Here is a 114046-nt window from a genome sequence, read left to right on the forward strand (position 1 = left end):
GGACAGCGGCGCTGGAACAGCCGCAACGAACGCGATCGTGCGCTGGCCGCCTGGGAGGAACGTTTCCCGCAGCATCCGGCCACCCGCGCCGTACTACGCGAGCGCTTCGATTACCGGCCGCGCACGTCGCCGGTCGAGCGTAACCGCCCCGGCCAGCGTTTCGGCCAGGCTCCGCGCCCGCAAAGCGACACCGTCGCCCTGGCCCTGCCCCTGACCGGTCAGTTCGCCAATGCTGCCGAGGCCATTCGCGACGGTTTCCTGTTCGCCTACGAACACGATAGCAGCGCGCCGTCGCGCCCGATCATCTACGACACCAACACGATGAGCGCCAACGAACTGTTGCGCCGTGCACAAAGTGATCGCGTAGGAATCCTCGTGGGCCCACTGGACAAGCCGAAGGTCGCCGAGATGGCACGGCTGAACAGCCCCATCCCGACCATCGGCCTGAACTACAGCGACACGCCCAACACCCGTGCCGGCTTCTACCAGTTCGCGCTCGCGCCCGAAGACGAGGCCCGCGAGGTCGCGCGCCAAACAGCCGACAAGGGCCGCCGCCGTGCGCTGGCACTGGTACCCAGCGGCGACTGGGGCCGTCGTGTATTCACCGCGTTTCGTGAAGCATTCGAAAGCCGTGGCGGCCAGATCGTCGATCAGGCCACCTATGAGCCCAGCGAGCCTGACCACCGCGACCCCATCCAGCGCCTGCTGCAGAGTTCTCGCAGCGGCGGCGGCGCCGATTTCATCTTCGTGGCCGGCCAGCCGGACCAGGCCCGCCTGATCCGCAGCCAGCTGCGCTTCTACCGCGCCCGCAGGCTGCCGATGGTCACCACCTCGCATGCCTATACCGGCACCCCCGATCCCGGCAACGATATCGATCTCAATGGGGTGGAATTCGTCGATATGCCCTGGGTCGTCGGCGAAGGCGATTTTCTGGACACGCGCCGCGGCGAAGCCGAACAGGCGTACGGCGCCACCGCCAAGCACTACAAGCGGCTGTTCGCGATGGGCATGGATGCCTGGAAACTGACCGATCGCATCGCGGAACAGGGCCTGCAGCCGAATGATCTGTTCGAGGGCATGAGCGGCGTGCTCAAGGTCAATCCCGACGGCACGATCCGACGCTATCTCGCCTGGGCGGTATTCCGCGATGGCGAACCGCAGCTCATGGCCATGCCGTCCATCAACGATGCACGCAACGACCAGGCGACCTCCAACAGCCAGGATCCGTGGGCGCGCTAGCGCAATCCACACGGCCGGCGGTGCGCGTGTTGTCGAACCGCGCCGCCGGCCCGTGCCTGTATTCGCCGCAAGGCTAGTCAAACGCGGTGCCTGGCAACACCCTGGACACCGGCCACGAGGCCGAGGACCGTGTCGACCGGGCCGCGCGCAAGCGCGGCTGGAAGCGTATCGCACGCAACTACAACGTACGCGGCGGCGAACTCGATCTGGTCTACGACGCCAAGGGCATGCTGGTGATCGTGGAAGTGCGCTATCGCGCACGTAGCGATTATGGCGGCGCCGCGGGCAGCGTCACCCGCAGCAAGCAACAGCGTATCGTGCGTGCCGCCCGCCATTTTCTGGTGCAATATCCGCGCTATGCGCAGGCCACCATCCGTTTCGACGTGGTCGGCGTGAATGCGAACAATGAACTCGACTGGATAGAGAACGCTTTCTATGCCGAATAATGCCGACACGCGCGTTCAGCTGATCACGCAACTGTTTGCCGACAATGCGCAGGCCAACATGGCCACCCTCGCCGCCACGGACCAGCAGATCGTCAGCGCCGCCGATATGCTGATCGACTGCCTGAACGACGGGCACAAGGTGCTGTCCTGTGGCAACGGCGGTTCCGCCGGCGACGCCCAGCATTTCTCCTCGGAACTGATCAACCGGTTCGAACGCGAACGCCGGGCCCTGCCGGCCATCGCCCTGACCACGGAAAGCTCCACGCTGACCGCAATCGCCAACGACTACGCCTATAACCGGCTGTTTTCACGCCAGGTGGAAGCGCTTGGCCAGCCCGGCGACATACTGCTGGCGATCAGCACCAGCGGCAATTCCGCCAACGTCTGCGAAGCGATCGATACCGCCCATGCCCAGGGCCTGAACGTGCTTGCACTCACCGGTCGCGACGGCGGACGCATGGCGGCAATGCTGGACGAAGACGACTGCGAATTACGCGCCGCCGCCGACAGCACGGCACGCATACAGGAAATGCACCTGTTGTTCATTCACTGTCTGTGCCGGCTGATCGAGGACGATCTACTCGGCTGAGCCCCGCGGGGTGGCTACTTCACCACCTTGAGATGCGGGTGCTTGTTCTTGCTTTCGCCCGCGTCGTCATCCGAGCCGGTATCGCGACCGCCCCCCGGGCCGCCATCCGGCGGCGTGGGCGTGCTCTCGACATCGCCGAAGAGCATGCCTTCGCCGTTTTCACGCGCGTATAACGCCAGCACCGCACCCGGCGGCACACTGACGTTATAACTCTGGCCCGAAAACCGAGCCGAGAAACTGATCAACTCATTCTCCAGCGACAGACCGCGCACCGCGCCGGGGCTGATGTTGACCGTAATCTTGCCCTCCTCGGTCACGAACTGGCGCGGCACATCGACACCATCGGCATCGGCGGCAACCAGCAGATGCGGGGTCAGATCGTTATCGAGCACCCAATCGTAGAGCGCACGAATCAGATACGGCCGTCGGGACGTCAGTTCGGCCATCAACACAACCTCAACTCAATTTCTAAACGAATAGCCTGATCCGAAGGTGGGGCAGATCGGGCGTCTACGCAAGTGGCGTATTCGCATACGCCGGCTCGATCGATCCGGCTCGCCAATTTCCGCGGTCAGCGAGCGGCCGGAAGTGTGCCCATTTCCGCCTCGAGCGCGGACAGGCTTTGCGCAAAGGCAGGCCTTGCGAACAGGCGCTCGGCATAACGCGTCAGCGTCTTGGCGTGACGTTGCGGCACACGCACGCCGTAGTAGTCCAGGCGCCATAGAATGGGCGCCAGGGTACAGTCGACCAGGGAATACTCCTCGCCGACATATTCCCGCGGCGAGAAATCGGCCGCCAGCGTCGTGAGCAACTCGGTCATGCGCTCGCGTGCCTTGCGCGCTACCGCCGGCGTGCTGTCCAGATCGGCACAGAGTTCGTACAGATCGGACTCCATACGAAAGATGGCCAGCCGATACTGCGCCCGCAGAACCGGGTCGACCGGCATCAGCGGCGGATGCGGATAGCGCTCGTCGATATACTCGAGAATGATACGCGGGTCGTAGACCACCAGCTCGCGGTCGACCAGCGTCGGCACCGTGTTATACGGATTGAGCTCGAGCAGATCCTCGCTCTCTTCATCCTCGCGCAGCTCGACCACGTTGTAGCTGTCGACGCCCTTTTCGGCCATCACCAGCCGCACCCGATGGCTGTGGACACAGCCCGGGCGCGAGTACAGCGTGATCGTGGCGCTACGAGCGGCCATGCTCAGCAGCGCCCACGCGATGTATCAATGCACATCGCGCCAGAACTCACGCTTGAGCATATAGGCCAGTGCCGTGAACAGCAGCAGGAACACGATCACCTTGAAGCCGAGCGAGTAACGCACCAGCTTGGCCGGCTCACCAACATAGACCAGAAAGTTGGTCAGATCGCCCACCGCGGCCTTGTATTCGGCCGGGTCGAGCTGGCCTTCCTGGACCAGTTCGAATTCGGGCGCACCGTGGCCTTCGCCGTGCGCTTCGCCTTCGCCGCCTTCAGCCGACTCGTCGTGCTTGAGTGCCTGATACCCCTGCAAGGGGGCCAGCACGGCCGGCATGGCCGTATTGCTCATCACCACGTTATTCACGCCGGTCGGACGCGAGTCGTCGAGGTAGAAGCTCAGCAGAAAGCTGTAGATCCAGTCGGCGCCACGCTCACGGGCGGTCAACGACAGATCCGGCGGCGCCTTGCCGAACCATTCGGCCGCGCTTTCGGCATCCATGGTGCCCTGGATGGTGTCGTGGATCTTGCCCCGGGTCATCATGAGGTTGTTTTCCATGACCTCTTCGGGGATATCCAGATCGTCGGCAATACGCTGGTAGCGCATGTATTGCAGCGAATGACAGCCCGAGCAGTAGTTCATGAACATCTTGGCGCCACGCTGCAGCGAAGCCTGGTTGCCCAGATTGGTTTCATGATGGAAAGGCACGGATTCGCCGCCTGCCGCCAATGCGGCCAGCGGCATCATCAGAAACAGCGCAATGAAAAACCGACGCATCATCCCGTCACCCTTTCCGGAACCGGCTTGGTCCTGTCGATGATGCTGTAGAGCGGCATCAGCAGGAAGAACGCGAAATAGACAATCGTGGCGATCCGCGCGATCAACGTCAGCGTCGGGTTCGGCGCCTGGGTGCCGATATAGCCCAGCACGATGAACGACACCACGAATGCAGCCAGCATCGCCTTGAAGATCAGACCCTTGTAGCGGATCGATTTCACCTTGCTGCGATCCAGCCACGGCAGCACGAACATGATCAAAACCGCGCCGAACATGGTGATCACGCCACCGAGCTTATCGGGCACGGCACGCAACATCGCGTAGAACGGAGTGAAGTACCACACCGGCGCAATATGTTCCGGCGTAACCGACGGATTGGCTTCGGTGAAGTTCGGCGGCTCGAGGAAGAACCCGCCGAATTCCGGCGCGAAGAAGATTACGCCCGAGAACAGGATCAGGAACACGCCCACACCGAACAGATCCTTCACCGTGTAGTACGGGTGGAAGGGAATGCCATCCACCGGATGGCCGTCGGCGTTCTTGTTGGCCTTGATCTCGATACCGTCGGGGTTGTTCGAACCCACATGATGCAGCGCCATGATATGCGCGATCACGAGGCCAACCAGCACGAACGGCAGCGCCACGACGTGCAGGGCAAAGAAGCGGTTGAGCGTGGCGTCGCCGATCACGAAGTCGCCGCGAATCCAGGTCGTGAGCTGTTCGCCCACCACCGGAATCGCCGAGAACAGCGAGATGATCACCTGCGCGCCCCAATAGGACATGTTGCCCCACGGCAGCACGTAACCCATGAAGGCTTCGGCCATGAGCGCCAGAAAGATCAGGCAGCCGAAAATCCACAGCAGTTCACGCGGCTTGCGGTACGAGCCGTACAGCAGGGCACGGAACATGTGCAGATAGACGACGATAAAGAAGAACGATGCACCCGTGGAATGCATGTAGCGGATCAGCCAGCCCCACTCCACATCGCGCATGATGTAGGCAACCGAGCCGAAGGCGGCGGCAGCGGACGGCTTGTAGAACATCGCCAGCCAGATGCCGGTGATCAGCTGGTTGGCCAGCACCAGCATGGCCAGCGAGCCGAAGTAGTACCAGACGTTGAAGTTCTTCGGAGCGTAGTACTGGCCGATGTGTTCGTTCCACAGCTGGGTCGCCGGGAACCGGGCATCGACCCAGTTCATGAACTTGCTTGCCATTTACGCAGCCTCCTCGCCGCCCTGGTTCGGATCCTCGCCTACCACTATAAGGCTGTCGCTCTCATAGCGATGCGGCGGCACGACCATATTGAGTGGCGCCGGTTGGGCCGCATATACACGGCCCGAGATATCGTACTTCGAGCCATGACAGGGGCAGAAGAAGCCACTGTAGTCGAGCTGACCGCCGCTGGCCTCGGGCCGATATTTCGGCGAGCACCCCAGATGCGTACAGATGCCGACCATCACCAGAACCGCCGGCTTGATCGAGCGGTGCGGGTTGCGGCAGTACTCGGGCTGCTGGTCCATCTTGGATTCCGGGTCTGCCAGTTCCGGCGCGACTTCATCCAGGGTTTCCAGCATGTCGGGCGTGCGACGCACCACCCAGACCGGCTTGCCTCGCCAGGTCACGCTGACCATGGCGCCCTCTTCCAATGCAGCGATGTTGACCTCCACCGGAGCGCCAGCCGCCTTGGCGCGCGCACTCGGCAGCCAGGACTTGACAAACGGTGTGGCCACAAAGGCCGCGCCCACGCCACCGACGGCTGCGGTGGCGGTGGTCAAAAATCGGCGTTTGCCGACGTCGACCCCCTCTTTGCTCATGCGTAAAACCTCTTCGAGCAGGGCAGAAATGCCGGTTCGATTTTTCTGATGGGTGCGTGATCCGCAGCGTAGCAGGACGCCGCAAGGAGTCTGAAAAGTATAGCACAGCGCGACGTAATCACAGCTGACTCAGCCCTGTGGATTGCCGGCACGTACCCGCGCCGAGGCGGCGTGGGCATACAGACCTTCACCGAGTGCCAGCTCTTCAGCGACCGGAGCCAAGGCGGCCGCGCCTGCCGGACTGGCCTGGATGATCGACAGCCGCTTCTGGAAATCGTAAACGCCAAGCGCCGACGAAAAACGCGCCGTGCGCCCGGTGGGCAATACGTGATTGGGCCCGGCGCAGTAGTCGCCAAACGCCTCGGGCGTGCGATGGCCCATGAAGATCGCGCCCGCGTGCTGGATGCCGTCCAGCAACGCATCCGGATCGGCGACAGCCAACTCCAGATGTTCCGGGGCAATACGATTGGACAGCGCAAGCGCCTCGGCCATATCGGCGACCGCGATCAATGCGCCGTGATTGGCCAGCGATGCACGAATGATGTCGCGGCGCGGCTGGTCTTCGAGCAGACGTGCGACCGCGGCTTCGACCGCAGTCAGAAACGAGGCATCCGGGCTGATCAGCAACGCGCGCGAATCCTCGCCATGTTCGGCCTGGGCGAATAAATCGAGTGCGGCCCAGTCCGGGTCACCGCTGCCATCGGCGAGAATCAGCACCTCGGACGGCCCGGCGACGGACTCGATCCCCACCCGGCCGAATACCTGACGCTTGGCTTCCGCCACATAGGCATTGCCCGGGCCCACGATCTTGTCGACCCCGGGCACGCTTTCGGTGCCATAGGCCAGCGCAGCAACCGCCTGGGCGCCGCCGATGGTAAAGAACCGATCGACGCCGGCGAGCGCGGCCGCGGCCAGCACCCAGTCGTTGACCTCGCCGCCCGGTGCGGGCGAGACCATCACGATTTCCGACACGCCGGCCACCTGCGCCGGCAAGGCGTTCATCAACACACTCGACGGATAGGCTGCCTTGCCGCCCGGCGCATAGATGCCGGCACGTTCGATTGCACGCACGACCTGGCCCAGCCGATTGCCGTATTCGTCCTCGTAGGCCTGGGCCGTAATCTTCTGCGACTCGGCATAGCGCCGAATACGATCGGCCGCGCTTTCCAGCGCAGCACGCGGCTTGGCCGGCATCGCCTCGAGGGCGGCGGCCAGACGCGCGGGCGCAATTTCCAGCGCGCCCATGTCGCTGGCCGGATGGCGATCGAGTTCGCGGGTGTATTCGACGACTGCCGCATCGCCGCGTGCGCGCACATCGGCAATGATGGCGGCCACGCGACTATCAATTTCGGCCTGAGCCGGCGTATCACTATCGATCAACGCTTCGAATTGCGACTCGAAGTCGGCCGAAGCACTGTCCAGACGCCGCATCACGCCAGACCTCCGGCCTTCGGATCGAACAGTTCGATCAGTTCACCGATCTCGGCATGCTTCATCTTCTGGGCCGCCTTGTTGACGACCAGCCGCGCACTGATGTCCTCGATCACCTCGAACGGCTCCAGGCCGTTGGCGCGCAGCGTGTTACCCGTATCCACCAGGTCCACGATCACATCCGCCAGCCCTACCAGCGGTGCCAGCTCCATCGAGCCGTAGAGCTTGATGATCTCGACCTGCCGGCCGAGCCGCGAGAAATAAGCCCGCGTGGTTTCGACGTATTTGGTGGCCACGCGCAGCGGGCGATGGCCGGCTGCATCCATTGCCCCCGGCAGGCCAGCGGTCATGAGCTTGCAACAGGCAATTCCCAGATCCAGCGGCTCGTAGAGATCGGCGCCACCGTGTTCGATGAGCACGTCCTTGCCGGAAATGCCGATATCGGCCGCGCCGTAGGCCACGAAGGTCGGCACGTCCGAGGCGCGAATCACGAGCAGCCGCAGGCCGGGCCGGTTGGTCTCGAACACCAGCTTGCGCGATTTGTCCGGATCGACCTCCGGCTCGATACCCGCAGCGGCCAGCAGCGGCAGCGTGGCTTCGAGAATGCGCCCCTTGGAAAGCGCGAGCGTGATCTGGCGGCTCATGCGCTCACCTCACGCGCGGTCACCGGCGCGCGATCGGGCAGACGCTGAATATGCCCGCCCAGCTGCGCCATCTTTTCCTCGATACATTCATAGCCGCGATCGATGTGATAGATCCGCCGCACGTCGGTCGAACCATCGGCGACCAAGCCGGCAATCACCAGCGAAGCCGAGGCGCGCAGATCGGTCGCCATCACCGGCGCGCCGGTCAGGCGCTGGATACCGGTCACGATCACGGTATTGCCTTCCTGGCGAATCTTCGCACCCATGCGCTGCAGCTCGGATACGTGCATGAAACGATTTTCGAACACCGTTTCCGTGACCGTACCCACCCCGTCCGCGAGCGCGTTGAGCACACAGAACTGCGCCTGCATATCGGTGGGAAACCCGGGATACGGCGCCGTGCGCAGATTGACCGACCGCGCCTGCTTGCCACGCATGTCGACTTCGATCCAGTCGTTGCCGGTGGCGATATGCGCGCCCGCCTCGGCAAGCTTGTCGGTGATCGCATCGACCAGACTCGGATCGGTATGGGTGACCTTGACCCGACCCCGGCTGGCCGCACCGGCCACCAGAAAGGTGCCGGTTTCGATTCGATCGGGCAGCACGCGATGACGCGCGCCGTGGAGCTTCTTCTTGCCGCGGATGGTAATCGTGGACGTGCCGGCACCTTCGATCTCCGCGCCCATGGCGATCAGACAGCGGGCCAGATCCACCACTTCCGGCTCACGGGCGGCATTTTCGAGAATCGTGACGCCGTCAGCCAGCGTGGCCGCCATCATCAGGTTTTCGGTACCGGTGACGGTGACCGTATCCATGGCGATACGTGCCCCCTTGAGCCGGCTGCAGCGCGCTTTCACATAGCCGGCCTCGACCCTTATTTCCGCGCCCATGGCCTCCAGGCCGCGCAGATGAATATCCACCGGGCGGGCGCCGATCGCACAGCCGCCGGGCAACGACACTTCGGCCTCGCCGTGGCGTGCCAGCAACGGGCCCAGCACCAGAATCGAGGCGCGCATGGTCTTGACCAGATCATAAGGCGCGACACAGCGGGTGATCGTGGAGGCATCGGCCTCGACCACCATGTAGTCACCAATGGTCACCGACACGCCCATATGCGCGAGCAGTACGTTGGTGGTGGTCACATCTTCCAGATGCGGCACGTTTTCCACCAGCAACGGCTCGTCGATGAGCAATGCCGCGGTCATGATCGGCAGGGTGGCGTTTTTAGCCCCCGAGGCACGCACGCTGCCGTTCAACGGCGGCCCGCCCTCGATGCGCAGTAGATCCATCGCGCGTAATCCTAAAAAGTCGGTGTTATCAGGACGCGGCGGCGAATTCGTCGGGCGTCCAGGTCTTCATGGTCAGGGCATGGATTTCGTTGCCCATGAGTTCGCCAAGCGCGGCGTACACCATCATCTGGCGCTTGACCGGCGGCTTGCCTTCGAAACTTTCGCTCACGATCCGGCCGGCGAAATGCACGCCGTCGTCGCTCACGATCTTCACATCGGCGTCGGGCAAGGCGGATACGATAAGTTCGCGTACGGCTTCCGGGCTATACATGATTCGGGTTCGTTGGAAAAAACGCAGCGCGAAATGCTAGCACGAGCGACCCGCTGGCGGCCGCTTTTCCACGCTAGCCGCGGATCTTGTAACCCTTGGCCAGCATGGTCACACAGATCGACGACACGAATACGAAAAACGCTGCCGCGACCACCACGCTGCGCAACGGATCGCTGTCACCGACCCCGAAAAAGCCCTGCCGGAATCCATCGATCATGTAGAAGAACGGATTGAAGTGCGAGGCCTTCTGCCAGAACTCGGGCAGCGAATGAATCGAGTAGAACACGCCGGACAGAAACGACAGCGGCATGATGAAGAAATTCTGAAACGCGGCCAGATGGTCGAACTTGTTCGCGAGAATACCGGCGATCAGACCCATCACGGCCAGCGTACCCCCGCCGAACACCAGCATGGTGGCCACCAGCAACGGATTCGATACCGGCACGCTCACGAACAGCTGGGTGACCAGATACAACACCACCGCCACCAGTGTCGCGCGCACCAGCGAGGCGCCGATATAGGCCAGATAGATCTCGAAGGCCGACAGCGGCGTCATCAGCAAAAACACCAGATTGCCGTTGATCTTGGACTGGGTCAGGCTCGACGAGGTGTTGGCGAAGGAGTTCTGGATGATGCTCATCATCATCAGCCCCGGCACCAGAAACGCCGACGCCGGCACGCCCTGGATTTCCTGGCCCTGAAGCACCTGGCCGAACACCACCATGTAGAGCAGTGCCGTGACCACCGGCGCGCCCACGGTCTGCAGAATAACACTGTAGAAGCGGCGGACTTCCTTGGAAAAAAGCGTGAAACAGCCCTGCCAGTTCATGCGGCGTCCTCGTCGTGGTCGTGCGAGTGGTCGGTCAGCTCGACGAAGATGTTCTCCAGCGACGGCTCACGGGTGCGTACATCCTGTATGCGATAGCCCGCATCGCGGATCGCTTCCATGACATCGGCAATGAAATCCTTGCCCTGCTCGAGTTTGAGTTCGAGCGTATCGTCGTGGCGATCCTCGATGAGCCGCTCGACACTGGCCGGCAGCGCGCCGCCCTGACCGGACAGCTGGAGCGACAAAAATCGATACGGATGCCGGTCGAGCAAGGCGCGCTTGTCCTCGAGCACCGACAACCGGCCCTGGTCGAGAATCGCGATGCGGTCGCACAGCTCCTCGGCCTCTTCCAGATAGTGCGTGGTCAACACGATGGTATGACCGGCATCGTTGAGCTCGCGGGTGAAATGCCAGAGCGTGCGCCGCAGTTCCACATCCACGCCCGCGGTGGGCTCGTCGAGAATCACCACGCCCGGCTTATGCACCAGCGCCTGGGCGATGAGCACCCGCCGCTTCATGCCGCCGGAGAGCGCGCGCATGGATACCTCGGCCTTGTCGGTCAGGTCCAGGCGCTCGAGCAGCTCATCGATCCAGGGCCAGTAATCCTTGCCGCAGCCAAAATAACCGGCCTGGATACGCAACATCTCGCGCACCGGAAAGAACGGGTCGTAGACCAGCTCCTGCGGCACCACGCCCAGCGCGCGCCGAGACTGGCGGAAATCGCGCCGCACATCGTGGCCAAGTACGGCCACATTGCCGGACGTCGCATGGGTCAATCCGGCGATGATGCTGATCAGGGTGGACTTGCCGGCGCCGTTGGGGCCCAGCAGGCCGAAATATTCGCCCGGACGGATATCGAAAGACACACCCTTGAGCGCATGCGTGCTCGGGTAGCGCTTTTCGACATTCTGTATGGAGATAGCGGGTTCGGTCATCGCAGCCGCGCAAGTCGAGCAAAAGGGCGCGCATTATACGGGGCGCATGCAAACCTGCATACGCCAACGACCGCAACCCGAACCGCCGCGCTGCGAAAGCCTGAACGAACAATATCTTGGCGATTCGCAGCTACGCTAGAATAGTGGCCATGAACACACAGGACATTCTCCACTCGGCGCGCCGCGTGATCGATATCGAGGCCGCGGCCGCAGCCGCACTGGCTTCGCGTATCGATGCCTCGTTTGCCGCCGCCGCCGAAACGCTGCTGGGTTGCCGTGGCCGTGTGGTGGTGACCGGCATGGGCAAATCGGGCCATATCGGCGGCAAGATCGCGGCCACCCTGGCCTCCACCGGCACGCCCGCATTCTTTGTACATCCGGGCGAGGCCAGCCACGGCGATCTGGGCATGATCACCGCCGAGGACGTCGTGATCGCCCTGTCCTATTCCGGCGAGACGGGCGAGATTCTGACCATTCTGCCGCTGATCAAGCGGCTCGACGTGCCGCTGATCGCCATGACCGGCAACGCCCAGTCCACATTGGCGCGCCGGGCCGATGTCCATCTCGACGTGGCCGTGGAAATCGAGGCCTGCCCGCTGGAACTCGCGCCCACCGCATCGACCACCGCGACGCTGGTCATGGGCGACGCACTGGCAATCGCCCTGCTCGAAGCACGCCACTTCACCGCCGAGGATTTCGCCCGCTCGCACCCCGGCGGCGCGCTCGGGCGACGCTTGCTGCTGACGGTGGCCGATATCATGCATACCGGCGACCGGCTGCCGCTCGTGCCCGAAAGCGCGCTGCTGCGCGAAGCGCTGCTGGAAATGAGCGCCAAGGGGCTGGGCATGACCGGCGTGGTCGATACCGAAGGCCGGCTGGCCGGCGTGTTTACCGATGGCGATCTGCGTCGCACACTGGATCAGGACATCGACATCAAACATGCCGGCATTGCCGAATACATGACCCGTTCGCCCAAGACCGTGACCGCCGACATGCTCGCCGCCGAGGCGGTACGCATGCTGCAGACGCATCGGATCGGCGGCGGTGCATTACTGGTAGTAGATGCCGATAATCGTCCCCAAGGGGCGCTCAACATGCAGGACTTCCTGCGAGCCGGAGTGATATGAAACCCGAGGCCAGCGAAATACAACAGCGTGCTGCCGACATTCGTGTCGCGGTATTCGATGTCGACGGTGTGATGACCGACGGCAAGCTCTATCTCTACGACCACGGCGAAGAGATCAAGAGCATGCACGTACGTGACGGACTGGGCATACAGCGGCTACAGGCGGCCGGCGTTGCCGTGGCCGCAATCAGCGGCCGCCCATCGCCGGCGGTGGCCGCCCGCCTGCATGCCCTGGGCGTGGATTACATCTATCTCGACAGCCACGACAAGCAGCTGGATTTCGAAGCCCTGCTGGCCGAACTCGAACTCACGCCCGACCAGGCCGCGGTCATGGGCGACGATCTGCCCGACCTGGGGCTGATGCGCCAGGCCCGCCTGGCCATGGCCGTGGCCAATGCGGTCGATGAAGTCATCGAAACCGCCCACTGGGTGAGTCGTTTCGAGGGCGGCCAGGGCGCGGTTCGCGAAGCCTGCGAACTGATCATCGCCGCCCATAACGCCCACTAGCCATACGCGCCCATGCTACGCATCGTCGCCATCCTGCTCGCCATTTCAGCCGTTTTGCTGGGGCTGCGCGTGGTCGGGCTCGACCGCGCCCGTACCGACACCGATAAGCCGCGCTTGTCCACGCCCGACAACAGCGACTACTACATGAGCGATGCCGTGGTACGCCAGATGGACGACCAGGGAAACCTCGCCTATCGCATGACCGTGGCCGAGAGTCTGCACTTCCCGGACGACTCGGCTCGGCTCACGGATATTGACGTACACTACCTTGCAGGCACGAAAACGTATTGGGACGTCACCGCGAAACAGGGGCGGATACCGCCCGGCGAACGCGATATCTACCTCTATGACGGGGTCACCGGCCGCCATCCCAGGGTCGACGGCGACGTGGTCAAGATCGTCACCGACAACGCCTGGGTGCGCCCCGATCGTGATCGTATCGATACCCAGGCGCATGTAACCGCCACCCAGCCCGGCCAGCGGGTCGAAGGCGATGGCATGGTGGTCAACCTGAAAACGGACAAGTTGAGACTGCTCGAAAATGTACAAGTCACCTACACGCCATAGCCGTATCGCTCGCGCCCTGGCCGTGCTCGCACTTGTGCTGGCGCCGGCCGCGGCGTTCGCGCAGCAGCCGCTGCCGATTCATATCGAATCCAACAACGCGGATCTGTCCCAGCAGCGCGGCACCAGCACCTACACCGGCAATGTCGTGCTCACCCGGGGCGGGCTCACGCTCACCGGCAACAAGCTCGTGATTACACGCATTAACGATCGCGGCAATATCAAGGCCGTTCTCGACGGCAGCCCGGCCAAGTTCGACAAGCAGCCGGACCGCGAAGGCGACGACGTGGTCACCGGCCACGCCAGCCAGATCGAGTACGCCAACAACGATTCCACCATCGTATTGCGCGGCAATGCGGTCGTGCGGCGCGGCGGCGACGAGATCAACGGCCAGGTGATTCGCCACAATCTGGATACCGAGCGCACCCAGGCCGAACGCGGCAGTTCCAACAACGAACGCGTACGCATCACCATTCAGCCCGAGTCCGGGAAAGACCAGCCGTGAGCCGAACCGCAGCCCAAAGCCCCGCCCCGGCGGCGAACGGCCAGCGGCTGGTCGCCGAAAACCTGAGCAAGCGCTACAAGGGGCGCGCCGTGGTCGAAAACGTCAGCCTGTCGCTGGCGCCCGGCGAGGTCGTCGGTCTGCTCGGGCCCAACGGCGCGGGCAAAACGACCTCTTTCTATATGATCGTGGGGCTGATTACGCCCGATTCCGGCCAGATCATGCTGGGCGAACGCAATCTCATCGGTCTGCCCATGCATGCGCGGGCCAAGCTGGGTATCGGCTATCTGCCGCAGGAGGCCTCGGTCTTTCGCAAGCTCTCGGTCGCCGACAATATCCGCGCGATTCTGCAACTGCGCCCGGGCCTGAAAAAAGCCGATATCGATCGCGAACTCGCGGCCCTGCTCGATGAACTCTCGATCGGCCATATCGCCGACTCCAAGGGCATCAATCTGTCCGGCGGCGAGCGCCGGCGGGTGGAAATCGCCCGAGCACTGGCTGCGCAGCCGCAGTACATGCTTCTCGACGAGCCATTCGCCGGTATCGACCCGATTTCCATCGGCGATATCCGCAGCATCATCACGCATCTGAAAAACCGCGGCATCGGCGTGTTGATCACCGATCACAATGTGCGTGAAACGCTTTCGATCTGCGAGCGCGCCTATATCCTGAGTGACGGCGCGGTGATCGCCGACGGCCCCGGCGAGGCGATTCTGGCCGATCGCAAGGTGCGCGAGGTCTATCTGGGTGAGGATTTCCGACTATGAAACAGTCGCTGAACCTCAATCTGTCGCAAAGCCTGACGATGACGCCTGCGCTGCAGCAGGCGATCCGCATGCTGCAGCTGTCCACGCTCGATCTCAAGACCGAGATCCAGGAAGCGCTGGAAACCAATGTCATGCTCGAGGCCGACGACGGCCACGACGAAATCGACGCCCGTGAGGCCACACGCGCGGAAGCCGCTGAAACCCAGCGCAGCGCCAGCGACACCAGCGCCGATATCCCCGAAAACCTGCCTGTGGACGCCGACTGGAACGATATCTATTCCGGTAGCGCAGCACCCGCGCCGGCGCCCACCAGCGACGACGAAGACTACTGGGACTATCGCCAGGCCAACCTCACCAGCACGCCCGATCTGCACGCCCATCTGACCTGGCAGGCGGACATGCATCGCTTTAGCGACGTACAGCGTGCGATTGCCGATCATCTGATCGATGCCATCAACGAACGCGGCCTGCTCGACGACTGGCAGGAACTCGCACCGCGGCTGGCCCGGGATTTCGAAACCGACGAAGCCGCGATCGAAGCTGTGCTGACCGAGATTCACCGCTTCGACCCGCCCGGCGTGGCTGCGCGCAACCTCGCCGAATGCCTGAGCATTCAACTGCATCAGATGCCCGACGACACGCCCGCGCGCGATATCGCGCTGCGCATCGTGGATAACGAACCACTGGAATGCCTGGCATCGCGCGACCGCGGCGCGCTGGCGCGCCGGCTCGGCATCGAAACCGAGGATCTGGAACGCGCGATCGCGCTGATCCAGACCCTGCAGCCACAGCCCGGCGAAGCGTTTAGCGACCACGAATCAAATTACGTGGTCCCGGAGGTATTCGTCACCCGCCAGTCGTCACGCTGGCAGGTATCGTTGAATGCCGAGATCGCGCCGCGTCTGCGCATCAACAGCCAGTACCTGGCCCTGATCAAGCGCGCCGACAAGAGCGCCGACCAGACCACGCTCAAGTCGCATTTGCAGGAGGCCCGCTTCTTTCTCAACAGCCTGAAAAGCCGTAACGACACCCTGCTTCAGGTCGCACAAACGATTGTTGAAGCACAACGCGCTTTTCTGGAATATGGTGAAGAGGCGATGAAACCCCTGGTGCTGCGCGATGTGGCCGAACAACTCGATATCCACGAATCCACGGTTTCACGCGCGACCGCCAATAAATACATGCAGACCCCGCGCGGCATTTTCGAACTCAAGTATTTCTTTTCCAGCCACGTATCCACCACCGACGGCGGTAGCGCCTCGGCCACGGCGATCCAGGCCATGATCAAGCGCATGGTCGCCGAAGAACGTCCCGGCAAACCGCTGTCCGACAGCAAGCTCGCCGAACTGTTGCTGGAAAACGGAATCCAGGTCGCCCGCCGTACGGTGGCCAAATATCGTGAGGCCCTGTCGATCGCGCCGTCGCACGAACGACGCCGGCAGGCCAGCTGAACTGCTTCACATGTGCTTTCCCAAGCCGACAAGGAGTACCTGATGAACCTGAACATCTCCGGGCATCACATCGACATGACCGAAGCGCTGCATAACTATGTTGCGTCCAAGATGGAACGCATCGAGCGGCATTTCGATGACGTAATCGATGCCGAAGTCGTACTCGAGGTCGAAAAGGTCCGACACAAGGCCGAAGTGACCATGCAGGTTCGCGGTGCCACGCTGCATGCCGAATGTACCCAGGACGACATGTACGCCGCCATCGACGGCATGGTCGACAAGCTTGATCGGCAAACGCTCAAGCACAAGGAAAAGGAAAAGAATCATCACAACCGGCAGGCCCGCCACGCGAATCTGGACCTGAACGCCGGTTAGACCGCGTCCGGCCATTGGCGCTGTGCCAATGGCCGGATCGCCGTACGCATTTTGTATCGTTAAAGGAAGTTTATGAACATCGCCGATATCGTCGCGCCCGAGCGCGTACGCCTTGCCGACGACGTGCAAAGCAAAAAGCGCGCGCTCGAGCAGTTGGCCGAGATCCTGACCCAGGGCACCCCGTACCTGACCGCCAGTGAAATCTTCAACGGCCTGATCTCCCGCGAAAAACTCGGCAGCACCGGTATTGGTGACGGGGTCGCGATTCCGCATGCCCGCATGAAGGGCATCGACGATTGCATCGGCGCCTTCATGCGTCTGCCCCAGCCGGTGAATTTCGAGTCCAACGACGAACAGCCAGTGGATCTGGTCTTCGGCCTGCTGGTGCCGGAAAAATCCACCGAGGAACACCTCAAGCTGCTGCGCCGCCTGGCCGAACTGTTTTCCGAAAACCAGACGCTGGCCGATCTGCGTGATGCCGGCGACGACGACACCCTTTACAAGACGCTGATCGCTCGCGATACCAGCGAGGCCTGATCGGGGCCGCAACCGGTGGCACGACCCGGCGACGATCTGTTCGATGACGAATCGCTCGCGACTCGACGGGTCGCGGTCGAAACCGTTTTCGCGCGTCTGAAGTCGTCCCTCGGTTTGCACTGGCCTGGCGAAATTGGCGGCCAGGCCACGCTCGGCGCCACCCGTATCGATGGCCGACGTATTCCCATGGTCGGCTATCTCAATTTCATCCATCCGCCCCAGGTGCAGGTCATCGGCGAGCCCGAGACCGCCTATCTCGACAGCATCGACAACGCACAGCTGACCCATGTGCTCGAACGGGTGATCTCGGGCGCGACCAAGCTCGTGGTGGTCGCCGATGGCCGCTCGCTGATCGCGCCGCTGCGCGAAGCGTTCGAGCATGCCGGGATCGCGGTATTCGAAACCGCGGCCAGCGGCCATCGTGCAGCCTACCGCCTGCGCCATTTTCTGGGCGAAGCACTGGCACGCCAGATCACCGTACACGGCGTGTTCCTCGAGGTGCTTTCGATCGGGCTTTTGCTCACCGGCGATCCGGGTGTGGGCAAGAGCGAACTCGCCCTGGAGCTGATCAACCGCGGCCATCGACTGGTCGCCGACGATGCGCCCGAATTCGCGCTGCTCGGCCCGGACGATCTCAACGGCGGCTGCCCACCGGTATTGCAGGATTTTCTGGAAGTACGCGGGCTGGGTATTCTCAATATCCGCGCCATGTTCGGCGAGGCCGCGATCAAGCGCCGCAAACAGCTCGGCCTGATTATCCGGCTGGTGCGCCCCGAGTCGGGCACGCTGGATGCGCCCGACCGGCTGACCGGTACACGCACGCAGCGGCGCATACTCGATGTCGATATTCCGGAAATCACTCTGCCGGTCGCCGTGGGCCATAATCTGGCGGTGCTGGTCGAAGCCGCCTGTCGCGATCATCTGCTGCGTATGCAGGGTCATTACAGCGACGAACAGTTCGCCACCCGTCAGAGTCAGGCCATGGCCGCCAGTGCGGCTGCGTACGAATCATGAAGCACATACGCGCATCGGCACGCAGGCATAGCCGGTATTCGCACCGCGCTTGCAGCTTGGTCACAATAACGCGCAAGCACGCGCCATGCGCATTCAATTCTGAAGGTGAATCATGCGACTGATCGTCGTCAGCGGTCTGGCCGGTTCGGGCAAATCGGTCGCGCTGCACATGCTCGAAGACCTGGGCTATTACTGTATCGACAACCTGCCGCTCGGCCTGCTCAGCGAGGTATCGGCCGATACCCTCAATCGCCAGGGGCTGGATTTCGATCGCCTGGCCCTGGGCATTGATGCACGTTCGCGGCGCGACGAGATCGCCCGCTTCCAGGAGCGTATCCGTTCGCTGCGCGATGCCGGTATCGCTATCGAGGTGATCTATCTGCACGCGGATACCGATACGATCCTGCGGCGCTACTCGGAAACCCGGCGCAAGCATCCGCTGACCGACGATCACACGTCGTTGATCGATGCCGTACAGACCGACCGCGAACTGCTCGCGCCGATCGCCGAAAGTGCGGATGTATCGATCGATACCAGCCACACCAATATCCATCAGCTGCGCGATATCATTCGCAATCGCGTTGAAGGCGGGGCCAGCGGCGAGCTATCGATTCTGCTGCAGTCGTTCGGCTTCAAGTACGGCCTGCCCCAGGCGGTGGATTTCGTGTTCGACGTACGCTGTCTGCCGAACCCGCACTGGGTGCCCGAACTGCGCGAGCTGACCGGCCAGGACGCGCCGGTGGCCGAACATCTGGAAGCCCAGCCACAAACGCGCGCGATGCTCGACGATATTCACGGCTTCATCAGCCGCTGGCTGCCCGAATTCGCGCGCGAAAACCGGGCCTATGTCACGATTGCAGTCGGCTGCACGGGCGGCAAGCATCGTTCGGTCTATATCATCGAACAGCTGGCGCGCCGCCTGCGCGAAACCTATGCCCAGACGCTGGTAAGACACAATGAACTGCACTAGCCCCCTCGTAGCGGAGATGGCCTCGTGATTGGCGTATTGCTGATTACCCATGGCCGTCTCGGCGCCCACTTCGTGGATACGGTCACCGGCATGATCGGCGACCTGTCGCGCCCCACCGAAGTACTCGAAGTGCATCGGCACGACGATCCGGACGAACGCAGCGAAGCCGCGCATGCCGCACTGGCGCGCCTGGACGAAGGCGACGGCGTGTTGATCATCACCGACGCGTTCGGCTCCACGCCCAGCAATATCGCCACGCGCGCGGCCGGCGAATACGGCGCGCGCGTGGTCGCCGGCATCAACCTGTCAATGCTGGTACGCGTTTACAATTACCCGCAACTTGCGCTCGACGATCTGGCCGCTTCCGCGATCGAGGCCGGCCGGGCCGGCGTCATGGCCTGCCCGGTACCGTCCGAGCACTGATTAGCCTTTTTTTTCGTTTTCCTTTATCGACACGACGACCCTCGTTATGCCCACCCGTGAACTCGCCATCGTCAACAAGCTCGGCCTGCATGCGCGGGCTGCCAGCAAGTTTGTCACCGTCGCGTCCCAGTACGACGCCGATATCCGGGTAGCCAAGGATGGGCGCGAAGTATCGGGCAAGTCGATCATGGGCGTGATGATGCTCGCTGCCGCCCGCGGCTCGCGTATCGAGGTCACCGCCGAGGGCGACGACGCCGAGGCCGCGCTCGACGCCCTCGACGAACTGGTGCGCGATCGCTTCGGCGAAGGCCAGTAGCCGTGCGCGCGCTGCACTCAGACAACCCGACACGACTATGAGCCTGTGGCTGGCCGCCATCGGCGTATCGCGTGGCGTGGCCATCGGCGCCGTGCATCGCGTGCATGGCACCGATCTGGATATTCCCGAATATTCGATCTCGCCCGACCATGTCGAAGCCGAGATCGCGCGTTTTCAGAGCGCGCTCGAGGACGCACGCGACCAGCTCGCCGACATCCGCGAACAGATTCCGGCGAATGCGCCCTCCGAAATCGGCGCCTTCATCGAAACCCATCTGCTGATGATGCAGGACAGCGCCCTGACCGACACGGTCTGCTCGCTCATTCGCGAGCACCGCTGTAACGCCGAGGCCGCGCTCAAGATGCAGGCCGAACACCTGACCGCGGTGTTCGACCAAATGGACGACAGCTACCTGCGTACGCGTCGCGACGATGTCGCCCACGTGACCGCGCGCATCCAGCGTATTCTGCTCAAGCAGGAACGCACCATCGAAACGCGCGAGGCCGACGACGCGCCGCCGCCGGTCATCGTGGCCGACGAGCTCACGCCCGCCGACATCATCCTGCTGCACCAGCAGGGCGTGGCGGCCTTCGTGACCGAGCACGGCGGGCCGTTGTCGCATTCGGCGATTCTTGCCCGCAGTCTGCGTATTCCCGCCATCGTGGGCATGCACAACGCCCGACGCCTGCTGGTCGACGACGAAATCGTGGTGGTCGACGGCGAGGCCGGCCATGTACTCGCCGGCCCGGACGAGGCCGCGCTCGAGTTCTATCGCCATCGGCAAAAACGCGATGCGCGCTATCGGCGTATGCTCGGCATGCTGCGCGACGAGCCGGCGATCTCCACCGACGGCGTGCGCGTGCGCATGCTCGCCAACGTGGAACTGCCCGACGACAGCGCCGATGCCGCCGAAGTGGGCGCGGAAGGCGTGGGCCTGTATCGCACCGAATTCCTGTACATGAACCGCGACGAAACGCCCGGCGAAGAAGAACAGCTGGCCGCCTATCGACGCGTGCTGCGCTCGGTGGATGGCCCGGTCACCATTCGTACGCTGGATCTGGGCGCGGACAAGACCATCGGCCGCAATGTCGGCAAGACCTCGAGCAATCCGGCGCTCGGCCTGCGTGCGATCCGCCTGTGTCTGAAGGAAACCGACCTGTTTCGTACCCAGCTGCGCGCACTGCTGCGGGCCTCGGCCGAGGGCGATCTACGCATCATGCTGCCGATGGTGTCCAATATTCAGGAGATGCGCCAGACGCGCCACCTGATCGACGAGCTCAAGAACGAGCTACGCCGTGATGGCCTGGATTTCGATGCCCAGCTGCAGGTGGGCGCGATGATCGAAGTGCCGGCCGCGGCCCTGGCCGCGCCGCTGCTGGCCCAGTATTGCGACTTCTTTTCGCTGGGCACGAACGATCTCATCCAGTACACCCTGGCCATGGATCGTATCGACGACGAAATCAACTACCTCTACGATCCGCTGCACCCGGCAGTGCTGCAGCTCATTCGTATGACCATCGAAGCCGGCGACGCCGCCGGTATCAGCGTATCCATGTGCGGTGAAATGGCTTCCGACAAGCGCTATACCGCCTTGTTGCTCGGCCTGGGCCTGACCGAGTTTTCCATGCATCCGGCCAGCGTGCTCGAGGTCAAGCGCACGATCATGAATGCCGATGTCGACGCCTTGAAAAACCGGACACGCGAAATCCTCTCCCTGACCGATTCGCAGGCCTATCGCGAGGCCCTGGAAGCGCTTAGCCAGCAACTGGCCGGCTGATACGCCCGAATCGAATCGCCACAGCCGGGACGACACGGTTCGCGTCGCCCGCGGCTGATACGTCGCGTCGCTGCAACACGGCTGCACTATCCTGATCGGTTGCAGGTCTGACCCATGGCCTGCGGTCTGCACTGTCGCGATTGCGTCGGCGATCGCTGTCAGGGCATAAAAAGCGCAGGAAAATCCGTATTTTTCTGCTATTTTCTAACAAGCCACTCACTGTTTCGGATATGCGCTGCGATGAGCGACGCCAAGACCACTGAAGACCAGATGGAATCGCGGCTCGCGCATATCAACGAGGCGCTGGAATCCGGGCGCATGCGTCGGCTCAAACCGATGCTGCACTCGCTCTCGCCGGCCGAAATCGGCTTGCTGCTGGAATCCATCCCGCGCACCAAGCGTGAGCTGGTCTGGCGTCTGGTGCCCGAAGACGATCACGGCGAAACGCTGCTGCACGTCAACGACGAGGTGCGTGCCGAGCTCATCGATGCCCTCGACGACGAGGTTCTGCTCGCGGCCACCGAAGGCATGCCGATCGACGACCTCGCCGACCTGATCGAGGATCTACCCGAACAGGTCACCCGTGAAGTCCTGCACACGATGGACCTGGACAACCGCGAACGTCTGGAAGCGGTGCTGTCCTATCCGTCGGACTCGGCCGGCGGCCTGATGAACAACGACACCATCACGGTACGCCCGGACGTGTCGCTGGATGTCGTGCGCCGCTATCTGCAACAGCGCGGCACCCTGCCCGACGATACCGAATCGCTGTTCGTGATCTCGCGCTATGGCCGTTATCTGGGCATGCTCACGCTCGCCAAACTGCTCACGCTCGACCCGGAGCGCGACGTCTCCGAGGTCATGAACACCGATATCGAAGCCTTGCCGGTGGACATGTCGGCCGCCCAGGTCGCCAAGCGCTTTCAGGATCTCGACCTGATCTCGGCACCGGTGATCGACGAAAACGAAAAACTGGTCGGCCGGATCACCATCGACGACGTGGTCGACGTGATCCGCGACGAAGCCGAGCACTCGATCATGAGCATGGCCGGCCTCGACGAAGAAGAAGACGTATTCGCACCGATCGCGCGTAGTGCGCGCCGACGGGCCACCTGGCTGGGCGCGAATCTGCTCACCGCCTTTCTCGCCGCGCAGGTCGTGGGCCTGTTCGAAGCCACGCTATCGCAAGTGGTCGCCCTGGCCGTGCTCATGCCGATCGTGGCCAGCATGGGCGGAATCGGCGGCTCACAGACACTCACCCTGATGATTCGCGGCCTGTCGCTCGGTCAGATCGGTTTCGGCAACGCGCGCACCCTGCTGATGAAGGAACTCGCCGTGGCCGTGATCAACGGCGTGCTGTGGGGGGCGGTTGTCGGCGTCATCGCCCAGGTCTGGTTCGGCAACCCCACGCTCGGCGTGATCATCGCGGTGGCACTGATCATCAACCAGATTGGCGCTGCCATCGCCGGCGTCGCCATTCCGCTGGCCATGAAGAAAATGGGCATCGACCCGGCCCTGGCGGGCTCTGTCGTGCTCACGACCATTACCGATGTCATCGGCTTCGGCGCCTTTCTCGGCCTCGGCACGCTGTTTCTGTTGCGCTAACCGGGCCCGCCTCGTAGCTCGAATAAGCGCGTCGTGAGTTAAACGTGTGCAGCGTAATCTCGTAATGAGCGCAGCGCCTGTTGAAGATCCGACCTTAGTGATTCAAGCCGCCAACCGGCGATTGCGTATTGGCGTGTGTTCTTCGGCCAAAAGAAAACGTCCGCAAATGCACGCCAAGCGCGTAAATGATGGGTGACCATTCGAGCACCCCGAACGACGTGCAAGTTGGCTTAGCGAAGCGTAATCCACAAAACGACGTTGCCTCGGCAAGCGATTCGCCCTGAATGCTTGGCGGCGCTTGTCTGTCGGCTCGCGATCCGCAGCCCGAGCCAACCCAGGCGACTGCCTTATTTGCGTGTCTTCGCGTTCGTTTACGGACTATTTCCGCAAGACAGAATCACTGGCCGGCGATCGTCATCGACCCAATCAGCACCGACGGCGTGCGCAAGGCGGCGCCGAGATCCACATCGCTGCCAAGTGCTGCAATGTCGCGATACATATCCGCCAGATTGCCGGCGATGGTGGCGTTTTCGACCGGATAGGCGATCTCGCCATTCTCGACCCAGAAACCGGCCGCGCCACGCGAATAATCGCCATTGACCAGATTCACGCCCTGGCCCATGAGTTCGGTAACCACGAGTCCACGCCCCATGCCGGCCACGAGCGCATCGAAATCTTCGCTGCCCGGGGCGACGTCCAGATTGAACACACCGCCTGCGTTGCCGGTACTCGTGAGCCCCAGTCGGCGGGCCGTGTAGGCGGACAGTACATAGCCGCGCAGTACGCCATCTTCGACCAGAGTGCGCTCGGTGGTGGCCACGCCATCGCCATCGAAAGCGGCACTGGCGAGCCCGCGCGGGCGGTGCGGGTGCTGGCTGAGGGTGAGTGTCGGCACCGCAATCGATTGATCGATCTTGTCCTTGAGAAAACTGGCGTTGCGATAAAGCGCGCCGCCGCTGATCGCGCCGATCAGATGTCCCCACAGCCCGCGCGCAACCCGCGGCGTGAACAGCACCGAGGCGGTCGTGGTCGGCGGTGTTTTTGCGTGCAGGCGCGATACCGCGCGCTCGGCGGCAAGCCGCCCGACCGCCGTCAGGGTTTGTAGATCCTCGGCATGGCGGGCCTGGGAAAACGCGACTTCGCGTTGCATGCCACGCTCGGATTTGGCCAGCGGCTGGACACTCAAGGCATGCCGGCTGGCGCGTTCACCCGCCACGAACCCATGGCTGTTGCCGTATACGCTGATGCCATCCTGGCTGGCCACGGTCGCGCCTTCGGTCTGGGCGATACGCGGGTCGTAGTCGAGCGCGGCCGCCTCGAGCTCGAGCGCCATATCCAGTGCCCGCCCGGCATCCAGTGACCACGGGTGATAGAGCGACAGCTCGGGGCGCGTGCGGGCCATGAGTTCGGCCTCGGCAAGCCCGGCATAGTCATCCGGCTCGGTAAAACGCGCGATGGTGAGCGCCTGATCGAGCGCGGCGCGCAGCCCATCGCTGCTCAGATCTGTGGTCGAGGCACTGCCACTGCGCTGGCCGCGATAGACGGTCAGGCTCGCGGCCCGATCGCCTTCGTGTTCGACGGATTCGCGCTCGCGCGCCCGTGCGGTCACCGACAGTGCACGCGAGGCCGACAGCGAGACTTCAGCCTGATCGGCGCCACCGTGTGCCGCCTGCTCGAGCAGTTCGCGCGTACGCGTTTCCAGCCAGGTCAAAGACGGCAGGCCGTTGTCGGTGCGCTCGGCGGGGCGAGCATCGGCAGAGGTCGCGACCATGCAAAAGGCCTCTCAAGAAGAACACGGGGCAAGCCGCCAACCCTAGCGCCGCAAAGACCGAATACGCAACGTCGGCGCCAGTCAGGCTATGCTGTACGGCATGTCGCGCCCTGCTGCTGCCGCTATCGAACATTCGCGCAAGGCCCACGGCCGTCGCCGGCTGGTCTTTCGCCCACGCTCGATCACCGGACTGTTGCTGACCAGTTTCGGGCTGGTCGCGTTGCCGTTGATCGTGGCCATCGTCTTCGGTGTGCTCTATGTCGATCGCTTGACCGATCAGAGCGAGCACCTGGTGCTCCAGGGCGTGGAGGTGACCCGCTACAGCAAACGCCTGAGCACGCTGCTGGTGGGCATGGAGCGTAGCGCGCGCCAATACGGTGTGTTGCAAAGCGACGAATTGATCACGCGTTTCGAGCGCCAGAGCCGCGACTTCGATGCCATGCTCGATGCGCTCGGCGCCCTCGAGCTCGATACCCTGCCGGGCTGGAACCTCGATACCCTGCGCGCCCAGGCACGCGAACTGGCCGAACGCCTGCGCACGCGCCCGGCCCAGGTTCAGAGCCTGATCGAGGAAATCAGCGCCATGCAGCGCGAAACCGATCTGATCACCCAGCAAGGCAATCTGTTCATCGATCGCGAGCTGGCCCGCTTGCAGGCGACCGCGGCCGATGCCCGCTTTTTCCTGCTGCTGTGCGTATTCGCGCTGATTCCCGGCGCACTCGCGCTCACCGCGTTCTTCGTGGTGGTGATCGCACGCCCGCTACGTCAGATCTCCGGCGCGGTCACCCGCCTTGGCGATGGCGATTTCTCGCAGCAGATCAAGGTGTTCGCGCCCACGGCCGAACTCGATGCGCTGGGCGCGCGCCTGGACTGGATGCGCCGCCGGCTGGCCACCCTGGAAAACGAAAAACAGCAGTTCATCCGGCATATGTCGCATGAACTCAAAACGCCGCTCGCCAGTATCCGCGAAGGCGCCGAACTGTTGCGCGATGGCACCGTCGGAAAGCTCAACGGCGCGCAGGCCGACGTGGCCGAAATCCTGCAGCAGAACAGCCTGGAACTGGCCAAGCTCATCGATAACCTGCTGGACTTTGCCGCCTGGCAGCAACAACACGCTAAACTTGAGTACGAGCGCTTCGATCTGAACGCGCTTTTCGAGGCGATCGTGGCCCGCCAGCGGCTCACGATCGAGGGCAAGGAACTATCCGTGGTCACGCCGGGCGAAACCATGGACGTCACGGCCGACCGGGACCGTATGCAGCTTATTGTCGACAATCTACTCGCCAACGCGGTGAAATTCGCGCCGCCGGGCTCGACCGTGACCCTGGCCGCCGAGCGTATGGTTTCAGCCACCACGATCTCGGTCAGTGATCAAGGGCCGGGCGTGCCCGCGCACGAGCGCGACGCAATCTTCGATGCCTTTTATCAGGGCACGGACAGCCAGTCACATGCCAAGGGCGCACTCCGGGGCACCGGTATCGGCTTGTCGGTGGTACGTGAATGCGTGCATGCGCATGGCGGGCGTATCGATGTGACCGACGCCCCGGGCGGCGGTGCACGGTTTCATGTCGAAATCCCGGATCGCCATGCGGTGTGATATGCGTGTGGTATGGGTCGCGCTCGCCGTTGCCGGCGCATCGCTACTGGCCGGCTGCAGCACCGATCGGCGGCCGCCGGATCTGGGCGAACGCGTCGAGACATCGCCGGCAATGCCATTGGCGGCCGAGCGCGATCCGGTACTCGATTTGCTCGACTATGCCGCACAACTGCGCCAGGCCACGCCCGAAGCCCGCGCCGAGGCGGTGGCCGTCGCGCGAGCGCAGGTGGCCAGCCGCCCCGATGCCCAGAGCTATGCGCATTTGGCCCTTGCATTCGGCACGGCCGGCCAGCGTCGTTACACCCCGGACGAAGCCGCGCGCTATGCCCAGCGCGCGCTCACCGCCGACGATGCCCAGTGGAGCCCGGCGGCCTGCCAGTACCTGCAGGATCTTGCGCGCCTGTATGCCGAAGGCGCGCGTAACGGCGCTGCCAGCAGCACCGACACCGTGGCCGAACCGGCGCCGGCCATCGCCGAACCGGTGATACCCGAGTCCGCGACCCGAAGCGCGCGCGCCCAGCCGCCTGCCGGACAGTCGAACGCCCGCGAGCGAGCCCATATCCGTGAACTCGAACGCGAGCTCGACGAGGCACGCCGCAAATTGCGCGAACTGGCCGATATAGAAAACCGGCTCGGCGACCCGGGCACGTAAATGGCACGCGGCGGCAAGATACTGCTGGTCGATGACGACCCCAGCCTGCGGCGCCTGCTCGCCCTGCGTCTGGAAGGCGCGGGCCACACGGTCGAGACCGCCGATAGCGGTCTGGCCGCCCTTCGCCTGCTCGAAAATTACGGCGCGGACTGTGTAATCACCGATCTGCGTATGGATGGCATGGACGGCATGGCGCTGCTCGACCGGCTCAGTCATGCCCACCCTACGCTGCCGGTCATTCTGCTGACCGCCCACGGCACGATTCCCGAGGCGGTCGCGGCCACGCAGGGCGGCGCACTCGATTTTCTGTCCAAACCGGTCGACAAGGACGTACTCCTGGCCCGTGTCGACCAGGCGCTTGAACAGACCGGTGTGGCCAGCGAAGACTGGCAGCAGGTCTGGCGCGCACGCATCGTCACCCGCTCGCCGTTGATGCATCGCCTGCTCGATGAAGCCAAGCTGGTCGCCGCCAGCGACACCAGCGTGCTCATCACCGGCGAATCCGGCACCGGCAAGGAAGTCCTCGCCCGCGCGCTGCACGATGCCAGCCCCCGCGCGAAGGCGCCGTTCGTGGCGATCAACTGCGGGGCCATGCCCGAGCAATTGCTCGAATCGGAACTGTTTGGCCACGAAAAAGGCGCATTCACCGATGCCAAGCAGGTCCAGCAGGGGCTGTTTCGCAGCGCCGAGGGCGGTACGGTCTTCCTCGACGAGATCGGCGACATGCCGATCACGCTGCAGGTCAAACTGCTGCGCGTGCTGCAGGAGCGTGAAGTCCGACCGGTGGGCGCTTCGCGTTCACTACCGGTCAACGTGCGCGTGGTGTCGGCCACCCACCGCGACCTCGGTCATGCCATCGAACAACACAGTTTCCGCGAAGATCTCTACTATCGCCTGGCCGTGGTCACCCTTGCCCTGCCGCCGCTGCGTGAGCGACCGGAAGACGTCGCGCCGCTGGCCCGCCATTTTCTGGAAGCGATCGCGGCGCGCAGTGGCCGGCGCACCCGCGTGTACTCGCCGGATGCGATGGAATTGCTCTGCCGCCATCACTGGCCCGGCAATATCCGCCAGCTCTCCAACGTGGTCGAACAGAATGTCGCCCTCACCCGCGGCCACGTGATTTCCGCACAGGCGGTGGAAAAGGCCCTGGCCGGCCATAGCGGTCGCGCCGATGCAGCTGCCTCCTTGCAGCCGCTCGCCGAGGCCCGCGATGCCTTCGTACGCGATTATCTGGTTCAGCTGCTACGCATCACCGAGGGCAATGTCGCCCGCAGCGCACGCCTGGCCAAGCGCAATCGCACCGAGTTCTACAAGCTGCTCAACCGGCACGAGATCGACCCCAACTATTACAAGCGCTCGCGCTGATCGTTGCCGTTAGGCGACATCGAAAACCAGCCGATCGCGGCTAACTGTTGCCAATCTGCGACATTTAAAACCAAGCAAATTCCGCAAGTTATCAGTATTCGTTGCATGCTGTCGCCATACGGCAACAGTCTTTGTGCCGGTATGCCCCGCCCACGGCGACAACAGGCCTCTCGGCACGGAAAATACTACTTACGTTATTGTATCGTAAGTATTTTTTATAGTTGGCACGGCGGTTGCTCTAGGCTTAGTCAGGAACGCATTGAAGTTTAGTGATTCATGAAGAAACGCTACGCAGTCATTGCCGGTATCGCTATCGCCATTCCGTTGTCGACGGCTTTGTCCACGACCCGCGCGAATGCGGCAGAAACAGCCTCGGCGGCCTGGGCGACCATGGATGCCGATGCCGACGGTTCGCTTTCGCCGGAAGAAGTGGCCGCGACTCCGTGGGAGGCGAAGTTCGATGCCATGGATGAAAACGGCGACGGTGAAGTCGACAAGGACGAGTTCCAGCAATACATGAAGGATATGCAGTCTTCGCAGGACAGCGAAGACGCTTAATTCAGGTAAGGAGTTCAAGCAACACGAATTTCGGCAGCATGGCTGCCACACAGTTTTCGCCTGGTCGGGCTGGCGTCTCCCCGGTCCCCCCCTCGTGCCTCGGCGTGGTTCGGCTCGGCTCAGGCGAAATTAAATCCATACGCACAACCACGGTGTGCGTATGACAGGTTTTCGCTTGGTCGGGCCGGCGTCTCCCCGGTCCCCCCTCGTGCCTCGGCGTAGTACGGCCCGGCCAACGCGAAATTTTCAAAGGCGCATCGCAAAAGGCGATCGCCACCGTTTTCGCCAGGGTCGGGTCGGCGTCTCCCGGTCCCCCCTCGTGCCTCGACGTGGTACGGCCCGGCCTCGGCGAAATTTTCTCGCTAGATAAAAAAACCGCTTCATGAAGCGGTTTTTTTATGTCTGCTATTGCGGCTCAGGTCTGCGCCAATGCGCTGAGCAACTTACCGTGGATACCGCCGAAACCGCCATTGCTCATCACCACGACACAATCGCCCGGCATGGCGGTCGCGGCCACTGCGGCGACTAGCGCGTCCAGATCGCCACAACGCGTCATACGATCGCCCAGCGACGCGAACACGGTGGCGGCGTCCCAGTCCAGATCGGCGTCGTAGACGAACACATGGTCGGCATCGGCAAAGCTGGCCGCCAAGGTATCGGCATGAACCCCACGGCGCATCGTATTCGAACGAGGCTCGAACACCGCCAGCACCCGGCCCTGCGCGCCGGCACGCAGGCCTGCCAGCGTGGTCCGGATGGCGGTCGGATGATGGGCGAAGTCGTCGAACAGCTTGATACCGCGCGGCGTACCGCGGAGTTCCATACGACGCTTGACGCCCCTGAAACAGGCCAGCGCGGCGATAGCCTGTTCCGGCACCACACCCACATGACGGGCAGCCACGATCGCAGCCAGCGCGTTGGCCGCGTTGTGCGCGCCGGTCATGTGCCAATTGAGTTCGCCGACCGCCTCGCCCTGGTAACGAATCGCCAGATGGCTGGCATCGGCGCTGAGCGCCTGACTCTGCCAATCGCCCGTGGGCCCGGCAAAACCCACCGTCGGCGTCCAGCAGCCGCGTGCGAGCACGTCGTCGAGTTCGACATCGGCCGCGTTATGCACGATCTGGCCCGTGCCCGGCACCGTACGCACCAGGTGATGGAACTGGCGCTTGATGGCTTCGAGGTTGTCGAAGATATCGGCGTGATCGAACTCGAGGTTGTTGAGCACGAGCGTACGCGGGCGGTAGTGCACGAACTTCGAGCGCTTGTCGAAGAAGGCAGTATCGTATTCGTCGGCCTCGACCACGAAGAAATCGCTTTCGCCCATCGCCGCGGATTGGCCCAGATCGGCCGCGACCCCGCCGATCAGATACCCTGGCGCCATGCCGGCATATTCGAGTATATGGGCGAGCATGCTCGCGGTCGTGGTCTTGCCGTGGGTGCCGGCCACGGCCAACACCCAGCGCGAGCGCAGCACGTTCTCGGCCAGCCACTGCGGCCCGGAAATATAGTCGAGCCCGGCATCGAGCGTATATTCGACCGCCGGGTTACCCCGGCTCATGGCATTGCCCACGATCACCTGATCGGGCGCCGGCTTGAGATGGTCCGGCGCGTAGCCTTCCATGACATCGATACCGGCCTCGGCCAGCTGGGTGCTCATGGGCGGATACAGACCGGCATCGGAACCGGTCACCGTATGCCCGGCCGCGCGCGCGAGCAGCGCCACACCGGCCATGAACGTGCCACCGATGCCGAGAATATGGACATGCATGTGAAAACCCTTGTACGGCAAGCCTGCGCTGATCGCGCCCGAGCGCGCGTCAACCGAGTACGGAAAACACCAGCAACAGCAAGATTTCGAAAGTGATAGTCGCGCCCACGCCCAGCCAGAGCCCGCCATCGAGCGCGTGCCGATAGACATGGCTGTAGATCGCCAGGCCCCAGAAGCCCATGGCGACATAGGACAGGGTCACGAACGTCGGCGGCATGGGTACGGCCTGCGCGTCGCTGGCCTCGCCGAGCGCGTGCAGATAAGGCGCCATCGCGTGGGTGGGCGCGAGCATGATCAACGTCAGCGTCGCCCCCGATGCGAACAGGGCCGTCGCGGTCTGGTTGAAGCGGTTGGGCAATTGACGGATACGCAGCACCGTCCGCACATACAAGGCGAGCAGGGCCGTGGCCAGCCCGGCCTGAAGCGCAGCCGCAGGCGCAGGCATGAGCAGGCCGACTTGCAGAAACAGCAAGATACAATAGGCCGCAGCACAACCGATGAGCGTGTTCGCATCCCCCGGCATATCCTGGGGGCCACGCCGCAGCAGCATTAGTTCGATTACCCGCCGCGCAAAAACCATGGACACCGCATCCTTATGAAGCTTGTCAGAGCACACGGCATGATACCGAAGCCGCCCCAGTCCGTCGTCACGATCACCGGCGACGCAGCGCTGGCCGAGTTCGCAGCACGCATGCGCGAGCGCGACTGGATCGCCGTGGACACCGAATTCCTGCGCGAAAGCACCTACTACCCCAAGCTGTGTCTGGTGCAGATTGCCGATGCCGACGAAATCGGCCTGATCGACGTAATCGCGCTCGACGACCTCGAACCATTGGCCGAACTGCTGGCCGACACGCGCGTGCTCAAGGTGTTCCATTCGGCCGAACAGGATCTGGAAGTGCTGTACCAGCGTTTCGGCACCATGCCGGCGCCGCTGTTCGATACACAGGTGGCCGCCCCGCTGGTCGGCCTCGACGACCAGATGGGCTATGCGCGCCTGATCGACGCCCTGCTGGATATCGACCTGCCCAAGGCGCATACGCGCACCGACTGGAGCAAACGCCCGCTGCCGCCCGGCGCGCTCGATTACGCTGCCGACGATGTGCGCTATCTCGCCGTGGCCTATCACGTGATCGGCAACCGGCTGCTCGAACAGGAACGCGAGGCCTGGCTGGCCGAGGATTTCGAGCGCATGGTCGACGCCCGGCGTTTCGACGTGGATACCGCGGCCGCCTGGCGCCGTATCAAGAGCTGGCATCGGCTCAAGCCGGCCCAACAGCAGGCGCTGGGCGCGATCGCCGACTGGCGCGAACGCGAGGCCATGGCCTGCGACCGGCCACGGCGCTGGATTCTGGCCGACGATGCGGTCATCGAACTGGCCAAACGGCGACCGCCGGATCGCGACGCCATGAAACAGATTCGCGCCCTGCCCGCCAAAACCGTCGACCGGCACGGCACAGCGCTTCTGGATTGCCTACAGCGCGCAGCCGAGCGCCCGGCCGAGCCGCTCGCCGCGCCGCCAACGCCGCCCAGCGACGAAGAAAAACGACGCATCAAGATCGGTATGGACGTCCTGGCCCAACGGGCACAAAGCCACGCGATCGCCGCGTCGGCGCTGGCCAGTCGCAAGGAAATCGCGGCCATGGTCGCCGGCGCACGCGATCTGCGGTTGCTGTCGGGCTGGCGCGCGGGCGTGGCCGGCGAGGCCGTGCTCGCAGCCATAAAAAACGCCGAAGCCGCAGCCGGCTCCGGCGCCTGAAAACACGAATCGACGCCCGCTGTGCGGGCGGATTTATCTAACCGGCGGGCAACGCCGCCTTGATGCGGGCATAGATGTCGTCGATCTCGCCCACGCCGGCCACGGCCGTCAGCAGGCCCTTGTCTTCGTAGAACTTGACCAGCGGCTGGGTCTGCTCCTGATACACCTTGAGACGATTGCGAATTGTCTCTTCGTTGTCGTCGGCACGGCCGCGGGCCATCAGGCGCTGCACGATTTCTTCGTTGTCGACCTTGATATGCACCACGCCCTGAAGCGGACGATTCATTTCATCGAGCAGCTCATCCAGCGCCTTGGCCTGATCGAGGCTGCGCGGGAAGCCGTCGAGAATGAAACCGTTTTCGGTATCGTCCTCGGCCAGACGTTCGCGAATCATGCCCACGACGATATCGTCGGAGACCAGCTCACCGGCATCCATCGCCGATTTGGCTTTCTTGCCGAGTTCGGTTTCGTTGGCTACCGCGCTGCGTAGCAGATCGCCGGTGGAAATCTGCGGTACGCCGAATTCGGCGACCAGCTTTTCACTCTGCGTTCCCTTGCCCGAACCCGGGGCACCCAGCAGCACGATTTTCAGCATGATTTCTCCGCGAACGGCTTGGCGTTGTCATAACCAGAAGGTAGAGCGTTTTGCGCACACAACCCGAGCGTGCGCACGAACGAACGGTCGACGTTAATGATTCGCCTGGGGCAAGTCAATTTTCGGCGGCGCCAACTCTCAAGTATGCTTTGCGGCGCATCTGATCAGCCAGGATGAACCCATGACCCGAAAGAATGCCTTCTATGCGCAAAGCGGTGGCGTGACCGCCGTCATCAACGCCTCGGCCGCCGGCGTAATCGAAGCCGCGCGCGAACACAGCGACAAGATCGGCACCGTGTATGCCGGGCGCGACGGTATCGTCGGCGCGCTCACCGAAGATCTCATCGACACCTCGGCCGAATCCGCCGGCGCGATCGCTGCACTCAAGCACACGCCGGCCGGCGCTTTCGGGTCGGCGCGCTACAAGCTCAAGGGCCTAGACGACAATCGCGCCCAGTACGAGCGCCTGATCGAGGTTTTCAAGGCCCACGATATCGGCTATTTCTTCTACAACGGCGGCGGCGATTCGGCCGATACCTGTCTCAAGATCAGCCAGCTGTCGGAGAAGATGGGCTATCCGATCCAGGCGATCCATGTGCCCAAGACCATGGACAACGACCTGCCGCATACCGACTGCTCGCCCGGCTTCGGCAGTGTCGCCAAATACACGGCCGTATCCATTCGCGAGGCCGGCTTCGATCTGGCGAGCATGTGCAAGACCTCCACCAAGGTGTTCATTCTGGAGGTCATGGGTCGGCATGCCGGCTGGACCGCGGCCGCGGGTGGGCTGGCCAGCGAGGCCGAAGGCCAGGACCCGCACATCCTGCTGTTCCCGGAAATCGCCTTTGACGAAGAGAAGTTCCTGGCCAAGGTCGATGACACGGTCAAGCGCCACGGCTATTGCACCATCGTGGCCTCCGAGGGCGTACGCAATGCCGACGGCGAGTTCCTGTCGGATGCCGGCAGCACCGATGCCTTCGGCCACAAGCAGCTTGGCGGCATGGCGCCGACCCTGGCCGAGTTGATCAAGAACAAGCTCGGCTACAAGTATCACTATGCGATCGCCGACTATCTCATGCGTGCGGCACGCCATATCGCCTCCCAGACCGACGTGGAACAGGCCTATGCCGTGGGCCGTGCGGCAGTCGAATATGCCGTGGCCGGCAAGTCGGGGATCATGGTGTCGATCGTGCGCGAATCCGACGAGCCCTATCGCTGGACCATCGGCGAGGCGCCGCTGGATGAAGTCGCCAATGTCGAAAAGATGATGCCGCGCGAATTCATCAGCGAGGACGGCTTTCATATCACCGAAGCCGCCCGGCGCTATCTCAAGCCGTTGATCGCAGGCGAATCCTACCCGCCCTATGCCGATGGGCTGCCGCAGTACGCACGCCTGAAGAACGTGGCCGTGGAAAAGAAGCTCAGCGAGGGGTTCGAGATCTGAAACCACTCAGCGTCAAGTCATCGGTTACAATCGGTCGCCACAAATTCGATTATTCACCTTCGAAAGGGGTCTGCAATGGGCTTTGAAGCCATTACACCGGGCAAGAAAGCACCGGACGAAGTCAACGTCGTCATCGAGATCGTGGAAGGCTCGAGCTCGGTGAAGTACGAAGTCGACAAGGACACCAACTGTCTAATGGTCGACCGCTTCATGAACGTCGCCATGCACTACCCGGCCAACTACGGTTTCGTGCCGCAGACGCTGTATGACGACGGCGACCCGGTGGATGTGCTCGTGCTCACCCCCGAGCCGATCGTACCCGGCTGCGTGATCAAGGCGCGTCCGGTGGCGGTACTCGGCACCGAGGACGAATCCGGCCTGGATGCCAAGATCCTGTGCGTGCCCACCGACAAGATCGCCACCGACTATTACAAGGACATCAAGGATCTGGGCGACGTCGACGAGCGCCTGAAAAACAAGATCCAGCACTTCTTCGAACACTACAAGGATCACGAAGAAGGCAAGTGGGTGAAGATCACCGGCTGGGAAGGCGCCGAAAAAGCCAAGGCCGAAATCAACAAGTCGATCGAGGCCTACAACAAGGGCTGATCGACCTGCGGCCGCTGTCAGTCCCGATGCCTGAAGGGATCGACAGGCTGCACAGACCGAAAAAGCCCCGACCGGTTCGCCGGCGGGGCTTTTTCGTATGCGCGGTTTGCGCGCTACGCGGCGGCGCACACAAGCTTCGCCTTATTTGCGCGCCTTCGCGTTCATTTGCGGACAACCTGCCCATCGAACGCGGCCAACCGAGCTCCATACATAACAAGGGGCCCGGCTAGCGCTCGGTCAGGCGTGGCAGCAGCTCCTGCAGATTGCAGGGCCGGGTACGGGCATCGATTTGATCCGCGATGAGCTTGTCCCAGCCGTCGGCACAGGCGCCGGACGAACCGGGCAGGCAGAACACGAACGTCGCCTTGGACACCCCTGCGATCGCACGCGACTGCAATGTCGAGGTACCGATGCTCTCGTAGGAGAGCATGCGAAACATCTCGCCGAAACCGTCGATACGCCGATCGAACAGCACCTCGACCGCCTGCGGCGTGACATCGCGCCCGGTCAGGCCGGTGCCGCCGGTCGTGATCACCACATCCGGCTTTTCGTCGGCAATCCAGCGCGCGACGCGCGCGCGAATCTCATGGATATCGTCACTACAGATGGCTTTTTCATGCAGCTGATGGCCGGCGGCTTGTAGCCGGTCGACGAGCAGGCGGCCGGACTTGTCGCTGGCCTCGGTGCGGGTATCCGATACCGTCAGAACGGCAATGTGCAGGGGAATGAATCGATCACGCATGGCATGGGATGGAACGGGCCTGAATGCCGTTCAAGATGCCATAAACCAGACCGCTCGCGTTGGCTAAGCGGCAGCGTTTTTATTGAACCGGGATGAATATAGATGCGTGTTCGGGTTGAAAGCGGGCATGTAAAACCATGCCTGCCGCGGCCAGCGCCTGCGAAGCCGGATTAATAAAACTGTGCGTGTATGCGGGATTACTGAAATGATGCCGTCACGCGATGGCACAACCCAAGACTTGGCGCCAGTCGAGATAAAAGAGCAACACAACGCCGGTATTCAGGCCGGTGCGCGCAGGAGAACACATGGCTTATTCGTCTGTCTTTCGGTCCGATCTGTTCGCGAATCGGCACGTCATCATCACCGGCGGCGGCAGCGGCATCGGCCGCTGCACGGCCCACGAACTCGCGGCGCTCGGCGCGCGGGTCGCCCTGGTCGGGCGTACCGAATCCAAGCTACACAGCGTGGCCGCGGAGATCGCCGATGCGGGCGGCGCGCCGGCCAGTACCCATGTCTGCGATATTCGCGACGAAGACAGCGTTGCCGCCACCATTACCGCCATCCTGGCCGAACACGGGCGCATCGACGGCCTGGTGAACAACGCCGGCGGGCAGTTTCATGCCCCGCTCAAGCATATCTCGCAAAAAGGCTTCGACACGGTGGTGCGCAACAACCTCACCGGCGGTTTTCTCATGGCCCGGGAGTGCTTCACGCAGTGGATGGAAGATCACGGCGGCGCCATCGTCAACATCATCGCCGATATGTGGTCGTCCATGCCGGGCATGGGCCATTCGGGGGCCGCGCGCGCCGGCATGCTCAGCCTGACCGAAACCGCAGCAGTGGAATGGCAGTATGCGGGCGTGCGCGTGAATGCCGTGGCGCCGGGCTGGATCGCCTCTTCCGGCATGGATACCTACCCCGACGAAATCAAACCCATGCTGCGTGCGCTGCCGCAGTTCGTGCCGCTCAAACGCTGGGGCACGGAATCGGAAGTCTCGGCAGCGATCGTGTTCCTGTTGTCGGAGGCGGCTGGCTTCATCACCGGCAGCTGCCTGCGCGTGGATGGCGGCGCGCCGAATGCACGCAGCCACTGGCCCATGCCCGATCATGACAAGGCAGGCGCCTACAACGGCTTTCATCTGGCCCAAACGCCGCGCCTGTTGCGCGATGGCGACTGAACAAGGCGCCGCCGCTATGCACAGCACCCATCCGGGCTATACCGAAGCCCACGCACTGTATCGCGACACCCTGCGCCGCTGGGTCGCCGACGAGATTACGCCCTTCGTGGATGACTGGGACGAAGCCGGCGGCTTTCCCCGAGAACTCTATAATCGCGCGGCCGAAATCGGCCTGCTCGGGCTGGGTTTTCCGCCCGAATACGGCGGCATCGAGGCAGACCGATTCTTCGTGATCATCGGCGCACAGGAACTCGCCCGGGCGGGCGCCGGCGGCCTGTCGGCCAGCCTGCTCAGCCATACCATCGGCGCCCCGCCGATCGTCAACGGGGCGAACGAGGCGCTCAAACGCGCGGTGCTGCCCGACATCCTGATGGGCCGCAAGATCAGCGCGCTGGCGATCACCGAGCCGGGCGGCGGTTCCGATGTGGCGAATCTCAAGACCACGGCCGTACGCGACGGCGACGACTATATCCTCAACGGATCGAAGACGTTCATCACTTCCGGCATGCGCGCGGATTACGTCACCGTGGCGGTACGCACGGGCGCAGCGGGCCGGGCCGGCATATCGCTCATTCTCGTGCCCACCGACACGCCGGGCTTTTCGCGCACACCGCTGGATCGCAAGATGGGCTGGTGGTGTTCCGATACCGCGACCCTCTATTTCGACGACTGCCGCGTGCCGGCGAGCCACCTGCTCGGCACCGAGAACGAGGGCTTTCGTCTGATCATGGCCAACTTCAACAGCGAACGGCTATGGCTGGCCGCTGGCTGTAACGGTTTTGCCCAGGTCTGTTTCGATCAAGCGAGCGCCTACGCGCGCGAACGGCAAACCTTCGGTACTGCGCTGATCAACCATCAGGTAATCCGCCACAAGCTCGCCGACATGGCCCAGCGTATTCGTGCGACCCAGGCCTATCTGGAACAGATCGCCTGGCAGATCGACCACGGTGAGAACCCGATCGCCGATGTGTGTCTGCTCAAGAACCAGGCCACCCAGACCATGGAGTTCTGTGCGCGTGAAGGCGTACAGATATTCGGCGGCGCCGGCTATCTGCGCGGCGCCAAGGTCGAGCGCATCTACCGCGAAGTACGGGTCAACGCGATCGGCGGCGGGGCCGAAGAAATCATGCGGGATCTCGCCGTGCGCCAGATGGGTCTGTAAACCCCGTCAGACTGGCGAGCCGGCCGAGGATTCGTGACGGGCCGCAGCACGCCGACGTGCAGCGGCTTCATCCTCGTCGAGGTCCTCCTCGATCAGGCCCAGCTTACGGGCACGGCGTTTCCATTGTTCACGGGCCATGACGCGCATGTCCTCGACCGCATCGCCCTCGTCCATGATTTCCAGACCCAGCATGGTTTCGACGATGTCTTCCATGGTCGCCACGCCCACGATGCCGCCATATTCGTCGACCACGACGGACAACTGCTGCTGGCGCTCGAGCAGGTTACGGAAAAGCCCGTACAGCGACAGCGATTCCGGTACCACCAGCACATCGCGCTGGATGGCCGACAGCGGCGTGGTATGACGATCGCGCGCGATCTCGCTGAGCACATCGGATAACAGCACGAAACCGGTGATTTCGTGGCCGTCTTCGGAGAACACGGGCAAGCGCGAGATACGGCGCGTGCCCAGCGTTTCGAATACCTCGGTCACGGTCTGGTCTTGCGTAAACGCCATCATCACCACGCGCGGCGTGAGCACGTCCTTTACGCGCAACGATTGAAAATGCAACAGATTGCGCAGGATGCGCGATTCCTCGATATCGAACACGCCATCGGCCTCGCCCTGATCGGCCATGGCCTGAAATTCGTCGCGCGAAAAGGTCGGGCCCGTATGTTTGGGCGTGAGCAGCTTGGTGATCACCATCGACAGGGCCACCAGCGGATATAGCGCAATCGTCATCCATTGCAGCAGCAGCGCGGCGGTGGGCGCGAGCTGTTTCCAGTAACTCGCGCCCAGCGTTTTCGGAATGATTTCCGAAATCACGAGAATCAACAGCGTGAGCACCACCGAGGTCGCGGTCAGATAGCCGTTGCCGAACACCGCTTGGGATTGCGCACCTACGCCGGCCGCGCCAATCGTGTGGGCGATCGTGTTGAGGCTTAAAAGCGCCGACAGCGGCCGGTCGATATCGGCCTTGAGCGACTCGAGGCGCGCACCCACGCGCCCACCCTCTTTCTGCATGAGGGCGATATAAGAGGGCGTGATCGATAGCAGAATCGCTTCCAGCACCGAGCACAGAAACGACACCCCAAGCGCGAGAAACAGATAAACAAAAAGTAACGCCATGGCACCCGTAATCGCGCACGCCTGCTGGCGCTTGCGTTAATCCTTTGCAAAAAGCCCTTCGAACCTGCGACACGCGATCATGCGGTTCGTTCGATCGCGCGTCTATCGTTCAACCCTGTCTGCGCGTATACTGGAAAATTCGGCCCGGCGCCCGCGCATGCTTGCGCACTGCGCCACAGGCTGGTTCTTGCCAGCCGGCCGCCGCAGCGACTGTATTTTCTCGCGGCGCTGCGATCCACGCCATCATGCCATGCGGCAGCGGATGTCTCGTGTTCATGATGTGCCGCAGCCCAACGGAAAACCTTCTATGTCCTTTGACCAACTCGGCCTGGCGCCGTCGCTTCTCGAAGCGGTCGCCGCTGCCGGTTATAGCCAACCCACGCCCATCCAGGCCAAGGCCATTCCGGCCGTACTTGCCGGCCAGGACGTGCTTGCCGCCGCCCAGACCGGCACCGGCAAGACCGCGGCCTTCACCCTGCCGCTGCTGCACAAACTCGGCGACAGTCAGGAAAAGAAACCGCGCGTTCTGGTGCTCGCCCCCACGCGTGAACTGGCCGCCCAGGTCAACGAATCGGTGCGTACCTACGGCCAGTCCGGCGCGATCCGCAGTACGGTGATCTTTGGCGGTGTCGGCTATCAGCCCCAGATCGGCCAGTTCAAGAAAGGCGTCGATATCGTTGTCGCCACGCCCGGACGCCTGCTGGATCTGCTGCAGGAAGGCCATGCCGACCTGTCGAACATCCAGACCCTGGTGCTCGACGAAGCCGATCGCATGCTCGACATGGGCTTTATCCACGATATCAAGCGCGTGCTCAAGTACGTGCCGGAAAAACGCCAGACGCTGTTGTTCTCGGCGACTTTCTCCAAGGATATTCGCAAGCTGGCCTCCAGCCTGTTGCACAAGCCGGTCGAGATCGACGTCGCGCCGCGTAATGCCACTGCCGATCGTATCGACCAGAAAGTCGTGATGGTGGAAAAACCGCGCAAGCGTGCCGTGCTCAGCCACCTGATCAAGGAAAACAACTGGCATCAGGTGCTGGTGTTCGCCCGTACCAAGCACGGCGCCAATCGTCTGTGCAAGCAGCTCGACAGCGACGGCCTGCCGGCGGCCGCCCTGCACGGCAACAAGAGCCAGAACGCTCGGACCAAGGCGCTAGACGGTTTCAAGAACGGCGATATCCAGGTGCTGGTCGCCACCGATATCGCCGCCCGCGGTATCGATATCGAGTCGCTGCCCCATGTCGTGAATTTCGAACTGCCCAACGTCTCCGAGGACTATGTCCATCGTATCGGGCGTACCGGCCGTGCCGGCGAAGCCGGTGAAGCCGTATCGCTGGTCGGACCGGATGAGCGCAAGCTGCTCAAGGACATCGAAAAGCTCATCGGCAAGCAGATCGAACGCATGACCGTGGAAGGCGTGGACCTGCGCGCCGGCGAAAACGACGAAGCCGACGACCGGCCGGCACGGCGTCCGAACAACAACGGCGGCAACCGCCCGCCTAAAAAACGCGGTGGCGGCGGCAACAATACGCCCGGGCGCAATCAGCAACGCCGGCGCAGCCGGGGTGGCAATCGGGGCGGCAACCGTTCCGGCGGCGGTGGTGGCGGGCAGTCCTGATCGCAGGCTTACCCGAGCTATAAACGGCCCGCTTCATGCGGGCCGTTTTCATTTCACCGCCTCATTTACAATACCGCCCATGATCGCTTTCAAAGACCTCACCCTGCGCCGCGGATCGCGCAAGCTGCTGGAAAACGTCAACGTACGCTTCCAGCCCGGGCAGCGCATCGGCATCGTCGGCCAGAACGGCACCGGCAAGTCCAGCCTGTTCGCCATGATGCTCGGCGAACTGTCGCCGGATTCCGGCGAGGCCGAGATTCCGGCCCATCTGGATATCGCCACGGTGCGCCAGCACACCCCGGCCGGGGACCAATCCGCACTGGATTTCGTGCTTGATGGCGACACCGAACTCCGTGCGGTCGAGGCCAAGCTCGCCAAGGCCGAGGCCGAAGCCGATGGCCACGCCATGGCCGAACTGCATGGCCGCATGGCCGAGATCGACGGCTACTCGGCCACCGCCCGGGCGGCCAAGTTGCTGCACGGCCTGGGTTTCGCGCCCGACACCCATCGCGCGCCGCTGGATTCCTTCTCCGGCGGCTGGCGTATGCGCCTGAACCTGGCCGCCGCGCTCATGCGCCGCTGCGATCTGCTGCTGCTCGACGAGCCGACCAACCATCTGGATATGGACGCGGTGTTCTGGCTACAGGAATACCTGGCCAGCCATCCCGCCACGCTGATCATCATTTCGCATGACCGCGATTTTCTGGATGCGCTGATCAGCCATACGCTGCATCTGGAAGGCGGTCGCGCCACGCTCTATACCGGCAATTATTCCGAGTTCGAGACCATGCGCGCCGAGGCCAAGCTGCAACAGCAGGCCGCCTACGAGAATCAGCAGAAGAAACTCGCGCAGCTGCAGGGTTTTGTCGATCGCTTTAGGGCCCAGGCCACCAAGGCACGACAGGCGCAGAGCAAGCTCAAGCAGATGGAGCGCATGGAAAAGGTCGAGGCGGCCCATTGGGATACGCCGTTTTCCTTCAGTTTTCGCCAACCCGAACGCCTGCCCGATACCCTGCTGCGGCTGGACAACGCCGATGCCGGCTATGACGGCGTGACCCTGGTGGGCGGCATCAAGATGCAGATCACGGCGGGCGACCGGCTGGCGATTCTCGGGCGCAACGGCGCCGGCAAATCGACGGTGATGAAATTGCTGGCCGGGGAAATGGCCCCGATCCGAGGCGACGTACAGCACGACAAGTACACGCGCGTGGGTTATTTCGCCCAGCACCAGCTCGAAGTGCTCGACGACAACGCCAGTGCCGCCACGCACCTGCAGCGCCAGGCGCCCCGTGCCTCGGAACAGGAGATCCGCGACTTTCTCGGCGGCTTCGATTTCCACGGCGACAAGGCGCTGGAGCCCATCGCCCCGTTCTCGGGTGGCGAAAAGGCACGTCTCGCGCTCGCCCTGGTGGTTTACGACAAGCCCAATCTGTTGTTGCTCGACGAACCGACCAACCATCTCGATCTGGACATGCGCCACGCGCTGGAAACCGCGCTCGCTGGCTATACCGGTGCGGTCATCATGATCGCCCATGATCGCCATCTCATCGATGCCACCTGCGACCAGCTCTGGCGGGTCGACGACGGCACGCTCATGCCCTTCGACGGGGATCTGGACGATTACGCCAAATGGCTGACCCGCCAGAACGCGGCCCGCGAAGGCAGCGATAAGCCGAAAAAACCGACCACCGCTGGCGGCAGCGGCGCAGATGCCCGTCGCGATGCCGCGGCCCAACGCGAACGCGAAAAGCCCCTGCGCCGCGCGCTCAAGCAGGCCGAGGCCGATATGGCCAAGTTCGAGGAAAAGATCGCCGCCATCGAAAAGGAAATGGCCAAACCCAGCGTCTACGGCAACAAGACCGAGATCGCGCGTCTATCGCAGGAACAGGGCAAGCTGCGCAAACAGCTCGACAAGGCCGAAGCCAGCTGGATGGAAAACGCCGAAGCGCTCGAACAACAGGCCCAGGCCGCCTCATAACGCGTTTCGCGTTGACACCCGCAAGCACGAGTCGCCCATGAGCACGCCGACCTATTTCTGGCACGACTACGAAACCTTCGGCGCCGACCCGCGGCGCGACAAGCCGGCCCAGTTCGCCGGCATCCGGACCGACATGGATTTCAATATCGTCGGCGAACCGGTGGTGCTCTACTGCCAGCCGCCGGTGGACATGCTCGGCCATCCCGAAGCCACGCTGATCACCGGCATCACGCCCCAGATCGCACTCGAACGCGGCGTGCCCGAGCCGGAATTCATCGAAACCATCGTAGCGGAAATGGCGGTGCCGAGCACGTGCAGCGTGGGCTACAACAGTCTGGCCTTCGATGACGAAGTCACCCGCCACACCCTCTGGCGCAACTTCTTCGACCCCTACGCCCGCGAATGGCAGAACGGCTGTTCGCGCTGGGACATCATCAACATGGTGCGCCTGGCCTATGCCCTGCGCCCGGACGGCATCGAATGGCCCAAGCGCGAAGACGGCACACCCAGCTTCAAGCTCGAACATCTGGCAAAGGCCAACAACCTGGCTCAGGAACGCGCCCATGACGCGCTTTCGGATGTGCATGCCACCATTGGTCTGGCTAAGCTCATCCGCGACAAGCAGCCGAAGCTGTTCGATTACGTCGAAAAAAGTCGCGACAAGCACAGTGCCCGCAAGATGCTGGACATGGGCACCCGCAAGCCCGCACTGCATGTCTCTCCCAAGTTCCCGGCCGCGAACGGCTGCCTGTCGCCGGTCATGCCGATCGCCGCGCACCCGAGCAATAAAAACTGTGTGATCGTCTACGATCTGCGCGTCGACCCTACGCCATTGCTGGAACTGCCGCCGGACGAGATATTCGAGCGCATCTTCACGCCCACCGCCGACCTGCCCGAAGACACGCCGCGGGTCGCGCTCAAGGGCGTGCACCTGAACAAATGCCCGGTGCTCGCCCCCTTCGAAATGATGCGCGAAAGCGAAGCCGAGCGGCTGAACCTCGACATCAACCAGTGCCGGCGCCACTGGAAGGCCATTCACGATCAGCTTTCCGAGGTGGAAGCCAAGGCAACGGCAGTATTCGATGCCCATGCCTTCGAGCCCGACGGCGATGCCGAAGCCGCGCTCTACGACGGCTTCGTATCGGATGCCGATCGCAAGCTGGCGGATCAGGTCCGTCGCACCTCGGCCGCCGAACTGGCCGATGGCGCGATCGTGTTCGCCGACAACCGGCTCAACGAACTGTTGTTTCGCTATCGTGCCCGCTATTTTCCGGAAACGCTGGTCGACGCGGAACGCGACGACTGGAACAACTGGCTATCGAAACGCCTGGAATTCGCCCCGGACGGCGGCCTGACCCTGGACGATTACGACGAGCTCATCGCCCAACTGATGGAACGTGTCCAGGGCGAACCGGCGCAGCTGCAGTTGTTGCTGGATCTCAAGGCCTGGAGCGCGAAGCTACGCCAGCGGCTCTAGGCCCCGCCCGGGGCCCTGCCCGGTATCCAGTCTAGTCCGACCCGTACAGTTGTTCGGTAATGGCCTGTGCGGGCTGCGGGCGTCCCAACAGAAAGCCCTGGATATGACCGGCGCCGAGTTGCTTGAGCACCGCGTATTGCGCTTCGGTTTCTACGCCTTCGGCGATCACGGCCAGATCGAGCGTCCGCGCGATCTGCAGGATGCCGGACGTCAGCTCATGGCTGGTCGTGTCCTGGGTAATCAGCTGGGTAAAGCTGCGATCGATCTTGAGAATATCCAGTGGCAACTGCTGGAGATAGCGCAGCGACGAATAGCCGGTACCGAAATCGTCGATTGCAAAGCGAAAGCCCTGTACGCGCATTTCGAGCATTGTTTCTGCCGCGGTTCCGACGTCGGTGATCACGCTCTGCTCGGTAATCTCGAGCACCAGATGCGAGGCTGGCACCCCATGCTGCGCGATCAGACCCGCGACCATATCTGCGAAGTCTTCGCAGTAGAGTTCCTCGCCGGCAATATTGACCGCCACATACGGCACGACCTCATGCGCTTCGCGCCATTCGGCGAGCTGGCGGCAGGCACTGTTGAGCGTACATACCGTCAATAGCCGACGTAGTTCGGGATCGGCCTCGGCGATCGGGATGAACTCATCCGGGCTGACCTGGCCGTGTTCCCCGTCAGTCCAACGCGCGAGTGCTTCCACGCCGATGATACGGCCGCTGCCGCACTCCACGATCGGCTGATAGACCTGATCCAGTGCATCCGCGCGTAGCGCTTCGGCCAACCGGTAGTGGCGCTCGTGGCTGCGGGCCACGGCGCGCTGGACGTCGCTGGAGTAGCGACGCACGCCGTCAGGGCTATGCTGCGCTTCGGCCGCGGCCATGCGCGCGTGGGCAATCAACGTCTCGACATCGTGCGCATCGTCCGGTGCACGACTGATACCGGCCTTGATATCGACCGTCAGACGCACCCCGTTGTATTCGATCGGCGCCGCGAGGCTGCGCATCAACGTGTTCACGCGCTCCAGCGTATCGTCCGCCGCATCCGCGGCCGCGGTCATGACAACACCGATACGCTTGGAACCGAGCATGCCGATACGATCGTCCCCGTACACATCGTGCGACAGCCGCTGCGCGATCGTCGAAATCACATGATCGCAGCCGGCCCGCCCGACCAGAGAATGCAGGATTTCGAAATTGCTCAGGTGCAAATGCACCATCGTCATGGTCCGCCCGCCGCTTTCGATCTGATTCCAGCTATTGGCGATCAACTCTTCGAACAGCGCGCGCCCGGGCAATGCCGTGACCGCGTCGTACATCGCCCGGTGTTGCAAGCCCAGCGACCAGTGATCGAACTGACGATGCAGGTTGATCTCGCTCTCGACGATACGAGCGAACATCATCAGCCGCCATTTTTCGACGTCCGACAGCTCCCGGGGACGCGAATCGATCACGCACAGCGTGCCCAGCGGCTGACCCGTGGGCCCGCGCAGCACCGCCCCGGCATAAAAACGGATATAGGGCTCGCCCAGCACCAACGCATTGTCGTGAAACCGCCGGTCCGCCGTTGCATCGGGCACATAGAGCAGATCCAGCGGCAGCGCGTAGGCACAGAACGATTCTTCGATCGGCGTTTCGCGCCGGTCGAAACCCACCAGAGACTTGAACCACTGGCGATCGCGCTCGACCAGGGTGATCAGTGCCGTGGGTACATTGAAAACGCTCGCCACCAGGCGCGTGTACTGATCGAAGCGATCCTCGAACGGTGTATCGAGCAAATCGAGCCCCCGCAACTCATGCAGGCGTTCGCTTTCTTCGACTCGTTGCGACATGAGACCCGTTTTCATTCAGGCGACCGGGGCGTGTTGTACTTGTAATGCGCATACTGCGCCGTCTTGAATGATATCTATCGACAATAGTCGATACGACTTGAACCCGGCCCAGCAGCCGGGTGCACATCATCAATCATAGTAAACGCAGGCGTGCGGGCAACAGATGCATGTCTCAGCGCGATCCCGGATCGAGCACCCGTTTGAGAAAATCACGTGTCCGTGGTTCCTGCGGATCGGTGAGCAGCGTGGCGGGGCTCCCCTGCTCGACAATACCACCGGCATCCATGAACACCACGCGGTCGGCCACTTCACGCGCGAAGCCGATTTCGTGCGTGACCACGATCATGGTCATCCCTTCATCGGCGAGCCGGCGCATTACGCTCAATACTTCGCCGACCAGTTCCGGATCGAGCGCCGAGGTGGGTTCGTCGAAGAGCATCAACGCAGGGTCCATGGACAACGCGCGTGCGATGGCCACCCGCTGCTGCTGCCCACCGGACAGATGGGCCGGGTAGGCTGCGATCTTGTCGTCCAGACCCACCCGCTCGAGATTGGCGCGGGCGATGCGCTCGGCCTCGTCGCGTTGTTTGTCGAGTACCGTGGTCAGGGCGAGCATGCAGTTGTCGAGCACGCTGCGATGGGCGAAGAGATTGAACTGCTGAAAGACCATTCCGATATGTCGCCGCGCGGCATCGATATCGCAATCCGGGTCAGTGAGTTCCTCGCCGTTGACACGGACCGTGCCCGACTGCGGCGTTTCCAGCAGGTTCACGCAGCGCAGCAAGGTGGACTTGCCCGAGCCGGACGGGCCGATCACGCATACGACTTCGCCGCGTGCGACGCTGAAATCGATATCGCGCAGCACATGGTTGCTACCGAAATACTTGTTCAGCGCCCGCAGTTCGACCAGTGCACCGCCAGCGATCATGTCAGCGCTGCCTGGAGGCGGCGGCTTCCATGCGCCGCACGATTATCGACAATGGCAGGGTAATAATCAGATAACCCAGGCCGGCCACCACCAGCGGCGTGATATTGACGTTGCTGTTGGCCGCGGCCCGTCCGAACTTGGTGAGATCGAAATTCGCCGCCGACAGACCGACGATGAACACCAGCGAGGAATCCTTGATCAGCATGATCAGCTCGTTGGTCAAAGGCGGGATCATGATACGAAACGCCTGCGGCAGCGTGATCTTCCACATGGTCTGGCCCGCCGACATCCCCAGCGAGCGTGCCGCCTCGATCTGGCCGCGGGGCACGGCCTGGATCCCGGCACGGATGGTTTCGGCCATATAGGCACTGCCCACGATCCCCAGTGCCGCCCACACCGTGCCATAGGGCGGCAACGGCATGGCCAGACCGGGAAAGGCCAGTGGCAACAGCGAAAACGCCATGAACACCACCAGCGCCGGCAGTCCGCGAAAGAACTCGATATAGACCGTGGCCAGCCAGCGATAGGGCCCGACATCGGACAAACGCATCATGGCCAGCAAGGTGCCAGCCACCAGGCCCAGAACGAACCCGCCCGCGGTATAGACGAGCGTATTCCACAACGCCAGCCATAGGCCATGGGCGACGGTATCGCGAATCAGCCCCGGGTCGAAGAAGGTTCGTCCGATCTGGGCCCAGTCGGCCAGCAGCGCCGCGGCGACGACCGCCAGTATCAGCAGCGCGTACTGCACCGCACGAATTCGCCGTGCACGGATGCGTGGGCTGGTTTTTCGCGGCCTGGCCTGCGCCGGGCGGGATACCATGAATGCCGACTACTGCTGGTTGATCGTGCCCGGTACCTGACCGAACCACTTCTTGAAAATCTCGTCGTAGCGGCCGTCTTCCTTGGCCTTGGCGATCACGGCGTTCAGCCGCTCGATGAGCTTCTTGGCGTTCTCATCGTCCTTTTTCGCCAGAAAGCCGTAGCGTTCGCCGGTATCGAATTCGGCCGCAATCTCAGTTTCCGGATTATCGGCGGCGTACTGATACAGCGGGCCGTTGTCGTTGATCGCGGCGTCCACCTTGCCCGCGCTCACTGCGGTGGTTTCCAGGGCAAGATCGTCGAACACCACAGTCGTGTAGCCGTATTCCTCGGCATGCTTGTCGGCATAGATCGCGCCGGTGGTATCGGTCTGGGTGCCTAGCCGCTTGCCATCGAGATCTTCAAGGCCTTCGTAACCGCTGTCCTTTTTCACCAGCAACGCCTGGGTGGCGTTGAAATAAGGCGCGGAAAACAGCACCACTTCCTGGCGCTTGGGCGTGATGGTGGCGCCCCCCATAGCCAGATCACACTTGCCGGCCGCCAGCACCGCGCCAGAGGTGATCTGGTTCCAGTCCACACTCACAACCTTCGTATCCACGCCCAGATCCTGAGCCAGCAGATCCACCAGATCGACATCGAAGCCCACCACCTCGCCGCTATCATCCGTGAACTGGAACGGTTTGTAGGGAATATGGGTACACACGGTCAGCGCATCGGCGGTGACCAGATGAATGCCATCGACGGTAGCGCCTTCGTCCTGGCTACAGCCGGAGATGGCCGCGGCCAGCAGCCCGACGACAAAAAACAAACCGAATCGGCCCGAGCGGCCCGTTGAAGCTGTCACGATTTAAATCTCCCTGAGTATCGTGCATTTGCCTTGCAATGAGTCTGCCACATGTCGTGACGCTCCCGGCAATACGACTTTTGCAAGGCGACAGCCGCCGCCGCGGCGATACACACGCGGCTCAGTCACGTGTTTCATCCGCCTGCAGGCGCTGGCGATAAGTACGCGGCGTGGCATCGAACCAGCGCCGACAGGCGCGATTGAGCGCGCTTTGCTCGGTATAGCCCAGAAGTGCCGCGACCTGGCCCAGCGGCAGGTCGGCCTCGGCCAGATACCGCGTGGCCATATGGGCCCGGGCGCCATCCAGCACCGCCGAAAAGCAGGTGCCCTCGTCGACGAGCCGGCGCTGCAGGGTACGCCGATTGAGATTGAGATATTCGGCTGCGATATCGATCGATGCCCCACCGGTGGGCAAAAGCCGGCGACAGATCTCGCGTACGCGCAATGACACCTGTTGCGCACGCGGGCCGGCCGCCTGCTCCATGAACGCGATCGCCATCGAGCGGATATGCGGATTGGAACGCTGCAGCGACGCGGCCATGGTGGCCTTGTCGACATCCAGGCCACATTCGGCCTGCTCGAACAAGAGCGCGCCGGGACCGAAAACCCGGCGATAGGCAGCCACCGGCGCAAGCTGGCCGTCGGCAAACAACACGCGCCGCGGCGGCGCGACATCGCCGCCCAGTTCCAGTGCCCGCTTGAGAAACACCAGCGCGCGTTCGTTGGCCTGGCGGGTATAGGGCACGTTCTCGAGCAATATCTCGAAACGAAGACACACCAACGCGCCTTCGCGCCGGATGGTCATGCGCTGGCCGGGGTTGAATACGTGCAGGTATTTCGCGGCCTGTTCGATCGCCTCGGCCACGGTCGCGGCATGCCGTATGGCCACGGCCAGCGGCCCCAGAATCTCGATGCCCTGCACACTGGCCAGGCGCATGCCGAAATCCGGACAGTTCAACCGCTGTGCACACAATTCCAGCAAGGCAATCAACGTGCGATACGGCAGGAATGCGTCCACGCGGGTTTCGATATCCGCCGGCAGGCCGCAGTCGCACAGTAATGCCTGGGCATTGCCACCCAGTTCGCCGACGAAGCGACCAAATCCATCGAGTGCACTGTTTCGAACCAGACTGGGCATTCCATGCACCGATTTGTGCTGTCACCCAAAGTTAAAAAAACGGCACACAAAGTCAATACACCGCCCGGCAAGAAGACGACCATGAAGCGGTATCGCATGCCACACACGCCCGGGCGGGTTATTGCACAACGCAGGCGAGATCACACGCGTGCCGGCGGCGCATCCACGTATTCAAGAACATAGCCGCGATGCCATATCAACGAGGGGATATACATGAAAAGACACATCCATAGCACGACGCTGCTTGCCACCATCATCGCCCTGGGTCTGCAAACGCCGGCGGCGCGCGCACAAGAACATGGCGAAACGCCGCAGGCGAGCGCCGCCACCCGCACGGCCAATACGCACGTCGCCGAACGTTTACCGCTTGCCGATCGCGGCGATTTCGATGCCGCCGAGCGCGGCCTGATCGCCCGTGATCCGGCGCTGGTTATCAAAGACAGCGACGGCCAGCCCATCTGGGACATGACGGCTTACGATTTCATCGAAGGCGACGCCCCGGCCACGGTCAATCCGAGCCTGTGGCGCCAGGCCAAGCTCAACGACCTGCACGGCCTGTACAAGGTCACCGACCGCGTCTATCAGCTACGCGGCTACGACCTGTCGAACATGTCGCTGATCGAGGGCGACAGCGGCTGGATCGTGGTGGACCCGTTGACCACCGCCGAAACCGCCGCCGCGGCATGGCAGATGGCCAAGGCGCATATCATCGGCGACAAGCCGATCGTGGCAGTCATCTTCACGCACAGCCATATCGACCATTTCGGCGGCATCGAGGGCGTGCTCAGCCCCGAGCAGGCCCGGCGCGACAACGTCCGTATCATCGCGCCCAAGGGCTTCATGCAGGAGTCCACCAGCGAAAACCTGCTCGCCGGCCCGGCCATGGGACGGCGCGCGACCTATATGTTCGGCGGCGCCCTGGCCCGCGATGCACGCGGCCATGTGGATTCGGGGCTGGGCAAGGCCCCGTCCAAGGGGCATTTCAGTATTCTCGCGCCCACCGACACCATCGACCATACCGGCCAGACGCTGACCGTCGACGGGGTCGACTTCGATTTCCAGTACACGCCCGAATCCGAAGCACCCGCTGAACTGACCTTCTACCTACCCCAGTTCAAGGCCTTCTGCGGCGCCGAAATCGTCAGCCATACGCTGCACAACGTCTATACCCTGCGCGGTGCAAAGGTGCGCGACGCACTCAAATGGAGCGACTATATCGACGAAGCACTGCAACGCTACGGCCAACGTGCCGAAGTCGTGTTCAACAGCCATCACTGGCCGGTCTGGGGTCACGACGAGATCGTCGATTATCTCAAGGTGCAACGCGACACCTATAAATACATCCACGACCAGACCCTGCGTCTGGCCAACGCCGGCTACACCCCGCGCGAGATCGCCGAGCAACTCACCCTGCCCGAATCGCTGGCGAAACCCTTTCACAACCGCGGCTACTACGGCACCGTCAGCCACGATGCCAAGGCCGTGTATCAATGGTATTTCGGCTGGTTCGACGGCAACCCGGCCCATCTGAATCCGTTGCCGCCGAGCGAATCGGCACGCAAATACGTCGAATTCATGGGCGGCACCGATGCCGTCGTCGCCAAGGCCCGGCAATCCTTCAATGCCGGCGACTATCGCTGGACAGCCGAAGTGCTCAACCACGTGGTGTTCGCCGAGCCAAACAACGACGCCGCCCGGCAACTGCTGGCAAACACCTACGACCAGCTTGGCTACCAGGCCGAATCCGGCCCGTGGCGCGATATCTATCTCACAGGCGCCAAGGAATTGCGTGACGGCGCGATGGGCACATCGCTGGATATGTCGCGCGGCATCGGCCTGCTACGCCAGGTGCCGATCGCGCGCTTCTTCGATGCCATGGCGGCGCGCCTGAACGGCCCCGAAGCCGCGAAGGGCGACCTCACCATCAACTTCGACTTCACCGACCTGGGGCAAAACCACGTGCTCGCCATCGAAAACGGCGTGCTCCACCACTGGCAACGCCCGATCGCCGACGATGCGAACGCCACCGTTCATCTCACCCATCCGGCGCTGCTGGCGTTGATCGGCGGCAAACTGTCCCCGAAGCAACTCAAGGTCGACGGCGACCGCGCCAGTCTCGGCCGCTTCTTCTCGCTGCTGCAGGTGCCCGATCGCGACTTCGCCATCGTCACGCCCTGACCGTCATCGCAGCGCGCCGGGTCGCCCTATCGCGGCGCCCCGGCGCGGTCCATGCACGCCTGCCAGCGTGAATACACACGCTCGGCGAACCAGGCGGTGGTGAGCTTGCGAGTGATCTTGGGGCTTTCGAGGGTGATACCGGGCAGAATCACCCGTTCGACCCGCTGGCCGGCATCCGCGTCGGCCAGCGCATAGACCCGCTTGTAAAGGCGTGTGCGCTCGAAATCCGGCCCGCGTCCTTCGGTGAGATCGCGACGGATCGCGCCTTCGCTCATATCGAGGCGTTCGCGCAGGGATTTGGTCGCCCGCTCGGTCTGGCTGATGGAAAACGCACGATAGGCAATCAGGTCGCCATCGAGCGCGAGTTCGATGCCCGTGAGCTGGCTCACCGCGCGCTGAAACGCAGCGTTGCGGCTGGCATACCAGCCGGCGTTGTAGTCGGCAAAGCGGTATAGCGGGCTCGGATAATCGACCTCGTAACCCAGCAGGTGACCGATGCCGAAATACAGCCCGCCACGGCGGCTGAACACTTCCTCGCGCACCGATTGCGCATCGGCGTACGGATAGTCGTCGGCATGTTCTTCGGCAAAATCAATCGCCACCTGCATCGGCCCGCCGGTATGCACCGGATTGAATCCGCCGAAGAGCGTGCTGCCCAACGGCACGCGATCGATGAACTCCTCGAACAGATCGTTCAAGTCGTTTTCGGTGCGCACCGTATCGAGGCGTTCGTCGTAGGTCTGGCCGGTGGCGGATTCGAGGTCCAGAGCCTTGTCGAGCAGAAAACCCGGTATGTGGGCGCTCGCCGCCCGTCGCTCGATCTCGGCGCGGGCGATACGCGACAGCCCTGGAACGACCGGCGCGACGCGGTAGGACGATTCCTGGGCGATCACCGCCAGCGTCGCGCACAGATTGGAGGTCGACGCCTCGATATTCTGCGCCGCGAAAGCGGTTTCGATATCGGCTGCCCAGCCGGCGCGATCGTCCACGCTCGCGGGCATGCGCGACACCAGCTCGGCGCGCACCTCGGCGGCCGGCCGGCGGGGCACTTCGGTAGGGCGCAGCGCGGCACAGCCGGCCAGCCACAACAGGTTCAGGGCAACGACTGCGCGCAGCGCGCGGGTAGCAACGACACTCGACATGAGCGCGACTCTGCCCGAGCGCCGCGTTTTATGCGAACACGGGCGTTGGGCCTGCCCCGCGTGCGGGATAAGATGCACCCACCTGTTTCGTCATCACGCTTTCGTCCTTGCGCTCGTTTCGCTTCATCCATGCCGCCGATATCCATCTCGACAGCCCCATGCGCGGGCTTTCGGAGGATGTGCCCGGGGTCGCCGAGCGGCTGCGCCTGGCCACCCGGGAAGCACTGACCGCGCTCATCGACGCGGCCATCGAACGCGCGGTGGATTTCGTGATCATCGCCGGCGACGTCTACGACGGCGACTGGCGCGATTATCAGACCGGCGTGTTCTTCGTGCGCCAGATGCACCGCCTGGCCAGCGCGTCGATCCCGGTGTATCTGATCCACGGCAACCACGACGCCCAGAACCAGATGACGCGCAGCCTGTCGCTGCCGAACAACGTGTACGTGTTCTCGCACGAAGACGCTGAAACCACCGTGCTCGAACATCTCGACGTGGCCATTCATGGCACAAGCTATGCCGAGCGCGCGGTCACTGACAATCTGGTGCCCGGCTACCCCGCGCCGGTTGCCGAGCACTTCAATATCGGCGTGCTGCATACGGGCCTGGGCGGGCGTGGCGGTCACGCCAACTATGCGCCCTGCTCGCTCGACGAACTCACTGCCAAGGGCTATGACTACTGGGCGCTGGGCCACGTTCACGCCGCCGAGGTGCTGGCCGAACATCCGCATGTGGTGTTCTCGGGCAATCTCCAGGGCCGGTCCATTCGCGAAACCGGGGCCAAGAGCGCCTATGAAGTCGTGGTGGAAGACGGTCGCGTGGCCGAGCTGCACGCGATTCATTGTGATGTCGCCCGCTGGGCCGAAAGCGAGGTGGACATCGCCGCCGCCGACGACTTCAACGACGTGATTGCGGCCATGCGCCGGGCGATCGAAAACGGCGCGAACGCCGTCGAGGGGCGTCTTCTGGCGGTACGCCTGCGCCTGACCGGCACCACTGCTCTGCACGACCAACTCGCCGCCGCGCCCGAACGCCTGCTGGCCGAAGCCCGAGCCGCGGCCGCCGGGCTGGGCGCCGCCCAGGTCTATGTCGAAAAGATCAAGCTGGCGACCACGCCCGCACTCGATGCCGCCACCCGGCGCGAACGCCAGGACGCGCTGGGCGAAATGCAGCGCCTGCTCGACGAGGCCGCCGACGACCCCGATATTCGGGCGATGATCGAAAAGGATATTCGCCGCCTGGCCGAACGCCTGCCCTACGAGATACGCGAACACGCCGACGACGTACTGCTGCGCGCGGCCATCGACGGCGATACGGCCACGCTCATCGACGGTGCCGGCGATTATCTACTCTCGCGCCTGGCCGCCGACGAGAGCGCGCCGTGAGGTTCGCGCAACTCGATCTTCTCGCCTATGGTCATTTCACCGATCGCCGGCTGGCCTTCGCACGCGGCGCAACCGACCTGCAACTCGTGTTCGGCGCCAACGAGGCCGGCAAATCCACCGCCCGCAGCGCGATCGGCGATTTCCTGTTCGGTTTTCCGACCCAGACCGACCTGAACTTCGTACACGCCTACAACGCCCTGCGTATCGGTGCACGTATCGAGGCCGGCGAAGCCGAGATCGAGGCGATCCGCAAAAAGGGCCGCAAGAACACGCTGCTCGATGCAGAGGGCGGGCCCGCAAACACGCTGGAAACGGAGCTGGACCTCCAGCTCGCGGGCGCGGACCGGGCGTTTTTCACCCGCATGTTCAGCCTCGACCACGAAGGCCTGCGTGCCGGCGGCGAAACCCTGGCCGCGGCCGATGCCAACGCCGATACCGCCCTGCTTTCGGCCGGCTCGGGGCTGGCGGACGTGCTCGCCGAACGCGAAGCCCTGGTGGCCGAGGCGGACGGGCTGTGGGCGCCCAACGCCTCCCAGAACCGTCGTTACTATCAGGCCGAAGCCCGGCTCAAGACGGCCGACGCCGATATTCGCGAACACGAAGTCACGGTCGGCGACTGGCAGCGCCGCCGCGAGGCCTTCGACGCCGCCGAAGCACACTACGAACAGCTCGCCGAACGCCGCCGCGCGCTCGACCACCAACGCCTCGAGCTCGAACGTATTCGCCGCGTCGCCCGCCCGGCCCGCCGCTATCGCGAGATCGAAGCCGAACTTGCCGAGCTTCAAGAAACACCCGACCTGGACGCCGATGCCCGGCCGGCCTTCGAGCGCGCCTGCCAGACGCTTGAATCCAGCCGTATCGCGATTGCCTCCATCCAGGATCAGATCGCGGCCATCGACGCAGAAATCGAAACGCTGGTCGACGAACCCGCCCTGCGCGAGGCCGGGGACACCATCGAGCGCCTGGCCGAGCAGCGCGGGCAGATCGCCACCGACCGCGAGCGCATTGCGGAAATCGAACGCGAGCGCGCCCGGCTGGCCCAGGCACTGGACCGCGATCGCGCCGAGCTGGGCTGGCAGGACGAGCATACGCCCTGGCCGAGCGCCACCGCCCTCGCCCAGGCCCGGCGTATCGCCACCGATGAAGCCACCCTTCGCCAGAGCGTCGCGCATGCGGCAAACAACCTCCAAAACGCCCGCAAAGCCGACGCACGGCTGGCCGACGAGCTGCAATCGCTGGGTGATAGCCGCGATACCGCCGCGCTCGAAGCCTGGCTGACCGCCACCACCCGCGAAGGCGATCTCGAAGCCGAGCTGCGCAGCGCCCAGGCGAACGTCGACCGCCTGGATCGCGATATCGAACGTCGCCTGGCCACCCTGAAACCTGCGGTGGCCGACAGCGACACGCTGGCCGGCCTGGCGGTGCCCGCCCGCGAGCGCGTCGATGAATTCGATACCGGGATCGCCGACGCCAGCGAGGCGCACAAGCGTCATCAGCAACGCCTCGACGAACTGAGCGACGAGGTCGAACGCGCCCGCGATGCCCTGGCCCGCCGCCGCGCCGACGAGGCACTGCCGAGTATCGAGGCGCTGCAATCGAGCCGTTCGCATCGCGATGCCTGCTGGCAGCTCGTACGCCGGCGCTATGTCGAAAAGCGCGAACCGGATCTGTTCGACCAGCCCGAAACGCCGGCACTCGACAAGGCCAGCGAAAAGAACCCGGTCGCTGCCTTCGAGCGCAGCACGCAGGCGGCCGACGAACTGGCCGATGCCCGTTTCGACCGGGCCGAAGCCATTGCCCAGGACGCCGAACGCCAGCGTCATGTAGCCGAACGCGAACAGGCACTCGAACAGGCCACGGCGCGTCGCGACGACGCCAGGGCCCGTCTCGACGGGCTGCGAACCGAATGGAAAGCCCTGTGGCTGTCGGCCGATATCGAGCCCGCCAGCCCGGCCGCCATGCGGGACTGGCTCGACCGCCGCGACGGCCTGCTTACGGCACGCGCCGACCGTATCGAAGCCGCCGCCGCCCGCGACGATCTGGCCGCGCGTATCGAAGCGCAACGTACACAGCTCCTCGAGCTGCTCGGCCATGGCGACAAATCGACCCACACCGCCCTGGCGGTGCTGATCGAACAGGCCCGCCAGACAGTCGAACGCGAAAAACGCCGCAGCGACGAACGCCGGCGTATCGAACGCGAACGCGGCGACTACGCCCGCCGTATCGATACGTTGCTTAGCGAACACACGACGGCCGAAACGGCCCTCGCCGAGTGGCAGCAACGCTGGCACGCGGCTCTTGCCGAACTTGGTCTGGACGCGCATCTGGACGCCGAGGCCGGCCGGGCCGCGCTCGAGGTGCTCGACAGCGCGCGTGAGCATGCGCGTACCAGCCGCGATCTGGCCGCCGAACAGGCCGATCTCGTCGAACGCCGCCAGCGTTTCGAACAGCGGCTGGCGCAGGTGCTCGACGCCACGGGCCGAACCGCGAACGAAAACGAAACCGCCGAGCAAAGCGTGCAACGACTCAACGCCGCGCTACGCGACGCCCAGAGCCGCCACGATCGGCTACAGACCCGCCAAAGCGATCGCCAGCGCCAGGGCGAACAGATCGCTGAGCACGAGGCCACCCAGACCGAGGCCCAGCGTCGTATCGACGCGCTCTGTCGGCAGGCGGGTGTCGCCGATGCCCAGGCGCTCGAAAGCGTGATCACGCGTGCCGAACGCCGCCGGGCGCTGGCAGACGAACAGGCCGCCACCGCCGACACCCTGGCCGAACAGGGCGATGGCCAGACGGTGGACAATCTCATCGCCGCGGTCGAGGCCAGCGATCTCGATTCGCTGCGCGAACAGATCGATGCCCTGGCCGATCAGCTCAAGGACGTGGACGACGAACTGGGCCCGGCCCGCGACGCCCGCAACGAAGCCCGCGCCGATTTCGAGGCCATCGGCGGCGACGATCGCGCCGTGACCGCCGCGGCCGAACGCCAGACCGCCCTCGCCGACATGCAGGACGCCGCCGAGCGTTACCTGCGGGTGGGCACCGCGGCTCTGCTGCTCAAATGGGCGGGCCAGCGCTATGCCATGGACAAGCAGCGCCCGCTCATCGAACGCGGCTCCGCGCTCATGAACCAGCTCACCGGCGGCGCCTTCGAACGCCTGGCCGGCGACTTCGACGAGCGCGACGAGCTGCAGATCGTGGGCGTACGCGCCGACGGTTCACGCGTGCGCCCGGCCGGCATGAGCGAAGGCACCCGCGACCAGCTCTATCTGGCCCTGCGTATCGCCGCGATCGAGGACTACCTGCAGCGGGCCGCGCCCCTGCCGGTGGTCGCCGACGATCTGTTCATCAACTTCGACGACGAGCGTGCCCTGGTCGGCCTCGACGTGCTGGCCGGGCTGGCCGAAAAAACCCAGGTCCTGTTCTTCACCCACCATCAGCATCTGCGCGACATGGCCGCAGAAAAGCTGGGCGATCGCGTACAAACCCATGAGCTGTGAACCCACGCTTGAACCCTCGGCCGCGCTTGTCGAAGCGCTGCGACCGCTTGCCGGTATGCGCATCGCGCTGATCGCGCCGGCCGGCGGCGTCAAGGATGAACGCATCGATACCGCGCTGGCCGTCCTGGCAGCCGCCGGCATCGACGCCCGGCTCAGCACCCACGCCCGCGATCATCACCGCTATCTCGCCGGCACCGCCGCCGATCGCCTGGCCGACCTGCAGGCCGCCTTCGAATGGCCGAAAGTCGATGCCGTGTGGTGCCTGCGTGGCGGCTACGGCAGCGCCCAGTTCGTACAGGCGATCGACTGGCAGCGCATTCCACGCGACGTGCCGCTGGTCGGCTATTCGGATATGAGCCTGCTGTTGGCCGCATTCGCCCGCCACGAGCGCGCCGCGATTCATGCCTCGGTGGCCACCGAACTGGCCCTGCCCGGCGAAACCCCGGCCGAGCAACAGGCCCGGGCGGCCTCGATGGCGTCGCTGGCGGCCTGCCTGAAAAATCAGCCCAGCGAATGGCCGCTGGCCTATCACGGCGGCCCGGCCGAACCGCTTGCCGGGCGCGTGGTCGGCGGCAATCTCACCACCCTGGCCAGCGTGGCCGGCACGCCGGCCGCGTTGACGCTGGAAGACGATGCCATCCTGGTGCTCGAAGATGTCGGCGAAGCCGAATTCCGGCTCGAACGCTGTTTGCAACAGCTGCTCGACTCGGTCGATACGCACCGCGTGAAAGCCCTCGTTCTCGGGCGCTTCGAGCGCTGTGCACTGGCCTGCGGCATGGATTCGCTGATCGAGATATTCGCCGAACACACCCAGGCTCGCGGCATCGCCCTTTATTACGACGCGCCGGTCGGGCATGGCTTTGTGAATCACGCCTGGCGCTACGGGGCCCGCGCCACGATCGCGCAAAACCGGCTCTTCGTCGACACGTAATCCCGCCGTCGGCCAGGCGCTTTGCAGCGGCCTGCCATTGGGCCAAGCTGGCGTGATGAACGACACCGAGCTATCCCGCGAACGTCTTGCCGAGCGTCTCGACGAACTCGAAGCCGAGGCCCGCGCCTATCTCGACGACAGCGCAAATGCCGACGCGGCGGTCGAACTGGACCAGACCCGCCAGGGCCGGTTATCGCGCATGGATGCGATGCAGGCCCAGGCGATGAGTCGCGCAGCCCGCAACCGGGCGAACCAGACACTGCAACGCGTGGCCGCCACCCGCAAGCGGCTCGACAGCCCCGACTTCGGCTATTGCCTGGACTGCGACGAACCGATCGGCAACGCACGTCTGGCCCACGATCCGACCACGCTGCGCTGCCTGGACTGTGCGGCCGCTCGGGAATAGACGCGGTCTACGGGCGATCGAACGCCGCGAGCAGTTCGTCGCGAAACACCGTCTCGGCTGCGCGCAACGGCCGCTGGCTGTTCCAGAGCAGATGGATATCGACATCCGCCAGCCCTTCTTCCGGCGGTAGTTTGCGCAACATGCCGTTTTCGGTTTCACGTCGAAACGCACCTTCGGGCAAAAAGCCGATGCCATAGCCGCACATGATGAGCCGGCAGACTTCTTCGAGATTCGACGACGAGGCCGCCAGGCGCCCCTGAAAGCCGTGGTGCTCTCGAAACAGCGTCAACGGCGAGAGCGTGTCGCCGAGATAATCGCCGGTGAAGGTCACCAGGTCCTCGTGCAGCAACCGGGCGATATCCACATCGGCGCGGTCGTAGAGCGGATGCGGCGGCCCGCAGAACAGCGCATACCGCTGGGGCACGATCAGGCGGCGCTCGATCGGCGGCGTATCGACCCGGCACAGCCCGATGCCGAACGACGCCGTATTCTGGCGCATCGCCAGCAACAGATCGTGGCCCCGCAGGACCTCGATTTCCAACTCCACACGCGGATAACGACGATGAAAATCAGCCAGAAATTCGTTGTAACGGCGCGAATGCATCCGACTGACGGTGAGCAGCTTGACCCGGCCGACCACCTGATCGAGGGAATCGCCGGCCGGCATTTCCAGGCTGGAGACGTCGGCGAATACGCCGCGTGCGATGCGATGCACCTCCTCGCCCGCCGCGGTCAGCGCGATCTGCGGCCCACGCCGCTGCACCAGCGTATAGCCAAGCTGTGATTGCAGGCGTTTGAGCGCCTGGCTGACCGCCGGCTGGGTCACGAACAGGCGCTCGGCCGCCCGGCTGAGATTGAGTTCGTCGGCGACCACGACGAACGTGCGGATGAGGTTCCAGTCCAGCCGGGCGGCCAGGGCGCGTTTGCCGTGCTCGCAGCTCGCCGACGTCGGCTGATCGGGGGCGTCATGCATATCGGTATTCACTTTATTATTAGCCATACTAATAATGCGAATAATATCGCGTGCTTTGACTCATGGCGCGTGTGTACCGCTAGATGAAAAAGACATAGCGAGCGCGCCGGGCATGGCCGCGCCCTATGCCGTGCAATCGATTCGACCGCCATGACGGCACGCCACGGCGTTTGCGAACGCGTGGCCCAGCGCCGCGGCGCCGCTTTTATCCGGGAAGACTTCATGCTCGAAACCAACGGCAAGCGACTGTGGCAAAGCCTGATGGCGATGGCCGAAATCGGCGCCACCGCCAACGGCGGCAGCAGCCGGCTGGCGCTGAGCGAAGAAGATGCAGCCGGTCGTGCCCTGTTCGTGCAATGGGCCGAAGCCGAAGATCTCACCGTTACCCGCGATGCGATCGGCAATCTGTTCGCCCGCCGCGCGGGCCGTGAAGACAAACCGCCGGTCGTGCTCGGCAGCCATCTGGACACCCAGCCCAAGGGCGGGCGTTTCGATGGCGTGCTGGGCGTGCTGGCCGCGCTCGAAGCTGTACGCACGCTCAACGAAAACGATATCGACACTGTCGCGCCGATCGAGATCGCCAACTGGACCAACGAGGAAGGCGCGCGCTTCACGCCAGCGATGCTGGGTTCGTCCGTATTCACTGGCGCGATGGCGCTCGATGCCGGCTTGGCCCGGGCGGATGCGAACGGACGAACGGTGGCCGAAAGTCTCGAAGCGACCGGCGAGGCCGGCGACGCGGCCCTCGCCCGGCCGATCGACGCCTATTTCGAAGCCCATATCGAACAGGGTCCGGTACTCGAAGATAACGACAAGACCATCGGCGTGGTTACCGGTGGCCAGGCGATTCGCTGGCTGGATGTTCATTTTGGCGGCAAGGCCGGACATGCCGGTACCACGCCGATGGCGCTGCGCCGCGACGCCCTGTTTGCTGCCAGCGCCGCGATCACGGCGGTCGAAGACTACGTCGCGGGTGTCGATGGCCTGCTGGCCACGATCGGCGAGATCGATATTCCCCACGCCTCGCGCAATACGATCGCCGCCGATGTGCATTTCACCCTCGATCTGCGCCACCCCGACGACGCCGTGGTCGATGCGGCGATCGAGGCGATCGGCGAACACTTCGAACGTATCGGCACGGCCCGCGGCGTGGATCACGATCTGTCGCTACACTGGCACAGCGCGGCCCTGCCCTTCGATGAAGCCTGTGTCGGCCATGTGCGCGAGGCCGCGAAGGCACTGAAACTATCCTGGCAGGACATGATCAGCGGCGCCGGCCACGATGCCTTCCATCTGGCCAGACACTGCCCCACGGCCATGGTATTCATTCCCTGTGCCGACGGGCTGAGCCATCACGAAGCCGAATCAATCGAACCCGAGCACGCCAAACAGGCCGCCGATGTACTGCTCAACGCCGCGCTGGCCCGTGCCGGGCGCGCCTGAGACCCGAGCGGCCTAACCCAACGAGGAAACCCCATGGATTTCAAACCCTACGTTCTAATGCTGTTCGGCAATGCGCTGCTGACCACCGTGATCTGTTGCGTGGTGGTGGCCGCGATTCTGCTGCGCGAATACCGCCCGACCATCGCGCGCCTCAAGCGCGAACACGGCGACAAGCGCTAAGCGCATCTCGGGGGAGCGACCATGAACATCACACTCACCATATTCGTCGCCGTGCTGGCGGCCTACGTCATCGTGGCGGCCGGGCTGACCCGTTTCATCAAGAATCGGGACGACTTCTACGTGATGGGCGAACAGGGCTCGACGCTGCTGCTCACCGGCACGCTGGCGGCAACCTTTCTGAGCGCGGTCACGCTCATGGGCATCGCCGGGATTTCCTATAGCGAAGGCCCGCTGGTCATCGGTGCGCTGGGCTCGTTCGGCGCGTGGCTGGGCACGCTGATCGCGGTGGTCTGGATCGGGCGCAAGATGAAGGCGATGGAATGCCGCACGATGATGGATTTCTTCGATCGGCGCTTCAACAACAAATGGGTGAGCGTGGTCGCACTCATTCTCATGGTCGTCGGGCTGCTCGGCTACGGCATCATCCAGCTCATCGGCGCGGGGCTGGTGCTCGCCGAAATCATCGACGTGCCGTTCCCGGTGATTATCATCGCCTTTACCTTCGCGCTGATGATCTTCTGCAGCCTGTCGGGCATGTATGGCGTGGTCTATACCGACACCATGATGTTCTTCACCATGCTGGCGATCGCGTTCGTGATCTCGCCGATGCTCATCGATCAGGCCGGCATGGACAGTATTCGCGATCTGGGCGAGCGGCTACCCGGCTACTGGACGCTGGCCGGGGCCGACCATCGCGACCTGAGCTGGTCGATCTCGCAGTTCCTGGTCTGGATTCTGTTCTTTGCCTGTACGCCAGCGCTGGTGTCGCGTGTATTCCCGGCCAAGAACGATTTCGTGATTCTCAAGGTCGCGATCATCGGCGTGTTCTTCGCCCCGGCGATGCAGCTGATGGTGTATCTCGCGGCATCCGCCATGCAGGTCATCCAGCCCGGCATCGAGCCGGCAGACCGCGCCATGATCGTGGGCTTCATGGACCACACCAACCCGGTACTGGCTGGCGTGGGCCTGGCGGGTCTGATGGCCTCGATCATGTCGACGGCGTCTACGCTGTTCGTGCTCACCGGGTTCGCCCTGGCGCGCGATCTCTACGAAAAACTGTTCGAAAAGAAGCTGAACGAGAAAAACAGCGTGCTCGCCGGGCGTATTTCGCAGGTAATCGTCTCCGTTATCGTCTGCGTGATCGCCATCGCCCGGCCCGCCGGCATCTACTGGATTTCCATCTATGCCGGCTCGATCTTCGCGGTCGCCTGGCTGCCGACGATTGTTGCGGCCATGAAATGGCGCCGGGCGAGTGCGCCGGCGGTGCTGGCCTGCATGCTGGTGGGCTCGATCAGCTTCATCGTGCTCGGCGAGCTGGAACGCCACGAGCTGATCAGCTATCCGGCCGGCATCGACAACCTGATGATGGCCTTCGCCCTGGGCACGATCACGCTCATCGTGCTGTGCCTGACCTTCAAACCCAGCGCCTACGAACTCGAGCGCTTCGAGGAAATGAAAGGCCAGCGCATGGCCGAGATCACCATCGGCCGCTTTCTGGCCGAGGATGCCAGCGGCGCATCGCTGATCCGCGAATACCGGCGGGTCTGGATCGCGCTGATCGCCATGCTCGTCATCGCCGGCGGACTGTGGGGCTATTTCTTCGTGCAGCTCGGTCTGTAGCGCCCGCGTTCGAAGCCCTGGAAAAAGCCCGGCCTCGCATCGCGACGCCGGGCTTTTTTATGGCTGCCCACACAATGCACGGCACTGCAGGCGTTAGACTCGGCGCTGTCGATTCCCGTTTGCGAGAGACTGAATGCTGCCTCAACTCACCGCTATCGAAGCCCGCATCATCGGCTGTCTGATGGAAAAGGCCGTCACCACGCCGGACCAGTATCCGCTCACGCTCAACGCGCTGACCAATGCAGCCAACCAGAAGTCCTCGCGCGATCCGGTCATGGCGCTCAAGCCGGCCGAGGTTCAGCGCGCGGCCCGCGCGCTACGCGATCGCAGCCTCGTCCATATCGAAGAGAACTTCAAAAACGGCGTCGAAAAATACAAGCAGCGCCTGTGCAATACCACCTACAACGACCTGCAGCTATCCAAGGGCCAGTACGCCGTGCTCACCCTCCTTCTGCTGCGCGGGCCGCAGACACCCGGCGAGCTGCGCGCACGCAGCGGCCGGCTGCACATCTTCGACGACAACGCCGCCGTGACGGCCGCGGTCAACGAACTGCTCGGCGACGACGACCATGCGCTGTTCGTTCAGCTACCCCGTACGCCTGGTCGCAAGGAAGCTGAGTTCATGCATCAGCTCTGCGGGCCGGTGGATATCGCAGCCCATGCCCAGAAGGCGGCCGCGGCCCGCGGCGATGGGACCTCGGCGCCGAGCCGTATCGCCGAACTGGAAGCACGGGTACACGAACTCGAAGCCGAAAATGCGCGTTTACGAGCGCAGCTTGGGGAAACCGGCTGAGCCGAGACCGGCTGACGCGTCGACCCGGCTACGGACCCAGTTCATGGACGCGGCCGGCGCGGCGCCAACCCGGTCTGTGACGACAAGCCAGCGCGTATGATCGACGTATCGGCCCGTCTGGACTTTTCTTTGTCGAAACAGTAATTAACGCGCAATGTATTGATCTGGCCAGCTATCCTGGACGCCGGCCGCGACGTACAACAGGCTCTCGGTTTCGATCCAACCGAACAGGAGCCTTGATGCGTCATATTCGTGCGATACAAACGGCCGTGGCCGTGTTGCTGGTTTTGAGCTGGCTCGTTGGCCATAGTCAGCCGGGGCCGGATTCATCTGCGCCGAACGGGGCGACGAACGCCGACGGCCCACCGATTATGCCTCTGAGCGAAGACCTGCTGTCGCGTCTGGAAGCGGTCGAGGCCGACGTTGAGGCCAGCGACGAGATCGACGCACTCGGCGACGACGATACCCAGCCCCAGGCGAGCAACATGGCGGATTCGATCGAGCAGGCCGGCGATCGGCTCGACGCCGATCCGCGCAAACGGGCACTGCTCGCGCGCCATGACTTCGACGGTCGAAGCTATGTACGCGCGTATATGTCGCTGGTGCTCGCGCAAGTGAACGCGTTCGTCACACAGGATAGTAATGGGCAGGCACCGGGTATGCCGCCGCTGGTCCAGCGCAACGTCGACTTCTACAACAAGCACAAGTCGCGTATCGACGACTTGCTCACGAGCACGGGCACGCAATCGCCGCAGATGAGCGAAAAATCCGCCGAGGGCATGAAACGACTCTCCAAGATGGATCCGGGTCGCATGCAGGACTGCCTGACCACCGCCGCCGGGCTGCTGCCCGTGGTTGCCCTCGGGGTGCCGGGCAGCGTGGAAGTCGACAACGAGCAGCTTCGGGAAATCGCCGACAGCATCTCCGAGGCCGCCCGCGAAGTCCATGCCGACACGCCGCGCGAGCAGATGAACACCATGGCCGACGTGCTGCGCCACCACCCCGGCCACGCCCCGCTGGAGTCGCCCCGCTTCGAGGCAGCACTCAACGAGCTCAAGGCCTGGACCGACGCGCATTGCGAGGAACTCCAGAACCGGTGATCGCGATCACTCACGCGCGGGCCGCGTTGGCGCATGACGGTCGGTAAGCCAACGCGGCATCCGTGGTGCAGCGGGTGGGTCGGGACAAACGCCGGATCCAGGACACCACCCGGCCCGGACATGGGTCGCCAAGTCGGGCCGCGACCGATGCTATTCGTGTCGTCGCTCAGCAAAAGCAGCTGGCGCGGTCAGCTGCTTTTGTGCCGGGTCGATTAAGTCAGCGACGTCTCAAGCAAGTCCGGCAGATTGAGTACCGCGTCCAGCGTGGCCTGTTCGCTGGCTTCGAGATGTTCGCGCATCGTGCGGGCCGCATGTTCGGCCTGACCGGCTTCCAGCTGCGTCACGATGCGGGCATGGTCTTCGCTCCAGTGCCGGCCCGACTGGCCGTGAAACATGCTCACATAGGCGATACGCAGGTGATCGTCGGACAGCTCCTGCATCAGACGCGTCAGCCGCTGATTGCCGGCCGCCTCGGCGATCAGGCAATGAAAGCGGTGATTGGCCTCGGAAAACGCAACCATTTCGGCGGCGTCGCTGCGGTCATAGCTGGCCGCGCTGCATTCGTGCAGCTGGGCCAGCGTTTGCGCATCCAGCCGCCCGGCGACCAACCGGCACAGCTCCGGCTCGATCAAACGACGCACCTGATAGCTGTCGCGAATACTCTTGATGGTGATCGGCGCGACCGTATAGCCGCGCCGCCCCTGATTGATGGTCAGCCCCTGCTGGGTCAGTCGTGCCAGCGCGTGCCGGATCGCGGCCTTACCCAGCGGGTAATGCTCGGCCAGCCAGGCTTCGCTGATGGTCGCGCCGGGCTTCAAGGTGCAGGAGACGATATCGCCTCTAAGCGTCGCGAATGCCTGTGCATTGAGGCTGTGCTTCTGGGGTTGTCGCATGCACGCGTGTCCGTCGAGCCATGATCGCGCCGCCGGGCGGCGACAGGCGCCACTTTAACATTGCAGTGGCACCCGCCCACGCCGGGTCACATGGCCGACAATAGTACGAACACGGACATAATGGTCACCCCGCAGATCAACGTCCACATCACGCAATAGCCCATGATGTCGCGTGCCGACAGACCGGCCACGCCAAGTAGCGGCAGCGCCCAGAACGGCTGCATCTGATTGGTCCAGGCATCGCCCCAGGTGAAGGCCATGATGGTCTGCGGAATATCGGCGCCGATGGCTTTGGCGGCTTCGAGCATGATCGGGCCCTGTATGGCCCACTGGCCGCCACCGGACGGAATCATGATGTTGATCAGGCCGGCAGAAATGAAGGTGAGAATCGGAAAGGTGTGGACGTTGGCGATCTCAACGAACCACATGGCCAGGCTGTCGGCGAGCCCCGATGTCTTGACCATGCCGGCAATACCGGCATACAGCGGAAACTGCATGATGATGCCGCGGCACGACCGCACGCCTTCCTTGATCGCCATGCCGAAACTCGCCGGGCTCGGCTGTAGCAACAGCCCGATGGTCAGGAAGATGAGGATGACCAGATTCAGGCTCAGGGTGAACCCCAGCTCGTGAAAGTTAATCACCAGATAGCCCAGCGGCAGCAGTGCCAGCAGAATATTGGGCAGGCGGTAATGTTCGAGCTTCTCGGCCCAGGGCATATCGCGGGTATCGACCGCTTCCACCTCGTTATCGAGCGCCTCGCCCTGGAACTGCTTGATCTCGTCGACATCGGGCCGCACCCGCGTATAGACGACATAAAGCAGGACCAGCAGCATCAGAGACAGGAGGATATTCCACCAGGAATAAAGCGTTTCGGTGATCGGCACGACACCGACCACGTCCTGCATGAAATTGCCCTCCGAGGCCATCAGCAACGGAATCGATGCCGTGGTACCGCGAATGATCTCGCCCGAATAGGCGGCGGCCACCGCGAGCGGAAAATGCAGGCCCTTGACCCGACGCCCCATTTCGCGGGCCAGAAAGGCGCCGACGATCATGCCGAAGCCCCAGTTGATATAGAACGTCACCATCGAGACCACCGCGATCAGGCCGGCGGCCTGGGCGGGGTTGTTGGGGACCTCGGCGAGACGGTCGATCATGCGCCCGACCGACGGACTCTTGGCGATCACGAAGCCGGTGAGCAGTATCAGGCTCATCTGCATCGCGAATTTATACAGATTGGAGAAACCGTCGCCCCAACCGTTGAGCATGACGTAGGCACTCTGGCCCTCGACGGTCAGGCCGAGCACGAATACCACCAGCGTCAGGCCGATCGCGAGCAACATCGCGTTGGGCAGACAGGTCTGGACGAACCGCAAACAAAGCCGTGTCAACAATTGCATGGAAAGCCCCCGTTTCTAGGTCTGGTTATTACAAATCCGACATCCGGGGCGCCGACGCTGGCCCTCACCTGGTACGCGCCCCGGGTCGCACGACGTCAATCGCGCGGCATTACCGGCAGTTCGATATGAGAAGCCCGACCGGCATGACGTGCCACATCAATCGTGGGCACGATCCCGTCCGGGATACGTGAAAAATGGTCGCTGTCGGCCAGCGCGATCGCCACACGCAGGCGGTGGCCGGGCTTGAACAGCCACGAAATGGGCAACAGATCGAAAGCGATTTCGCTGTACTCGCCGGGCGTGAGATAACGCGCATCGCGTGCGTCGAAACTATGGTTCGGCCCGATCTGCGGAATGTTCGCGGGCCCGGGCGAGATACGCCGATGCAACGCCCGGAATACGCCTTCGGTGACGTGGTGTGCACGGCCTTCGGTATCGATATCCTCGATATAGACGAACAGCGCGCAATCCTCCGTGTCGCTGGCCACGAACAGGCGCACGACCGGATGGCCGGTCAGTTCCATGGCGCTATCAAAGCACGCGCTCGTGTAGCAGAGCATGCGTGCATCGCGTCCGTCCCAGTCGCTGTAATAGTCGGAGACGTTCTGCGCATACAGCCGGTTGTAGCGGGACTGGTTGCCGCTGGCACAACGGTAGTCACCGACATAGCGATCGGCCTCGGCGCCCGCTGACGGTGCGGCCTCGGCCAGGCGATGATCAGCCTGAAAGTACAACGTACGGGCCTCGACCTGGGCCGGCGGCCAGGTTTCAGCGGTTTTCCATTGCTCCTCGCCCACCGTGTAGTAGTGCACGGGCGCCTCGTCGGCCAGCCCTGTTTCCAGGCCCATCAGATGTTCGTCGAAAAAACGCAGCGTTTCCGCCAGCGCCTTGGATTGCGGCGCCGGGTCGTGCGCGAACGGGCTGATGCCGGTGCGCGCCCCATGATCCCAGGCGCCAAGCATCAGGCGCTTGTGCGGATTCTGCTGCCAGTTGAAACGCAGTGCGGCGCCGCGCGAGTAGTGGCCATCGAACCAGCCGGAAATCGTATAGACCGCGGTCTGCGCGTCGGCGGCACGGTTGGCATAGTGATAGGGGCTGATGATCGCCGACGTGAAATCCGGCACCGTATGTAACGCGCGATCACGAAACGGCAGCTGGTGGACGAAATCGGCCATATCGAAATTGGCCACATGGTCTTCGAGCGCGGCGTTGAGCTGTGTTTCGTCGACATCGTCGTCGACCGGTGCCGGCCCGTCGAAATGATCGCCACGGAAATAGGGGAACTTGGCGCGATCTTCGGCGGCGTCGTCGTCCAAAGCCTCCATGAGGTTGCCGTATTCCTTGACCAGCCGCCGGCACATCACCCCGCCCGGATACAGCTGATTGGACCAGGTATCCCAGACCGCTGAATGCGGCACGATCGCCTTGACCGCCGGATGCGCCCACGAAGCGGTGAAATCGGCTGCCGCCCCCAGGTAGGAAATACCCGTCACACCGATCGAACCGCTGCACCAGGGCTGCTGGCTGATCCATTCCACGATCTCGAGATAGTCGCCCCGCTCGTTGGGCGAACGCAGCCCGGTGCGCGCGCCGAACGATGCCCCGCTGCCGCGCACATCAACCGCCACCAGCGCATAGCCGCGCGCCAGTAGCAACGACCGGAACACCGCGATATTCGGGCAGGCCTCGGTATCCGCCGGCGCGCCGGGTTTGAGTTTCATACGCCGGTAGTACGGCGTGAAGAAAGCCACGACGGGAAAGCGATCGTGGGCTGCAGGGCGAACGCCGGGCAGATGGACGTCCAGCGCCAGCCGAATACCGTCCCGCATGGACAGATAGCGGGACGAAAGCCGGGCCCCCTCGAACGCAGGCGTTCGCTGCGCCTGCCAATTCTCGGGATGAAACATCGGATCAATCGCCACCGTGTGGACTCCTGTTACGGCATATCGGGATCGATCGGAGGTTGAACGTATTTTTTTGACATGTCAAAAATTCTATATTGATATTTTTAATGCAACATGGTTCATCTCCTGTGCGCGCCGCGATATTCCCTTTTAATTCAATAGGCCGGGTCGGCCGGCGACGCGACAAGCCCGCCGGGACAGACAGCGATCAGCCACGGGCACCGATCCGTAACGGCGGCCTGAACGCCGCTGGACGCCGAAACCGGCAAGCCGGCATCCACACCGCACACGCGACGCTTGACCGCGGATGGGCGGAACCGAGCGGCGATTCACGTTAGACTGATGTCCAAGCACAAACGTGTATCAATCACGCTTAGAAAAGGTTGCTAAAGCATGCTTAAAGTAGGGTTCGTTGGTTGGCGCGGCATGGTGGGCTCGGTGCTCATGCAGCGCATGCTCGATGAGAACGATTACGAGGGCATCGAGCCGGTGTTCTTCTCCACGTCGCAGGCCGGCCAGCCCGGCCCGGACATCGGCAAGGATGTGCCGGCGTTGCAGGACGCCAAGGATGTCGACGCGCTCAAGGCCATGGACGTGATCATGACCTGCCAGGGCGGCGACTACACCGGCGAGATGTACCAGCCGCTGCGCGATACCGGCTGGAACGGCTACTGGATCGATGCCGCAAGCAAGCTGCGCATGGCCGACGACTCCACGATCGTGCTCGACCCGGTCAACCGCGACGTCATCGAAAAGAATCTCGATCGTGGCACCAAGACCTTCTGTGGCGGCAACTGCACCGTGAGCCTCATGCTCATGGGCCTGGGCGGGCTGTTCGAAGCCGATCTCATCGAATGGATGAGCGCCATGACCTATCAGGCCGCCTCCGGTTCCGGCGCCCAGCACATGCGCGAGCTGCTGGTGCAGATGGGCCAGCTGCGCGACACCGTCGCCGACCAGCTGGATACGCCCTCCTCGGCAATTCTGGATATCGACCGCGACGTGACCGCCAAGATGCGCGATCCGAACTTCCCGGTGGAACAGTTCGGCTTCCCGCTGGCCGGCTCGGCCCTGCCGTGGATCGATACCCTTATCGAGGAAACCGGCCAGTCCAAGGAAGAGTGGAAGGCGGGCGCGGAGTCCAACAAGATCCTCGGCCGCGACGGTAATCCGATTCCGATGGACGGGCTGTGTGTCCGCATCGGCTCGATGCGCTGTCACAGCCAGGCGTTCACCATCAAGCTCAAGAAGAACGTCTCCATCGACGAGATCGAACAGCGCATCGCCGAGCACAACGAATGGGTGAAGGTCGTGCCCAACGAAAAGCAGGCCACGCTCGAAAACCTCACCGCCACCGCCGTCTCGGGTACGCTCACCATCCCGGTAGGTCGCCTGCGCAAGCTGGCCATGGGCGACGAGTATCTGGCCGCCTACACCGTAGGCGATCAGCTGCTCTGGGGTGCCGCCGAGCCGATTCGCCGCATGCTCAACATCGTGCGCGAACGCGCCTGATCGAGCGTAACCACCGCCATGGCCACGCCGGCCGCGTTCGCGCGGCCGGCTTTTTTTGTCTCCGCACCCGGCGTTACGAATACGACGTCGGCTCTGGATAGCGGCCCAGCAGCGCCCACCGGCCCAGATCGCGTAATTTGTAATCGATCGGGTCGTGCAGTGTGTGGGTCCGCGCATTACGCCAGAAGCGGTCGAGATTGCGGTACTTCGCGACCGCCGCGGTGCCGGCCAGTTCGAACAGTTCGCTGCTGGCATCGAGGGCGATGTCGTGAGCGGCAACCTTGGCTTCGGCCACGGCAATCGCCACCGCGCCACGCTCGGCCGCGGTAATCGAACCCGCTTCCCCAAGCGCGGCCTCGTAGGCCGTATCGAAACGCTGGGCAGCCTGCTCGGCCAGCGCCTCGGCCGCGCGCAGCCGGGCCCAGACCCGGCCATAACGATGCTGTAGATACGGATCGTCGACTGCGGCATCCACATCCGCCGCGGCCCAGGGTCGGGCGCGCTCGCGGGTGAGCGTACGCGCCTTGTCGATCGCCCCGCGCGCGATACCCACATACAGATTGACCAGCACGAGTTGCGCCAGACAGCTGCGTAACTGCATGGCCGGCGTCTGGGTCTGGCCGGCGCCAATGAGCACCTCATCGACATGCACGGTCACTTGGTCGAAACCGACCGTGCCGCTATCGGTCTGGCGCTGGCCGATGGCATCCCAGTCGCCCCGGATCGTCACGCCCGCGCGGGTGGCAGGAATGGCGGCAATCACGAGGCTGTCGGTCGGTGCGTGCACGGCCGATACGGTGAGCATATCGGCATCGACCGAGCCCGAGCAGAATCCCTTGTCGCCGGTGAACACATAGCCGCCGCCCGCCCGCGCCTCGGCCTGGCAACGTCGATCCCGCGGGTTGAGGGCATTACCCCAGAACCAGCCCGCCGAGATCGTGCCCTCTAGCAGCCGCGTGGCCTGGGTCGACGTGCCGTAGAGCCGGACCGTGGCGACCTGCAGATGATGAAACGCGAACACATGCGCCAGCGCGGAATCCACGGCCGCCAGTCGCCGGACGATATCGAACAGCGAAGACCAGCCCATGCCGGCGCCGCCGCAGCGCTTGGGCACCGATAACCCGAGCAGGCCGGATTCGCGAATCAACGCGCGTTCGGTCGCGGCATGGCCGCCTTCGCGGTCGCGCTCGGCCGCGGTCGAATCCAGCCGCTCGGCGAGTGCATCGGTAATCGCGAGCCAGTCGGTCGCTGTGCCGGTCAACGGGTCATAACGCTGCGGCGAAGCGCCTGTGGGCCACGCGTGAACGGCCGCGCGATGAATGTGTGGCTCGGCCATGACGATCAACCGGCCGCCGTGCGTGGCCATGTACCAGCCGCGCTGGCGAACACGGTATGCCGCGGGCCCGAATCGGCACGTCGCAACAAGGGTGGCGGCGGCGTGCTCGGGCGCACCCGATTGGCGAGTTCGTCGGCCGCGGTATCGAGGCGCTCGCGAATCTCGTGCTGAATACGATAGCCGCCGACATCACGCACCAGATCCGGCCCGCTGGCATACACCCCGCCAAGCACGCTGTCCGCGCCCAGCGCGGCGAGCACCGGCTTGAGCGCATAGTCGAGCGCGAGCAGATGATGCGGCGAGCCACCCGCGGCGATCGGCAGCACGACCTTGTGGCGCAATCCGTTCTGCGGAATGAGATCCAGCAGCAGTTTGACCGCGCCGGAGAACGACGACTGATACACCGGCGTAGCCACCACCAACGCATCGGCCGCGGCGAGCGCCTGGATATAGCGCTTTATCGCCGGGGCCCGGGTATTGGCATAGACCAGCGATCCGGGCTCGAATGCGTTGAGATCGAATTGCGTGGTATGGGCCTGGCGATCCCGCAGCCGGGCGCCAATATGGGCGACCAGCGTGGCCACACGCGAGGGCGAGCTGGGGCTGCCAGCCAGAAGTACGATATTCATGAGTTCTTTCCTTTTTTCGGGTTCGATGCGCGCCCTGCGCACAATGCGCAAGGCCCTGGAATCGATGAAATTATTTGCTTTCAGCAGTGTCTCGTTGATGGAACCCGCCGCGTTCAGAACGACGCCGCCTTCGCCGGCATGAACGGCTGGCGACGCGTTCGATCAGCCGCGTTTTCGGCGTGTACGAACGCGCCGCGATAGCGCGCGGCCGGGTGACTGTCCGGCACGCGCGGTGAATCGCGATCGAGCAGGTTTTCGCGCAGGGTTTCGCCGGCATAGCCATCGCGCAGGCGCCCACGGCGTTTGAGCTCCGGCACCACCCATTCGATGAAGTCCGCGAATGTGCCGGGTGTGACCGCATAGGCGAGATTGAAGCCGTCCACCCCGCCCTCGTCGACCCAGCGTTCGAGTTCGTCGGCCACGGTCTGCGGTCCGCCCACCAGCACCGGCCCGATACCGCCGATGCTGCGTTGTTCGACGATGTCGCGCGGCGTCCATTGGCGGTTCGGATCGGCCTTCGTAAGCATGGCCAGCACCGAACGAATGGCGTTGTTGTCGATGGCTTTAAGCGGCTGGTCCGGGTCGAACTGCGAAAAATCCACCCCGGTCCAGCCGCCATAAAACGACAGCATGCCGTCGCCACTGGCATAGGCCTGATACTCGGCATATTTGGCCCACGCGGCTTCGTCGGTCTCGGCCGTGATGACCGTAAGCAACGAAAATATCTTGAGATGGTTCCGATCGCGCCCGGCGTCCTCGGCCTGGCGACGAATGCTCTCTGTCAGCGTGGCGGACTGGGCAATCGTAGCCGGTGCCACGAACACCCCTTCGGCGTGTTGGGCAGCAAAACGCTGGCCGCGCGGCGACGCCCCGGCCTGGAAGATGACGGGCGTACGCTGCGGCGACGGCTCGCACAGATGAATGCCCGGCACCTTGAAGTAGCGGCCGTCGTGGCCGATCGGGTGCACCTTGGTCGGATCGGTGAACACGCCGTTGTCGCGATCGCGCACCACAGCGTCGTCTTCCCAGGAGCCTTCCCAGAGCTTGTAGGTCACGTCCAGGAATTCGTCCGCCAGGTCGTAGCGTTCGTCGTGGGCAATCTGCTGCTTCAGGCCGAGGTTGACCGCCGCACTGTTGAGATACGAGGTCACCACATTCCAGGCCACCCGGCCCTTGGTCAGGTGATCCAGCGTCGAGAACTTGCGGGCCAGCGCATAGGGCTGCTCGTAGGTGAGCGCAGCGGTTACGCCAAAGCCCAGCCGCTGGGTCACCGCCGCCATCGCCGAAATCTGCATGAACGGGTCGTTGACCGGTACCTGATCGGCATCGAGCAGCGATGTTTCCACCGAATCGCGATAGACGTCGTAGACGCCCAGCACGTCGGCAATGAACAGCGAATCGAAGCCGCCGGATTCGAGCAGGCGGGCCAGATCGGTCCAGTAGTCCAGATCCTTGTAGGTATCGGCGCGGTTGTCGGGGTGACGCCAGGTGCCTGCCGCCTGATGGCTGACGCAGGTCATATCGAAGGCGTTGAGAATAATGCGCTGGCTCATGGCATGCGCCTCACGGTTGCAAAACGTGCCGCAAACGATAGGCAGCGCCGCGTGGCGACGGAAATACGAATCCGCGCTTAACTTGTCAGCGTTTTCGATTTGGCCGGGTGGATAGGCGTTGCCGGCACGTCATCGCATCTGCGTATAACAATATCGCGAATAAATATTATTTAGGAATATAAAATCTGTTCTATATTCCCGTTAACGCTTTATTAGTTGACCGCGATGAACATCCAGCAACTACGCCTCATACACGAGACGGTGCGCCAGCAATTCAACCTCACCCAGGCCTCGGCGGCGCTCAACACCTCGCAGTCCGGCGCGAGCAAGCATATTCGCGACCTCGAAGCGGAGCTGGGCATCGACGTGTTCGAGCGCAAGGGCAAACGCCTGCTCGGGCTCACCGACGAAGGCCAGATGCTCATCGATCTGGTCGAACGCATCGTGCTGGATGTGGAAAACCTGCGCCGCAGTGCCCAGCAGCTTACCCACGAGGACGAAGGCCAGCTCACCATCGCCACCACCCATACCCAGGCCCGCTACGTGCTGCCGCCGGTCATCCGCGAGTTCAAGCAGGCCTTTCCCAAGGTGCATCTGGAACTGCACCAGTGCTCGCCGGATGAAATCGTCTCCCTTCTCAAGGCCGGCAAGGTGGATATCGGTATCGCAACCGAAGGCCTGGCCCAGCAGCGCGAACATCTGGCCTGCTTTCGCTTCTACGACTGGCACCACGCCGTGGTCGTCCCCGACGGCCACCCGCTGGCCGACGGGACGCCGCTCACGCTCGAACGCATCGCCGGCTATCCGCTGATCACCTATCACCGCAGCTTCACCGGCCGCGAACGGCTCAACCGCCTGTTCGCCGATGCCGGCATCGAACCGGACTTCGTGCTCACCGCGCTCGACGCCGACGTCATCAAGACCTATGTCGAGCTCGAACTCGGCGTGGGCCTGATCGCCTCCATGGCCTACAACGAACAACGCGATCAGGGCCTGACGCTGATTCCGGCCGAACACCTGTTCCCCGTCAACACCAGCTATATCGCCCTGCGGCGCGGCTATTTCCTGCGCGGCTATGCCTACAAGTTCCTCAACATCTGCCGCGAAGACCTCACCCTGCAGACCGTACGCGGCCTGCTCGACAAACAGGCCGCCTGAGCGGCGACCTTATTCCATCGAGCGAATAGCAAAGCCATTTTTCAACATTCTATCGACACCACCCCGCCCCTAACCTTGGCACTCGACACCCGTCGCTGGACGCGACAGGCAAGCCCGGCCCCGGCCGGTTGGAGAACGACCCATGTGCGTACTGATTCACAAACCCGCCGGCGTCGCCGTACCCGAGCCGATCATCCGCTCGGCTGCCCTGCACAACGCGGACGGCTGGGGCGTGATGGGCCATACCGCGGACGGCGAAACCGTGCTCGAACGCCACGTGGACGTCGATGCCACACGCACCATCGACTTCCTGCGGGCACATACCGATTCCGAACTGGCCATTCACCTGCGCCGGCGTACCCACGGCGATGTCAACGCCTGCAACGCCCACCCCTTCGAAATCGAGCCGGGCCTGTATCTCATGCACAACGGCAGCTTCACCCTGCCCATCCGGGATCCGATCTATTCCGATACCTGGCACCTGGTGCACGACATCCTGCGCCCTCTCGCGCGTCGACATAGAGGCCTGATCGCCGACCCGACTTTCCTACAACTCATTTCCGCCGTCGCCGGACCCGACAACCGACTGATCCTGTTCGACGCAAAACGGGCGAAGTTCCACGTCGTCAATCGCCAGATCGGCGTGGAGCACGCGGGGTTATGGATTGGAAGTTTGCGGTGGTTGGATGCGGGGTTGTTTGAAGCGCCTGCCGTAGAGCGTGCTGCGTGAGGCTCCACGTTTCGATGGCTTGGCGGGAGTTGAATATACTGTCACCGGAGCCAGAGTCACCGGAACCCCGCTGTCACCGCCCCCCGTCGGATCTATCGCTTACGGGACGCCTCCATATACGATTGTTAGCCACCGAATACCCCACCGAACACTACGTCCAATTCGGCCACTTCTTGCCCATCGACGTTTAATTGCTCGCACAGTGCAAGGGCATCTTGCCGTGACGAGACTTGTGTACAGAACGATTGGGCTTTCGAAGGCTTGTCGGACCCCGTTACTGCGGGTGGGTAGTACTCTTCTATGGCTCCCTTCTCGAGGATATAGACCCCACTTTTTCGAAGCTCGGAAATTAGCTCACGCTTCTTAGACAAAATATCGGCTCGACCGTGATCTTTGAGAACTTCGAGCCGCGGTTTAGTACGCTCAAACAAGAAAATCTGATTCAAAAGCTCAACCACTTGATCGTTATCGGCATTAGCTCGAGCGTCAATCAGTTCCGCGAGCTTCGTCCGAAATCTATTTCTCTGCACCTCCTCACGAACAAGCTTTGGGCTCGGATCAAGCTTCAAGTTCTCCGCATCAATGACCAGATCAAGCATAGCGATCAGGTCGTCACGAATTTCCTTCGCGGCATGACTTGGTCCAAGCTTTTCGAAACCCTCTAGAAGCGTGTCCAGGTCGGCAATCAGGGAAATCTCGACATCGAATCGATTGAAGAAGTCCCTGTAGCGCTGGAAACTACCTTTACCGGAGCTCTTAATCAGGCTTGTTGATGTCGACCTAAAGTCCCAGCTTGGATCGAGAAGTTGGGCTAGGTATGGAAACACAATGAGTTCGCTATCACCTTCAACTAGGACGATATGCCTAGAGAAAAATGCATGGTTGGCGCTCTCGAATGAGATCAGCTGAAATTTGTCCTTCTCAGTTAGGTCGCTTACATCGACGTATTTGCAAACCCCGATGGGCTTCTGATCGGCCTCAACGCTCTTCTTGTAAATCTTGGCAAAAGTCGTCGTCTCATCTGCAGAAAAGAAAAGCGGCGAATGAGTGGTAACTATCGTTTGGTGACGCTCCGAAATTAACGATAATGCTTCGAAGAGGATGTTCTGAGCTCTGGGGTGCAGGTAAAGCTCTGGCTCTTCAAAAAGAAACAAGAACCGCTCTCGTGTCGGCTTTTTCTTCAAGATCTTTGCGCCATTCCTTATCCTGAGAGAGTTGGACGTAGGTTCTTAGGATGCTAAAGGTTATGGCTCGCTTGAAACCATCTCCCTTGTTATCAACGGGACCGCGAACGCCGTCATCAGCGAGAACTGAGGCATTAGATAGCACCGTTTTGATCTCTGGTGGAGGGATATCAAGTTCTATCCGCACATCCCTGAAGGTTTCCTGCAGGTTGGATTGGAGTGTGGACTCAATTCTCTTAACCCTTTCCATCCTTTCGTCTTTAACAGAGCCATCAGGCCCATGGATTCTATTGAGCTTCTTACGCAGATTTTCAAAAGTTTCTGCCGCCTCGGATAAATCCTCTTCGATGACGTCAAGAAGGATGTTCAGAAGTTTGCCAAATGAAGCTCCCTCTTTCGTTTTGAGATCGTCGATCAAATCCTTTACAGCGGGAATGTATATTGGCTCTGGAAGAATTGCCCTGATACTGTTGTCAAAACCAGTAGGCAGCGTAATGTCATCCTGCTCCAGTTCTTCTGACGGTAGATTAGTGACGTGCTCTGTGACAAGCTTCTTAGCTGCTTTTTGAGTCGCTATTGCTGAAATAGTCGCGTCGTCTCCCGTTTCGGGATAAAACGCTTTGAGCATATCTGCGATTTCCTTGCCCTTTTTCCCGGCAAACACCTTGTTGAGGTAATCAGTACGATACTTAGGATTCTTCGGTACGTCCGTTACTACTCGCAGCTTCGAGGCGCCATCTGGCGAGTATCTTCTTGCAAGAGTTAGCTTTTCATCTTCGACATACGACTTAATTTTCTGACGGTGATCGTCGTTAAGCTTGTTCAAAAATTCATCTGTCACACCGCTTATTTGAACAGTGATCAGAATATCCTGCTCGGGGTCATAAAAATCGTCCTTAGAGAGCCTTGTCCCGTTTATAAAAAGGAGGATCGCCTGCAAGAGTGTCGACTTTCCCGCGTTGTTTTCGCCGACAACACATACGAAGTCCGAAAGCCGACAATCAGCATCTCGAAGGCCCTTATAATTGGTCACCGCTAAGTTCGTAAGCTTCATCAGGCCCTCATTCGTTTTCATAACACCAACTAGACGACATATATCTAGCGCTAGATATATAACTATCCATATCTATATATCTCCGACAATACGGTCGACTAGCCCGAGTTCTTTGGCCACGCGATAGGTGCTACTCCATGCCTTTTCTTCCGGCCGACACCGGCCGCCGTGTCGGCGAACGCTTTCGCGCAGCGCCTTCTCGTCGTAGCCGATACCTAGCAGAACCGGCTCATCGGCGGCGCGTGCCATCAGATGTGATTTCCGACTGCCTTCGGGATGCCATGGCCGCGAGGGGCGTCGTATCGGTAACGCACACAAACCAGCCGCTCGCCGTATTTATTGACGAGTGCTTTGGTCGCGTTTTGACCGAGCTGCAGATTCAGTCGAGTTTCCAAGCGCGCCCCTTCCCCTTGGCTTTTTCACGACACTAGCGGATTTCTAGTGCGTGTGAAATGCGCTTATGGGCGTGATGTGCCCACCTGCGCCCAATGTCTAACGCATTTCCAATTGCGCTGCGGTTAGGTGGTCCAAAACGTCCTGCGCGTAGATTTGCCAGCCCTGTGAGCGTTTCGGCCTGATTCGCTGAGCGGTTGATTCGGAACGCGGCAGGCTCAAGCGCCGGAACAGCGGGAAGTGCGCGGCTTATGGTTTCGTTAGCGATGAACAGTAAGCGTTCGCAACCCGCGCTTATCGCTTGAAGAGCTTTGCCTTCAACTACGAGCTGGCAACTTCGAGTGGCGTTCTACGCCGTGTTGGGCGGCGCAATAGCTCGCCGGCGCAATTGGGGCACACGGACTCGTATCGCGTTGTGCACGATTCGCAGAAGGTACATTCGAAGGAGCAGATGTAGGCCACATCGGTGGCTTTTGTCGTGGCGCCACACGTTTCGCAGGTCGGCTTCATTTTCAGCATACATACCCCCGTGGCTGGCAAGCCATGGCGTGGCCTGCTTGGTGAATTCGTTTTAAACCAACACCTGTGCCTTCGTAGACACCGAGCGAACGCGGGGCTATGACTTGAGCCCACTCAACATGTCCTCGACGATGGCATCGAGATTTTCGGACGCTTCGTGGACATCCGGCAGTGCATTCAGATTCATTGCGGCGTTAACGAGCAAGCCGTAGATCATGTTGATCACGAGCGCTCGCGGATACGGTTTCATTTGCCCACGGGTTTGTAAGCGCGTCACCGCCTGTTCGATGTGCTGCATGGTGTGGCGCGTGTCGATTTCGTGCCAGGCGTCCCAGCCCAGCACGGTAATGGCTTCCTGCAGCGAAATCAGATGCCGGCCGTTTGCGAGCACGAAGGCGAGGAAAGCCCGGCATTGGGCAAATACCTGGCCCCAGTCGTCATCGGGTAACTGTGCTGCAGCGACCGCATTCGCTACCTGCTCGGCCTGACGCTCGAAACACACGCTGAACATCGTGCGCTTGTCCTTGAAGTGGTGGTAGACCGCGCCCTTGGTCACACCGGCCTGCGACGCGATCGCATCGAGCGAGGTTCCGCTAAACCGCTGACGGCTGAATAGCCGATGCGCGGTATCGAGGATCGCCTCGCGCGTTTGTTCGGCATAGGCCTGGCGGCGGCTTTGATTTTCCATGGTTGTTTTTCTGCGAATGCGAGCGCTATGATCTGCGAACATACTATTGGTATGTGAAATACCAATAGTATGCCGCGCGTCATCTTGGATGCAACTCACCTCTTGGATCGCGGCTGGACATTCGTTTAAAGCCAACCTGGGCAGGCACGCCATGAACACACCGACGGTCGACGCCTCAGAACAGAAACGGTTGTCCTGTGACGATGGATATCCGATCGCCGCTACGCTGTACCCGGCGAAAACGCCGCGAGGGAGCGTGATCATCGCCCCGGCCCTGGCTGCCGCGCAGTCGTTCTATGCTGACTTCGCCCGGTTCATGGCGCGCCACGGGTTCGATTGCATCACCTTCGACTATCGCGGCACGGGTGCTTCGCTGTCGGACCACAAACCGAACGCGGTGCGGCTGGAAGATTGGGGCCGGCGGGATATCGAAACCGTGATCCGCTTCGCGAAGACGCGTTCGCGCGCGCCTGGCAGTGGACCGCAGCCGATTCACTTGATCGGCCATAGCATTGGCGGTCAGCTGATCGGCATGGCGCAGTCCGCGCCGGATCTTGAGCATATCGTCTTGATTGCTGCATCCGCGCCCTACTGGCGCCGATGGCCGTATCCGCAAAACATTCGAATGCTCGGCGTGTCCGCCGTGCTGATTCCGGCTTTATCCGCCTTTCGCGATCGGTTTCCAGCACGCAAGCTCGGGCTGGGCGGCATCGATATGCCAGCTTCGGCGGCCCGCCAATGGGCACGCTGGATGCGCCACCCGGACTACTTGTTCGCCTCGCGCTTGGGCCTCGATTTGACGGGCTATCAGACGCTGACACAACCCCTGCTCTCGATCGGTTTCAGCGACGACGACATGGCGCCGCAGGCCAATATCACGCACCTACTCGGCCGTTTTCCGAACGCGAGAATTACGCAACGCCAAGTCGATGCCTCCACGCTCGCAGCTGGCCCGGTCGGCCATGCCGGTTTTTTCAAGAAGCGCTTCGAACAAACGCTCTGGCGCGAAACACTTGAATGGCTGACCGCGACCGCAGCGCGATAAGCGATCCCGCCCTGCATATGGCGGCAAGCACCGCTTGTCGCCAGAAGACTTGATCAATGCACAAGTCGGTTATAAGGCCTGCGCCCACTCCCGCGCCGCCATCGCGGCCTGATCGCCGACCCGGCCGCGGTTTGTACCGACTGCCCCGGAACGCGGCAGCAAACAACCGGGCGCGAACGAAACCGACCGGGTGCGCCGATCATCCAATAGCTGGTTCGGCGAAGCGCCGGCCGATGCAATATCCTGAATAGTCAATACTATTGGCGTTGAGCCTGATCCGGGCTCAGGGCTCGTCCACGGGTCTGGTTCGTTGTGCGTGAAATCCTGCCGATCGCGATCGTCGTCATCCTGTTCGCGGGCAATATTCTGGTCGGTCATGCTGCCGCAACGGCCTTGCCGCCGTTCACCCTGGCGTTTTTACGCTGCCTGATCGCGTTGGTCGCTGCCCTGCTGTTCTTCGGCCGTCCCGCCTGGCGGTCACGCAAGCTGTTCTGGCAGCACAAGGGGCGGCTGGCGCTTATCGGCATATCCGGCATCGGTCTGTTCAACGCCCTGCTGTACGCGTCGCTGCATACGGCGTCCACGACGACGGTCGCCGTGCTGGAAGCGTCGATCCCGATCTTCACTGCCATCGTGGCCGCGATCTGGCTTCGCGAACGGCTCGGCCCGGCGGGATGGATAGGCGTCGGCCTGTCGGCGCTCGGGGCGATCATCGTGGTCACCAACGGCCATGTGCTCGATGTGGCGCAATCGCTGTCGGTGGGTATCGGATTGATGGCCCTGGCGATTACGGCGTGGATCGTTTATGCCATGGCGGCCACGCACGGATTGCGCGGCCTGCCGGCGCTGGCTTCGATGGTTCCGCTCACCGCCGCGGCAACGCTGGCCATTCTGCCGCTGTCGGCGATCGAGCAGATCTGGCTCGGCGGTGCAGGCGAGTTATCGGTTCGCGCGATCGCCTCGGCCCTTTATCTCGGGCTGGGTCCGTCCTTTATTGCGTTCATCCTCTACAACCGTGCCCTGCGCACCATCGGTGCGACCGCCGCCGCGCTCAGCCTCAACGCCCTGCCGGTGGTGGTGATGCTGTCCGGCTGGGCGTTTCAGAACCAGTCGATTACCACGGCCCACCTGCTCGGCACCGCGCTGGTGATTGGCGGCGTGTCGGGCGTTGTGCTCGCTCGACGCAGGCCGGCCGCCGGTTGATCGAGCGAGTCGATACGCGCTGCACCAACCGGGCGAGCGCCCGGCCGGGCGCTGCACGCAGCTGGTGAAAACCGGCCATTTGCCAGACCTCGAATACGCCGGTTCCGGTTCAACTGGCGCTGGCGGCAGCCGGCCGCACATTGTTGCCGATGGTTTCGCCGAAGGGGCCGGTGTTGGTGGCCTGTGCCTGTTTGGCCACACGGCCTTCGACCGGCAGCAGCGGCAGTACCAATTCGCCAAAACGCCAGGCTTCTTCGAGGTGCGGGTAGCCGGACATGATGAAGGTATCCACGCCGGCGGCCTGGTACTCGCGCATGCGCTCGGCCACCGTTTCCGGGCTGCCCACTAACGCGGTGCCGGCGCCACCACGTACCAGCCCGACGCCTGCCCAGAGGTTGGGGCTGATTTCCAGCTTGTCGCGACGCCCGCCGTGCAGTTTGGACATGCGCGCCTGCCCGACTGAGTCCATACGCGCGAAGATTTTCTGTGCCGAGGCAATGGTTTCGTCGTCGAGATGGGAGATGAGCTTGTCGGCGGCGGCCCAGGCTTCGGCGTCGGTCTCGCGCACGATCGCATGCAGGCGAATACCGAAGGTGACGTCGCGCCCGGCCCTGGCCGCTGCGGCACGCACGGTGGCGATCTTTTCGGCCACGGCTGCCGGCGGCTCGCCCCAGGTGAGGTATTTGTCGATGGTGTTCGCGGCCACGTCGATCGCGGGTTCGGACGAGCCACCGAAATACAACGGCGGCCCACCGGCTTGCACCGGCGGGTACAACAAACGCCCGTCTTCGATACGCAGATGCTTGCCGCTGTGGTTGACCGTCTCCCCCGCCAGCAGGCGCTGGTACACATCTAGAAATTCCCGCGTCACTTCATACCGTTCGGCGTGATCGAGAAATATCCCGTCGCCGGCGTTTTCCAGCGGATCGCCGCCGGTGACCACATTGATCAACAGTCGACCATTGGAAAGCCGATCCAGTGTCGCCGTCATGCGCGCGGCCACGCTCGGCGACTGCAGGCCGGGGCGTACCGCGACCAGAAAACGCAGATTCTCGGTAAGCGGCGCGAGCGCGGAGGCCACCACCCAGGAGTCTTCGCAGCTACGCCCTGTGGGCAGCAGCACGCCGTAATACCCTAGCTGATCGGCGGACTGGGCGATCTGGCGCAGATAGGCCAGATCGACGCCCCGCCCGCCGTGGCTGGTGCCCAGATAGCGACCATCGCCGTGCGTGGGCAGAAACCATAGAACTTTCAATGCGTCGGTCGTCTGATCGGTCATGTTCCACTCCTGAAAACGAGCCGGGCACATCGCCGGGCGGTGACCACTCGGCTCGTGCTGCGCTTGTGTTTGCGATGGCGCCAAGCTAGCAGCGGTTTTCACGCGGGCTAAATCAGAAAACGCGCATTACTTATTCAGGGGTGGCGGGGTTTATGGCTTTGCGATGAGCAGCGCGCGGGATGGCTGGGCGGCCCGTTGTTTTTCGCTGCCGCGCGATTGCCTTGCCGTTTGCTCGTTCCGAATGAAGGAAAGCAAGGAACAGGCACCTTCGTTACGCATCGGCGCGAAACGCGCCGATGCGATGTAATAGTCAGGCCGAATCACGCCGCCGGCGCAGGCTCCCTCGGCCCGGTACGCGGCCCAGTCCCGCTGTGCTGGGGCTTTGATCCGGGCAGCGGCCGGCCGGCGGTTTCGGGGATGAGCATGATCGGAATAAGCGCGATCACGGCTGCGCCCATGAGATAGAACGCCGGAATGAAGTCGTTGCCGGTTTCGCCGATCAGATACTGGATGATCAGCGGCGCGGTGCCGCCGAACAGCGACGTCGACAGGTTGTAGGCGATGGCGAAGCCGCCGTAACGCACGCGCGTGGGAAAGATGGCGGGCAAGGTAGAGGGCATGACGCCGGCAAGCATGACGGTCATCAGGCCGAGCATGGCCAGCCCCGCGACCAGGCCCCAAACGGTGGTGGTCGACAGCAGCACGAACGCCGGATAGGAAAAGACGATAAAACACAGACAGGCGGCGATAAGCACCGGTTTGCGGCCCACCTGGTCGGACAAGCCGCCAAACATGTAGATCACCGACATCATGGCAACCTGAACCACGATCAACAGGCCGGCGGCTTCGGTGGCACTGATGTTGAGGATGGTTTCCAGATAGCTGGGAAGATAGGTGAGCACCGTGTAGTAGGCGATATTGAGGATCAGCGTCAGGCCGATGCACAGCAGCAGTTGCCGGGTGTGCTCACCCACGACTTCGGCCAGCGTGCCGTTGGCCTCATTCTCTTCCTGGGCGTTGACGAAGGCGGGGCTGTCTTCGAGCTTGAGCCGCAGATACAGGCCGAACAGGCCAAGCGGCGCAGCACACAGAAACGGAATACGCCAGCCCCAGGACGTAAATGCGTCGTCGCCGAGGGAGAACTGCACGACGAACACCAGCAACGAGCCCAGGATATAACCGCCCAACGTGCCGAACTCCAGAAAGCTGGCGAGAAAGCCACGCGAGTTGTCTGGCGAATATTCGCAGATGAAGGTCGCCGCGCCGCCATATTCGCCGCCGGTTGAAAAGCCCTGTACCAGGCGCGCGAGCAGCAACAGAATCGGCGCCCAGATACCGATGGATTCATACGTCGGGATCAGGCCGATGGCGACGGTGCCAAACGACATCAGGATGATGGTGATCGCGAGTACACTCGAGCGCCCCAGCCGGTCGCCCAGCGGGCCGAAGAACAGGCCGCCCAACGGTCGCACGGCGAACGCCACGGCAAAGAACATGAGCGACTTGAGCAGCGAATCGCCGGAGTCCTGGGCGAAGAACACCCGGCCGATGGTGCTCGCGGTATAGGCATAGATGCTGAAATCGAACCATTCCAGTGCATTGCCCAGGCCCGCCGCGGTCACCGCCTTGCGCACCGCGCCGGCATCGACCTCGGTGCTTTGTTCCATGGCATCCGTCATGAGCGCTCCTGTTTCACGCATCGGAATTCATGGTTACCAACGCTAGCCGGAAACTGCATGTAGCACAAATATACCAAGGTCTATAGCGCATCACGGCGCGCCCCCGGGCCGTATAAGAACCCAGTTGGCCTAACGAGACGTTGTCGACGCCGACCTTGATTTCGGGCCGCGGACCATCATCGTTCCATCTATTCGTACACGGCTGTGAGCGCTTTTATGTCGAACTACAGCAAATCTGAAGAAGCTATCGCCCGCCTGGACAAGAACCAGTACTGGGTCACCCAGGAGAGCGGCACGGAGCCGCCGGGTACCGGCGAATACCTCAACAACAAGGAACCGGGCATCTACGTCGATATCGTCTCCGGCGAGCCGTTGTTCGCCTCGAGCGACAAGTACGAGTCCGGCTGTGGCTGGCCGAGCTTCACCAAGCCGATCGAGCCGGCCTACGTCAACGAGCTCCAGGACAACTCGCACGGCATGACCCGTACCGAGGTGCGTTCGATACACGGCGACAGCCATCTGGGACATGTATTCCCGGACGGCCCGCGCGATCGCGGCGGGCTGCGTTACTGCATCAACTCGGCGTCGCTGCGCTTCATCCCCAAAGAACGGATGGAAGCCGAAGGTTACGGCGACTACATCGATCAAGTGGAGGACATCTGATGGCGACCGAAAAGGCAATTCTGGCCGGCGGCTGCTTCTGGGGCATGCAGGACCTGATTCGCCGCTACGACGGCGTCATGTCGACCCGCGTGGGTTATTCCGGCGGCGATGTGCCGAATGCCACCTATCGCAACCATGGCGATCATGCCGAGGCGATCGAGATCGTGTTCGACCCGGATACGATCAGCTATCGCCAGCTGCTGGAGTTCTTCTTCCAGATCCACGACCCCACCACGAAGAACCGACAGGGCAACGATGTGGGCCGCAGCTATCGCTCGGCGATCTACTACACCAGCGACGAACAGAAAGCCGTCGCCGAAGATACGATCGCGGACGTGAACGCCTCCGGCATCTGGCCGGGCAAGGTCGTCACCGAAGTCGAGCCCGCGGGCGATTTCTGGGAAGCCGAACCGGAACACCAGGATTATCTGGAGAAGTTCCCGAGCGGCTATACCTGCCATTTCGTGCGTCGCGACTGGCGCCTGCCACGGCGTAACGAAACGGCCTGATCGGGCACACGCGGCGTGCTTCTGGTTAGCGCGCCGCGTTTTGCTTCATTGCGGTGCTCGAAAAAGCGAGTCCGCAAATGCACGCCAATAAACGCGAATGAAGCATCGCTGGGGCCGAGCGCTGTGCTACAAAGCGTGCTTAACCGTCATCGTCGGTCGATGACGCTGGTTACACACGCTCTAATCCGCGATTCGAAACGAGTTTAGCCGCCCTCGTATTTCGTCTTCTCACTCCGCCTTTATTGGCGTTATTTCGGCGTTCATTGGCGGACTGTTGAAAGAACTGGCCTCGCGATAGCGACCACGAAAAAAGCCCGCCGGCAACGTCGCCGACGGGCTTTCATACGTCTAGCGTATGGCGCTAGAACACCAGGTTTGGCAACCAGGTCGCAATCTGCGGGAAGATCATGATGATCGCCAGGCCCACGATGCCCACCATCACGTAGGGCAGTACCGAGCGGTAGATATCCTGCATCGTGATCGAGGGCGGTACCACGCCCTTGAGATAGAACAGGTTGAAGCCGAACGGCGGCGTCATATAGCCGATTTCCATGTTGATCACGAACAGAATGCCGAACCAGATCGGGTCGAAGCCGAGGCTTTCCACGATCGGCATGAACACCGGCAGCGTGATCAGCATGATGCCGACCGGGTCGAGCACCATGGCCATGAGAAACAGAATGACCTGCATGGCGATAATCGTGCCCCACGGCCCACCGGGGATCATTTCCATCCAGCCTTCGATCATGGCCTGGGCATCCATGCTCTGATACGCCGCGCTGAATGCGTGTGCGGCAAACAGAATCCACAGGATCATGCCGGTGAGCGAGAACGTACGCAGGGCCGCATCGCGAATCAGCGACCAGGTGAACTTGCGATAGACCGCGGCCGAAATCAGCGCGCCGAGCACGCCCATGGCAGCGGCCTCGGTCGGCGTGGTCATACCCAGCATGATCGAGCCGAGCACCATCACCACGATCAGAATCGGCAGCAGTACGGCACCCAGCGAGCGGAACTTCTCCGGCCAGTCGCCGCGCTCTTCCGGCGGCAACGCGGGCGCGAGTTCGGGCTGGAAATAGCAGCGCACGAGTACGTAGATCGCCACCAGGATGACCAGCAGAATGCCCGGCAGCACACCGGCGGCAAACATCTGGCCGACGGACACGCCGGTAATCAGCGAATACAGGATCATGATGATGCTGGGCGGAATGAGAATGCCCAGCCCGCCGCCGATATTGATCGCGCCCAGGGCCATATGCTTGTCGTAGCCGCGTTCGAGCATCGACGGCAGCGCGATCGTGCCCATGGCCACCACCGCCGCGCCGCTGATGCCGCACATGGCCGCGAACACCGCACAGATGAACACCGTACCGATGGCCAGCCCGCCGCGCGTGCCGCCCCACCACAGATACATCATGCGATACAGCGAATTGGCCACGCCGGTGCGTTCCAGAATCATCGCCATGAACACAAACAGCGGGATCGCGACGAGCGTGAAGCTCTCCATCGTGCCCCAGATCTGCGAGGCCACCAGATAGAAGGAATCGATCCCCCAGGTGAAATAGAGAAAGAGCACCGACACACCGCCGAGCACAAACGTCAGCGGCAGGCCAAGTACGAGAAAGAACAGCAGCGCGCCGAAGAACAGCAGGGTCGTGAGTTCGATACTCATGCCGTTTCTCCGGGGTTGCTGTCACGCTCAGAGGCCACGGTCGGCGGCTCAAGCGCGCCCACGGCAATGGCGATGTCCTCGACCAGCTTGGCGACGCCCTGCAGCAACAACAGCGCGGCGGCCACGGGAATGGCGATCTTGAACGGCCACACCGGCGGATTCCATGCCGAGTAGGACGTTTCCATGCTGTCGACCGATTCCCAGGCGATGACGCCGCCGTAATAGAGCAGCGTGATCGTGAACAAAAAGAACAGCGAGGACGTGAATACATCCAGCGTCGCGCGAACGCGCGGGCCCAGCGCGCTGTAGAGCAAATCCACATTCACATGCCCGCGATGGGCCATGACGTAGCCGCCCGACATCACCGCATAGAAGCCGAACACGAACTGGGTGAGTTCGGTGGTCCACACACGCGGCGCATCCAGCGCATAGCGATAGATCACGCCCAGCAGCAGCACGGCGAACATCACGAAAATAAGCAACGCCACCGCCCGGCCGATCCAGTCGTTGAGCCGGGTGATTGCGTTGATGAAACCCTTGAGCAGGCGCATAAGCGACTCCCGCAGATAAGTGCGCCCCGCTGGCCACGAAGGCCAGCGGGGCGACGGTCAGACCAGAGCCCGGATCAGGCGTTTTCGTCGAGATAGCCCAGACGGTTCAACATCGTCTTGAGCTTGTCGAGCGCTTCGGCAGCCTTGTCGCTACGCTTGCCCTGCTCTTCCCAGGATTTCTGGGCGACTTCGGTCAGATGCTGCTGCACATCATCGGGCAGCGTGGTGATCTGCACGTCCTGTTCGGCCATGGCATTGGCCAGGGCGAGCTGCTCTTTGTAGAGATACTCGTTGGTACGCACCCAGAACTGCTCGTTGAGCGCGTCCTTGACCGTCTTGGCGTCTTCCGGCGAGAGCTTGTCGAGCGCCTTCTGGTTGATGATGAATACGTCCGTGCCGGCGATGTTGAGCGCCGGTTTGACGTGGTACTTGGCCACTTCGTACAGGCTCATGCTGGCCGCACCCTGGGCCGCGCCCCAGTGCGCGCCGTCGACCACGCCGCTGGAGAGCGCCGTGTACAGCTCACCGCCGGGAATATAGCTCGCCGAGGCGCCGGCTTCGGTCAGAAAGGTCTGCAGCGCACCCGAGGAACGGATCTTCAGGCCCTTGAAATCGTCCATGCTGTTGATCGGGCGATCGACCACCATTTCGGTCGGGTAGACCTTGTCGGTGGACCAGTACACGCCCTCTTCGGCGGCTTCTTCGCGCAGCATGTCCTCGAAGCCCATGTTCTTGTGGAAATAGGCGGCTTCCCAGACATTGCGAAAGGCAAACGGCAGGCCCGAGGCGATGCCCGCCAGGCTCATCTGGTTCTGTGCATAGGCCGGCGAGATGGTGCCCATCTGTACGGTGCCGCGCTTGACCGCGTCGAAGGTCTGCTGGGCCTTGAACAACGCGCCCGCCGGGTAGAGCTTGAGCTTCACACGGCCATCGGTGCGCTCTTCGATGACGTTCTTGATGCGCACCAGGCTGTCTTCATACGAGCTGCTCGAACTCGGCCAGTGCGACTGTACGCGCCAGGTGGTGCTCTTTTGCGCCAACGCGCTCGTCGGGGCCAGGAAAGCGGTCAGCGCGAGCGCGGTCGCGCCCGCCAGCAACCCTTTTTTGAAAGGTGTCGAAAGCATCGGATATCTCCTCCATGAATGTGCGTTGCAAACCGGTCCGCGTATTCGTGGTACGCCGTACCGGCCGCAGTCCGGCCAACCCGGATGGGCTGATCATGCCCGAATTGAAATCGCGTTTCACGTTTTCATTTTCTTGTGTTTTACAGCAATTTGTGTAGCGCCATCCGGCGTCATAAGGCGATACGCCCCGGTATGGCGATTGGTTGCCGATCCGCGCCGTGCATCGACCGCACCGGTTCCATACACGCCATACCCCTACACCGCCTGGCATCGCACCGCCGCGCGCTCGCGTGGGCCAAACCATGGCAGAATCGCCGCCGGGCTGCCGTGCCTACGGCCCGGCGCGTGGCCGCAGGCCCCACCTATGGCGAGGCCTGCGTGAACCATGCCATGCCACGGTTAAATTGTTCGAGGCGCCCCCGCCCACGCGATACGCAGTAACCTGTAGCACGCAGGCTGTGCATACCCGCACAGCGCCACTTGAAGGCCAGGCACAAACCTGGCGTTGGATAGCCTTGCCATGACCCTACCGAACGACAATCGCGATTTTGCTTCCCTGACCGAGCGCTTCGATTCCGCCCTGGCGCAGCTCGCCGAAGCCGATGACGACACCCGCAAGGCCATCAAGACCGAAGTCCTGGAATGCGCTGCCGCCATTCTGGCCGCCGAGGGCGGCCCGCAGGCGCTCTATGAACGCGTCGCGGCCTATGAACGCGCCGGCATCTTCGCGAAAAGCGACTGGGGCCGGCCGGCGATTCTGCAACCGGCCCTGGCTGTGCGTTCGCTGCGCGAAGGCGATACCGCCACCACCGCCATCGAAGCCCTGAGCGAGCTGCGGCTGCTGGCGGTCGCGCGCCGCGATTTTCGCCACCCCGGCATTACCGCCGAGCGCGCACGCAACTTCCTCACCCAGGTGATGGCGCTCAATCTCGATCTGCTTTCGGGCACGCTCAGCGAAGCCGATCGCGAGCGCCCGGATCAGCTGGGTACGGCCGTGCAGTCGCTCTATCACTATCAGCTCGAGCACATGGGCTACGAGAGCATTCTCGATAGCCTGGTGGCCGAGGTCTGGCGCATTCTCGCCCAGCGCCCGATCGAGGTCGATGATGTCCGCCAGATGGTCATCCAGATCGCCACCTGTCTGTACGACCCGGCCATCGAAAGCACCACCGGCAACGACGATGCCCGTCGGCTGGTGGAATCGCTGTTCGCCCCGGCGCCGGGTTGCGCGGAGGATCCGGGCGTGGCGGTTTATGCTGAACGCCTGCAGGCCATGAATCGCGAAGCCTTGATGATCGAAGCGCTCGGCTTTGCCAATGCCATGCACGATACCGGTCTGGCCTCGGTCTACCACGCGGTGCTTTTGCGGCATCTGCGCAGTCTGCCCGACGGCTCGGGTGATTCGCTCATCCCCACCGCCCTGGGGCTGAGCCAGACCGGCCAGGACGCGCTGCTGTGCTACAGCGAACTCGTGCACACGCTCATCGACGAAACCGTGTTCGTGGAAACCGCACAGGCGATCTACGGGCTCGCGCTGTTACTCGAACGCGGCGTGCTGTTTTCCACGCCGGTCGCTGCCGGGCTGTGGCGCCAGATCGGGCTGCAGCTCTCCCCGGCCACCGAAGACAGTATTCGGTTGGTCTGCGGCGATGCCCAGCCACCACGGGTATTTTTGCTGGCCGGCGTACTCGGCCTGCTCGGCCAGCCGCTGGGCGTGGGTCAGGGCAACAACCCGACCTGCCAGTCGGTGATCGGGCTATCGATGTGGGCCGATAACGACCCAGACTATCTGTTGCAGTTGATCACCTGGGCCGCGCGCGATGACGAAGTGCTCACCCGCTTCGAAGGCCAGCATATTTCCTCGAAAGGCCTGGAAGCCGGGTTGGCCAAGGAAAACCCGCTCGACGTCGACCCGGTATCGCTGCTACTGGTACCGCATCTCGATCGTATCTATATCGAGATGGGCCGGCTGTGCGGCGAGCGCGACGACGATCTGCATCGCTGGATCAACCCCGAGTTCTATGGCTGGTGGGTCGGCCAGGGCTTTGCCGTGGTCGCCGACCCCAAGACCGGCGAAATCCGCGACCACGCCGGCTTCGTGCGGCATTTCTATGCCTGCTATCACCCCTACTACAACGGCAATGTGCCGGTGATTCATTCGCAACCGGCGGGCATCGCGGTCACCGACAGCGCCGCGCGTTATGTGGGCCGGCATGCCATTTCGATTCTGCGGGTCAGCCTCGACCCGGACGGCGACATGCGGGTGTATTTCTTCAACCCCAACAACGATAGCGGCCAGGACTGGGGCCAGGGCATCGTCACCACCACCGAAGGCCACGGCGAACTGCCCGGCGAAGCCTCGTTGCCGTTCGCCGAGTTCGCCTCACGGTTGTTCGTGTATCACTACGACCCGCTCGAGCACGGCAACGCCGATGCCGTCACCGACGACGAGATTGCGCACGTGATCCAACTCGCCCACGACAGCTGGGGCAAGGAATTCGACACCGACTAACACCGTGCTTGATGAGGCAGGCCACGGAGTTGTCTACGCTCAAGCAGGCAGGTTGTTGTCCGCCAATGAACGCCAAGACACGCGAATATCGCCAAAAGACAGAGGGCTGACAGCGTCGGGGGTTCGCGCTGCCCGCGTGGTGAGCGAGCGCCGTCGGCGCGTCCCCGCTTTCATCTGCGTGAATCTGTGTCGATCTGCGGAGACGGTTTGAGAAATACAGCCCGTGGTGTGAAACCATGCGCGGGGCCCGGCGGCTCCCGAGGGGCAGGTGTGTCTTGATTTGGCTGCGCTCAAGCAGGCAGGTTGTCCGCCAAAGGAACACGCAGGCACGCCCCTAAGGCGAAGACAGATCGTTCGAACGCCCGAGGGTCTAATAGTCATGCCGCTTGCTGAACTTTGTAAATCGTTCAAGAAGCCGCTTGAGCGTTCGCGCCGCCGAGGATCAAACGGCCTATGAGCCAGACGCCCCGCAAGCCCGCCCGTTCCAGGCCCGCCGGGCGCCGCCGCAAACCGGTCCGCAAGCCCGCACCGCGGCCCGACACACCGCGTCTTATCGCCTTCAACAAACCGTTTCGGGTACTCACCCAGTTCACCGACGGCAACGGCCGCGCCACACTCGCCGACTATATCGACTTGCCGGGTGTGTATCCGGCGGGACGGCTCGATCGCGACAGCGAAGGGCTTTTGTTGCTGACCAACGACGGCCGGCTACAGGCCCGTATCGCCGACCCGAAACACAAGCTCGCCAAGACGTATTGGGTCCAGGTCGACGGCGAAGCATCAAACGACCAGCTCGAGGCCCTGCGCGCCGGGCCCATGCTCAAGGACGGCCCCACCCAGTCGGCCGAGGTCGCGATGATCGCCGAGCCCGCGTTGTGGCCGCGCGATCCGCCGGTACGCTATCGCAAGAACGTGCCGACGACCTGGCTGGAAATCACCATTTGCGAAGGCCGTAACCGCCAGGTCCGACGGATGACCGCCGCCGTGGGCCTACCCACCCTGCGCCTGGTACGCGTACGTATCGGCGACTGGTCGCTGGATGGGCTGGAAAGCGGCCAGTGGCGTGAGCTCGCGCCCACGCTGACGTAGTTCAGGCCGCGCCGGCCAGTGCGGTCGGTGCCGACTCGCTGATCAACCCTTCCTTTTTGAGCGCCTGCCAGAAGGCCGGGTCGATGGTGGCACGCATGGAGGCTGCATTCTCGCGCGCCTGCTGGGCATTACGCGCGCCCGGAATCGTGGCAGAAACAATCGCCGGTGCGGCGGTGAACTGCAGTGCTGCGGTTCGCAAATCGGTGCCGTGGGCTTTCGCTATGGATTCGATACGGGCGCGTTTTTCGCGATAACCCTCGGGAATGCTGTCGCCATAGAGCCAACGGTTCTTGCCGGCCAGAAAGCCCGCGCCCAGCGGCGCGCCGATGACCACCGAACAATCCTGCGCCTCGCATACCGGGAACAGGCGTTCGAGGGCGTCGTCATGGTTCATCAAGGTATAGCGTGTGGCCTGCAGAATGACGTTGGGCTCGGCATGCTCGAGCGCGGCAAGGGCCGGTTCGATATCGTTTACGCCCATGCCCCAGCCCTTGATCAGGCCTTCGTCACGCATTTTCGTCAGCTCCGGCATGGCCCCTTCGATGGCGATCTTGAGCTGGGCATCGTAGTCGTCCAGGTCGGTGTTGCTCGGCGCGAGGTCGTGGATGAACACCATATCGAGGCTGGGCACGCCCAGGCGCTGCAGACTGTCTTCCACCGAACGGCGCACGCCGGCCGCGCTGTAGTCGTAGCGATAGTCGAAGTTCAGATCACCCGCCCAGATGCCGTGACTGTCCATCGATGCGTCCGGCGTGAGCAATCGCCCGACCTTGGACGACAACACATAATCGCCGCGCGGCCTGCCGTCGAGGAAATGCCCCACACGACGCTCGCTCAGACCCAGCCCGTACCAGGGCGAGGTATCGAAATAGCGCACGCCCGCGTCCCAGTGCGCCTGCATCATCGCTTCGACGGTCGCATCCGAGGTTTCGAAAAACATATTGCCGGCCTGCGTTCCGCCGGCGCCGTATTTGGTCGCAGGCCGATAGCCCGCGGCCGAGCCATCGTCGGGGTTGGCCGGCATCGAGTCGGGGCTGTGGCGGGTCGCGGCGGCGTCTTGCCCCGCGGCGAATGCGCGCGGCACGAACCACGCGGCCGCGCCCGCGAATCCGCCGAGCGCGGCGGTACGAAGAAAGTGGCGACGGCTGGTCATGGCACACCCTGTCTGGAGTTCTGACCCCACGGTATCAGACGCTCGGCAAGCCATGGCGCCAAGTCGCGCCCGGCGCGGTGCCTACAGCGGGCGATCGCCGATACGCAGCAGGGACTGAAAGCGGCCATTCGTGTCGTAGCTCAGCCGATACACGCCGTGCACACCGTCGCGCGTGACCACACGCCGCAGCGCCTGGGCCGGCAAGAGCACGCGCCGACCATCCACGCTGGATGCATACACATGCTCGACCGAGCCGGCGTAGTGGGCTCGGCATTGCGCCGCGGAAAGCGCGATGATGACATCGATACTCGGCATGATCGGCTTACAACAACACGCGCCTACAATTCGGCCGGGCGGTTGGCCACCCGTTGGCTGGCGAGGGTCAACGATTCGGGATAGGCGAGTAGATAACCCTGGCTGTATTCACAGCCGAACGAGCGGACCCACTCATGTTGCGCCCGGGTTTCCACGCCTTCGGCCACTACGCCGAGCTCCTGCCCGTGGGCGAGATCGACAATGCCACGCACCAGTTCGCGGGCGACCGCATCGTGTTCGAGTCGCTGGACCACACTCTTGTCGAGTTTGACGATGGATAGCGGCAACCGGGTGAGATAGGCAATCGAGGAATAGCCGGTGCCGAAATCATCCATCGCGATACGAATACCCAGCGTTTTCAAGCGGCTCATGGTTCGCGCGGCGACTTCGAAATCCGCGATCAAACTGCGTTCAGTCAGCTCGAATACCAGACGTTTGCCGTCGATGCCGTGCTTTTCCAGCACTGCGGCCACGCAGTCGTAGAAATCGCTTTCGTAGAATTCGCGACCCGGAATATTGACGGCGACATAGGGTAAAGGCGCCTCGCCAGCCTCAGACCGCCATTGGGCGATCTGGCCCGCAGCCGTATCCAGCGCATACTCGACCAGCGCGCGGCTGAGGTTATGCTCGGCCTCGGCCACGGGTATGAATTCGTCCGGATAGATATCGCCCAGTTCCGGATCATGCCAGCGGGCCAGCAATTCGAAACCGGCCAGCAGATCGCCGCGGTTGCTGAACAACGGCTGCCAATGAAAATGAATCCCGCCTTCGTGGAGTGCGGTTTCGAACAGACGCCGAATATGCCGATCGCGCAGCAGCTGGCGATTGATGGTCTCGGAAAACAGCACCACACCGCGAGCGATACCGGCACGGTGGTGTGCCTGGCGCGCACGGGCGACCAGTTCCGAGGCATGACGGCCATGCTCGCCATGCAGTGCCAGCCCGCCGACGACGCGAAACGCGACCTGGGCCTGGCCCGAGCTGACCTGCTTGTTGGCGTATTCGACCTGATGTTCGCAGCGCTCGCGGATCGGCTCCATATCGGCCATACCGGGTACGGCGCCGACGAATTCGGTATCCGACAATCGCGTGAGATAGCAGAAATCCGCCGGATCGGACTGTAGCGCGGCCAGCCAGTTGGCCACCGTCTGCCTGGTGACCTGCTCGCCGTAGGTCTGTTCGTAGTGGCCGAGGTTGACGATATCCAGATGCACAACCGCGCTGTCCTGACCGTTGCGTGCGCGCGACATCAATACATCGTCGAGGCGTTCCAGCGCGATCGTGCGCGTGGCAACCGGCAACGACGGATCGCGGTCCATGAGGCGCGCGACATGGCGATCGTGCGCGGCGATACGCCGGTCGAGCTCGAACTCGTGTTCGATCCAGTCGACCAGTTCCTGGAGCAGCACCTGATCGCGCGCGCCGAACACGCGCGGCTTGTAATCGAGCACACAGATCGTGCCGATCGGCTTGCCGTGCGGGCCATGTAGCGGCATGCCGGCATAGCTGCAAATATGCGGCGCTTCAGCCACGTAGGGCAGCTGCGAAAAGCGCGGGTCGGCACGTGCGTCTTCGACGAACAGTGGCGCATCCTGCGTGATGGCGTAGTCGCACACGCTCAGATTGCGTGGAATCGACTGTAAATCGAGCCCGCGGGCGGATTTGAACCACTCACGGTCGCCTTCCATGAGCGACATGAGCGCGATGGGCATGCCCAGCAGCTCGGTGGCCAGCCGGGTGATACGGTCGAAGCGCTCCTCGGGCCGGGTATTGAGCAGACCCAGCTCGAGCAGGTCGGACAGACGATCGCGTTCGCGCCGATCCGTATCGACCGCGGCATGCGTGGCCACGGCGTGTCGCTGTGCACCGTCGCCGCCGGTTTGGCTTGTCACGATGTTCGTCCTCTCGCTCGCGCCCCGCCCCCTGCGCCCCTGGAAAGGGTTATCGCGCGCCCGTGGTCTTTTTTCAAGTACCACGGCCCAAGCGCTCGGCCTGTACGCGGCGCCCAGGCACCGCGTCGTGCCATCGCCGGCGTCGCGGGTCGCCAGCGCAGGCCACAATGCCGTGCGACACGGCGCACCGGTTCGCAACGACATTGTATTTCATGCATGCGCAACTCAACCGTCGGCGTCGAGCTTGTCCTGGGTTCGATGCGCGAAATCGCTGGCGTCGTGACGCTCACGCAGCTGTTCGTGCGGCTCGCCCCAGAGGCGGTTGACCATGCGCCCACGGCGCACCGCGGCCCGTGCGTCGATCTCGCGCGCCCAGCGCTGTACATTTTCGTATTCCTGTACCTGAAGGAACTCGCCGGCATCGTAAAGGCGGCCCAGCGCGAGCGCGCCGTACCAGGGCCAGGTGGCGATATCGGCAATACTGTATTCGCCGCCCGCCAGATAGGCGGATTCGGCCAGCCGCCTATCGAGCACGTCGAGTTGGCGCTTGACCTCCATGGTGAATCGATCGATCGGGTACTGCATCTTTTCCGGCGCATAGGCATAGAAATGCCCGAAACCGCCGCCCAGATACGGCGCGCTGCCCATCTGCCAGAACAGCCAGTTCATCGCCTCGGTGCGTGCGCCGTGCTCGTCGGGTATGAATTCACCGAATTTCTGCGCCAGATACAAAAGAATGGAGCCGGACTCGAACACGCGGGTCGGCGTGGCGGTGCCGTGATCGACCATGACCGGAATCTTGGAGTTCGGGTTGATCGCGACATAGCCGCTGGAAAACTGCTCGCCTTCGCCGATATTGATCGGCCACGCGTCGTATTCCGCGCCGGCGTGGCCGAGTTCGAGCAGCTCCTCGAACATCACCGTGGCTTTGACACCGTTGGGCGTGGCCAGCGAATACAGCTGAAAATCGTGTTTACCCACCGGCAGCTCGGCCTCGTGGGTCGGCCCGGCGATGGGGCGGTTGATATTGGCGAATTTACCGCCGCTGCCGGTCTCCCAGGTCCAGACCTTCGGTGGAGTGTAGTCTTGGTTGTCGCTCATCATCAGACGGGGTTGCGAAATATGGCCCCGATTATCATCCGATCCGGGTAATGCGTCGAACTCACCGACCAACCGCCCTCTTTCATCGGGCGGTTAATTACGCCGATCGGCGTAGCCGGCGGGCAGTTGGTCCGGCGCTTCGGCGATCACGCTTTCGTCATCGACCGCTCGGGTTTCGATAAATGTCAGCCGCGCGAATTCGTCGATCACGAGCTTCGGATAGGTCGGCCCGGCGTCACGCAGCGCACGCATTCGATCCAGATGATCGTTCTGGTAGCAGACCGTTTTGTGCGGCGCATCGGCCACCCAGCGCGGGAAAAAGATCACCCCATGCAGGCGACGCTCGGCGAAATTCGCGGTCACGCTCACTGCCGTGCCGGTGGGCTCATCCCACGACACCTTGCAGACCTCGTCGGACAGACGGGCGATATGCGCGGCCTGATCGCGCACCCCGCGCCCGCCGACCATGCCGCTATGAATGCGGTAGTCGATCGTACGGGCATTCTTGAGATACATCTCGTACTGCCAGCCGTTGTCGTAGGTATAGATGAAATGGCGACCGAGAAAACCCGCCAGTTCATCGGCATGCGTGGATTCGAACGATTCTTCGGTGATCATGGATTCGCCTCATTGCGTAAAGCGTGCGGGCGGTGATGCTCGCATGAAGCAACGTGCGCGCATCCAAACGCCGGGCTACATCGCAGCCTTCAATCGCCACGCCCCAGGCGGCGAATCACCGGCCCGACCGTCAGCCCCTGGCCGACAATCGAGAACAGCACCACGCAGTAGGTGATGGTCACGATGGTATCGCGGGCTTCGCCGGCCGGCAGCGCCAACGCCAGGGCGACAGAAATGCCGCCGCGCAGCCCGGCCCAGGTCAGCAACGCACTGGCGTTGTCGCCGAGTCGATGCCAGGGCCGGACCAACTGCAATGCCGCGCTGACACAGCCATAACGGGTGATCAGCACCAGCGGGATCGCGAGCACGCCGGCCAGCAGATAGCGCCCGTCGAGGGTGATCTGAATCATCTCCAGGCCGATCATCACGAACAGCACGGTATTGAGAATCTCGTCGACGATTTCCCAGAAGATATCCAGATGCGCCCGTGTGGTTTCGCTCATCGCGAACATGCGCCCCTGATTGCCGACCAGCAGCCCGGCCACGACCATCGCCAACGGCCCTGAGGCATGCAGGGCCGCAGCCAGCTGATAGCCGCCGAGCACCACCGCCAGCGTGACCAGAATCTCCACCTGGTGGTCGTCCATCTGGCGCAGCATCCAGAACGCCAGCGCGCCGAGCGCCAGGCCGAGCAACACGCCGCCCGCGACTTCCTGCACGAACAACAGCGCGATTTCACCCGCGCCCTCGACATGGCCGGCGCGGGTCAGCCCGAGCAAGGCCAGAAACACCACCACGGCCACGCCGTCGTTGAACAGCGATTCGCCGGTGATATTGGTTTCCAGCTCGGAGGAAACACCCGCGCGCTTGAGCAAGGCGAGCACCGCGATCGGATCGGTCGGCGAAATCAGCGCGCCAAACAGCAGACAGAACACCAGCGGCAATTCGAAGCCGAGAAAAGGCGCGACGACATAGGTCACACCGCCGATGATGGCCGTGGATAACACCACGCCCACCGACGCCAGCACGCCAATGGAAAAGCGGTGCTTCCACAAATCCCCGAGATTGACCTGCAGGGCGCCGGCAAACAGCAGAAAGCTGAGCATGCCGTCCATCAGCGTCTTGTTGAAATCGATGGCCAGCCACCAGGCGCCGGCCTGCTCGCGAATATCGAGCACGCCGAAGAAGTCCGCAGCCACGAGTGCGGCCGATACCACCAGGCTCAACAGCATCACGCCGATGGTGGTCGGCAGACCGACGACGCGGTAATTGAAAAATGCCAGCACCGCGGCCAGCGAAACCAGTACCGCGCCAATCTGTAGCAGGCCCACGCTTACTCCCGGTCAAAACGCGACAGGATAGCGCGTTGGCTCATATGGCTGGCCCGCAATCCAGGCGATAAACCCGTGCCGCGGTATCGAAGAACAACGCCTGTTTTTCGTCTTCGGAACAGTCGCGGGCGAGATGCTTGAACGCGTTCCAGAGGGTGACGTAATCGCAGCTGAAGTGATCGACCGGGAAATTGCTTTCGAACATGCAGCGTGTCGCGCCAAAGGCTTCGATACAGGTTTCGATATAGGGCGCCCAGGCCTCGGCCAATGCGGGGTACGAATCGGGCCGATTGGCATAGGACCATTCGAAACCGGCAAACGGCATCGCCAGCCCGCCAAGCTTGACCACCACGTTCTCGCAGGCAGCAAGCGCGCGAATCTGCGTACGCCATGCGTCGAAGCGGGCCGCGCGCTGGCCTGCATAGGCGCCAATACCGACAGGCCCGCCGACATGATCGAGCACGATCGTGGTTTCGGGAAAGGCCTGGGCAAGATCCAGCAGATCCGGCAACTGCGGCTCCAGCAGCCAGGCATCGAAGCTCAGCCCGCGCGGGGCGAGTTCGGCAAAACCCTTGCGAAAATCGGGATCGCGCAACAAACCCGCCGGCGTGCCACGGGTCGATAGCGGGCCCAGCACGTTCTCGTCGCCGTCGTAGGCCGCGCTGTGGCGAATACCACGAAAACGCCCCTGCCCGGCAGCGATATGCGCTTCCAGCACCTCGCCGACCTCCGCGCCCAGGCGCAGGTCGGCATGGCCCACGATGCCGGCACAGGCACGTGTTGGACCATAAACGCCGCTGGCCGCGACCGCGGCCACGCCGTTGACGAACTCGGTTTCGCCTACGCTGCGCAAGGCCTTGGGCCCGTCGGCGCGATACATGGCCCGGCATTCGATGAACACCGTCGCCCGGATATCGTGGCCGCTATCGGTATCGGCCAGCAGTTCGTCGAGCATGTAGCGCGAGCGCTCGCGCAGCATCTGACTAAAGCCATGCGCGGCAAACGGCATAGCGCGCAGATCCAGGCGCGAGCGATCCCACAGATGATGGTGCGGATCGATGATCGGGCGGTCGGGTTCCAGAATGGTTGCAGTCACGGCATCTCCTTTGTCGGCGCACGGCTGGGCTGTTGTTATCGAGGGCAACTTACCATCGAACGCTCGTTCGGTTTCGAGTCGGTCGTGCACGGTTATTTGATGTAGCAGACAACTTCATGTCTTCATACAGATCGCTTTCTTCGTTCTGGCGACACCATGAGTAGTTATCGAGACGGAATACGCCTGGGCGTGGCCGGCGCGGCGGCGGCGGCGGCGATCTATTTCCCGCAACCGCTGGCGGCGCGTATTCAAACCAGCTTCGAGGTGTCGGTGTTGTGGGCGGCCATGCCCATGACCTTTGCCTTTATCGTGCTCACCTCGGGGCCGGTGGTATTCGGACGTTTCATTACCGTGGCGCGTGCGATGCGCATCGTGCTGGTGACCGAACTGTTGCTCGCGGCGCTGTTCGCGGCGCAGGCGCTGGCCTTCGATGTACTGCCCTATTTCGCGCTGCGCGCGCTTCAGGTGATGCTGCTGCCGCTGTTGATTCCGGCGGTGATCACCGGCTCGTCCAATATTCTGGGCTCGGACAACCGCGCCCGCGATCTGGCGTTCTATACCGCGGGCACCATCGTGGGCGGCGTCAGCGGACGGCTGATCGCAGTGGGCTCGGTGAGCTTCGAACATTGGCAGGTCGGCAGTCTTGCCATTACCGTCATGCTGCTGTTTTCGGCCTGGCTGCTGCGCGACCCGCCGGTATTGGCCAGCGAACTGCCGCGCCGGCCGGCAGCGTCGGGCGAGCATACGATCCCGCCTGTCGAGGCGCGCAAAAGCTGGTGGTGTCAGGTGACCCTGTCCTATCCGGGGCTGGCCCTGGCGTTTGGCGTACTCACCACGGTACTCACCTGTCTGCCCTTCGAAATCGGCTACAAGCGTGGCGGCGCCCTGATGCTGGCCATCGTCTACGGCGGTTATGCCGTGGGCATCGCCACATCGCTGGGCGCACCGGCGATTACTCGTATCAGTCGCGGCCTGCCCAATGCGACGCTGGTGGCCGCGATCGTGTTCGTAATCGGCCTGCTGGGCGTGATTCAGGGTTCGTTTGTCGCCCTTGTGATCGGCGTGGTGCTGCTGTGCGGCAGTATGGTCTTTCAGCAGGCCACCCAGATCGTGCTGCTCAACGATTATTTCGCCCGCTCGCAATCGGGCACGGTGAGTGCGCTGTTCGTCGCGGCGGTATTCGCCGGCGGCACAGCCGGCTCGAGCGTGATGGTGTCGCTCTACGAATGGGCCGGTTGGGGCGTGGTCATGGGGATCTGCCTCGTTTTTGCGCTCGTGGCCGGCTACTGCGTTTATGCCGCGGCCCGTCAGCAGGCCCAGGCGGCCCGCGCCCTGCCCTGACCACGCCGACACAAACGCTGGTGCTGCGCGCTGCCGCGCGGCAGACTGCGACCGTATTTTTCAACCGAGCCTGGCATGTCGTCGATCATTCTCCACCACTACGAAGCTTCCCCGTTTTCGGAGAAGGTTCGGGCCATTCTGGGCTACAAGCAGCTCGAATGGCGCTCGGTGCTCATTCCGCGCATCATGCCCAAGCCGGATCTGGTGGCCCTGACCGGCGGCTATCGCAAGACGCCGGTCATGCAGATCGGGCGCGACGTCTATGCCGATACGCATCTGATAACACGCCAGATCGAGCGACTCGCGCCTGAACCCGGCCTTTTTCCGAAGACCGATATCGCGAGCGTCATCGGGCTCGAACAGCTCGGCGACAAGCGGCTGTTCCTGGCCGCCGTACCGGTGATGTTTCGCCCGGCGGGCCGTGCGGTGCTCATCGACAAACTCGGCAAAGACTATCTGGCCAGCTTCGGTGCCGACCGCGCCGCGTTGTTCAAGGGCGGCCACGTCGTACGCCCGGACGCGGCGTACTCCGAGGCGGTTCTGCCGCCAACGCTGAAAGCCCTGGATCGCCAGCTCACCGACCGCGACTTTCTGTTCGGCGAACGCCCCTGTATTGCCGATTTCTCGGTCTATCACCCCCTCTGGTATATCCGCTCGAACAGCGGCGTAGCGCCACTGCTCGACGACTACCCGAACCTGCTGGGCTGGGCCGATCGCATCCGCGCGTTGGGACACGGCACCCGCGAAGATATCGATGCCGGCCAGGCACAGGTGATCGCCGCAGGCTGCGAGCAGTGGCAACCACTGCCGGCCGCGGTCGAGGCCGGACTCGCCCCCGGCACGCGGGTATCGGTTGCAGCCACCGATTACGGCACCGAAACCAGCCAGGGCGAGCTGGTGTCGATCGCCGCCGAGAGCATGACCATTCAACGCGATGGCCCGGACGGACAGCCTATTCGCGTGCACTTCCCGCGCGACGGTTTTCGTGTCGAGGCGGTCGAGGCGTAGCCCTTGCGGCGGCGCGCCGCCCTCGCCGTATTGCGAAAAAACCGAGCCGGGCCGTTGTACCCACCGGCCCATGCCACCATTATCGGTTTATCCATTCGACCCGCCGATCGAGGCCGAGTCATGAAACGAGCACTGGGCGCAATGGCCGCCAACTGGCTGCGCAAACCGGAAAACCAGGAACGTATCAAGCGCACCGCGCGCGACGTGTGGGGCAAATTCCAGCAGCGCCGTGAGGCCCGAAAGAACCCGAGCGCTGGCACGAAGAGCCGCGAGGGCCGACCCACCGAGCGCAATGCGACCGACAGCCGCGATGAGTAAGCGATATTCAAAGCGCGCAGGCGGCGCCGGGCTGCTCGCAATGCTCGCGGCCGTGCTTCTCGCGGGCTGTGCCGGCGGCCCACCCGAGGATCCGACCGAGCCGGCCTATCAGCGCTATTGGCAATGCGCCTATGGCGCGGCCATGCCCTATGCAGCGGACTACAGCGTGAGTCCGCGCAGCGCGGCCGCTCGGGCACAGTCGGCCTGCGCCAGCGCCTACCGCGCTTATCGCGATGCACGCATCAGCTATGTGCGCTCGGTGGTGCCTTCGCGCGATCGCGACATGGCGACCACGCTGGGCAATCAGGCGGCGCGGGAACGGCGCAAGATGGTCACACAGCGCCTCACCGAGCTGGTGACCGAGGCGCGTTAAAGGTCCGCGCGGGTCGCCGCACGAGCTGCGTTCCGACTCTACCCTGCGCCCGCGTCGCAAATCAGGTTACGGGCAGCCCGGCCGTCTTTGATACCGTCGGTCATGAATTGACTGCATCGACCCGTGAGCCCCGCCATGACCGCGCAAACCCTGCCCGACACCATGAACGCCATGCTGCTGACCGGCCATGGCGGTATCGACAAGCTCGTCTATCGCGACGATGTGCCAACGCCGGTAGCGGGGGCCGGCGAGGTGGTGGTACGCGTTACCGCCACGGCCAAGAACAATACCGACCGCAAGGCCCGCGAGGGGCTTTATCCCACGCGTGATGCCCACGACGTAACCTCGTTTGCGATCGGCGGCAAACCCACCCTGACTTTCCCGCGTATCCAGGGCGCGGATATCGTCGGCCGGGTGGCCTCGGTCGGTGAGGGCATCGATGCCTCGCGCATTGGCGATCGCGGCCTGCTGGATTTCAATATCTATGCCGAGACACCCGATGGGCCACGGCGCGATATCAATCTTACGCCCGACTACTACGGCCACGGCGCCGATGGCGGCTATGCCGAATACGTGGTGGTACCGGCCGATCAGTTTCATACCATCGACAACGATCTGACCGATGCCGAACTGGCCAGTCTGGGCATGTGTTCCTATCAGACCGGCTACCACATGCTCACCGCGGCCAATATCCGTGCCGGCGAGCGCGTGCTCGTCACCGGGGCCAGCGGCGGCGTGGGCACCGCCCTGATTCAGCTATGCCGGGTGATCGGGGCCATTCCCTATGCACTGAGCACACCCGACAAGACCGACGCACTGCGTGCGCTCGGCGCCGAAGCGGTCTTCGATCGCGCCGATATGCAGGACTTCACCACCACGGTGCGCGAAGCCACCGGCGGCGAGCCGATCGACGCGGTCATGGATCTGGTCGGCGGCGACATGACCCAGCGCTTCATCGATACGATGATATTCGACATGACCCGCCGCCGTACCTACCCGCGCCTGAGTATCGCCGGCGCGAGTGGTGGCAACGTCAGCGAAGTGCTGTGGACACGCATCTATCTTTATCAGGTGCAGATCTTCGGCGTCTCCCACGGCACCCGCGACGAGGCCGAGCAACTGATGCGCTGGATTCGCGGCGGCGAACTCAAGCCGGTACTGCATGCCGCATTCAAACTATCGGAACTGCACGAAGCCGAGCGCTATTTCGTGGATCGCTCGAGCAACTATCTGGGCAAGATCGTGATCGTGCCCGACAGCCAATGGGCCGAACACGGCGCGCCCTATGCGCTGACCGACTAACCGCACGAGAGCCGGCCCCTCATGAACAGCCTATTCAAAGAGAACGCGGGATGAGCGCAGAACTCACATTTCAGATCATCGATACCCATGCCGGCGGCGATGTCAGCCGTATCGTGGTGGGCGGCATCACGCGCCTACCCGGCGCCACGGTGCGCCAGCAGATGGAGTACCTGCGCGACCATGCCGATGGTCTGCGCACGGTCCTGCTCGAAGAGCCCTATGGCATCCCCGAAATGTCGGTGGATCTGATCGTAGCGCCGTCGAACCCGGAGGCCGTTGCCGGCTACATCATCATGGAAGTGATGGGCTACCCCATCTATTCCGGCTCGAATACCATCTGTACCGCCACCGCGCTGCTCGACAACCACATGATTCCCAAGCGCGAAGGCCGCCAGCAGTTCGTGCTGGAATCGCCGGCGGGCCGTGTGGCCATCGAGGCACGGGTCGAAAACGATGTGGTCGAGGCGATCACCTGCGAAGGCCTGCCCAGCTATATCGATACCCATCGGGCCACGATTCATGTGCCCCTGATTGGCGAGGTGACCTACAGCATCGCCTATAGCGGCGGCTTCTATGCGCTGGTCGATGCGGGCGAACTGGGCTTTTCGCTCACCCGCGACGAGGAATCGCGGCTGGCCCACTGTGCCCAGGCGATCGTCGAGGCGATCCTCGAAGAACGCGGCTTTTCCCACTACGAACTCGGCGACGTGGGGCCGCTGCCGTTCCTGCACTTCATGGGCGATGTCGAGCAGACCGGCGCAGGGCACTATCGCTCGCGCTCGGCGACTTATGTGCACCCCGGCGTGATCTGTCGCAGCACCACGGGCACCGGCACCTCCGCGCGCATGGCGTTGATGCACCACGAAGGCCGCATGCAGCCGGGCGATACGCTGGAAACCGTGTCGCTGCGCGGATCGAGCTTTCTGGGCACGTTCACGCGCGTCGCCCAGGCGGGTGGCTACGACGTGGTCGAAAACACCATCACCGGCAAGGCGCATGTGATCGCGCGCTCGCAAATCGTGGTCAATCCGGCCGACGAACTCGTCGACAGTTCCCAGCTGCGCGGCATTCTCACCTGCACGCAGTCCCAGGACTAAGCTTGGCGCCTATGCGCTCGCCACGGCGCGCGCATAGGCGCTGGAGGCATTCATTCCGCCGCTAACCGCAAAAGACGGGAATGACGGCTCGGTTTCGCGGCGCCGCCCAATGCCTGCGTTGGCTCCGAACCAAGGCTTGGTAGACGCTATCGTCGACGCGTGGCCGGTTTGCGCCCTGTATTCGCCGCGCACGCCGCCGGCTAATCAGATCTGCGTACATCTGCGTCGATCTGCGGACGTCTTGTCTTACCGAGCACTTAGCATGAACGTGCGCCCTGCTTCATACGGGCGAAATGTCGGGCGATCGCCCCCGGCGTAGTCAGCCAGATATCGTCGCGCACGCTCGCCACATGGGTCAGCGCACGGCGTAGTGCACGCAGCCGAAACGGCTGGCCGACGATATACGGGTGCAGCGCGATGCCCATGACCAGCGGCTGGGCCCGAGACTGCTCGTGCATTTCGTCGAATTGGTCGACGATGCGGGCCGCGAACTCGCGATAGTCGATATGGTGTGCCACGATCGACGGAATATCGTTGATCTCCTGTGGGTACGGCACCGATAGAATCCGCCCGCCGTCGCGGGTGGCCATCCAGGTCGGCTGATCGTCGTGGCACCAGTCCAGGTGATAGCCAAAGCCGGCCTCGGCGAGCAGATCCGGCGTGATCTCGCTTTGCGCGATCCACGGTCCGAGCCAGCCCTGCGGGGTTTCGCCGAACGCAGCCGTGAGTCGATCACGCGATTCGGCGATGAGCGCGGCCTCGCCGGCCTCGTCGAATTCGTTCTGGGATTCGCTGTTGGTGCGCCCGTGGGCGATAAGCTCGGTATCCAGGCGCGCCCGATAGGCCGTGACCAGCTCCGGGCAATAGTCGGCGATCGCGCTGTTCACGATCAGCCCCACCGGCAGCTTCAGCGATTCGAACAGTTCCAGCAGGCGCCACGCGCCCACGCGATTGCCGTAATCACGCCAGGCGTAGTTGAGCACATCCGGCTCGCGACGGCCGCCCGCGAGTACCGCACCGTAGCCTTGACCGAAATCGAAGTGTTCGAGATTCAACCCGATATACACCGCCAGCCGCCGGCCGTCGGGCCAGTCGAAATCCGGGCGATCGACGATGGCGCTGTAGCGATAGCGCCCGTGGCTTCGAATCGTGCGCGACATGAAAGCGGCAGCAGGAATGGCCATTCGATTGTAAGTGCGGGATGCATACGCCGGCCATCTGCGCTAGCGTCGAGCCGGGGGTGAAAGATGCAATCGAGCCTGACATGCCGAACGCGATTACTGGCCGGTCTTTTACTGGCACTGGCACTGGCGCTACGGGCCGGACTGCTTGCTGGAGCCGAACCGCCGCCCGTCACGCTCGCCGAGCGCTATGACGGCCAGGCCGATGTTGCCGACTACTGGGTTAGCGAAAAATACGACGGTGTCCGTGGCTACTGGACCGGCCACGCACTGATCACCCGCGGCGGCACGCGCATCGATGCGCCGGCATGGTTTACCGCCGGCTGGCCGGACACACCCATGGACGGCGAGTTGTGGATCGGCTACGGCGAATTCGCGCGCGTTTCCGGCATCGTACGTACGCACGACGCCCAGGATAGCGACTGGCGCCAGATCAGTTATCGCGTGTTCGACCTGCCCGAACACGGGGGCAACTTCGATGCCCGCGTACCCGCCATTCGCGAAACCGTGGCCGATATCGACCAGCCCTGGGTGGTCGCGATTCGTCAGTTCAAAGTGGACGATCCGGCCGCGCTCGATACGGCACTGGAGGCGGTGCTCGCCCGTGGCGGCGAGGGCTTGATGCTGCACCGGGGCGATGCGCTTTATCACGCCGGGCGCAGCGACGATCTGCTCAAGCTCAAACCCTATGAAGACGCCGAGGCCGTGGTGATCGCCATCAACCCCGGCCAGGGCCGGCTCGAAGGGCTGATGGGCTCACTCGACGTACGCACCCCGGATGGGCGCGAATTCGCCATCGGCAGTGGCTTTACCGACGCGGAGCGTGCCGACCCGCCGCCGGTCGGCAGCTGGATTACCTACCGCTACAACGGCGAAACCGCGACCGGCCTACCGCGTTTCGCCCGTTTCCTGCGGCGACGACCGGGCGGGCCACCGCCCGAGCCGCCATCACAGCCCTAACGCCTGGCTCAACCGAATAGCCACCGCAAAGCGCGCATCACCGCCACCGTGGCCAGCATCAGTGCCGTCGGGTAGAAACAGGCGGTAAAGCCCAACGAGCGCGCGGGCGCGCCACGTGCATAGCCGGCGAAAAACAGAATACGGCCGAGTACGAACACGATGGCCGCGAGCACCACGGCCGACAGTGTGCCGATGGGCATGAGCAGCACCCAGGCGAAATACGCCACCACGGCCAGCATTACCTGCTCATGCGTGTTCTGGGCCAGCGCCCGCAACAACTGAACGCGCGGCGTACCCTCGCTCAGCCCCGCCCCGTCGATATCCACCGCATGAAAGAAGCGATGCTTTGCGATACGTCCGAGCGCGAACATCAGACACAGCGCCGGCAATAACGAAGCCCCGCTGGCGATCGACAACCGCGTGGCCAGGTCGTTGTCGAACGGGCCGAATAGATCGACGAACGCACCGCCCCACACCACGACGACCGCCACGACGGCACCGGCCGCCATGCCGCAAAGCACGCCGCGCTGGTGGGTCGACAGCGCCGTCATCAAGCGCTGGCCCGGTATCAGAGCTTGACCTCGAACCCCTCGAACTGCGGCGGGCCGAGATAGATATCGCGACGCGCGCCGGCATTCGCATGCGCCTTGCGAAAGGCCTCGCTCTGGGTCCAGGCCTCGAATGCCGCGCGCGATTCCCACTCGGAGTGCGAAGCAAACAACGTGTGCTCGTCGCTCGATGGCCCCTGCAACAGATTGAACTGCTTGAAGCCGGGCACATCCTGCAGATGGGTGTCGCGTTCGCGCCAGATGGCAAGAAACTCCTCCTCGCAGCCGGGCTTGATCTTGAAACGGTTCATGGCGATGAACATGGCCTGCTCCCATCTTTGAAAAACCGTTGCGAGTATACGCATCGCACAGGCGCCCATGGCACAACGGTCATTGCGCAATACAGCTACAATGGCGCGCTTTGTGACCTGGCCGGGCATAGCCGCTCGCGCCATCGGGAGCCGCTGTGCTGATTCGTATTCTCGAGATCACGGTGCCGGTATTCGGCATCATCGCCCTGGCCTATGCCTACGGCCGTCGGCGCCCGACCGATCTGCGCGACGCGAACCGGCTCAACATCAGCATCTTTACGCCCGCGCTGATCTTTCATGCGCTCACCGAGCGCTCGCAGGGTGGGGACGATTTCATCATGGCCGCCCTCGGCGCCACGGTCATCGTGCTGGGCTCCGGCCTGCTCGCCTGGGCCTGGGTACGGGTCACCAAACGCGACCCGGCCGTTTATATCGGCCCGGCCATGTTCAACAACTGCGGCAATCTGGGCCTGCCACTGGCGATTCTCGCCTTTGGCGAAGACGCCCTGCCGCTGGCCGTGGTGCTGCTGGTCACCGAAAACCTGCTGCAGTTCACCGTCGGCCTGTGGTTGCTGGGCGATTCGATTCATATCAAGCGTCTGGCCACCAATCCGGTCCTAGTGGCTACCTTCGCCGGCGTGATCGGCATGGTCATGGACTGGCATGCCCCGGCGATGATCGAGCCCGGTATTCGCATGCTCGGGGAAATCTCCATTCCGCTCATGCTGGTCGCACTCGGCGTGCGCCTGGCCGACGGCGCGCCGGGTCAATGGGTCGCCGGCTTCTGGGGCGGGTTGCTGTGCCCACTCACCGGCCTGCTCGTGGCCGTGCCCTGGGTATTGATCACCCAGCCCGACCCGCCGCTGGCCGCCCTGCTGATCGTGTTCGGCGCCCTGCCTCCGGCGGTACTCAACTACATGCTCGCCGAACAATTCGAGATCGCCCCGGAACAGGTCGCCGCGATCGTGGCCGTTGGGCATGTGATTGCGCTGGCGGTGATACCGCTCGCGCTTTATTGCGTTTTATAGCACTTGGATCGAGATCGATTGCCCGGCTTACCGCCATGCTACAGAACACATCAGCGAAGCCGCGAAGGTAGTTTGATCGGATTCGCCTTGCCATGCGTACAAGCAAGTATCGTGATCCGGCTTTCTTGCACCTGATACCAAATCAGAAACGGAAATCGGCGCAGCACTGCCCGCCGTACGCCGGTATTTCTGTGGGTAAAGAAACGGCGCCTCGGCAAGCCGGTCTATTAGCGCGTTAAATTCCGCGTTGAACTCGGCTGCCAAACCAGCCTGTTGCTGTTCGTACCACTGCTGCGCTTCAAACACATCGCGTTCTGCAGCACGACGCAGATAGACGTTATAGATCAAGGTAGCTGGCGGTTGAGCCGCTCGCGAACGTCGAACCACGGACTTTCGTCAACCGGATTAGCTTCAGCATCGGCGATACGCGCGTCCAGTATCGATCGCTCGGCGGCTGTCACAGGCACCTCTTCCGTGCCAATCGTTTCCCAGACCGCCTCAATGAACTCCAATCGCTCAGCGAGCGAGAGTTCCTTGACCTTCGATATTAAGTTCGTATCGACCATGGATAGAGAATAGCGTAATCGCGGCATACGCAATACGCCCGCAACCGACTGCCCGATTCAAACCGGCGGCAGCGCACGATTCATGTGGCCATTACCGATCGGCACGGGGTCGAACGCCAGCGCGTTCACACCCTCGATACAGGCAATATTGAGCCCATACTCCGACGGGTTGCTGCGTCGTTTGTGGTGGGTATAAACGCCGCACAGGCTGCAGAAGAAATGTTCGGCCACCCGCGTGCCCCAACGATAGACCGAAAGTACGTCTTCGCCTTTGACGAGGGTGACGTGGATCGTGGGCACGCTCGCCATGACATAGCCTTTTCGGCTGCAAAGCGAGCAATCACATCGTCTGAGGTTCTCCAGGCCGTTGTCGAATTGAATTTCAAGCTCAACCGACCCGCAATGGCAAGTCGCTTTTCGAAACTCCGTCATAAGGCTTCCTCGGATTCGCTGGTTCAACCTGGTCAAGATATCGCAGGTATACCCGCACGCCGGAACAACGTTTTCGTCAATCTCGACTCGAGCCGTTTGCCTAAACCGCTGGCGCCAACAACAACGGGAGCCGCCCATGCCGTAATCGTACCAACCGCACAAAAAAAGCCGGCCGATCATAAGACCGGCCGGCTCGGTACAGCGCAGGATGCACTAGCCGATCAGTTCTGTTCGCTCAGGAACGGATAATCGGTATAGCCCTTTTCGTCACCACCGTAGTAGGTGGCTTCGTCCGGCTTGTTGAGTTCGGCGCCGACGCGGAATCGCTCGACCAGGTCCGGGTTGGCGATATAGGGACGACCGAAGGCCGCACCGTCGCCGAGGCCCTTTTCGATCAGCGCTTCGGCCTTTTCCGCGGTGTAGTGACCACAGAAGATGAGCGCGCCGTCGGCAAAGCGTTCGCGCATGGCCTGACGGAATTCGTCGGTGAGCTTGATGTCGCCGCCGGCCCAGTCGGGCTCGTTGATATGCAGATAGGCCAGACCGCGCTTGTTGAGCTGTTCGGCCATGTAGAAGGCCATCGCCTTGGGCTCGTCGTCGGTCAGGCCGAAGATCTCGATGAACGGCGACATGCGAATGCCCACGCGATCCGCGCCCATCACTTCGACCACGGCATCCACGACCTCCAGCGGCAGACGCGCCCGGTTTTCGATCGAGCCACCGTAGGCATCGGTACGCTTGTTGGCACCGGTGGCCATGAACTGCTGGAGCAGATAGGCGTTGGCGGCATGCACTTCCACCATATCGAAGCCGGCCCGCTTGGCGCGGATCGCAGCCTGACGATATTCCTCCACCACTTCGGGGATTTCCTTGGTTTCCAGTGCGCGTGGCGTGGAGGAATCCTGCAGGCCTTCGCTGCCGTCCTCGAACTGGACATAGGATTTTGCGCCTTCGCCGCGAATGGCGCTGGGTGCAACCGGCTTGCGCCCGTCCGGGTGCACCATTTCATGGCCGACCCGGCCGACATGCCACAGCTGCAGGCACATACGCCCGCCGGCGTCATGAACGGCATCCACGACGCCTTTCCAGCCGGCTTCCTGTTCGTCGGTGAAGATACTCGGCGTGAATACATAACCCCGGGCGGATTCCGAGATATTGGTGGCCTCGGAGATGATCATGCCCGCACCGGCCCGCTGCGAATAATAGGTGCGCTGCATGTCGCCGGGCACCTGGTCACGACAGCGGGCCCGGGTGAGCGGCGCCATGATGACGCGGTTGGGGAGCTGGACGGCGCCGAAATTGATCGGCGAAAGAAGCTTGTCGACAGACATGGTTTTCCTTGGTCGAAAGATCGAGTGATGCCCGAGACTTGGTGGCCGCGCGCATCAAATCAAGTCGATTGCGCACAACGCTTTCATGCGCCAGACACAAAAAAGCCCTGCCGCAACGCGACAGGGCCGAGGCTTTTGCAAAAGCCGGTTCGCTTATTCGGCCTTGACCGTCAGCGTGCCCTTCATGCCGGCCTGGAAATGACCCGGGAAGGTGCAGATATAGGTGTAATCACCCGGCTCTTCCGGCGCGGTGAAGGTGACGGTGTCGGATTCACCACCGCCGACCAGACCGGTATGCGCGATGATCTGATCGCTCATGTCTTCCGGCACATAGTCGTTGGCCTTGGCGCTCATGGCGGCTTCGTCGACCTTCGCGGCATCGGCGTCGGCCTTGAGCAGGAGCCAGTTATGCGCCATGGCGGCTGCCGGCAGCTTGCTGTTGTTGACCAGC

The 114046-nt window shown here is 63.0% G+C and carries 111 protein-coding genes (2 of these 111 running past the window's edge); 56 read left to right on the forward strand and 55 right to left on the reverse strand.

What is annotated here, in order from left to right:
* The 3 genes from S4A8_RS01320 to S4A8_RS01330 form a co-directional block, all read left to right on the forward strand.
* Positions 1-1239, forward strand: the 3' portion of a protein-coding gene (locus S4A8_RS01320) for a penicillin-binding protein activator (protein ID WP_353218724.1). 672 nt of this gene lie to the left of the window's left edge; the window shows 1239 of its 1911 coding nt (coding positions 673-1911); its start codon lies beyond the left edge, outside the window; the stop codon is at positions 1237-1239.
* An 86-nt stretch (positions 1240-1325) separates the two neighbouring features.
* Complete coding sequence (locus tag S4A8_RS01325) at positions 1326-1685, forward strand: YraN family protein (RefSeq protein ID WP_353178098.1); 360 nt, start codon at positions 1326-1328, stop codon at positions 1683-1685.
* Positions 1675-2274: a phosphoheptose isomerase gene (locus tag S4A8_RS01330; protein ID WP_353218725.1), complete on the forward strand. Its 600-nt coding sequence runs from the start codon at positions 1675-1677 to the stop codon at positions 2272-2274. Before S4A8_RS01325 ends, S4A8_RS01330 begins: the two co-directional genes overlap by 11 nt.
* A gap of 14 nt (positions 2275-2288) precedes the next feature.
* On the opposite strand, the gene S4A8_RS01335 is transcribed toward S4A8_RS01330, so the two are convergent.
* The 11 genes from S4A8_RS01335 to S4A8_RS01385 form a co-directional block, all read right to left on the reverse strand.
* Positions 2289-2711: a ClpXP protease specificity-enhancing factor gene (locus tag S4A8_RS01335; RefSeq protein WP_353178229.1), complete on the reverse strand. Its 423-nt coding sequence runs from the start codon at positions 2709-2711 to the stop codon at positions 2289-2291.
* 134 nt (positions 2712-2845) lie between these two features.
* A complete protein-coding gene (locus S4A8_RS01340) occupies positions 2846-3478 on the reverse strand; it encodes a glutathione S-transferase N-terminal domain-containing protein (protein ID WP_353178094.1) in 633 nt (210 codons plus the stop codon).
* A gap of 24 nt (positions 3479-3502) precedes the next feature.
* On the reverse strand, positions 3503-4255 hold the full coding sequence (locus S4A8_RS01345; RefSeq protein WP_353218726.1) for a cytochrome c1: 753 nt from the start codon (positions 4253-4255) through the stop codon (positions 3503-3505).
* Entirely contained in the window at positions 4252-5466 is a 1215-nt protein-coding gene (locus S4A8_RS01350) for a cytochrome b (protein ID WP_353178090.1), read from the reverse strand. The genes S4A8_RS01345 and S4A8_RS01350 overlap by 4 nt, the downstream gene beginning before the upstream one ends.
* Positions 5467-6066 carry a ubiquinol-cytochrome c reductase iron-sulfur subunit gene (gene petA, locus S4A8_RS01355; protein WP_353178088.1) on the reverse strand — a complete coding sequence of 200 codons (600 nt, stop codon included), beginning with the start codon at positions 6064-6066 and terminating at the stop codon, positions 5467-5469.
* Between the two features lie 129 nt (positions 6067-6195).
* Positions 6196-7497, reverse strand: coding sequence for a histidinol dehydrogenase (gene hisD / locus S4A8_RS01360; protein WP_353218927.1), 1302 nt, complete (start codon positions 7495-7497; stop codon positions 6196-6198).
* The gene (gene hisG, locus S4A8_RS01365; protein ID WP_353218727.1) at positions 7497-8141 is read right to left on the reverse strand and encodes an ATP phosphoribosyltransferase; all 645 of its coding nucleotides are present in this window, start codon (positions 8139-8141) and stop codon (positions 7497-7499) included. The genes hisD and hisG overlap by 1 nt, the downstream gene beginning before the upstream one ends.
* A complete protein-coding gene (murA, locus tag S4A8_RS01370) occupies positions 8138-9430 on the reverse strand; it encodes a UDP-N-acetylglucosamine 1-carboxyvinyltransferase (RefSeq protein WP_353178086.1) in 1293 nt (430 codons plus the stop codon). Before murA ends, hisG begins: the two co-directional genes overlap by 4 nt.
* Positions 9431-9458: 28 nt before the next feature.
* A complete protein-coding gene (locus S4A8_RS01375; protein ID WP_353178085.1) occupies positions 9459-9701 on the reverse strand; it encodes a BolA family protein in 243 nt (80 codons plus the stop codon).
* Positions 9702-9774: 73 nt separating this feature from the next.
* On the reverse strand, positions 9775-10530 hold the full coding sequence (locus S4A8_RS01380) for an ABC transporter permease (protein WP_353178083.1): 756 nt from the start codon (positions 10528-10530) through the stop codon (positions 9775-9777).
* Entirely contained in the window at positions 10527-11465 is a 939-nt protein-coding gene (locus S4A8_RS01385) for an ABC transporter ATP-binding protein (protein ID WP_353218728.1), read from the reverse strand. The genes S4A8_RS01380 and S4A8_RS01385 overlap by 4 nt, the downstream gene beginning before the upstream one ends.
* 149 nt (positions 11466-11614) lie before the next feature.
* On the opposite strand from S4A8_RS01385, the gene S4A8_RS01390 reads away from it, so the two are divergent.
* The 14 genes from S4A8_RS01390 to mgtE all read left to right on the forward strand — a co-directional run bounded on the left by S4A8_RS01390 (position 11615) and on the right by mgtE (position 23399).
* Entirely contained in the window at positions 11615-12592 is a 978-nt protein-coding gene (locus S4A8_RS01390) for a KpsF/GutQ family sugar-phosphate isomerase (protein ID WP_353218729.1), read from the forward strand.
* Positions 12589-13098, forward strand: a complete 510-nt coding sequence (locus tag S4A8_RS01395; protein WP_353178078.1) for a KdsC family phosphatase — start codon at positions 12589-12591, stop codon at positions 13096-13098. Before S4A8_RS01390 ends, S4A8_RS01395 begins: the two co-directional genes overlap by 4 nt.
* Positions 13099-13110: 12 nt before the next feature.
* Positions 13111-13665, forward strand: a complete 555-nt coding sequence (gene lptC / locus S4A8_RS01400) for an LPS export ABC transporter periplasmic protein LptC (RefSeq protein ID WP_353218730.1) — start codon at positions 13111-13113, stop codon at positions 13663-13665.
* On the forward strand, positions 13640-14167 hold the full coding sequence (lptA, locus tag S4A8_RS01405) for a lipopolysaccharide transport periplasmic protein LptA (protein ID WP_021031283.1): 528 nt from the start codon (positions 13640-13642) through the stop codon (positions 14165-14167). Before lptC ends, lptA begins: the two co-directional genes overlap by 26 nt.
* Positions 14164-14931, forward strand: a complete 768-nt coding sequence (gene lptB, locus S4A8_RS01410; RefSeq protein ID WP_353218731.1) for an LPS export ABC transporter ATP-binding protein — start codon at positions 14164-14166, stop codon at positions 14929-14931. The genes lptA and lptB overlap by 4 nt, the downstream gene beginning before the upstream one ends.
* Complete coding sequence (locus S4A8_RS01415; protein ID WP_353218732.1) at positions 14928-16382, forward strand: RNA polymerase factor sigma-54; 1455 nt, start codon at positions 14928-14930, stop codon at positions 16380-16382. The genes lptB and S4A8_RS01415 overlap by 4 nt, the downstream gene beginning before the upstream one ends.
* A 42-nt stretch (positions 16383-16424) precedes the next feature.
* Entirely contained in the window at positions 16425-16757 is a 333-nt protein-coding gene (gene hpf / locus S4A8_RS01420) for a ribosome hibernation-promoting factor, HPF/YfiA family (protein ID WP_353178071.1), read from the forward strand.
* A 72-nt stretch (positions 16758-16829) separates the two neighbouring features.
* Positions 16830-17294 carry a PTS sugar transporter subunit IIA gene (locus S4A8_RS01425; protein ID WP_353178070.1) on the forward strand — a complete coding sequence of 155 codons (465 nt, stop codon included), beginning with the start codon at positions 16830-16832 and terminating at the stop codon, positions 17292-17294.
* 15 nt (positions 17295-17309) lie between these two features.
* Positions 17310-18308, forward strand: a complete 999-nt coding sequence (gene hprK / locus S4A8_RS01430) for an HPr(Ser) kinase/phosphatase (RefSeq protein WP_353218733.1) — start codon at positions 17310-17312, stop codon at positions 18306-18308.
* Positions 18309-18420: 112 nt separating this feature from the next.
* The gene (gene rapZ / locus S4A8_RS01435) at positions 18421-19278 is read left to right on the forward strand and encodes an RNase adapter RapZ (protein ID WP_353218734.1); all 858 of its coding nucleotides are present in this window, start codon (positions 18421-18423) and stop codon (positions 19276-19278) included.
* Positions 19279-19302: 24 nt separating this feature from the next.
* A complete protein-coding gene (locus tag S4A8_RS01440) occupies positions 19303-19701 on the forward strand; it encodes a PTS sugar transporter subunit IIA (RefSeq protein WP_353218735.1) in 399 nt (132 codons plus the stop codon).
* A gap of 46 nt (positions 19702-19747) precedes the next feature.
* Positions 19748-20017: an HPr family phosphocarrier protein gene (locus tag S4A8_RS01445; protein WP_353178063.1), complete on the forward strand. Its 270-nt coding sequence runs from the start codon at positions 19748-19750 to the stop codon at positions 20015-20017.
* A 37-nt stretch (positions 20018-20054) separates the two neighbouring features.
* The gene (gene ptsP / locus S4A8_RS01450; RefSeq protein ID WP_353218736.1) at positions 20055-21794 is read left to right on the forward strand and encodes a phosphoenolpyruvate--protein phosphotransferase; all 1740 of its coding nucleotides are present in this window, start codon (positions 20055-20057) and stop codon (positions 21792-21794) included.
* Between the two features lie 240 nt (positions 21795-22034).
* A complete protein-coding gene (mgtE, locus tag S4A8_RS01455) occupies positions 22035-23399 on the forward strand; it encodes a magnesium transporter (RefSeq protein WP_353178059.1) in 1365 nt (454 codons plus the stop codon).
* A gap of 397 nt (positions 23400-23796) precedes the next feature.
* Here mgtE and pmbA read toward each other — a convergent pair whose 3' ends face one another.
* Positions 23797-25170 carry a metalloprotease PmbA gene (pmbA, locus tag S4A8_RS01460; protein WP_353218737.1) on the reverse strand — a complete coding sequence of 458 codons (1374 nt, stop codon included), beginning with the start codon at positions 25168-25170 and terminating at the stop codon, positions 23797-23799.
* 100 nt (positions 25171-25270) lie between these two features.
* On the opposite strand from pmbA, the gene S4A8_RS01465 reads away from it, so the two are divergent.
* The 4 genes from S4A8_RS01465 to S4A8_RS01480 all read left to right on the forward strand — a co-directional run bounded on the left by S4A8_RS01465 (position 25271) and on the right by S4A8_RS01480 (position 29342).
* Positions 25271-26767 (forward strand): sensor histidine kinase, encoded by a 1497-nt coding sequence (locus tag S4A8_RS01465; RefSeq protein ID WP_353218738.1) that lies wholly within the window; start codon positions 25271-25273, stop codon positions 26765-26767.
* Positions 26757-27419 (forward strand): hypothetical protein, encoded by a 663-nt coding sequence (locus tag S4A8_RS01470; RefSeq protein ID WP_353218739.1) that lies wholly within the window; start codon positions 26757-26759, stop codon positions 27417-27419. Before S4A8_RS01465 ends, S4A8_RS01470 begins: the two co-directional genes overlap by 11 nt.
* On the forward strand, positions 27420-28784 hold the full coding sequence (locus tag S4A8_RS01475) for a sigma 54-interacting transcriptional regulator (protein ID WP_353218740.1): 1365 nt from the start codon (positions 27420-27422) through the stop codon (positions 28782-28784). It begins immediately after the preceding gene.
* Between the two features lie 276 nt (positions 28785-29060).
* Positions 29061-29342 carry an EF-hand domain-containing protein gene (locus tag S4A8_RS01480; protein WP_353218741.1) on the forward strand — a complete coding sequence of 94 codons (282 nt, stop codon included), beginning with the start codon at positions 29061-29063 and terminating at the stop codon, positions 29340-29342.
* 415 nt (positions 29343-29757) lie between these two features.
* Here S4A8_RS01480 and mpl read toward each other — a convergent pair whose 3' ends face one another.
* Both mpl and S4A8_RS01490 read right to left on the reverse strand, forming a co-directional pair.
* Positions 29758-31110 carry a UDP-N-acetylmuramate:L-alanyl-gamma-D-glutamyl-meso-diaminopimelate ligase gene (gene mpl / locus S4A8_RS01485; RefSeq protein WP_353218742.1) on the reverse strand — a complete coding sequence of 451 codons (1353 nt, stop codon included), beginning with the start codon at positions 31108-31110 and terminating at the stop codon, positions 29758-29760.
* A 49-nt stretch (positions 31111-31159) separates the two neighbouring features.
* Positions 31160-31690: a hypothetical protein gene (locus S4A8_RS01490; protein ID WP_353218743.1), complete on the reverse strand. Its 531-nt coding sequence runs from the start codon at positions 31688-31690 to the stop codon at positions 31160-31162.
* Positions 31691-31729: 39 nt separating this feature from the next.
* Here S4A8_RS01490 and rnd point away from each other — a divergent pair, with 39 nt between their 5' ends.
* Positions 31730-32869: a ribonuclease D gene (rnd, locus tag S4A8_RS01495; protein ID WP_353218744.1), complete on the forward strand. Its 1140-nt coding sequence runs from the start codon at positions 31730-31732 to the stop codon at positions 32867-32869.
* Positions 32870-32906: 37 nt separating this feature from the next.
* Here the strand turns inward: rnd and S4A8_RS01500 are convergent, their stop codons facing one another.
* On the reverse strand, positions 32907-33464 hold the full coding sequence (locus S4A8_RS01500; protein WP_353178046.1) for an adenylate kinase: 558 nt from the start codon (positions 33462-33464) through the stop codon (positions 32907-32909).
* A gap of 181 nt (positions 33465-33645) precedes the next feature.
* Between S4A8_RS01500 and S4A8_RS01505 the strand changes: the two genes are divergently transcribed.
* Entirely contained in the window at positions 33646-34908 is a 1263-nt protein-coding gene (locus S4A8_RS01505; RefSeq protein WP_353218745.1) for a 6-phosphofructokinase, read from the forward strand.
* 75 nt (positions 34909-34983) lie between these two features.
* Positions 34984-35517: an inorganic diphosphatase gene (gene ppa / locus S4A8_RS01510; protein ID WP_293623774.1), complete on the forward strand. Its 534-nt coding sequence runs from the start codon at positions 34984-34986 to the stop codon at positions 35515-35517.
* Between the two features lie 226 nt (positions 35518-35743).
* Here ppa and moaB read toward each other — a convergent pair whose 3' ends face one another.
* Positions 35744-36259 carry a molybdenum cofactor biosynthesis protein B gene (gene moaB / locus S4A8_RS01515; RefSeq protein WP_353218746.1) on the reverse strand — a complete coding sequence of 172 codons (516 nt, stop codon included), beginning with the start codon at positions 36257-36259 and terminating at the stop codon, positions 35744-35746.
* Positions 36260-36564: 305 nt separating this feature from the next.
* On the opposite strand from moaB, the gene S4A8_RS01520 reads away from it, so the two are divergent.
* Together S4A8_RS01520 and S4A8_RS01525 are read left to right on the forward strand one after the other, a co-directional pair.
* On the forward strand, positions 36565-37437 hold the full coding sequence (locus S4A8_RS01520; protein WP_353218747.1) for an SDR family oxidoreductase: 873 nt from the start codon (positions 36565-36567) through the stop codon (positions 37435-37437).
* A 16-nt stretch (positions 37438-37453) separates the two neighbouring features.
* The gene (locus tag S4A8_RS01525; protein ID WP_353218748.1) at positions 37454-38599 is read left to right on the forward strand and encodes an acyl-CoA dehydrogenase family protein; all 1146 of its coding nucleotides are present in this window, start codon (positions 37454-37456) and stop codon (positions 38597-38599) included.
* Positions 38600-38605: 6 nt separating this feature from the next.
* Here S4A8_RS01525 and S4A8_RS01530 read toward each other — a convergent pair whose 3' ends face one another.
* Positions 38606-39727 (reverse strand): CNNM domain-containing protein, encoded by a 1122-nt coding sequence (locus tag S4A8_RS01530; protein WP_353178034.1) that lies wholly within the window; start codon positions 39725-39727, stop codon positions 38606-38608.
* Between the two features lie 307 nt (positions 39728-40034).
* Here S4A8_RS01530 and S4A8_RS01535 point away from each other — a divergent pair, with 307 nt between their 5' ends.
* The 3 genes from S4A8_RS01535 to sbcB all read left to right on the forward strand — a co-directional run bounded on the left by S4A8_RS01535 (position 40035) and on the right by sbcB (position 44800).
* A complete protein-coding gene (locus S4A8_RS01535; protein WP_353218749.1) occupies positions 40035-41345 on the forward strand; it encodes a DEAD/DEAH box helicase in 1311 nt (436 codons plus the stop codon).
* A 79-nt stretch (positions 41346-41424) separates the two neighbouring features.
* A complete protein-coding gene (locus S4A8_RS01540; protein WP_353218750.1) occupies positions 41425-43323 on the forward strand; it encodes an ABC-F family ATP-binding cassette domain-containing protein in 1899 nt (632 codons plus the stop codon).
* A gap of 37 nt (positions 43324-43360) precedes the next feature.
* Entirely contained in the window at positions 43361-44800 is a 1440-nt protein-coding gene (gene sbcB / locus S4A8_RS01545) for an exodeoxyribonuclease I (RefSeq protein ID WP_353218751.1), read from the forward strand.
* A gap of 31 nt (positions 44801-44831) precedes the next feature.
* On the opposite strand, the gene S4A8_RS01550 is transcribed toward sbcB, so the two are convergent.
* The 5 genes from S4A8_RS01550 to S4A8_RS01570 form a co-directional block, all read right to left on the reverse strand.
* Positions 44832-46628 (reverse strand): putative bifunctional diguanylate cyclase/phosphodiesterase, encoded by a 1797-nt coding sequence (locus S4A8_RS01550; RefSeq protein WP_353218752.1) that lies wholly within the window; start codon positions 46626-46628, stop codon positions 44832-44834.
* 172 nt (positions 46629-46800) lie between these two features.
* Positions 46801-47556 (reverse strand): amino acid ABC transporter ATP-binding protein, encoded by a 756-nt coding sequence (locus tag S4A8_RS01555; protein ID WP_353218753.1) that lies wholly within the window; start codon positions 47554-47556, stop codon positions 46801-46803.
* Position 47557: 1 nt separating this feature from the next.
* Positions 47558-48379: an amino acid ABC transporter permease gene (locus S4A8_RS01560; protein WP_353178022.1), complete on the reverse strand. Its 822-nt coding sequence runs from the start codon at positions 48377-48379 to the stop codon at positions 47558-47560.
* Positions 48380-48388: 9 nt separating this feature from the next.
* The gene (locus S4A8_RS01565) at positions 48389-49225 is read right to left on the reverse strand and encodes an ABC transporter substrate-binding protein (RefSeq protein WP_502950693.1); all 837 of its coding nucleotides are present in this window, start codon (positions 49223-49225) and stop codon (positions 48389-48391) included.
* A gap of 118 nt (positions 49226-49343) precedes the next feature.
* Entirely contained in the window at positions 49344-50360 is a 1017-nt protein-coding gene (locus S4A8_RS01570) for an AraC family transcriptional regulator (protein ID WP_353218755.1), read from the reverse strand.
* A gap of 213 nt (positions 50361-50573) precedes the next feature.
* On the opposite strand from S4A8_RS01570, the gene S4A8_RS01575 reads away from it, so the two are divergent.
* Entirely contained in the window at positions 50574-52538 is a 1965-nt protein-coding gene (locus tag S4A8_RS01575; protein WP_353218756.1) for an alkyl/aryl-sulfatase, read from the forward strand.
* A gap of 26 nt (positions 52539-52564) precedes the next feature.
* Here the strand turns inward: S4A8_RS01575 and S4A8_RS01580 are convergent, their stop codons facing one another.
* Complete coding sequence (locus tag S4A8_RS01580) at positions 52565-53680, reverse strand: DUF1615 domain-containing protein (protein ID WP_353218757.1); 1116 nt, start codon at positions 53678-53680, stop codon at positions 52565-52567.
* 107 nt (positions 53681-53787) lie between these two features.
* Here S4A8_RS01580 and S4A8_RS01585 point away from each other — a divergent pair, with 107 nt between their 5' ends.
* Genes S4A8_RS01585 through S4A8_RS01600 form a run of 4 tightly spaced genes read left to right on the forward strand, consistent with a single transcriptional unit; the run spans position 53788 to position 59902 of the window.
* The gene (locus S4A8_RS01585; RefSeq protein WP_353218758.1) at positions 53788-55065 is read left to right on the forward strand and encodes a metallophosphoesterase family protein; all 1278 of its coding nucleotides are present in this window, start codon (positions 53788-53790) and stop codon (positions 55063-55065) included.
* A complete protein-coding gene (locus S4A8_RS01590) occupies positions 55062-58565 on the forward strand; it encodes an ATP-binding protein (protein ID WP_353218759.1) in 3504 nt (1167 codons plus the stop codon). Before S4A8_RS01585 ends, S4A8_RS01590 begins: the two co-directional genes overlap by 4 nt.
* Positions 58555-59496: a S66 peptidase family protein gene (locus S4A8_RS01595; protein ID WP_353218760.1), complete on the forward strand. Its 942-nt coding sequence runs from the start codon at positions 58555-58557 to the stop codon at positions 59494-59496. Before S4A8_RS01590 ends, S4A8_RS01595 begins: the two co-directional genes overlap by 11 nt.
* A 55-nt stretch (positions 59497-59551) precedes the next feature.
* Positions 59552-59902, forward strand: coding sequence for a TraR/DksA family transcriptional regulator (locus tag S4A8_RS01600; protein WP_353178006.1), 351 nt, complete (start codon positions 59552-59554; stop codon positions 59900-59902).
* 7 nt (positions 59903-59909) lie between these two features.
* On the opposite strand, the gene S4A8_RS01605 is transcribed toward S4A8_RS01600, so the two are convergent.
* Positions 59910-60902, reverse strand: a complete 993-nt coding sequence (locus S4A8_RS01605; protein ID WP_353218761.1) for a LysR family transcriptional regulator — start codon at positions 60900-60902, stop codon at positions 59910-59912.
* 195 nt (positions 60903-61097) lie between these two features.
* Here S4A8_RS01605 and S4A8_RS01610 point away from each other — a divergent pair, with 195 nt between their 5' ends.
* The 5 genes from S4A8_RS01610 to S4A8_RS01630 all read left to right on the forward strand — a co-directional run bounded on the left by S4A8_RS01610 (position 61098) and on the right by S4A8_RS01630 (position 66011).
* Positions 61098-62318, forward strand: a complete 1221-nt coding sequence (locus S4A8_RS01610; RefSeq protein ID WP_353218928.1) for a Zn-dependent hydrolase — start codon at positions 61098-61100, stop codon at positions 62316-62318.
* Positions 62319-62351: 33 nt separating this feature from the next.
* The gene (locus S4A8_RS01615; protein WP_353178000.1) at positions 62352-62498 is read left to right on the forward strand and encodes a hypothetical protein; all 147 of its coding nucleotides are present in this window, start codon (positions 62352-62354) and stop codon (positions 62496-62498) included.
* Positions 62499-62519: 21 nt separating this feature from the next.
* Positions 62520-64118, forward strand: coding sequence for a sodium:solute symporter family protein (locus S4A8_RS01620; RefSeq protein WP_353218762.1), 1599 nt, complete (start codon positions 62520-62522; stop codon positions 64116-64118).
* A 133-nt stretch (positions 64119-64251) separates the two neighbouring features.
* A complete protein-coding gene (locus tag S4A8_RS01625) occupies positions 64252-64911 on the forward strand; it encodes a YceH family protein (protein WP_353218763.1) in 660 nt (219 codons plus the stop codon).
* A gap of 239 nt (positions 64912-65150) precedes the next feature.
* Positions 65151-66011 (forward strand): hypothetical protein, encoded by an 861-nt coding sequence (locus tag S4A8_RS01630; protein WP_353218764.1) that lies wholly within the window; start codon positions 65151-65153, stop codon positions 66009-66011.
* Between the two features lie 212 nt (positions 66012-66223).
* Here the strand turns inward: S4A8_RS01630 and S4A8_RS01635 are convergent, their stop codons facing one another.
* From S4A8_RS01635 to S4A8_RS01645, 3 genes are all read right to left on the reverse strand, one after another.
* Complete coding sequence (locus S4A8_RS01635; protein WP_353177990.1) at positions 66224-66904, reverse strand: GntR family transcriptional regulator; 681 nt, start codon at positions 66902-66904, stop codon at positions 66224-66226.
* 86 nt (positions 66905-66990) lie between these two features.
* Positions 66991-68307: a short-chain fatty acid transporter gene (locus S4A8_RS01640; RefSeq protein WP_353218765.1), complete on the reverse strand. Its 1317-nt coding sequence runs from the start codon at positions 68305-68307 to the stop codon at positions 66991-66993.
* Between the two features lie 95 nt (positions 68308-68402).
* On the reverse strand, positions 68403-70229 hold the full coding sequence (locus tag S4A8_RS01645) for a CocE/NonD family hydrolase (protein ID WP_353218766.1): 1827 nt from the start codon (positions 70227-70229) through the stop codon (positions 68403-68405).
* A 375-nt stretch (positions 70230-70604) separates the two neighbouring features.
* Between S4A8_RS01645 and asd the strand changes: the two genes are divergently transcribed.
* Entirely contained in the window at positions 70605-71723 is a 1119-nt protein-coding gene (gene asd / locus S4A8_RS01650; RefSeq protein ID WP_353218767.1) for an aspartate-semialdehyde dehydrogenase, read from the forward strand.
* 73 nt (positions 71724-71796) lie between these two features.
* Here asd and S4A8_RS01655 read toward each other — a convergent pair whose 3' ends face one another.
* The 3 genes from S4A8_RS01655 to S4A8_RS01665 all read right to left on the reverse strand — a co-directional run bounded on the left by S4A8_RS01655 (position 71797) and on the right by S4A8_RS01665 (position 75241).
* Complete coding sequence (locus S4A8_RS01655; RefSeq protein WP_353218768.1) at positions 71797-73089, reverse strand: acyl-CoA dehydrogenase family protein; 1293 nt, start codon at positions 73087-73089, stop codon at positions 71797-71799.
* A complete protein-coding gene (ssuE, locus tag S4A8_RS01660) occupies positions 73065-73688 on the reverse strand; it encodes an NADPH-dependent FMN reductase (RefSeq protein ID WP_353218769.1) in 624 nt (207 codons plus the stop codon). The genes S4A8_RS01655 and ssuE overlap by 25 nt, the downstream gene beginning before the upstream one ends.
* A 113-nt stretch (positions 73689-73801) precedes the next feature.
* Entirely contained in the window at positions 73802-75241 is a 1440-nt protein-coding gene (locus tag S4A8_RS01665; RefSeq protein WP_353218770.1) for an LLM class flavin-dependent oxidoreductase, read from the reverse strand.
* Positions 75242-75466: 225 nt separating this feature from the next.
* Here S4A8_RS01665 and S4A8_RS01670 point away from each other — a divergent pair, with 225 nt between their 5' ends.
* The gene (locus S4A8_RS01670) at positions 75467-76399 is read left to right on the forward strand and encodes a CysB family HTH-type transcriptional regulator (protein WP_353218771.1); all 933 of its coding nucleotides are present in this window, start codon (positions 75467-75469) and stop codon (positions 76397-76399) included.
* Positions 76400-76541: 142 nt separating this feature from the next.
* On the forward strand, positions 76542-77129 hold the full coding sequence (locus S4A8_RS01675; protein WP_353218772.1) for a hypothetical protein: 588 nt from the start codon (positions 76542-76544) through the stop codon (positions 77127-77129).
* A gap of 125 nt (positions 77130-77254) precedes the next feature.
* Here S4A8_RS01675 and S4A8_RS01680 read toward each other — a convergent pair whose 3' ends face one another.
* From S4A8_RS01680 to S4A8_RS01700, 5 genes are all read right to left on the reverse strand, one after another.
* Positions 77255-78283 (reverse strand): ATP-dependent nuclease, encoded by a 1029-nt coding sequence (locus tag S4A8_RS01680; RefSeq protein WP_353218773.1) that lies wholly within the window; start codon positions 78281-78283, stop codon positions 77255-77257.
* Positions 78270-79388, reverse strand: coding sequence for an AAA family ATPase (locus tag S4A8_RS01685; RefSeq protein WP_353218774.1), 1119 nt, complete (start codon positions 79386-79388; stop codon positions 78270-78272). The genes S4A8_RS01680 and S4A8_RS01685 overlap by 14 nt, the downstream gene beginning before the upstream one ends.
* Positions 79389-79439: 51 nt before the next feature.
* Entirely contained in the window at positions 79440-79616 is a 177-nt protein-coding gene (locus tag S4A8_RS01690) for a hypothetical protein (protein WP_353218775.1), read from the reverse strand.
* Between the two features lie 465 nt (positions 79617-80081).
* Positions 80082-80279 carry a DUF1272 domain-containing protein gene (locus S4A8_RS01695; protein WP_353218776.1) on the reverse strand — a complete coding sequence of 66 codons (198 nt, stop codon included), beginning with the start codon at positions 80277-80279 and terminating at the stop codon, positions 80082-80084.
* A 97-nt stretch (positions 80280-80376) separates the two neighbouring features.
* On the reverse strand, positions 80377-80967 hold the full coding sequence (locus tag S4A8_RS01700; RefSeq protein WP_353218777.1) for a TetR/AcrR family transcriptional regulator: 591 nt from the start codon (positions 80965-80967) through the stop codon (positions 80377-80379).
* A gap of 151 nt (positions 80968-81118) precedes the next feature.
* Between S4A8_RS01700 and S4A8_RS01705 the strand changes: the two genes are divergently transcribed.
* Positions 81119-82012: an alpha/beta hydrolase family protein gene (locus S4A8_RS01705; protein WP_353218778.1), complete on the forward strand. Its 894-nt coding sequence runs from the start codon at positions 81119-81121 to the stop codon at positions 82010-82012.
* A 312-nt stretch (positions 82013-82324) separates the two neighbouring features.
* Positions 82325-83215 carry a DMT family transporter gene (locus S4A8_RS01710; RefSeq protein WP_353218779.1) on the forward strand — a complete coding sequence of 297 codons (891 nt, stop codon included), beginning with the start codon at positions 82325-82327 and terminating at the stop codon, positions 83213-83215.
* A gap of 109 nt (positions 83216-83324) precedes the next feature.
* On the opposite strand, the gene ssuD is transcribed toward S4A8_RS01710, so the two are convergent.
* The gene (gene ssuD / locus S4A8_RS01715; protein WP_353218780.1) at positions 83325-84494 is read right to left on the reverse strand and encodes an FMNH2-dependent alkanesulfonate monooxygenase; all 1170 of its coding nucleotides are present in this window, start codon (positions 84492-84494) and stop codon (positions 83325-83327) included.
* A 320-nt stretch (positions 84495-84814) separates the two neighbouring features.
* Positions 84815-86173 carry an MFS transporter gene (locus S4A8_RS01720; protein ID WP_353218781.1) on the reverse strand — a complete coding sequence of 453 codons (1359 nt, stop codon included), beginning with the start codon at positions 86171-86173 and terminating at the stop codon, positions 84815-84817.
* A gap of 216 nt (positions 86174-86389) precedes the next feature.
* Here S4A8_RS01720 and msrB point away from each other — a divergent pair, with 216 nt between their 5' ends.
* Both msrB and msrA read left to right on the forward strand, forming a co-directional pair.
* On the forward strand, positions 86390-86836 hold the full coding sequence (gene msrB / locus S4A8_RS01725) for a peptide-methionine (R)-S-oxide reductase MsrB (protein WP_353218929.1): 447 nt from the start codon (positions 86390-86392) through the stop codon (positions 86834-86836).
* A complete protein-coding gene (gene msrA, locus S4A8_RS01730) occupies positions 86836-87345 on the forward strand; it encodes a peptide-methionine (S)-S-oxide reductase MsrA (protein WP_353218782.1) in 510 nt (169 codons plus the stop codon). Before msrB ends, msrA begins: the two co-directional genes overlap by 1 nt.
* A 361-nt stretch (positions 87346-87706) precedes the next feature.
* On the opposite strand, the gene S4A8_RS01735 is transcribed toward msrA, so the two are convergent.
* From S4A8_RS01735 to dctP, 3 genes are all read right to left on the reverse strand, one after another.
* Positions 87707-89017, reverse strand: coding sequence for a TRAP transporter large permease (locus tag S4A8_RS01735; protein ID WP_353180835.1), 1311 nt, complete (start codon positions 89015-89017; stop codon positions 87707-87709).
* Positions 89014-89568, reverse strand: coding sequence for a TRAP transporter small permease subunit (locus S4A8_RS01740; protein ID WP_353218783.1), 555 nt, complete (start codon positions 89566-89568; stop codon positions 89014-89016). Before S4A8_RS01740 ends, S4A8_RS01735 begins: the two co-directional genes overlap by 4 nt.
* Before the next feature lie 74 nt (positions 89569-89642).
* Positions 89643-90692, reverse strand: a complete 1050-nt coding sequence (gene dctP / locus S4A8_RS01745; protein WP_353180837.1) for a TRAP transporter substrate-binding protein DctP — start codon at positions 90690-90692, stop codon at positions 89643-89645.
* 520 nt (positions 90693-91212) lie between these two features.
* Here dctP and S4A8_RS01750 point away from each other — a divergent pair.
* Both S4A8_RS01750 and S4A8_RS01755 read left to right on the forward strand, forming a co-directional pair.
* On the forward strand, positions 91213-93204 hold the full coding sequence (locus S4A8_RS01750) for a hypothetical protein (protein WP_353218784.1): 1992 nt from the start codon (positions 91213-91215) through the stop codon (positions 93202-93204).
* A 453-nt stretch (positions 93205-93657) separates the two neighbouring features.
* A complete protein-coding gene (locus tag S4A8_RS01755; protein ID WP_353218785.1) occupies positions 93658-94293 on the forward strand; it encodes a pseudouridine synthase in 636 nt (211 codons plus the stop codon).
* A 1-nt stretch (position 94294) separates the two neighbouring features.
* Here the strand turns inward: S4A8_RS01755 and S4A8_RS01760 are convergent, their stop codons facing one another.
* From S4A8_RS01760 to S4A8_RS01790, 7 genes are all read right to left on the reverse strand, one after another.
* On the reverse strand, positions 94295-95446 hold the full coding sequence (locus tag S4A8_RS01760; RefSeq protein WP_353218786.1) for an aldo/keto reductase: 1152 nt from the start codon (positions 95444-95446) through the stop codon (positions 94295-94297).
* Between the two features lie 81 nt (positions 95447-95527).
* A complete protein-coding gene (locus tag S4A8_RS01765) occupies positions 95528-95761 on the reverse strand; it encodes a DUF2835 family protein (RefSeq protein WP_353218787.1) in 234 nt (77 codons plus the stop codon).
* Positions 95762-95784: 23 nt separating this feature from the next.
* Positions 95785-97653 (reverse strand): putative bifunctional diguanylate cyclase/phosphodiesterase, encoded by a 1869-nt coding sequence (locus S4A8_RS01770; RefSeq protein ID WP_353218788.1) that lies wholly within the window; start codon positions 97651-97653, stop codon positions 95785-95787.
* 225 nt (positions 97654-97878) lie between these two features.
* A complete protein-coding gene (gene yghU / locus S4A8_RS01775) occupies positions 97879-98754 on the reverse strand; it encodes a glutathione-dependent disulfide-bond oxidoreductase (RefSeq protein ID WP_353180843.1) in 876 nt (291 codons plus the stop codon).
* Positions 98755-98847: 93 nt separating this feature from the next.
* Positions 98848-99372 carry a phenolic acid decarboxylase gene (locus tag S4A8_RS01780; RefSeq protein WP_353218789.1) on the reverse strand — a complete coding sequence of 175 codons (525 nt, stop codon included), beginning with the start codon at positions 99370-99372 and terminating at the stop codon, positions 98848-98850.
* Between the two features lie 89 nt (positions 99373-99461).
* Positions 99462-100703 carry a cation:proton antiporter gene (locus S4A8_RS01785; RefSeq protein ID WP_353218790.1) on the reverse strand — a complete coding sequence of 414 codons (1242 nt, stop codon included), beginning with the start codon at positions 100701-100703 and terminating at the stop codon, positions 99462-99464.
* A 40-nt stretch (positions 100704-100743) separates the two neighbouring features.
* Positions 100744-101799 (reverse strand): amidohydrolase family protein, encoded by a 1056-nt coding sequence (locus S4A8_RS01790; RefSeq protein WP_353218791.1) that lies wholly within the window; start codon positions 101797-101799, stop codon positions 100744-100746.
* 156 nt (positions 101800-101955) lie between these two features.
* Between S4A8_RS01790 and S4A8_RS01795 the strand changes: the two genes are divergently transcribed.
* The 6 genes from S4A8_RS01795 to S4A8_RS01820 all read left to right on the forward strand — a co-directional run bounded on the left by S4A8_RS01795 (position 101956) and on the right by S4A8_RS01820 (position 107238).
* Positions 101956-103140: an MFS transporter gene (locus S4A8_RS01795; RefSeq protein ID WP_353218792.1), complete on the forward strand. Its 1185-nt coding sequence runs from the start codon at positions 101956-101958 to the stop codon at positions 103138-103140.
* Between the two features lie 75 nt (positions 103141-103215).
* Complete coding sequence (locus S4A8_RS01800) at positions 103216-104148, forward strand: glutathione S-transferase family protein (protein WP_353218793.1); 933 nt, start codon at positions 103216-103218, stop codon at positions 104146-104148.
* Between the two features lie 120 nt (positions 104149-104268).
* A complete protein-coding gene (locus S4A8_RS01805) occupies positions 104269-104466 on the forward strand; it encodes a hypothetical protein (protein WP_353218794.1) in 198 nt (65 codons plus the stop codon).
* Positions 104459-104839 (forward strand): hypothetical protein, encoded by a 381-nt coding sequence (locus tag S4A8_RS01810; protein ID WP_353218795.1) that lies wholly within the window; start codon positions 104459-104461, stop codon positions 104837-104839. The genes S4A8_RS01805 and S4A8_RS01810 overlap by 8 nt, the downstream gene beginning before the upstream one ends.
* 135 nt (positions 104840-104974) lie before the next feature.
* The gene (locus S4A8_RS01815; protein WP_353218796.1) at positions 104975-106141 is read left to right on the forward strand and encodes an alcohol dehydrogenase catalytic domain-containing protein; all 1167 of its coding nucleotides are present in this window, start codon (positions 104975-104977) and stop codon (positions 106139-106141) included.
* A gap of 50 nt (positions 106142-106191) precedes the next feature.
* A complete protein-coding gene (locus tag S4A8_RS01820) occupies positions 106192-107238 on the forward strand; it encodes a proline racemase family protein (protein WP_353218797.1) in 1047 nt (348 codons plus the stop codon).
* Between the two features lie 257 nt (positions 107239-107495).
* Here the strand turns inward: S4A8_RS01820 and S4A8_RS01825 are convergent, their stop codons facing one another.
* Complete coding sequence (locus S4A8_RS01825; protein WP_353218798.1) at positions 107496-108398, reverse strand: polysaccharide deacetylase family protein; 903 nt, start codon at positions 108396-108398, stop codon at positions 107496-107498.
* A gap of 87 nt (positions 108399-108485) precedes the next feature.
* On the opposite strand from S4A8_RS01825, the gene S4A8_RS01830 reads away from it, so the two are divergent.
* Positions 108486-109379: a DNA ligase gene (locus tag S4A8_RS01830; RefSeq protein ID WP_353218799.1), complete on the forward strand. Its 894-nt coding sequence runs from the start codon at positions 108486-108488 to the stop codon at positions 109377-109379.
* 8 nt (positions 109380-109387) lie between these two features.
* On the opposite strand, the gene S4A8_RS01835 is transcribed toward S4A8_RS01830, so the two are convergent.
* Positions 109388-109930, reverse strand: coding sequence for an MAPEG family protein (locus tag S4A8_RS01835; RefSeq protein WP_353218930.1), 543 nt, complete (start codon positions 109928-109930; stop codon positions 109388-109390).
* A 17-nt stretch (positions 109931-109947) separates the two neighbouring features.
* Positions 109948-110250, reverse strand: a complete 303-nt coding sequence (hmuQ, locus tag S4A8_RS01840) for a heme-degrading protein HmuQ (RefSeq protein WP_353218800.1) — start codon at positions 110248-110250, stop codon at positions 109948-109950.
* Between the two features lie 143 nt (positions 110251-110393).
* On the opposite strand from hmuQ, the gene S4A8_RS01845 reads away from it, so the two are divergent.
* A complete protein-coding gene (locus S4A8_RS01845) occupies positions 110394-111266 on the forward strand; it encodes an AEC family transporter (protein WP_353218801.1) in 873 nt (290 codons plus the stop codon).
* 27 nt (positions 111267-111293) lie between these two features.
* Here S4A8_RS01845 and S4A8_RS01850 read toward each other — a convergent pair whose 3' ends face one another.
* From S4A8_RS01850 to S4A8_RS01870, 5 genes are all read right to left on the reverse strand, one after another.
* Positions 111294-111614, reverse strand: coding sequence for a hypothetical protein (locus S4A8_RS01850; RefSeq protein WP_353218802.1), 321 nt, complete (start codon positions 111612-111614; stop codon positions 111294-111296).
* On the reverse strand, positions 111611-111832 hold the full coding sequence (locus S4A8_RS01855; RefSeq protein WP_353218803.1) for an addiction module protein: 222 nt from the start codon (positions 111830-111832) through the stop codon (positions 111611-111613). Before S4A8_RS01855 ends, S4A8_RS01850 begins: the two co-directional genes overlap by 4 nt.
* A 57-nt stretch (positions 111833-111889) precedes the next feature.
* Complete coding sequence (locus tag S4A8_RS01860; protein ID WP_502950686.1) at positions 111890-112291, reverse strand: GFA family protein; 402 nt, start codon at positions 112289-112291, stop codon at positions 111890-111892.
* Between the two features lie 194 nt (positions 112292-112485).
* Positions 112486-113595: an alkene reductase gene (locus S4A8_RS01865; RefSeq protein WP_353218805.1), complete on the reverse strand. Its 1110-nt coding sequence runs from the start codon at positions 113593-113595 to the stop codon at positions 112486-112488.
* A 153-nt stretch (positions 113596-113748) separates the two neighbouring features.
* Positions 113749-114046 carry the 3' portion of a plastocyanin/azurin family copper-binding protein gene (locus S4A8_RS01870; protein ID WP_353178696.1) on the reverse strand. 155 nt of this gene lie beyond the right edge of the window, so the window shows 298 of its 453 coding nt (coding positions 156-453); the start codon falls outside the window, past its right edge — the gene reads right to left on this strand; its stop codon occupies positions 113749-113751.

Source organism: Salinisphaera sp. S4-8, from assembly GCF_040361235.1.
Classification (GTDB): Bacteria; Pseudomonadota; Gammaproteobacteria; order Nevskiales; family Salinisphaeraceae; genus Salinisphaera.

What these genes read in the sequence shown, in the direction of transcription:
- S4A8_RS01705 (WP_353218778.1), top strand. Translation starts at nt 81,119, where the DNA reads ATGAACACACCGACGGTCGACGCCTCAGAACAGAAACGGTTGTCCTGT.
- S4A8_RS01425 (WP_353178070.1), top strand. Translation starts at nt 16,830, where the DNA reads ATGAACATCGCCGATATCGTCGCGCCCGAGCGCGTACGCCTTGCCGAC.
- lptA (WP_021031283.1), top strand. Translation starts at nt 13,640, where the DNA reads ATGTACAAGTCACCTACACGCCATAGCCGTATCGCTCGCGCCCTGGCC.
- petA (WP_353178088.1), bottom strand. Translation starts at nt 6,066, where the DNA reads ATGAGCAAAGAGGGGGTCGACGTCGGCAAACGCCGATTTTTGACCACC.
- S4A8_RS01525 (WP_353218748.1), top strand. Translation starts at nt 37,454, where the DNA reads ATGCACAGCACCCATCCGGGCTATACCGAAGCCCACGCACTGTATCGC.
- S4A8_RS01750 (WP_353218784.1), top strand. Translation starts at nt 91,213, where the DNA reads ATGACCCTACCGAACGACAATCGCGATTTTGCTTCCCTGACCGAGCGC.
- S4A8_RS01390 (WP_353218729.1), top strand. Translation starts at nt 11,615, where the DNA reads ATGAACACACAGGACATTCTCCACTCGGCGCGCCGCGTGATCGATATC.
- S4A8_RS01760 (WP_353218786.1), bottom strand. Translation starts at nt 95,446, where the DNA reads ATGACCAGCCGTCGCCACTTTCTTCGTACCGCCGCGCTCGGCGGATTC.
- S4A8_RS01665 (WP_353218770.1), bottom strand. Translation starts at nt 75,241, where the DNA reads ATGAGCCAGCGCATTATTCTCAACGCCTTCGATATGACCTGCGTCAGC.
- ssuE (WP_353218769.1), bottom strand. Translation starts at nt 73,688, where the DNA reads ATGAATATCGTACTTCTGGCTGGCAGCCCCAGCTCGCCCTCGCGTGTG.
- moaB (WP_353218746.1), bottom strand. Translation starts at nt 36,259, where the DNA reads ATGCGTGATCGATTCATTCCCCTGCACATTGCCGTTCTGACGGTATCG.
- S4A8_RS01805 (WP_353218794.1), top strand. Translation starts at nt 104,269, where the DNA reads ATGAAACGAGCACTGGGCGCAATGGCCGCCAACTGGCTGCGCAAACCG.
- S4A8_RS01595 (WP_353218760.1), top strand. Translation starts at nt 58,555, where the DNA reads ATGAGCTGTGAACCCACGCTTGAACCCTCGGCCGCGCTTGTCGAAGCG.
- S4A8_RS01540 (WP_353218750.1), top strand. Translation starts at nt 41,425, where the DNA reads ATGATCGCTTTCAAAGACCTCACCCTGCGCCGCGGATCGCGCAAGCTG.
- S4A8_RS01670 (WP_353218771.1), top strand. Translation starts at nt 75,467, where the DNA reads ATGAACATCCAGCAACTACGCCTCATACACGAGACGGTGCGCCAGCAA.
- ppa (WP_293623774.1), top strand. Translation starts at nt 34,984, where the DNA reads ATGGGCTTTGAAGCCATTACACCGGGCAAGAAAGCACCGGACGAAGTC.
- S4A8_RS01620 (WP_353218762.1), top strand. Translation starts at nt 62,520, where the DNA reads ATGAACATCACACTCACCATATTCGTCGCCGTGCTGGCGGCCTACGTC.
- ptsP (WP_353218736.1), top strand. Translation starts at nt 20,055, where the DNA reads ATGAGCCTGTGGCTGGCCGCCATCGGCGTATCGCGTGGCGTGGCCATC.
- sbcB (WP_353218751.1), top strand. Translation starts at nt 43,361, where the DNA reads ATGAGCACGCCGACCTATTTCTGGCACGACTACGAAACCTTCGGCGCC.
- S4A8_RS01635 (WP_353177990.1), bottom strand. Translation starts at nt 66,904, where the DNA reads ATGCGACAACCCCAGAAGCACAGCCTCAATGCACAGGCATTCGCGACG.
- S4A8_RS01610 (WP_353218928.1), top strand. Translation starts at nt 61,098, where the DNA reads ATGCTCGAAACCAACGGCAAGCGACTGTGGCAAAGCCTGATGGCGATG.
- S4A8_RS01350 (WP_353178090.1), bottom strand. Translation starts at nt 5,466, where the DNA reads ATGGCAAGCAAGTTCATGAACTGGGTCGATGCCCGGTTCCCGGCGACC.
- S4A8_RS01630 (WP_353218764.1), top strand. Translation starts at nt 65,151, where the DNA reads ATGCGTCATATTCGTGCGATACAAACGGCCGTGGCCGTGTTGCTGGTT.
- S4A8_RS01865 (WP_353218805.1), bottom strand. Translation starts at nt 113,595, where the DNA reads ATGTCTGTCGACAAGCTTCTTTCGCCGATCAATTTCGGCGCCGTCCAG.
- S4A8_RS01465 (WP_353218738.1), top strand. Translation starts at nt 25,271, where the DNA reads ATGTCGCGCCCTGCTGCTGCCGCTATCGAACATTCGCGCAAGGCCCAC.
- S4A8_RS01555 (WP_353218753.1), bottom strand. Translation starts at nt 47,556, where the DNA reads ATGATCGCTGGCGGTGCACTGGTCGAACTGCGGGCGCTGAACAAGTAT.
- S4A8_RS01385 (WP_353218728.1), bottom strand. Translation starts at nt 11,465, where the DNA reads ATGACCGAACCCGCTATCTCCATACAGAATGTCGAAAAGCGCTACCCG.
- S4A8_RS01345 (WP_353218726.1), bottom strand. Translation starts at nt 4,255, where the DNA reads ATGATGCGTCGGTTTTTCATTGCGCTGTTTCTGATGATGCCGCTGGCC.
- mpl (WP_353218742.1), bottom strand. Translation starts at nt 31,110, where the DNA reads ATGCATGTCCATATTCTCGGCATCGGTGGCACGTTCATGGCCGGTGTG.
- lptC (WP_353218730.1), top strand. Translation starts at nt 13,111, where the DNA reads ATGCTACGCATCGTCGCCATCCTGCTCGCCATTTCAGCCGTTTTGCTG.
- hisG (WP_353218727.1), bottom strand. Translation starts at nt 8,141, where the DNA reads ATGAGCCGCCAGATCACGCTCGCGCTTTCCAAGGGGCGCATTCTCGAA.
- S4A8_RS01720 (WP_353218781.1), bottom strand. Translation starts at nt 86,173, where the DNA reads ATGACGGATGCCATGGAACAAAGCACCGAGGTCGATGCCGGCGCGGTG.
- S4A8_RS01640 (WP_353218765.1), bottom strand. Translation starts at nt 68,307, where the DNA reads ATGCAATTGTTGACACGGCTTTGTTTGCGGTTCGTCCAGACCTGTCTG.
- S4A8_RS01675 (WP_353218772.1), top strand. Translation starts at nt 76,542, where the DNA reads ATGTGCGTACTGATTCACAAACCCGCCGGCGTCGCCGTACCCGAGCCG.
- S4A8_RS01575 (WP_353218756.1), top strand. Translation starts at nt 50,574, where the DNA reads ATGAAAAGACACATCCATAGCACGACGCTGCTTGCCACCATCATCGCC.
- S4A8_RS01835 (WP_353218930.1), bottom strand. Translation starts at nt 109,930, where the DNA reads ATGACGGCGCTGTCGACCCACCAGCGCGGCGTGCTTTGCGGCATGGCG.
- S4A8_RS01700 (WP_353218777.1), bottom strand. Translation starts at nt 80,967, where the DNA reads ATGGAAAATCAAAGCCGCCGCCAGGCCTATGCCGAACAAACGCGCGAG.
- S4A8_RS01625 (WP_353218763.1), top strand. Translation starts at nt 64,252, where the DNA reads ATGCTGCCTCAACTCACCGCTATCGAAGCCCGCATCATCGGCTGTCTG.
- S4A8_RS01490 (WP_353218743.1), bottom strand. Translation starts at nt 31,690, where the DNA reads ATGGTTTTTGCGCGGCGGGTAATCGAACTAATGCTGCTGCGGCGTGGC.
- S4A8_RS01330 (WP_353218725.1), top strand. Translation starts at nt 1,675, where the DNA reads ATGCCGAATAATGCCGACACGCGCGTTCAGCTGATCACGCAACTGTTT.
- S4A8_RS01340 (WP_353178094.1), bottom strand. Translation starts at nt 3,478, where the DNA reads ATGGCCGCTCGTAGCGCCACGATCACGCTGTACTCGCGCCCGGGCTGT.
- S4A8_RS01500 (WP_353178046.1), bottom strand. Translation starts at nt 33,464, where the DNA reads ATGCTGAAAATCGTGCTGCTGGGTGCCCCGGGTTCGGGCAAGGGAACG.
- rnd (WP_353218744.1), top strand. Translation starts at nt 31,730, where the DNA reads ATGATACCGAAGCCGCCCCAGTCCGTCGTCACGATCACCGGCGACGCA.
- S4A8_RS01535 (WP_353218749.1), top strand. Translation starts at nt 40,035, where the DNA reads ATGTCCTTTGACCAACTCGGCCTGGCGCCGTCGCTTCTCGAAGCGGTC.
- S4A8_RS01820 (WP_353218797.1), top strand. Translation starts at nt 106,192, where the DNA reads ATGAGCGCAGAACTCACATTTCAGATCATCGATACCCATGCCGGCGGC.
- S4A8_RS01695 (WP_353218776.1), bottom strand. Translation starts at nt 80,279, where the DNA reads ATGCTGAAAATGAAGCCGACCTGCGAAACGTGTGGCGCCACGACAAAA.
- S4A8_RS01395 (WP_353178078.1), top strand. Translation starts at nt 12,589, where the DNA reads ATGAAACCCGAGGCCAGCGAAATACAACAGCGTGCTGCCGACATTCGT.
- S4A8_RS01685 (WP_353218774.1), bottom strand. Translation starts at nt 79,388, where the DNA reads ATGAAAACGAATGAGGGCCTGATGAAGCTTACGAACTTAGCGGTGACC.
- ssuD (WP_353218780.1), bottom strand. Translation starts at nt 84,494, where the DNA reads ATGACCGATCAGACGACCGACGCATTGAAAGTTCTATGGTTTCTGCCC.
- S4A8_RS01830 (WP_353218799.1), top strand. Translation starts at nt 108,486, where the DNA reads ATGCAATCGAGCCTGACATGCCGAACGCGATTACTGGCCGGTCTTTTA.
- S4A8_RS01475 (WP_353218740.1), top strand. Translation starts at nt 27,420, where the DNA reads ATGGCACGCGGCGGCAAGATACTGCTGGTCGATGACGACCCCAGCCTG.
- S4A8_RS01505 (WP_353218745.1), top strand. Translation starts at nt 33,646, where the DNA reads ATGACCCGAAAGAATGCCTTCTATGCGCAAAGCGGTGGCGTGACCGCC.
- S4A8_RS01445 (WP_353178063.1), top strand. Translation starts at nt 19,748, where the DNA reads ATGCCCACCCGTGAACTCGCCATCGTCAACAAGCTCGGCCTGCATGCG.
- S4A8_RS01570 (WP_353218755.1), bottom strand. Translation starts at nt 50,360, where the DNA reads ATGCCCAGTCTGGTTCGAAACAGTGCACTCGATGGATTTGGTCGCTTC.
- S4A8_RS01795 (WP_353218792.1), top strand. Translation starts at nt 101,956, where the DNA reads ATGAGTAGTTATCGAGACGGAATACGCCTGGGCGTGGCCGGCGCGGCG.
- S4A8_RS01550 (WP_353218752.1), bottom strand. Translation starts at nt 46,628, where the DNA reads ATGTCGCAACGAGTCGAAGAAAGCGAACGCCTGCATGAGTTGCGGGGG.
- yghU (WP_353180843.1), bottom strand. Translation starts at nt 98,754, where the DNA reads ATGAGCGACAACCAAGACTACACTCCACCGAAGGTCTGGACCTGGGAG.
- S4A8_RS01520 (WP_353218747.1), top strand. Translation starts at nt 36,565, where the DNA reads ATGGCTTATTCGTCTGTCTTTCGGTCCGATCTGTTCGCGAATCGGCAC.
- murA (WP_353178086.1), bottom strand. Translation starts at nt 9,430, where the DNA reads ATGGATCTACTGCGCATCGAGGGCGGGCCGCCGTTGAACGGCAGCGTG.
- S4A8_RS01855 (WP_353218803.1), bottom strand. Translation starts at nt 111,832, where the DNA reads ATGGTCGATACGAACTTAATATCGAAGGTCAAGGAACTCTCGCTCGCT.
- S4A8_RS01690 (WP_353218775.1), bottom strand. Translation starts at nt 79,616, where the DNA reads ATGGCACGCGCCGCCGATGAGCCGGTTCTGCTAGGTATCGGCTACGAC.
- hisD (WP_353218927.1), bottom strand. Translation starts at nt 7,497, where the DNA reads ATGCGGCGTCTGGACAGTGCTTCGGCCGACTTCGAGTCGCAATTCGAA.
- S4A8_RS01600 (WP_353178006.1), top strand. Translation starts at nt 59,552, where the DNA reads ATGAACGACACCGAGCTATCCCGCGAACGTCTTGCCGAGCGTCTCGAC.
- S4A8_RS01800 (WP_353218793.1), top strand. Translation starts at nt 103,216, where the DNA reads ATGTCGTCGATCATTCTCCACCACTACGAAGCTTCCCCGTTTTCGGAG.
- S4A8_RS01735 (WP_353180835.1), bottom strand. Translation starts at nt 89,017, where the DNA reads ATGAGTATCGAACTCACGACCCTGCTGTTCTTCGGCGCGCTGCTGTTC.
- hpf (WP_353178071.1), top strand. Translation starts at nt 16,425, where the DNA reads ATGAACCTGAACATCTCCGGGCATCACATCGACATGACCGAAGCGCTG.
- msrA (WP_353218782.1), top strand. Translation starts at nt 86,836, where the DNA reads ATGGCGACCGAAAAGGCAATTCTGGCCGGCGGCTGCTTCTGGGGCATG.
- S4A8_RS01825 (WP_353218798.1), bottom strand. Translation starts at nt 108,398, where the DNA reads ATGTCGCGCACGATTCGAAGCCACGGGCGCTATCGCTACAGCGCCATC.
- S4A8_RS01470 (WP_353218739.1), top strand. Translation starts at nt 26,757, where the DNA reads ATGCGGTGTGATATGCGTGTGGTATGGGTCGCGCTCGCCGTTGCCGGC.
- S4A8_RS01375 (WP_353178085.1), bottom strand. Translation starts at nt 9,701, where the DNA reads ATGTATAGCCCGGAAGCCGTACGCGAACTTATCGTATCCGCCTTGCCC.
- S4A8_RS01615 (WP_353178000.1), top strand. Translation starts at nt 62,352, where the DNA reads ATGGATTTCAAACCCTACGTTCTAATGCTGTTCGGCAATGCGCTGCTG.
- mgtE (WP_353178059.1), top strand. Translation starts at nt 22,035, where the DNA reads ATGAGCGACGCCAAGACCACTGAAGACCAGATGGAATCGCGGCTCGCG.
- hmuQ (WP_353218800.1), bottom strand. Translation starts at nt 110,250, where the DNA reads ATGTTCATCGCCATGAACCGTTTCAAGATCAAGCCCGGCTGCGAGGAG.
- rapZ (WP_353218734.1), top strand. Translation starts at nt 18,421, where the DNA reads ATGCGACTGATCGTCGTCAGCGGTCTGGCCGGTTCGGGCAAATCGGTC.
- S4A8_RS01560 (WP_353178022.1), bottom strand. Translation starts at nt 48,379, where the DNA reads ATGGTATCCCGCCCGGCGCAGGCCAGGCCGCGAAAAACCAGCCCACGC.
- S4A8_RS01480 (WP_353218741.1), top strand. Translation starts at nt 29,061, where the DNA reads ATGAAGAAACGCTACGCAGTCATTGCCGGTATCGCTATCGCCATTCCG.
- msrB (WP_353218929.1), top strand. Translation starts at nt 86,390, where the DNA reads ATGTCGAACTACAGCAAATCTGAAGAAGCTATCGCCCGCCTGGACAAG.
- S4A8_RS01780 (WP_353218789.1), bottom strand. Translation starts at nt 99,372, where the DNA reads ATGATCACCGAAGAATCGTTCGAATCCACGCATGCCGATGAACTGGCG.
- S4A8_RS01605 (WP_353218761.1), bottom strand. Translation starts at nt 60,902, where the DNA reads ATGGCTAATAATAAAGTGAATACCGATATGCATGACGCCCCCGATCAG.
- S4A8_RS01740 (WP_353218783.1), bottom strand. Translation starts at nt 89,568, where the DNA reads ATGCGCCTGCTCAAGGGTTTCATCAACGCAATCACCCGGCTCAACGAC.
- pmbA (WP_353218737.1), bottom strand. Translation starts at nt 25,170, where the DNA reads ATGGTCGCGACCTCTGCCGATGCTCGCCCCGCCGAGCGCACCGACAAC.
- S4A8_RS01810 (WP_353218795.1), top strand. Translation starts at nt 104,459, where the DNA reads ATGAGTAAGCGATATTCAAAGCGCGCAGGCGGCGCCGGGCTGCTCGCA.
- S4A8_RS01580 (WP_353218757.1), bottom strand. Translation starts at nt 53,680, where the DNA reads ATGTCGAGTGTCGTTGCTACCCGCGCGCTGCGCGCAGTCGTTGCCCTG.
- S4A8_RS01755 (WP_353218785.1), top strand. Translation starts at nt 93,658, where the DNA reads ATGAGCCAGACGCCCCGCAAGCCCGCCCGTTCCAGGCCCGCCGGGCGC.
- asd (WP_353218767.1), top strand. Translation starts at nt 70,605, where the DNA reads ATGCTTAAAGTAGGGTTCGTTGGTTGGCGCGGCATGGTGGGCTCGGTG.
- dctP (WP_353180837.1), bottom strand. Translation starts at nt 90,692, where the DNA reads ATGCTTTCGACACCTTTCAAAAAAGGGTTGCTGGCGGGCGCGACCGCG.
- S4A8_RS01655 (WP_353218768.1), bottom strand. Translation starts at nt 73,089, where the DNA reads ATGGCCACGCACGGCGGCCGGTTGATCGTCATGGCCGAGCCACACATT.
- S4A8_RS01815 (WP_353218796.1), top strand. Translation starts at nt 104,975, where the DNA reads ATGACCGCGCAAACCCTGCCCGACACCATGAACGCCATGCTGCTGACC.
- S4A8_RS01415 (WP_353218732.1), top strand. Translation starts at nt 14,928, where the DNA reads ATGAAACAGTCGCTGAACCTCAATCTGTCGCAAAGCCTGACGATGACG.
- S4A8_RS01380 (WP_353178083.1), bottom strand. Translation starts at nt 10,530, where the DNA reads ATGAACTGGCAGGGCTGTTTCACGCTTTTTTCCAAGGAAGTCCGCCGC.
- S4A8_RS01765 (WP_353218787.1), bottom strand. Translation starts at nt 95,761, where the DNA reads ATGCCGAGTATCGATGTCATCATCGCGCTTTCCGCGGCGCAATGCCGA.
- S4A8_RS01530 (WP_353178034.1), bottom strand. Translation starts at nt 39,727, where the DNA reads ATGGCGTTACTTTTTGTTTATCTGTTTCTCGCGCTTGGGGTGTCGTTT.